Annotated in this window: 108 protein-coding genes, 1 pseudogene and 2 riboswitches (2 of these 111 cut by a window edge); of the genes and pseudogenes, 54 read left to right on the forward strand and 55 right to left on the reverse strand. The window is 64.8% G+C overall.

Annotated features, from left to right (window positions below):
- From J3S28_RS18865 to J3S28_RS18880, 4 genes are all read left to right on the forward strand, one after another.
- A protein-coding gene (locus J3S28_RS18865) for an NAD(P)/FAD-dependent oxidoreductase (protein ID WP_372436037.1) crosses the window boundary here: on the forward strand, positions 1-480 show its final stretch. The gene continues 573 nt to the left of window position 1, outside the view; the window shows 480 of its 1,053 coding nt (coding positions 574-1,053); its start codon lies beyond the left edge, outside the window; the stop codon is at positions 478-480.
- A gap of 1 nt (position 481) precedes the next feature.
- Positions 482-1,318 (forward strand): HpcH/HpaI aldolase family protein, encoded by an 837-nt coding sequence (locus J3S28_RS18870; RefSeq protein ID WP_207842275.1) that lies wholly within the window; start codon positions 482-484, stop codon positions 1,316-1,318.
- On the forward strand, positions 1,315-1,689 hold the full coding sequence (locus J3S28_RS18875) for a cupin domain-containing protein (protein ID WP_207842276.1): 375 nt from the start codon (positions 1,315-1,317) through the stop codon (positions 1,687-1,689). The genes J3S28_RS18870 and J3S28_RS18875 overlap by 4 nt, the downstream gene beginning before the upstream one ends.
- Positions 1,690-1,791: 102 nt before the next feature.
- Positions 1,792-2,958: an amidohydrolase family protein gene (locus J3S28_RS18880; RefSeq protein WP_207842277.1), complete on the forward strand. Its 1,167-nt coding sequence runs from the start codon at positions 1,792-1,794 to the stop codon at positions 2,956-2,958.
- A 93-nt stretch (positions 2,959-3,051) separates the two neighbouring features.
- On the opposite strand, the gene J3S28_RS18885 is transcribed toward J3S28_RS18880, so the two are convergent.
- From J3S28_RS18885 to J3S28_RS18895, 3 genes are read right to left on the reverse strand one after another with little or no spacing between them, the layout of a single operon-like run.
- Positions 3,052-3,798 carry an IclR family transcriptional regulator gene (locus tag J3S28_RS18885; protein ID WP_207842278.1) on the reverse strand — a complete coding sequence of 249 codons (747 nt, stop codon included), beginning with the start codon at positions 3,796-3,798 and terminating at the stop codon, positions 3,052-3,054.
- On the reverse strand, positions 3,799-5,100 hold the full coding sequence (locus tag J3S28_RS18890; RefSeq protein WP_207842279.1) for a zinc-binding metallopeptidase family protein: 1,302 nt from the start codon (positions 5,098-5,100) through the stop codon (positions 3,799-3,801).
- Positions 5,057-5,953, reverse strand: a complete 897-nt coding sequence (locus J3S28_RS18895; RefSeq protein WP_207842280.1) for a VOC family protein — start codon at positions 5,951-5,953, stop codon at positions 5,057-5,059. The genes J3S28_RS18890 and J3S28_RS18895 overlap by 44 nt, the downstream gene beginning before the upstream one ends.
- 247 nt (positions 5,954-6,200) lie before the next feature.
- Here J3S28_RS18895 and J3S28_RS18900 point away from each other — a divergent pair, with 247 nt between their 5' ends.
- On the forward strand, positions 6,201-7,289 hold the full coding sequence (locus tag J3S28_RS18900) for an acetamidase/formamidase family protein (protein WP_207842281.1): 1,089 nt from the start codon (positions 6,201-6,203) through the stop codon (positions 7,287-7,289).
- 68 nt (positions 7,290-7,357) lie between these two features.
- On the opposite strand, the gene J3S28_RS18905 is transcribed toward J3S28_RS18900, so the two are convergent.
- The 5 genes from J3S28_RS18905 to J3S28_RS18925 all read right to left on the reverse strand — a co-directional run bounded on the left by J3S28_RS18905 (position 7,358) and on the right by J3S28_RS18925 (position 13,896).
- A complete protein-coding gene (locus J3S28_RS18905; RefSeq protein WP_207842282.1) occupies positions 7,358-8,257 on the reverse strand; it encodes a ribokinase in 900 nt (299 codons plus the stop codon).
- Positions 8,232-8,753 carry an aromatic-ring-hydroxylating dioxygenase subunit beta gene (locus J3S28_RS18910; protein WP_207842283.1) on the reverse strand — a complete coding sequence of 174 codons (522 nt, stop codon included), beginning with the start codon at positions 8,751-8,753 and terminating at the stop codon, positions 8,232-8,234. The genes J3S28_RS18905 and J3S28_RS18910 overlap by 26 nt, the downstream gene beginning before the upstream one ends.
- Positions 8,750-10,093 (reverse strand): aromatic ring-hydroxylating oxygenase subunit alpha, encoded by a 1,344-nt coding sequence (locus J3S28_RS18915; RefSeq protein WP_207842284.1) that lies wholly within the window; start codon positions 10,091-10,093, stop codon positions 8,750-8,752. The genes J3S28_RS18910 and J3S28_RS18915 overlap by 4 nt, the downstream gene beginning before the upstream one ends.
- Before the next feature lie 91 nt (positions 10,094-10,184).
- On the reverse strand, positions 10,185-12,374 hold the full coding sequence (locus J3S28_RS18920) for a cytochrome P450/oxidoreductase (RefSeq protein ID WP_207842285.1): 2,190 nt from the start codon (positions 12,372-12,374) through the stop codon (positions 10,185-10,187).
- Between the two features lie 61 nt (positions 12,375-12,435).
- The gene (locus tag J3S28_RS18925; RefSeq protein ID WP_207842286.1) at positions 12,436-13,896 is read right to left on the reverse strand and encodes an aldehyde dehydrogenase family protein; all 1,461 of its coding nucleotides are present in this window, start codon (positions 13,894-13,896) and stop codon (positions 12,436-12,438) included.
- Positions 13,897-13,955: 59 nt separating this feature from the next.
- Between J3S28_RS18925 and J3S28_RS18930 the strand changes: the two genes are divergently transcribed.
- The 5 genes from J3S28_RS18930 (at position 13,956) to J3S28_RS18950 (ending at position 19,957) form a co-directional block, all read left to right on the forward strand.
- A complete protein-coding gene (locus J3S28_RS18930) occupies positions 13,956-15,059 on the forward strand; it encodes an NAD(P)-dependent alcohol dehydrogenase (protein ID WP_207842287.1) in 1,104 nt (367 codons plus the stop codon).
- Positions 15,060-15,196: 137 nt separating this feature from the next.
- Positions 15,197-16,276 (forward strand): BMP family lipoprotein, encoded by a 1,080-nt coding sequence (locus J3S28_RS18935; protein ID WP_207842288.1) that lies wholly within the window; start codon positions 15,197-15,199, stop codon positions 16,274-16,276.
- A complete protein-coding gene (locus J3S28_RS18940) occupies positions 16,273-17,865 on the forward strand; it encodes an ABC transporter ATP-binding protein (RefSeq protein ID WP_207842289.1) in 1,593 nt (530 codons plus the stop codon). Before J3S28_RS18935 ends, J3S28_RS18940 begins: the two co-directional genes overlap by 4 nt.
- Complete coding sequence (locus J3S28_RS18945; protein WP_207842290.1) at positions 17,862-19,052, forward strand: ABC transporter permease; 1,191 nt, start codon at positions 17,862-17,864, stop codon at positions 19,050-19,052. The genes J3S28_RS18940 and J3S28_RS18945 overlap by 4 nt, the downstream gene beginning before the upstream one ends.
- Positions 19,052-19,957: an ABC transporter permease gene (locus tag J3S28_RS18950; protein ID WP_207842291.1), complete on the forward strand. Its 906-nt coding sequence runs from the start codon at positions 19,052-19,054 to the stop codon at positions 19,955-19,957. Before J3S28_RS18945 ends, J3S28_RS18950 begins: the two co-directional genes overlap by 1 nt.
- 187 nt (positions 19,958-20,144) lie before the next feature.
- On the opposite strand, the gene J3S28_RS18955 is transcribed toward J3S28_RS18950, so the two are convergent.
- Positions 20,145-21,221 carry a TauD/TfdA family dioxygenase gene (locus J3S28_RS18955; protein WP_207842292.1) on the reverse strand — a complete coding sequence of 359 codons (1,077 nt, stop codon included), beginning with the start codon at positions 21,219-21,221 and terminating at the stop codon, positions 20,145-20,147.
- A gap of 234 nt (positions 21,222-21,455) precedes the next feature.
- Here J3S28_RS18955 and J3S28_RS18960 point away from each other — a divergent pair, with 234 nt between their 5' ends.
- Genes J3S28_RS18960 through J3S28_RS18970 form a run of 4 tightly spaced genes read left to right on the forward strand, consistent with a single transcriptional unit; the run spans position 21,456 to position 23,944 of the window.
- Positions 21,456-22,169: a YoaK family protein gene (locus J3S28_RS18960; RefSeq protein ID WP_207842293.1), complete on the forward strand. Its 714-nt coding sequence runs from the start codon at positions 21,456-21,458 to the stop codon at positions 22,167-22,169.
- A gap of 48 nt (positions 22,170-22,217) precedes the next feature.
- Positions 22,218-22,877 (forward strand): DsbA family oxidoreductase, encoded by a 660-nt coding sequence (locus J3S28_RS18965; protein WP_207842294.1) that lies wholly within the window; start codon positions 22,218-22,220, stop codon positions 22,875-22,877.
- Positions 22,870-22,998 carry a hypothetical protein gene (locus J3S28_RS28615; RefSeq protein ID WP_272874217.1) on the forward strand — a complete coding sequence of 43 codons (129 nt, stop codon included), beginning with the start codon at positions 22,870-22,872 and terminating at the stop codon, positions 22,996-22,998. The genes J3S28_RS18965 and J3S28_RS28615 overlap by 8 nt, the downstream gene beginning before the upstream one ends.
- 46 nt (positions 22,999-23,044) lie before the next feature.
- Positions 23,045-23,944, forward strand: coding sequence for an MSMEG_6728 family protein (locus tag J3S28_RS18970; protein ID WP_207842295.1), 900 nt, complete (start codon positions 23,045-23,047; stop codon positions 23,942-23,944).
- Between the two features lie 69 nt (positions 23,945-24,013).
- On the opposite strand, the gene J3S28_RS18975 is transcribed toward J3S28_RS18970, so the two are convergent.
- The 9 genes from J3S28_RS18975 to J3S28_RS19015 all read right to left on the reverse strand — a co-directional run bounded on the left by J3S28_RS18975 (position 24,014) and on the right by J3S28_RS19015 (position 33,658).
- Positions 24,014-24,547, reverse strand: coding sequence for a YbhB/YbcL family Raf kinase inhibitor-like protein (locus tag J3S28_RS18975; protein ID WP_207842296.1), 534 nt, complete (start codon positions 24,545-24,547; stop codon positions 24,014-24,016).
- 7 nt (positions 24,548-24,554) lie between these two features.
- Positions 24,555-26,204 (reverse strand): chaperonin GroEL, encoded by a 1,650-nt coding sequence (gene groL / locus J3S28_RS18980; protein ID WP_207842297.1) that lies wholly within the window; start codon positions 26,202-26,204, stop codon positions 24,555-24,557.
- A gap of 54 nt (positions 26,205-26,258) precedes the next feature.
- Positions 26,259-27,284 carry an NAD(P)-dependent alcohol dehydrogenase gene (locus tag J3S28_RS18985; protein ID WP_207842298.1) on the reverse strand — a complete coding sequence of 342 codons (1,026 nt, stop codon included), beginning with the start codon at positions 27,282-27,284 and terminating at the stop codon, positions 26,259-26,261.
- Between the two features lie 13 nt (positions 27,285-27,297).
- On the reverse strand, positions 27,298-28,101 hold the full coding sequence (locus J3S28_RS18990) for an iron-sulfur cluster assembly protein (protein ID WP_207842299.1): 804 nt from the start codon (positions 28,099-28,101) through the stop codon (positions 27,298-27,300).
- Positions 28,098-29,144 (reverse strand): amidohydrolase family protein, encoded by a 1,047-nt coding sequence (locus J3S28_RS18995; protein ID WP_207842300.1) that lies wholly within the window; start codon positions 29,142-29,144, stop codon positions 28,098-28,100. The genes J3S28_RS18990 and J3S28_RS18995 overlap by 4 nt, the downstream gene beginning before the upstream one ends.
- 120 nt (positions 29,145-29,264) lie before the next feature.
- A complete protein-coding gene (gene mimD / locus J3S28_RS19000; RefSeq protein ID WP_237341786.1) occupies positions 29,265-29,615 on the reverse strand; it encodes a propane 2-monooxygenase effector subunit MimD in 351 nt (116 codons plus the stop codon).
- On the reverse strand, positions 29,612-30,748 hold the full coding sequence (locus J3S28_RS19005) for an aromatic/alkene monooxygenase hydroxylase subunit beta (RefSeq protein ID WP_207842301.1): 1,137 nt from the start codon (positions 30,746-30,748) through the stop codon (positions 29,612-29,614). The genes mimD and J3S28_RS19005 overlap by 4 nt, the downstream gene beginning before the upstream one ends.
- Before the next feature lie 42 nt (positions 30,749-30,790).
- Positions 30,791-31,858 (reverse strand): 2Fe-2S iron-sulfur cluster-binding protein, encoded by a 1,068-nt coding sequence (locus tag J3S28_RS19010; protein WP_207842302.1) that lies wholly within the window; start codon positions 31,856-31,858, stop codon positions 30,791-30,793.
- 138 nt (positions 31,859-31,996) lie between these two features.
- Positions 31,997-33,658, reverse strand: a complete 1,662-nt coding sequence (locus J3S28_RS19015) for a ferritin family protein (RefSeq protein WP_084895196.1) — start codon at positions 33,656-33,658, stop codon at positions 31,997-31,999.
- 186 nt (positions 33,659-33,844) lie between these two features.
- On the opposite strand from J3S28_RS19015, the gene J3S28_RS19020 reads away from it, so the two are divergent.
- Positions 33,845-35,611, forward strand: a complete 1,767-nt coding sequence (locus tag J3S28_RS19020; RefSeq protein WP_207842303.1) for a sigma-54-dependent Fis family transcriptional regulator — start codon at positions 33,845-33,847, stop codon at positions 35,609-35,611.
- 44 nt (positions 35,612-35,655) lie between these two features.
- Here the strand turns inward: J3S28_RS19020 and J3S28_RS19025 are convergent, their stop codons facing one another.
- The 10 genes from J3S28_RS19025 to J3S28_RS19070 are packed head-to-tail and all read right to left on the reverse strand — an operon-like array spanning position 35,656 to position 47,474.
- On the reverse strand, positions 35,656-36,369 hold the full coding sequence (locus tag J3S28_RS19025) for a GNAT family N-acetyltransferase (RefSeq protein ID WP_207842304.1): 714 nt from the start codon (positions 36,367-36,369) through the stop codon (positions 35,656-35,658).
- The gene (locus J3S28_RS19030; protein ID WP_207842305.1) at positions 36,366-37,538 is read right to left on the reverse strand and encodes an LLM class flavin-dependent oxidoreductase; all 1,173 of its coding nucleotides are present in this window, start codon (positions 37,536-37,538) and stop codon (positions 36,366-36,368) included. Before J3S28_RS19030 ends, J3S28_RS19025 begins: the two co-directional genes overlap by 4 nt.
- Before the next feature lie 10 nt (positions 37,539-37,548).
- Positions 37,549-38,943, reverse strand: a complete 1,395-nt coding sequence (locus J3S28_RS19035; RefSeq protein ID WP_207842306.1) for an NtaA/DmoA family FMN-dependent monooxygenase — start codon at positions 38,941-38,943, stop codon at positions 37,549-37,551.
- The gene (locus J3S28_RS19040; RefSeq protein ID WP_207842307.1) at positions 38,940-40,145 is read right to left on the reverse strand and encodes an LLM class flavin-dependent oxidoreductase; all 1,206 of its coding nucleotides are present in this window, start codon (positions 40,143-40,145) and stop codon (positions 38,940-38,942) included. Before J3S28_RS19040 ends, J3S28_RS19035 begins: the two co-directional genes overlap by 4 nt.
- On the reverse strand, positions 40,142-41,032 hold the full coding sequence (locus J3S28_RS19045) for a glutathione S-transferase C-terminal domain-containing protein (RefSeq protein WP_207842308.1): 891 nt from the start codon (positions 41,030-41,032) through the stop codon (positions 40,142-40,144). The genes J3S28_RS19040 and J3S28_RS19045 overlap by 4 nt, the downstream gene beginning before the upstream one ends.
- A 2-nt stretch (positions 41,033-41,034) precedes the next feature.
- Entirely contained in the window at positions 41,035-42,165 is a 1,131-nt protein-coding gene (gene solA / locus J3S28_RS19050; RefSeq protein ID WP_207842309.1) for an N-methyl-L-tryptophan oxidase, read from the reverse strand.
- Entirely contained in the window at positions 42,162-43,847 is a 1,686-nt protein-coding gene (locus tag J3S28_RS19055) for a dipeptide ABC transporter ATP-binding protein (RefSeq protein ID WP_207842310.1), read from the reverse strand. Before J3S28_RS19055 ends, solA begins: the two co-directional genes overlap by 4 nt.
- The gene (locus J3S28_RS19060) at positions 43,847-44,803 is read right to left on the reverse strand and encodes an ABC transporter permease (RefSeq protein WP_207842311.1); all 957 of its coding nucleotides are present in this window, start codon (positions 44,801-44,803) and stop codon (positions 43,847-43,849) included. The genes J3S28_RS19055 and J3S28_RS19060 overlap by 1 nt, the downstream gene beginning before the upstream one ends.
- The gene (locus tag J3S28_RS19065; RefSeq protein WP_207842312.1) at positions 44,800-45,813 is read right to left on the reverse strand and encodes an ABC transporter permease; all 1,014 of its coding nucleotides are present in this window, start codon (positions 45,811-45,813) and stop codon (positions 44,800-44,802) included. The genes J3S28_RS19060 and J3S28_RS19065 overlap by 4 nt, the downstream gene beginning before the upstream one ends.
- Positions 45,810-47,474 (reverse strand): ABC transporter substrate-binding protein, encoded by a 1,665-nt coding sequence (locus J3S28_RS19070; RefSeq protein ID WP_207842313.1) that lies wholly within the window; start codon positions 47,472-47,474, stop codon positions 45,810-45,812. Before J3S28_RS19070 ends, J3S28_RS19065 begins: the two co-directional genes overlap by 4 nt.
- Positions 47,475-47,623: 149 nt before the next feature.
- Positions 47,624-47,742: riboswitch (SAM riboswitch) on the reverse strand.
- A 211-nt stretch (positions 47,743-47,953) separates the two neighbouring features.
- Positions 47,954-48,066, forward strand: a riboswitch (SAM riboswitch).
- Positions 48,067-48,149: 83 nt separating this feature from the next.
- On the opposite strand from J3S28_RS19070, the gene J3S28_RS19075 reads away from it, so the two are divergent.
- A complete protein-coding gene (locus J3S28_RS19075; RefSeq protein ID WP_372436038.1) occupies positions 48,150-49,355 on the forward strand; it encodes an aminotransferase class V-fold PLP-dependent enzyme in 1,206 nt (401 codons plus the stop codon).
- A gap of 52 nt (positions 49,356-49,407) precedes the next feature.
- Here J3S28_RS19075 and htpG read toward each other — a convergent pair whose 3' ends face one another.
- Positions 49,408-51,375, reverse strand: coding sequence for a molecular chaperone HtpG (htpG, locus tag J3S28_RS19080; RefSeq protein ID WP_207842314.1), 1,968 nt, complete (start codon positions 51,373-51,375; stop codon positions 49,408-49,410).
- A gap of 131 nt (positions 51,376-51,506) precedes the next feature.
- On the opposite strand from htpG, the gene J3S28_RS19085 reads away from it, so the two are divergent.
- A complete protein-coding gene (locus J3S28_RS19085; RefSeq protein WP_084892685.1) occupies positions 51,507-52,178 on the forward strand; it encodes a DUF4166 domain-containing protein in 672 nt (223 codons plus the stop codon).
- Positions 52,179-52,206: 28 nt separating this feature from the next.
- Here J3S28_RS19085 and J3S28_RS19090 read toward each other — a convergent pair whose 3' ends face one another.
- Positions 52,207-53,556 carry an NtaA/DmoA family FMN-dependent monooxygenase gene (locus J3S28_RS19090; protein ID WP_207842315.1) on the reverse strand — a complete coding sequence of 450 codons (1,350 nt, stop codon included), beginning with the start codon at positions 53,554-53,556 and terminating at the stop codon, positions 52,207-52,209.
- Positions 53,553-54,773: an LLM class flavin-dependent oxidoreductase gene (locus tag J3S28_RS19095; RefSeq protein WP_207842316.1), complete on the reverse strand. Its 1,221-nt coding sequence runs from the start codon at positions 54,771-54,773 to the stop codon at positions 53,553-53,555. Before J3S28_RS19095 ends, J3S28_RS19090 begins: the two co-directional genes overlap by 4 nt.
- 185 nt (positions 54,774-54,958) lie before the next feature.
- Between J3S28_RS19095 and J3S28_RS19100 the strand changes: the two genes are divergently transcribed.
- The 4 genes from J3S28_RS19100 to J3S28_RS19115 all read left to right on the forward strand — a co-directional run bounded on the left by J3S28_RS19100 (position 54,959) and on the right by J3S28_RS19115 (position 57,021).
- On the forward strand, positions 54,959-55,105 hold the full coding sequence (locus J3S28_RS19100) for a hypothetical protein (RefSeq protein ID WP_207842317.1): 147 nt from the start codon (positions 54,959-54,961) through the stop codon (positions 55,103-55,105).
- Positions 55,102-55,605 (forward strand): GNAT family N-acetyltransferase, encoded by a 504-nt coding sequence (locus tag J3S28_RS19105; protein ID WP_207842318.1) that lies wholly within the window; start codon positions 55,102-55,104, stop codon positions 55,603-55,605. The genes J3S28_RS19100 and J3S28_RS19105 overlap by 4 nt, the downstream gene beginning before the upstream one ends.
- Before the next feature lie 193 nt (positions 55,606-55,798).
- A complete protein-coding gene (locus J3S28_RS19110; protein WP_207842319.1) occupies positions 55,799-56,086 on the forward strand; it encodes a WhiB family transcriptional regulator in 288 nt (95 codons plus the stop codon).
- A gap of 53 nt (positions 56,087-56,139) precedes the next feature.
- A complete protein-coding gene (locus tag J3S28_RS19115; RefSeq protein ID WP_207842320.1) occupies positions 56,140-57,021 on the forward strand; it encodes an aldo/keto reductase in 882 nt (293 codons plus the stop codon).
- Positions 57,022-57,099: 78 nt separating this feature from the next.
- Here J3S28_RS19115 and J3S28_RS19120 read toward each other — a convergent pair whose 3' ends face one another.
- Entirely contained in the window at positions 57,100-57,441 is a 342-nt protein-coding gene (locus J3S28_RS19120) for a 4Fe-4S dicluster domain-containing protein (RefSeq protein ID WP_207842321.1), read from the reverse strand.
- Positions 57,438-59,033, reverse strand: coding sequence for an FAD-dependent oxidoreductase (locus tag J3S28_RS19125; protein WP_207842322.1), 1,596 nt, complete (start codon positions 59,031-59,033; stop codon positions 57,438-57,440). Before J3S28_RS19125 ends, J3S28_RS19120 begins: the two co-directional genes overlap by 4 nt.
- 194 nt (positions 59,034-59,227) lie before the next feature.
- Between J3S28_RS19125 and J3S28_RS19130 the strand changes: the two genes are divergently transcribed.
- Together J3S28_RS19130 and J3S28_RS19135 are read left to right on the forward strand one after the other, a co-directional pair.
- Positions 59,228-59,668, forward strand: a complete 441-nt coding sequence (locus J3S28_RS19130; RefSeq protein WP_207842323.1) for a PPOX class F420-dependent oxidoreductase — start codon at positions 59,228-59,230, stop codon at positions 59,666-59,668.
- Positions 59,669-59,897: 229 nt separating this feature from the next.
- Positions 59,898-60,119 carry a DUF3263 domain-containing protein gene (locus tag J3S28_RS19135; protein ID WP_207842324.1) on the forward strand — a complete coding sequence of 74 codons (222 nt, stop codon included), beginning with the start codon at positions 59,898-59,900 and terminating at the stop codon, positions 60,117-60,119.
- A 17-nt stretch (positions 60,120-60,136) separates the two neighbouring features.
- Here the strand turns inward: J3S28_RS19135 and J3S28_RS19140 are convergent, their stop codons facing one another.
- Positions 60,137-60,574 carry an SRPBCC family protein gene (locus tag J3S28_RS19140; protein ID WP_207842325.1) on the reverse strand — a complete coding sequence of 146 codons (438 nt, stop codon included), beginning with the start codon at positions 60,572-60,574 and terminating at the stop codon, positions 60,137-60,139.
- 345 nt (positions 60,575-60,919) lie between these two features.
- Here J3S28_RS19140 and J3S28_RS19145 point away from each other — a divergent pair, with 345 nt between their 5' ends.
- Positions 60,920-61,489: a DUF6764 family protein gene (locus J3S28_RS19145; protein ID WP_237341788.1), complete on the forward strand. Its 570-nt coding sequence runs from the start codon at positions 60,920-60,922 to the stop codon at positions 61,487-61,489.
- A gap of 94 nt (positions 61,490-61,583) precedes the next feature.
- On the opposite strand, the gene J3S28_RS19150 is transcribed toward J3S28_RS19145, so the two are convergent.
- The gene (locus tag J3S28_RS19150) at positions 61,584-62,105 is read right to left on the reverse strand and encodes a VOC family protein (RefSeq protein WP_207842326.1); all 522 of its coding nucleotides are present in this window, start codon (positions 62,103-62,105) and stop codon (positions 61,584-61,586) included.
- A 186-nt stretch (positions 62,106-62,291) separates the two neighbouring features.
- Here J3S28_RS19150 and ppk2 point away from each other — a divergent pair, with 186 nt between their 5' ends.
- From ppk2 to dinB, 3 genes are read left to right on the forward strand one after another with little or no spacing between them, the layout of a single operon-like run.
- Positions 62,292-63,260, forward strand: coding sequence for a polyphosphate kinase 2 (gene ppk2, locus J3S28_RS19155; protein ID WP_207842327.1), 969 nt, complete (start codon positions 62,292-62,294; stop codon positions 63,258-63,260).
- 43 nt (positions 63,261-63,303) lie between these two features.
- Positions 63,304-64,125: a hypothetical protein gene (locus J3S28_RS19160; RefSeq protein WP_207842328.1), complete on the forward strand. Its 822-nt coding sequence runs from the start codon at positions 63,304-63,306 to the stop codon at positions 64,123-64,125.
- Positions 64,126-64,167: 42 nt separating this feature from the next.
- Complete coding sequence (dinB, locus tag J3S28_RS19165; protein ID WP_307797262.1) at positions 64,168-65,391, forward strand: DNA polymerase IV; 1,224 nt, start codon at positions 64,168-64,170, stop codon at positions 65,389-65,391.
- A 10-nt stretch (positions 65,392-65,401) separates the two neighbouring features.
- On the opposite strand, the pseudogene J3S28_RS19170 reads toward dinB, so the two are convergent.
- Positions 65,402-66,144 (reverse strand): annotated as a pseudogene (locus J3S28_RS19170) (TSUP family transporter).
- A 124-nt stretch (positions 66,145-66,268) separates the two neighbouring features.
- Here J3S28_RS19170 and J3S28_RS19175 point away from each other — a divergent pair.
- Positions 66,269-67,783: a DUF2079 domain-containing protein gene (locus tag J3S28_RS19175; protein ID WP_207842329.1), complete on the forward strand. Its 1,515-nt coding sequence runs from the start codon at positions 66,269-66,271 to the stop codon at positions 67,781-67,783.
- A 21-nt stretch (positions 67,784-67,804) separates the two neighbouring features.
- Here the strand turns inward: J3S28_RS19175 and J3S28_RS19180 are convergent, their stop codons facing one another.
- The 4 genes from J3S28_RS19180 to J3S28_RS19190 are packed head-to-tail and all read right to left on the reverse strand — an operon-like array spanning position 67,805 to position 71,985.
- Complete coding sequence (locus tag J3S28_RS19180) at positions 67,805-69,838, reverse strand: prolyl oligopeptidase family serine peptidase (protein WP_207842330.1); 2,034 nt, start codon at positions 69,836-69,838, stop codon at positions 67,805-67,807.
- Between the two features lie 37 nt (positions 69,839-69,875).
- On the reverse strand, positions 69,876-70,808 hold the full coding sequence (locus J3S28_RS19185; RefSeq protein ID WP_207842331.1) for a M28 family metallopeptidase: 933 nt from the start codon (positions 70,806-70,808) through the stop codon (positions 69,876-69,878).
- On the reverse strand, positions 70,805-71,050 hold the full coding sequence (locus tag J3S28_RS28415) for a hypothetical protein (RefSeq protein WP_237341789.1): 246 nt from the start codon (positions 71,048-71,050) through the stop codon (positions 70,805-70,807). Before J3S28_RS28415 ends, J3S28_RS19185 begins: the two co-directional genes overlap by 4 nt.
- 5 nt (positions 71,051-71,055) lie before the next feature.
- Complete coding sequence (locus J3S28_RS19190) at positions 71,056-71,985, reverse strand: M43 family zinc metalloprotease (protein ID WP_237341790.1); 930 nt, start codon at positions 71,983-71,985, stop codon at positions 71,056-71,058.
- A 186-nt stretch (positions 71,986-72,171) separates the two neighbouring features.
- Here J3S28_RS19190 and J3S28_RS19195 point away from each other — a divergent pair, with 186 nt between their 5' ends.
- From J3S28_RS19195 to J3S28_RS19200, 3 genes are read left to right on the forward strand one after another with little or no spacing between them, the layout of a single operon-like run.
- Complete coding sequence (locus J3S28_RS19195) at positions 72,172-72,540, forward strand: YciI family protein (RefSeq protein ID WP_207842332.1); 369 nt, start codon at positions 72,172-72,174, stop codon at positions 72,538-72,540.
- A gap of 4 nt (positions 72,541-72,544) precedes the next feature.
- Entirely contained in the window at positions 72,545-72,736 is a 192-nt protein-coding gene (locus tag J3S28_RS28795; RefSeq protein WP_307797263.1) for a hypothetical protein, read from the forward strand.
- 2 nt (positions 72,737-72,738) lie between these two features.
- Entirely contained in the window at positions 72,739-73,767 is a 1,029-nt protein-coding gene (locus J3S28_RS19200; RefSeq protein WP_307797264.1) for an RNA polymerase sigma factor, read from the forward strand.
- On the opposite strand, the gene J3S28_RS19205 is transcribed toward J3S28_RS19200, so the two are convergent.
- Positions 73,764-74,984 carry an oxidoreductase gene (locus J3S28_RS19205; protein WP_207842333.1) on the reverse strand — a complete coding sequence of 407 codons (1,221 nt, stop codon included), beginning with the start codon at positions 74,982-74,984 and terminating at the stop codon, positions 73,764-73,766. The genes J3S28_RS19200 and J3S28_RS19205 overlap by 4 nt on opposite strands.
- Before the next feature lie 134 nt (positions 74,985-75,118).
- Between J3S28_RS19205 and J3S28_RS19210 the strand changes: the two genes are divergently transcribed.
- The 5 genes from J3S28_RS19210 (at position 75,119) to J3S28_RS19230 (ending at position 81,029) form a co-directional block, all read left to right on the forward strand.
- Positions 75,119-75,295 carry a hypothetical protein gene (locus J3S28_RS19210; RefSeq protein WP_207842334.1) on the forward strand — a complete coding sequence of 59 codons (177 nt, stop codon included), beginning with the start codon at positions 75,119-75,121 and terminating at the stop codon, positions 75,293-75,295.
- Positions 75,296-75,412: 117 nt separating this feature from the next.
- Positions 75,413-76,798: a dihydrolipoyl dehydrogenase gene (gene lpdA, locus J3S28_RS19215; protein WP_207842335.1), complete on the forward strand. Its 1,386-nt coding sequence runs from the start codon at positions 75,413-75,415 to the stop codon at positions 76,796-76,798.
- A 136-nt stretch (positions 76,799-76,934) separates the two neighbouring features.
- Positions 76,935-77,714: a DNA-3-methyladenine glycosylase family protein gene (locus tag J3S28_RS19220; protein WP_237341791.1), complete on the forward strand. Its 780-nt coding sequence runs from the start codon at positions 76,935-76,937 to the stop codon at positions 77,712-77,714.
- A gap of 154 nt (positions 77,715-77,868) precedes the next feature.
- Positions 77,869-78,885 (forward strand): PrsW family glutamic-type intramembrane protease, encoded by a 1,017-nt coding sequence (locus tag J3S28_RS28420; RefSeq protein WP_207842337.1) that lies wholly within the window; start codon positions 77,869-77,871, stop codon positions 78,883-78,885.
- Positions 78,886-78,932: 47 nt separating this feature from the next.
- Positions 78,933-81,029 carry a RecQ family ATP-dependent DNA helicase gene (locus tag J3S28_RS19230; protein ID WP_207842338.1) on the forward strand — a complete coding sequence of 699 codons (2,097 nt, stop codon included), beginning with the start codon at positions 78,933-78,935 and terminating at the stop codon, positions 81,027-81,029.
- A gap of 10 nt (positions 81,030-81,039) precedes the next feature.
- On the opposite strand, the gene J3S28_RS19235 is transcribed toward J3S28_RS19230, so the two are convergent.
- On the reverse strand, positions 81,040-82,473 hold the full coding sequence (locus J3S28_RS19235; RefSeq protein ID WP_207842339.1) for an amidase: 1,434 nt from the start codon (positions 82,471-82,473) through the stop codon (positions 81,040-81,042).
- 86 nt (positions 82,474-82,559) lie between these two features.
- On the opposite strand from J3S28_RS19235, the gene J3S28_RS19240 reads away from it, so the two are divergent.
- Positions 82,560-83,321: a FadR/GntR family transcriptional regulator gene (locus J3S28_RS19240; protein WP_207842340.1), complete on the forward strand. Its 762-nt coding sequence runs from the start codon at positions 82,560-82,562 to the stop codon at positions 83,319-83,321.
- Positions 83,311-84,009, forward strand: coding sequence for a sterol desaturase family protein (locus J3S28_RS19245; protein WP_207842341.1), 699 nt, complete (start codon positions 83,311-83,313; stop codon positions 84,007-84,009). The genes J3S28_RS19240 and J3S28_RS19245 overlap by 11 nt, the downstream gene beginning before the upstream one ends.
- 26 nt (positions 84,010-84,035) lie before the next feature.
- On the opposite strand, the gene J3S28_RS19250 is transcribed toward J3S28_RS19245, so the two are convergent.
- Together J3S28_RS19250 and J3S28_RS19255 are read right to left on the reverse strand one after the other, a co-directional pair.
- Entirely contained in the window at positions 84,036-84,782 is a 747-nt protein-coding gene (locus J3S28_RS19250) for a class I SAM-dependent methyltransferase (protein ID WP_207842342.1), read from the reverse strand.
- Complete coding sequence (locus tag J3S28_RS19255; RefSeq protein ID WP_207842343.1) at positions 84,779-85,309, reverse strand: carboxymuconolactone decarboxylase family protein; 531 nt, start codon at positions 85,307-85,309, stop codon at positions 84,779-84,781. The genes J3S28_RS19250 and J3S28_RS19255 overlap by 4 nt, the downstream gene beginning before the upstream one ends.
- 138 nt (positions 85,310-85,447) lie before the next feature.
- On the opposite strand from J3S28_RS19255, the gene J3S28_RS19260 reads away from it, so the two are divergent.
- On the forward strand, positions 85,448-86,896 hold the full coding sequence (locus tag J3S28_RS19260; RefSeq protein WP_207842470.1) for an ABC transporter permease subunit: 1,449 nt from the start codon (positions 85,448-85,450) through the stop codon (positions 86,894-86,896).
- Positions 86,893-87,696 (forward strand): amino acid ABC transporter ATP-binding protein, encoded by an 804-nt coding sequence (locus J3S28_RS19265; protein ID WP_272874218.1) that lies wholly within the window; start codon positions 86,893-86,895, stop codon positions 87,694-87,696. The genes J3S28_RS19260 and J3S28_RS19265 overlap by 4 nt, the downstream gene beginning before the upstream one ends.
- Before the next feature lie 79 nt (positions 87,697-87,775).
- Here J3S28_RS19265 and ramB read toward each other — a convergent pair whose 3' ends face one another.
- Positions 87,776-89,185 (reverse strand): acetate metabolism transcriptional regulator RamB, encoded by a 1,410-nt coding sequence (gene ramB / locus J3S28_RS19270; RefSeq protein ID WP_207842344.1) that lies wholly within the window; start codon positions 89,183-89,185, stop codon positions 87,776-87,778.
- Positions 89,186-89,227: 42 nt separating this feature from the next.
- On the opposite strand from ramB, the gene J3S28_RS19275 reads away from it, so the two are divergent.
- The 4 genes from J3S28_RS19275 (at position 89,228) to metE (ending at position 95,121) form a co-directional block, all read left to right on the forward strand.
- The gene (locus J3S28_RS19275) at positions 89,228-89,944 is read left to right on the forward strand and encodes a hypothetical protein (protein ID WP_207842345.1); all 717 of its coding nucleotides are present in this window, start codon (positions 89,228-89,230) and stop codon (positions 89,942-89,944) included.
- 433 nt (positions 89,945-90,377) lie between these two features.
- Positions 90,378-91,673, forward strand: a complete 1,296-nt coding sequence (aceA, locus tag J3S28_RS19280; RefSeq protein WP_207842346.1) for an isocitrate lyase — start codon at positions 90,378-90,380, stop codon at positions 91,671-91,673.
- Between the two features lie 237 nt (positions 91,674-91,910).
- Positions 91,911-92,804: a 3-hydroxybutyryl-CoA dehydrogenase gene (locus tag J3S28_RS19285; RefSeq protein ID WP_207842347.1), complete on the forward strand. Its 894-nt coding sequence runs from the start codon at positions 91,911-91,913 to the stop codon at positions 92,802-92,804.
- A gap of 13 nt (positions 92,805-92,817) precedes the next feature.
- Positions 92,818-95,121, forward strand: a complete 2,304-nt coding sequence (gene metE / locus J3S28_RS19290; protein WP_207842348.1) for a 5-methyltetrahydropteroyltriglutamate--homocysteine S-methyltransferase — start codon at positions 92,818-92,820, stop codon at positions 95,119-95,121.
- A 78-nt stretch (positions 95,122-95,199) separates the two neighbouring features.
- On the opposite strand, the gene J3S28_RS19295 is transcribed toward metE, so the two are convergent.
- The 4 genes from J3S28_RS19295 to J3S28_RS19310 form a co-directional block, all read right to left on the reverse strand.
- Positions 95,200-95,523, reverse strand: coding sequence for a putative quinol monooxygenase (locus tag J3S28_RS19295; protein WP_207842349.1), 324 nt, complete (start codon positions 95,521-95,523; stop codon positions 95,200-95,202).
- Positions 95,524-95,709: 186 nt separating this feature from the next.
- Positions 95,710-96,432 carry a hypothetical protein gene (locus tag J3S28_RS19300; protein WP_207842350.1) on the reverse strand — a complete coding sequence of 241 codons (723 nt, stop codon included), beginning with the start codon at positions 96,430-96,432 and terminating at the stop codon, positions 95,710-95,712.
- Between the two features lie 348 nt (positions 96,433-96,780).
- Entirely contained in the window at positions 96,781-97,620 is an 840-nt protein-coding gene (locus J3S28_RS19305; protein WP_207842351.1) for an SDR family NAD(P)-dependent oxidoreductase, read from the reverse strand.
- 73 nt (positions 97,621-97,693) lie between these two features.
- Entirely contained in the window at positions 97,694-98,491 is a 798-nt protein-coding gene (locus tag J3S28_RS19310; protein WP_207842352.1) for a TetR/AcrR family transcriptional regulator, read from the reverse strand.
- Positions 98,492-98,637: 146 nt separating this feature from the next.
- Between J3S28_RS19310 and J3S28_RS19315 the strand changes: the two genes are divergently transcribed.
- From J3S28_RS19315 to J3S28_RS19345, 7 genes are all read left to right on the forward strand, one after another.
- On the forward strand, positions 98,638-100,023 hold the full coding sequence (locus J3S28_RS19315) for a DUF445 domain-containing protein (RefSeq protein ID WP_207842353.1): 1,386 nt from the start codon (positions 98,638-98,640) through the stop codon (positions 100,021-100,023).
- A 106-nt stretch (positions 100,024-100,129) separates the two neighbouring features.
- The gene (locus J3S28_RS19320; protein WP_207842472.1) at positions 100,130-100,633 is read left to right on the forward strand and encodes a helix-turn-helix domain-containing protein; all 504 of its coding nucleotides are present in this window, start codon (positions 100,130-100,132) and stop codon (positions 100,631-100,633) included.
- On the forward strand, positions 100,620-101,369 hold the full coding sequence (locus tag J3S28_RS19325) for a heparin-binding hemagglutinin (RefSeq protein ID WP_207842354.1): 750 nt from the start codon (positions 100,620-100,622) through the stop codon (positions 101,367-101,369). The genes J3S28_RS19320 and J3S28_RS19325 overlap by 14 nt, the downstream gene beginning before the upstream one ends.
- An 85-nt stretch (positions 101,370-101,454) precedes the next feature.
- Positions 101,455-101,766 carry a DUF2516 family protein gene (locus J3S28_RS19330; RefSeq protein ID WP_207842355.1) on the forward strand — a complete coding sequence of 104 codons (312 nt, stop codon included), beginning with the start codon at positions 101,455-101,457 and terminating at the stop codon, positions 101,764-101,766.
- A 93-nt stretch (positions 101,767-101,859) separates the two neighbouring features.
- A complete protein-coding gene (locus J3S28_RS19335; RefSeq protein ID WP_207842356.1) occupies positions 101,860-102,624 on the forward strand; it encodes a MerR family transcriptional regulator in 765 nt (254 codons plus the stop codon).
- Positions 102,625-102,647: 23 nt separating this feature from the next.
- Positions 102,648-103,697, forward strand: coding sequence for an alpha/beta fold hydrolase (locus J3S28_RS19340; protein WP_207842357.1), 1,050 nt, complete (start codon positions 102,648-102,650; stop codon positions 103,695-103,697).
- Entirely contained in the window at positions 103,697-104,623 is a 927-nt protein-coding gene (locus J3S28_RS19345; protein WP_207842358.1) for an alpha/beta fold hydrolase, read from the forward strand. Before J3S28_RS19340 ends, J3S28_RS19345 begins: the two co-directional genes overlap by 1 nt.
- Positions 104,624-104,630: 7 nt before the next feature.
- On the opposite strand, the gene deoC is transcribed toward J3S28_RS19345, so the two are convergent.
- Positions 104,631-105,332, reverse strand: a complete 702-nt coding sequence (gene deoC, locus J3S28_RS19350; protein WP_207842359.1) for a deoxyribose-phosphate aldolase — start codon at positions 105,330-105,332, stop codon at positions 104,631-104,633.
- 27 nt (positions 105,333-105,359) lie between these two features.
- Between deoC and purU the strand changes: the two genes are divergently transcribed.
- On the forward strand, positions 105,360-106,247 hold the full coding sequence (gene purU / locus J3S28_RS19355) for a formyltetrahydrofolate deformylase (protein WP_207842360.1): 888 nt from the start codon (positions 105,360-105,362) through the stop codon (positions 106,245-106,247).
- Between the two features lie 110 nt (positions 106,248-106,357).
- Here the strand turns inward: purU and J3S28_RS19360 are convergent, their stop codons facing one another.
- From J3S28_RS19360 to J3S28_RS19380, 5 genes are read right to left on the reverse strand one after another with little or no spacing between them, the layout of a single operon-like run.
- Positions 106,358-107,542, reverse strand: coding sequence for an LmeA family phospholipid-binding protein (locus J3S28_RS19360; RefSeq protein ID WP_207842361.1), 1,185 nt, complete (start codon positions 107,540-107,542; stop codon positions 106,358-106,360).
- A 46-nt stretch (positions 107,543-107,588) separates the two neighbouring features.
- Positions 107,589-108,419 carry a carbon-nitrogen hydrolase family protein gene (locus J3S28_RS19365; RefSeq protein WP_207842362.1) on the reverse strand — a complete coding sequence of 277 codons (831 nt, stop codon included), beginning with the start codon at positions 108,417-108,419 and terminating at the stop codon, positions 107,589-107,591.
- Between the two features lie 51 nt (positions 108,420-108,470).
- Complete coding sequence (locus J3S28_RS19370; protein ID WP_207842473.1) at positions 108,471-109,223, reverse strand: class I SAM-dependent methyltransferase; 753 nt, start codon at positions 109,221-109,223, stop codon at positions 108,471-108,473.
- Positions 109,224-109,266: 43 nt separating this feature from the next.
- Entirely contained in the window at positions 109,267-109,776 is a 510-nt protein-coding gene (locus J3S28_RS19375) for a DUF2505 domain-containing protein (RefSeq protein WP_207842363.1), read from the reverse strand.
- 54 nt (positions 109,777-109,830) lie between these two features.
- The gene (locus J3S28_RS19380) at positions 109,831-110,331 is read right to left on the reverse strand and encodes a DUF2505 domain-containing protein (RefSeq protein ID WP_207842364.1); all 501 of its coding nucleotides are present in this window, start codon (positions 110,329-110,331) and stop codon (positions 109,831-109,833) included.
- Here J3S28_RS19380 and J3S28_RS19385 point away from each other — a divergent pair.
- Together J3S28_RS19385 and J3S28_RS19390 are read left to right on the forward strand one after the other, a co-directional pair.
- Positions 110,330-111,409 (forward strand): UDP-N-acetylmuramate dehydrogenase, encoded by a 1,080-nt coding sequence (locus tag J3S28_RS19385; RefSeq protein WP_207842365.1) that lies wholly within the window; start codon positions 110,330-110,332, stop codon positions 111,407-111,409. The two genes, J3S28_RS19380 and J3S28_RS19385, sit on opposite strands and share 2 nt — an antisense overlap.
- Positions 111,410-111,487: 78 nt before the next feature.
- Positions 111,488-112,664, forward strand: the 5' portion of a protein-coding gene (locus tag J3S28_RS19390) for a L,D-transpeptidase (RefSeq protein WP_237341792.1). 137 nt of this gene lie beyond the right edge of the window; the window shows 1,177 of its 1,314 coding nt (coding positions 1-1,177); its start codon is at positions 111,488-111,490; its stop codon lies off the right edge, out of view.

A 112,664-nucleotide genomic window follows, 5' to 3' on the forward strand; every position in this document is an offset into this window, starting at 1 on the left:
TCGCTCGAGGACATCGCGGCGTCGGTCACCCTCGTGCATCGCCGAGACCAGTTCCGGGCCCATGAGCAGAGCATCCTGGCCCTCCGCGGTTCCACCGTGAAGGTCCTGACTCCGTACGAGGTCGGCTCCGTCGGCGGCGACCACCACATCGGCTCGGTGACGGTGGTGAACACCATCGACGGGTCGGTGCACGAGCTCGCTGCGACCGAAGTGGTGGCCGCCCTGGGGTTCATCGCGGATCTGGGGCCATTGCAGAACTGGGGACTCGAGCTGCAGCAGCGCAGGATCATGGTCGACAGGTCCATGCGGACAAACGTGCAGCGCGTGTTCGCCGTCGGCGACATCGCGGACTTCGAAGGCAAGATCCGAATCATCGCAGTGGGATTCGCAGAGGCCGCCACTGCCATCAACCATATCGCCCCACTGGTGAACTCCACCTGGACCTTCTCCCCGGGCCACTCGTCCGACCTGGTCAAGTGACATGACGTCCGACGTGGCCGAGGTTCGGGCCCGCCTTCGTTCGCGGCTTGCCGGCGCGGATCCTGCACTCGGCACCATGGTCAAGATCGACGACTTCAGCGTGCTGGACATCGCCAGGAGCGCGGGTTTCGACTTCGTTGTGATCGACGGCGAGCACTCGCAGCTCGGTGGTAGCGGAGTCAGCAGATTGTTGAGATATGCTTTGGCGCTGCGACTTCCGGCGATGGTGCGGATGCCGGCCCTTGATCCGGGTGTCGTCAATCGCGCTCTGGAGGCAGGTGCGGCGGGCATTCAGCTCTCGAACGTCAACTCCCGCAAACAGGTCGACGACCTCATCGACGCGACGCGTTATGCCCCGGGCGGTACCAGGAGTATCAGTCTCGCCCATCCCGGAGCCGACCACGGGGGGACACCGATCGCGGACTACCTGGACGACGAGGCGAAGCAACCGCCGCTGCTGGTGGTCCAGATCGAATCGCCTCACCTCCTCGATCCCCTCGATGACATCATCGTCGACGTGGACGTCGCATTCCACGGGCCCACGGACATGTCGGTGGCGCTGGGGCTCGGCGGTGCCACCGACCACGAGGCGTATCTGCGCGAACGCCTGCGGCTCGGTGACGCGGCGCTGAAGGCGGCGGTACCAACCGGTTCCTGGATCTCCGACCCCGCTGCGCTCGGGGCGTGTATCGACCGCGGAGAACGGTACATCGCCATCGGGTCCGATCTACAGATACTCGGAAAAGGATTGCGTGCCTTGACCCGTAGCCGCACCATCGATCGACATCCGAGCTCGCCGATCCCCGAACTCGGCGAATCCAGCCAGGAAGTGACATGAACACACCCGAAGCACTCGCACTGTCCGTCAATTGGGACGACATCGATGAGGACGTCATCCGGCCGGGCGTCCGGCGCAAGATCTACTCGACCGCCGAGGTGATGCTGTGCTGGCATCACCTGTCGCGGGGCATGGATCTGCGGCCGCACTCGCACGACGACTTCGACCAACTGGCACTGGTCCTCGAAGGTGAGGCGGACTACTACGTCGGTGGGACCGCACACCGGATGCGCGCCGGATCGATGCTGTTGGTCCCGGCGAAGCAGCTACACCACATCGAACCGCTCTCGGAGTTCTGCATCAACCTCGATGTCTTCACACCTCCGCGAAAAGACTACGCAGGGATCGGTTTTCACTCGGGCGATCACTGATCCCCGGCACATGCACCTGCACGACGCGTCACATTGGGCACCACTGAACTATTGGAGGACATGATGTCGGGAGAGAACAAGCCCGAGAGGTTTGACATTCTCTTGACCGGGGGTCGAGTGTTCGACCCGCGGGCTGGGGAGTTCCGGACCGCGGACATCGCGACGATCGGTAGCAAGGTCGCCAAGATCTCGGAACGGATCAGCGGCGAAGCAGCCCAGGTCATCGACTGCAGCGGAAAGATCGTGACCCCGGGCCTGGTCGATATGCACACGCACGTCTACGACGGCGTCTTCGAGAAGGCGGTGCCCGCGGTGGAAGCACATCTGCGGCGCGGCGTGACCGCGGTCGTGGACGCAGGCAGTTTCGGGGTCAGCAACTTCGACGGTTTTCGTCGCTACATCGTCGAAGAATCACCGTGCCGGATCCTCGGGTTCATCAACATCTCCTCGGTCGGACTCTCCAACATGGAGGTCAGCGAATTCGCTTCGCCTGCAGCAGTGATGAAAGACAAGACCGTCACCACGGCACTGAAGCACCCGGACATCATCAAGGGTGTCAAGGTCAGGCTCTCGCGGAGTCAGGCCGGCGACAAACCACTCGAGTACCTCAAAGCGGCTCTCGAGGTGGGCGCGGCCATCGGCAAGCCGATCATGGTCCACTTCGGTGAGACCGCATGCCCGCTCGAGGCCGTCCTGTCCGAACTCCGACCCGGCGACATCCTCACCCATGCATTTCATGGGAAGTCGGAAGGTCTGTTGCAGGAGGGGGCCATTCATCCGGCTGCGCACGACGCGCGCAGCCGTGGGGTCCTGTTCGACGTGGGTCACGGCACTACGCAATTGGCCTACGCGGTGGCGCGAGCGGCCCTCGAATCAGGCTTCTACCCGGACACGGTCGGCTCGGATCTGAGCTTGCGCAACTGGCGCGAACCGGCGTACGACCTGCCGACCGTGATGTCGAAATTGCTCGCCCTGGGCATGCCGCTCCCGAAGGTACTCAGTGCCGCCACCAGTCGTCCGGCTGAGATCCTGGGTATCGATGTCGACGGCTTCGGACTGCTCGAAGAAGGCGGCCTCGCGTCGATCACCGTGTTCGACCAGCTGACCGACCCGGATATCCTGCCCGACGCCAGTGACGACCGCCTACCCGTCAAGAGGCTGGAGCCGGTGGTCACGATCAACTACGGCGAGGAGATCGAGACCACCCCATGGCGCGGTCTGAACGGGGCGTCGGTGGAGGCTTCAGGCGATCACGGGGCGTGTTGTTGAGCTGACGGCGGACCGGGTGCCTGTGCAACAGCTCGGCCCGGTTACCAGCGCAGATAATGCGTCGGTACCCGGGCCGAAGAGTTCTCCAAGAGCTCAGCCGTTGCCGAGTGTCGCCGACAGTCGCTCGGCTACTCGGCGCAGGGCATCGATGTGGACCTCCACCTGTTCCTCGGTGGCGTTCGATGTGGCGACGATCGCGAGTGCGGCGACCACCCGATCAGCCTGGAACACCGGTGCCGCCAGCGTCCGGAGGCCGTTGACGACCGGCGATTTGAGCGACACCCCGCACTCACGGATCCTGTCCAGTTCCTCGGCGAACTCGGGGTCGGACTGTATTTCGCGTCGCAGCATGGGCACCTCTTCTTCGGGCAGATAGGTGCAGAACACCCGGCCCTGCGCCGACGCGGTCGGCGACAGTCGTGCCCCGATCCGAACTGCAACGCGCGCAACATGGTTGGTGTTGTCGTTGGATGCGACAACAATCGGGCTCTCGCCGTCCCAGACGCTCAGCACGACCGTTTCCTGCACCTCACGCAGCAACTGCTCCATGAACGGTTCTGCGAGTTTGATGACCGGGAGTCCCGCTCGCGCGGCTGCGGCGAGCGTGAGTACCTGGGGCCCCAGCGAGTAGACGGTCTCACTGGGGTCGTAGCGCAACAGGTTGGCCGCGCGTAGCGCTTTCGTGTAACGATGCGCGGTGGCCTTGCTGGTACCGAGCGCGACCGTGATCTCGTTGAGCGACAACCTCGGCCGGGCCGGGGTGAACGCGGACATGATGATCGCAGCACGTTGGACGGCCTGAATTGCGGGCGCGCCCTGGTCCCCCGACGGTTCGACCATTTATATTCCCCTTTTCTTTCCTGCAGTCCAGCCGGCGCCGATCTCGGCGTAGATCCGAGCGAAGCGGAGCAACTCCGTGAGGCTCAGCGAATCCCATTCCGGCTCGTCGTTGACCGTCACATTAGCCGGACCTGTGCGGATTGTGTGGACGGCGGCAGCACGGAGCAGCGCGCCGTCGGTGGATCCGGTCCAGCCGGACAATTCGGGGGCCGGGCCGCCGTGATGGCGTTCCCAGACCTCCGTCGCCGATCGGACGAACGACGCCAGTGGCGAGGTGGTACCCGCGTCCTGTGATGTCGCGGCGTCGACGTCGACCGTGCACGCCGACAACGGTCCTCCCGCGAAGGCTGCTCGTAACTGGGCGCGCAGGTCGTCGGCGAAGTCGATGAGGCGCTCCCCGGGCAGTAGAACCAGGTACACGTACAGGTCGACGAACGCCGGGAGAAGATCGGGCTTGCGGGTCGACCCCGTTCGTATCGCTCCGATCCCCGCTTCCCGGCCGGCCTGCCCTCCCGCGCGGGGCGGAAGTGTTCTCAACCGGTCCCGCCAGGCTTCGATTCCCGCGCACATCGTCCCGACGTGCGCGGGAAGCCCGCCGGGTGGGTCAGCGACGTCACGCGCCAGTACCGCACCGCGTCGACCACTGACGCGGATCCTGAGGTATCCGGCACCCGGCTCGTCCCACAGCACTCCACGGGGTCCGGCCTTGGCGATCAGCGCGGCTGCCGGTAGCGGGTAGTGCTCCAGATGCGACTCGATTCCGCTGTAGAGAACGTCGACAGAATCGGATTCTCTGAGCGTGTTCTCGTGGGTCCCGCCGCCCGCCAACACCAGTCGCAATCGTGGCGACGTCGAAGGGCCTGAAGTCGTTGCGGCGTAGGCGAACCCGACGAGAGCGGCGGCGGCCGGCCCACGCGCCACCGCCAGCCCGGACGCAGAGATCGTGTCGTTTCGCAGGGTGTGCCCGATTCGGGTGTCCTGCGAACGGCCGGTGACCGATCGGTCGCGAACCCCCAGGCCGGTGAGCGAGGTGTCGAGGTGCGAGTAGAACAGCAGGTCATCGCCCGAGGGCTCTCCGGTGGAGCAGACGAGGTTGGCGCCCGCCGGGCCGATCTCGTCCACACCGAACTCCAGGGCGGGCCAGCGTTGACCCGCCCAGGATGCCAGAGCTTTCGCGGTGGCGCGTTCGCTTCCCCGCGGTGTCGGCTGTGCGGTCAGTATCGCGATCGCGCCGACGATGTCCTCGATCCCGGTGGAATCAGTGAGCCCAGGTACGGTCATCGGCTTCCGCGCGCCAGACATCGATGTTCCTGGGATCCCGCTTCAACCGACGGGCGCGATGTGTCTCGTGTTCTTCCTCGGTGAAGATCCGGTGGCCGTCACAGAGTTCGTAACGGGGACCGTGCTTTTCGTCATAGAGGTAGAAGGCGATGGAGGTCGACGCGGAGTGGTTCACCACATCGCCCAGGATTTTGACGTCCTTGTACTGTGCGCGGGCACGCCGGCGCATGACACCGTCGAGGTCGCCCATGATGAAGCAGAGATGCTCGAGCGAGAAACGGTCGCTGCGCCGGATGGCGATGCTGTGGTGGTAGCGATCCTCACACCTCAAGAACGCGGTGAAATCTTCGACATAGTCGGAGGCCTGGAATCCGAGTAGGTTGATGTAGAAGTCGAGGGATTCCTCGTAGTGATCCGTGATGATGAACGGATGGACCAGCCGTTCGGGACGCAGGTCCGGCCACGGTGCCTCGGCGTACTCGATGAACTCGGTGAACAGCTCCACCAGGGTCCCGTTGGGGTCGCGAACCGCGAAACCCGCCTGGCACAGGCTCTTGGTGCCGTCCGTCAGCGGCAGGATCTCGAGGCCGCCTTCCGATACGCGATCGCGCAGATCGGCAAGGTCGTCCGCAGTGGCGACATTGAACCCGACGCCGTCGTACCGGAACTGGGTGAGCGAGGGGTCGGAGATCAGTTCCACGCTGTGGTGCTCGATACCGACGCGAAGATACGCGTGCGAATCGTCGTGCCCTTCGAGCGCCATACCGACGTGGTACTCCAGGAATTCGATGGTGGCAGCCATGTCGGGCACTGCCAGACGTACGAACGCGACCCCTGCGGGACCGCGTCGGCGGTTGGTTTTCAGATCTGACACGGATCTTGCCTTTCGTGGTGTGGAGTTCGCGAACACCGCACGGTGTCCGGGCGTCGACGGTATGTCGAAAGCCTAGGAGCCGAGCCAGATACCGTCAAGCATTATGGGACATCATCACACAATGCGGCATGGATGCATGTATCGTGATGTCATCGGATCGACCGCTGACGTTCGCCGAATCGCACCACCCCATGCCGCGCCTGCGTGCGCTGAACTCTCTTCTTGCCCATCGCGAAAGGCCATCTTGATGCCCATCCTTCAACCGAACTCCGGAGAACGCCTCGGCGACCACTATGTGGCGGCGAGCGTGAAGTCGCTGACGTGGGGGAGGCTTCCGACCCCGGATCGCGACCCGATCCTGACCATCGCCTCGGGCGAGACCGTGACGGTGGACACGATCTCGCACGAGGGGCTGATGGAGGACCAGGGTCGGGATCCGTTGACGTACTTTGCATCTCACGGAGTGGCTGCGGGTGACGTACTCGAGGATCTGGTGGAACTCGCGGCATCCGACGTGGTGCACACGCGAGGGCCGGATGGGCCGCATGTGGTGACCGGTCCGATCAGGGTCGACGGCGCGAAACCCGGCGACATCCTCAAGATCGAGTACCTCGATCTCACGCCACGCGTGCCCTATGGTGTCGTGTCCAGCCGGCACGGTCTCGGGTGTCTCGCCGGCGAGCGTCCGGTGGACGACGTCACAGGCGAGGCGGTGCGCATCATCAGCCAGTTCTGCACGGCGGATGTCGACAAACACACCGCGACGATGGCGTGGGGAGAGAATCGTCGAATCACGTTCCCACTCAGCCCTTTCATGGGACTGAGTGGACTCACGGCGAACACCGACGTCGCACTGAACACGATTCCGCCGGGCGCTCACGGTGGAAACCTCGACGTCCGCGATCTCGGACAGGGGTCCACCATGTATCTGCCCGTCCAGGTCGAAGGGGCCGGCTACTACATGGGCGATCCGCACTTCGCGCAGGGCAACGGCGAGGTGTCGTTGACCGCACTCGAAGCGTCGCTGCGCACCACAGTTCGGTTGACCGTTCTCTCTGCAGCGCAATCGTTCCCCTCCACCGGCACGATCGAAGGCCCTTTCGGAGAGAGCGATACCCACTGGATCGCAATGGGCCTGGACCGAGATCTCAACGAGGCGATGAAATCTTGTGTCCGAGAGGCGATCAGGATTCTCAGTGAGGTGGCCTTCGTCCCCGAGTCCATCGCCTACCTCTACCTCAGCGCAGCAGGCGACTTCGTCGTCAGTCAGGTCGTCGATGACGTCAAGGGTGTGCACTGCCTGATCCGCAAGGCGGACTTCCCGGCCTGGGTCTAGGCCGGCAAGCACAACAAGGCGCGGCGGGTCACCTCCCGGAGGTGACCCGCCGCGCTCGTGTGTGCTGGTCAATCGGCGGTGCTCTCTGTCAGATACCCACGAGCACCGTCGAACAGCGTCGTCCTCGACGCGGCGGTCACGGCCCGTCGCACCGACTCTTCGATGTCGATACCGTCGACGAGATGGGCCGCCAGGGCTCCGACGAAGCAGTCGCCCGCACCGGTGGTGTCGACCGGTTCGACCCGGGGCGCAGGAACGGCCACCTCGGAATCGCCCTGGACGATCAATGCGCCGGCGGCACCGAGCGTGACCACCACGATCGGCGGGCCCGTGATGGCGCGTGCCTTCTCTGCCGTGGTTCCGCCGGAGACAAATGGCCGCGAGACCACATCCAGTTCGGTTTCGTTGACCACGAGCACGTCGACCGCCTCGAGTAGGGCGATGGGCAACTCGGCGGCTGGGGCTGCGTTCAGGATCGCGCGCCCGGTCGACGCCCGCGCGGCGGCGAGGACGGCGTTCATCGGGACCTCGAGCTGCAGGACGACGACGGCGGCTCCTGCCACGGCTCCAGCCCGTTCTTCGGTCATCAATGCGTTGGCTCCGGCTGCGACCACAATCGTGTTCTCCGCCTCGTGCAGATCGACCGTGATGAGCGCCATCCCGGTGGGCGCGCCCACGACGAGGACTCCGGTGTCGTCGACCCCCTGCTCACGCAGTGCCGCACGTGAACGCGCACCGTCGGTGTCGTCTCCGACGTTGCCTATCATGAAGGTCTCCGCGCCCGAAAAGGCCGCTGCACAGGCCTGATTGGCGCCTTTGCCACCGCTGTTGCGAAGTGTTCGCCTGGCGTGGACGGTCTCGCCCGGGGCCGGCAGGGCTTCGACGAACACCGACGTGTCTGCGTTGATCGATCCGAAGACCACCACCGCCCCGCTGCGCTGATCAGAGGATGAAGCTGAGTCTCGCACCGGGTTCCATCGCTTCGTTGGTGAGAATTGCACGCCGCAGGGTCAACTTCAGCCCGTCGTCGGTGACGAGCAGCTCGTGGGTGTAGCGACCGACGTAGTGGAACGAACCACCATCGCGGTAGCGATGGATGATGAAATTGGCGCCTGCACGGAGCACGTTGCCCTCACGCCCCAGGATCCGCACATTGCCGACGATACGGGTGGTGCGCGAATGCGGGTTCTCGGCGTGGGCCTTGCGACTCTTGAGGCGTTTGACGCGCGCCTTCAACAGATCCCAGTCGTCTGCGACGAAGTAGCCTGCAGACTCTGGTCCCAGTCCGCCGGCGTCGGTGGTGGGCACATTCATCGTGGCGCCAGGGACGAACAGCGTGAGCCACTGATCGAGATCCCAGTCGTCGAGCAGCGCAGCCTCGTCGTAGAAGAACTCCTCTACTTCCGAGCGTTCCACGGCTCGGTCGCTGCCGGTGGTGGTGTCCATCTGGATTGCAGTAGTCATTCTCCGACCTTTCCGTTCACGCCGGCGACCTCGCCGACGCGCTTGCTCCAGTGCCGCCAGAAACTGCGCATGGCACCTTCGTCCGTGGACCGTCCACGCGGTCCGGCGATGTCGTCGGCCATGCCGCGGGACATGTCGCTCCAGTCGAACTGTTCGGCATCGAAACCTGCGGTCGCGACGATACCGCGCTGGACCGCTTCATAGGCCTCGATGTCATCGGGAGTGGCCAGGCCGCCGGGGCCGACGAAGCTCGCCATCGTCTTGAGTCGTAGGGCCCGCACATCGTCCGGCTCCCCGTTCTCGACGAGCTGCCAGGCGCGTACATCGGTGACCCCGGGCTCGACGGGTTCGAGCTGCCGGATGGTCAGTGCTTCGAGGTCGAAGAGCAGAAGGTTCGGGAAGACGAAGAGGATCCGTGACGCGTCCGCAATCGTCGCCGCCCGGTCGGCGCCGAGTCGTTCGGTCATCTCGGCGCGCTTGACCTCGATGCGATCCTTCTCGCTCTCACCGAACCGAGGCTCCCACACCATGCCGATGCGGCCGTTGTGTCCGGTCAGGACCAACAGGCCATGGCCTTCCCCGAGGTCGTGGGCGTACTGATCGTGATCGGTGACGGCGAATCCGGTCTCGCGGAGATACCCGACAAAAGTGTTGTGGGTTGGCGCGAAATGGTAACCGTCCATGGCATTTTCGACCGCCAGCTTCCAGTTGCCGCGAACACTGTACTTCTGGATTCCCGGCAGCGTGGTCATCCCGTCCTTGCCGATGGACGCTGTCATCGAGATGTAGTCCGCTGCCTTGCCCAGGTGGTCGAGGAGTGGGGGCACTCCGTCGTGGAAGGCGATGAAGACGAAGCCTTCGTGGATGTCGAGACGGGCGACCTCACGGAGGGACACCGAATCGACGAAGGCGCTGTCGGTCGGATAGGCATCGCTGTCGGGTAGGGCCGCGAGTTCACCAGAGTTCCGGAAAGCCCATGCGTGATAGAAACATTGGAACGTTCTGGTGCGGCCCTCGGTCTCGCGGCAGAGGATGGTGCCGCGGTGCGGGCAGGCGTTGAGGTACGCGCGCACCTCTCCTTTGGAGTCGCGGACGAAGATCAGCGGGCGCCCACCGATGGTACGGGTCTTGAAGTCGCCGTTGACGGGGATCTCGGTCTCGTGTCCGAGGTAGAGCCACGTACGGCCCCAGATCTCGTTACGCTCGCGATTGAACACCGCGTTCTCGCGGTAGGCGCTGCGGTGGACCTTGAACGTCAGGTCGTCCCAGTCTTGGGCGATGAGCGAGTTGCCCACGGTGAGACGGTCGGTCTCGGCGTGGTTGGGAAGTGTTGTGGTCATGGTGTCACGCTCATTTCATTCCAGAAGTGCGGATGCGAGGTGTGAGCTCTCATCAGCTGTTTGATCGGGCCGGGCTGTGGCTGGTGATCTTTCACAGGTCGAGGACGAGTCCGGTGGGGGCGGCGCGACCGACGCACACCATCATCGCTGTGTTCGCTGCGCGTTCATCGGGGGTCAGGACGGTGTCGCGGTGGATCGGTTTGCCCGCGAGAACCCGGGTTTCGCAGGCACCGCAATAGCCCTCAGAGCAGTCGCTGGGAATTCCGGGCACCACCCCGGAGATCGCGTCGAACAGAGTTTGTCCAGGTGCGACATCGATGTCTGCTCCGGTGCGGGCCAGCCGAACCGTGAAGGCCGTGTCGTCGGGCTCGGCACCACGGCCTGATGCGGCGAATCGTTCGGTGTGCACCCGGGAAGCGAGGTCGGCGGCGTCGGCCGCAGCCGACAGGTCGTCGATGAGGCCGGCCGGACCGCAGCAATAGAGCAAACCGCCCGGAGGTAGGGCACGGACGAGTTCGGCGAGATCAGGTCGACCGCCGGTTGCGGTGTGCACCACGCTCAATCGGTCACCGAGCAGGTCGGCGAGTTCGTCGAGGTACGCCGCGCTGTCGGGTGCCCGCGTCAGGTACAGCATGCGGACTCGCGCGCCGCGGCGGAGCGCTTCGGTGACCATCGGGAGGATGGGCGTCACCCCGATACCGCCAGCGACGAACGTGTAGTCGTCTGCATCCTGGAGTGCGAAGTGGTTCCGGGGTGGTGCGGCATCCAAGGTGACCCCCGAATCGGCCGTCGCATGCATCTCGGTCGAGCCGCCGCGGCCCGCCGGTTCCAACAGCACGGCAATCCGGTAGCTGTCGGACGATGACACGCTGCCGCACAACGAGTATTGGCGGACCAGGCCGGACGGCAGGGTGACCGGTAGGTGAGCCCCCGGGGCCCATGTAGGCAGCGGGGAGCCGTCCTCGGAATGCAGGGTGATCTCGAGGATGCGGTCGGCGACTTTCCTGGTGGCCCCCACCTTGAGGCGAAGGGTGGTCCGCGGTGCAGTCGGTCGACGCCTATCCGCTGCGCGCGGACCCGGTGTGAACACCGCCGGAACCGAATCCCAGCCGGCCTGATTGCCAAGGGTCGGGTAGGGGACCAGGCCGGATTGCAGCACCTCGTACGCGGGTAGGCGGGTGAGCACAGCGGTGATCATCTCCGTGAACATCGCGCGCGCGAGATGGGCGCCCGCGCATCGGTGGCTGCCGATCCCGAACGAAAGGTGCCGCCGCGCATCGCGATCGAGGTCGACGATCTCGGGGTCGTCGAACACGTCGGGGTCATGATTGGCTGCGACCCAGGGGATCAGTACGCGCTGCCCACCGGAAACCGGGCACCCACCGACCACGGTATCGGTCTTCGCGGTGCGGGCCATGGACTGCGATGGGGCGAACACCCTCAGGAACTCTTCGGTGGCACCGGACAACAGGGCGGGCTCATCGATCAGTCGTTGCCGCTGCTGAGGGTTCTGTGCGAGCCAGACCAGCACCGAACCGGTCAGCGATGTGGTGGTGTCGACGCCACCGGCCACGAGAAGATAGGTGACGGAGACCAATTCGTCGTCGGTGAAGTGGCGGCCACTCGGATGCCAAGCATTGACGAGCTCGGAGAGTACATCGTCGCGGGGTTGCTGACGCCGGTCGACGAGCAGCTGCCGGACCCGTTGTTCGAGGTACCCGAGCCCGTCGACACCGCGCTGAGCCCGCTCGCTGCCGACCGGCGCCGCGAAGATGTCGTGCACGGGCCCCGCGAGCAGCGGTCCGTCCTCGTCCGGGAAGCCGAGCCAGCGCAGGGTGACGGCGGTCGGCAGGGGATTGGTCAGGTCGGCGACGAGGTCGCAGGAGCCCGACTCGATGAATTCGTCGATGATCGCGGTCGTGAGCTCGGCGATCATGGGCCGTAGCTTCTCCACGGCGTCCGCGGTCAGGAACGGGTTGATCAGTTCGCGGTACGCCACTGACGCCGGGGGATCCAGTTCGATCGGGTATTGCGGGAGACCCCCTCCGCGGGGGATCACGAACGACACCCCATCGTCAGGTCGCTGTCGTTCGGACGAGAACGCGTTGTCGTCGCGGGCAACGCGGACGACATCATCCCATCGGGTCGTGTACCAGAAGCCCTCGTGCGCGTCTGTCCACGCGACGGGACATGCCGACCGGTGTTGCGCGTAGTACGCGACAGGGTCTGCATTGCATTGCGGGGAGTGGTGATCGAAGAACGGGCTGGGCGAAGTTGTCATCACAGGACTTTCGAACGAACCGATCGCATGGTGTTATCCGGCCACGCGGCACCGGGGGTGTTCAGGGGTGGACGGTGGAACGCAGTTTGGCGGCCACTCCCTTCTCGTGACTGTACTCACGCATTGCGAGGTAGCCTCCGCCTCGGCTGAATCCGCTGTCCTTCTGCATGTTGAACGGGAAGCCGATGACGCCGGAGTCAGCGAACTGATTGATCGAGACCTGACCGGCACGAACGGACGCGGCCATGTGAAGAGCCCGCGATACATCGGAGGTCCAAATGCAGGCCAGCAGACCGAAGTCCGTGGAGTTGGCGATCTCGAGAGCCGCCGCGTCGGTCGAGAACGTCTGGATCGCGAGCACCGGTCCGAAGACCTCTTCTCGGATGATCCGCGATGAGGCGTCGACGTTGTCCACGACGGTGGGTTCGACGAAGAAACCGGCGTCACCCACCGATGTGGGCCGTCCCCCGCCGGTCAGGATCCGGCCGCCCTCACCGGCTGCGCCGTCCAGGAATCCTCTCACCTTGTCGTACTGGGCGCGGTTGACGAGTGGGCCCATGTCCGGGTTGGTGTCCCACGAGCCGATTTTCACCGCGCGCATCGACGCGACGACCCGCTCACGTACGGCATCGGCGATGGAGGATGCCACGATCAACCTGGAACCGGCGTAACAGTTCTGTCCGGCATTCTCGGTGATCGAGCGCACGATTTCGGGAATGGCCTCGTCGAGATCGGCATCGGCGAACACGATGTTGGGTGATTTGCCACCCAATTCGAGTTTCACGGGTACCAGGGTTTCGGCTGCTGCACGCATCACTGCGCGGCCCGTTGCGGTCGAACCGACGAACGAGATGTGATCGATCCCGGGGTGCGCCGTCAGCGCCGCACCCGTCTCGGCCAGTCCGGTCACCACGTTGAACACACCGTCCGGCAGGCCGGCCTCGGTGGCGAGGGCAGCAAGTGCCAGCACCACTCGTGGGGCCTCTTCCGATGGTTTGAGTACGACGGTGTTGCCCGCGGCAAGGGCAGGCGCGACGTTGGCTGCGGTGAGTACCGCGGGCACGTTCCACGGTGTGATGACCGCGCAGACGCCCAACGGTTCGAGCAGGGTGTAGCCGTGGAAATCGGGTGACCGGGTCGGCAGTGTGACACCGGTCAGTTTGTCGGCGGCGCCGGCGAAGTACTGGACGATCGACGTCGCGATCGCGATGTTCATCGATCCGCCCCACAGCGGCTTTCCGACGTCTCGGGCCTCCAAGGCGGCGAGGGCATCGGTGTTGTCCTCGATCAAGCGAGCCCAGCGACCGAGACTTTGCCCACGTTCAGAGGCCGACGTGGCCGCCCAACCTGCGGCCGCCTTGCGAGCCGCCCTCACAGCCGAGTCCACGTCCGCTGCCGAACCGCGCGCGACGGTGAAGAATGTGTTTTCGGTCGAAGGATCGGTGACGACGATGCCCTCGTCGCCGGTGGGGCACCAACGGCCGTCGACGAACTGCGAGCGCTCGGGCAAGTCAATGTGCATATTTGAATGTTCGAGGATTTCGTCGCGCAAGTCAAGACGACATATCTTATTGTAAGACGATGAAACGAGATGTTTACACCGTCACCGCAGCCGTGGTCCGCAGTCCCGGAGGGGCGTTTGACCTGGAAGAAGTCCAGATCGAAGGCCCGCGCCCAGGTGAGATCCTGGTTCGGATCATGAGTTCGGGCATCTGCGGCACGGACCTCGAGTTCGCGTCGATGATGAATCTGCCGGTCGTCCTCGGGCACGAGGGTGCCGGGATCGTGGAAGCCCTCGGCGACGGCGTCGACGACCTGGAGATCGGCGACAAAGTCGCCATGTCCTTTGCTCACTGTGGGCGGTGTCGGACCTGCGGGGGCTCCGCGCCTGCTTACTGTGAGCACTTCTGGGAGTACAACTTCATCGGGACGAGGCCAGACGGCAGCACCGCTCTCTCCCAGGGCGGTCGACCCGTGTATGGACACTTCCTCGGTCAGTCGTCGTTCGCGACCCATGCAGTCGTCCGGCGCAGCAGTGTCGTCCGGGTGCCCGACGACACCGACCTCCACCTGGTGGGTCCCTTCGGATGTGGATTTCAAACCGGCGCGGGGGCTGTACTGAACGTCCTGCGTCCGGAGCCCGGGTCGTCGATCGCGGTCTTCGGCGTCGGAGGGGTTGGAGCCGCCGCCGTCATGGCTGCGGCGAGCGTGGAGTGCGGCACCGTCATCGCCGTCGACATCATGGATGCTCGATTGGAACAGGCCCTGGGTTTCGGCGCCACACATACTGTGCGTAGTGACAGCGCGGACCTGCAGGACAAGATCCGCGAGATCGTGCCCGGGGGACTGGATTACAGCATCGACGCGACCGGGCGCACCGATGTGTTGCGAAACGCGGTCGACGCGCTCGCGCCGCTGGGCCGATGTGGTGTGGTCGGCGTGGGGCCGAGTCCGGAAATGATCCTCGAGTGGCGGTCGGTACTGGCCGGACGGACGATCACGGGCATCACGGCGGGCAACTCCGTTCCTGCGACGTTCTTGCCGCAATTGCTCGATCTTCATCGCGCAGGGCGCTTTCCGGTCGACACATTGTTGACCGAATTCCCCTTCAGCGAGATCAATGCGGCCGTAGATGCAGTCCGTGCGGGCGCGGTGGGCAAGGCCGTTCTCGTGATGGATTCGTGAAAAACCGTCCGCCCGCGTTTCAGCAATATTAATATCGCATTGTGAGACGCCATATGGCTTGACGAGATGCCGGGATGGATCTCTAATGGTCAGGACAGCGTCGCTCTGACACTCAACTCAGCTCTTGGAGGAACAAAATGCGCTCGAAGACTATCGGTGCTCTGGCGGCGCTGACCGCCGGTGTGCTTTTACTGCCCGCGTGTGGTTCACGCAACGATGACGGTGGGGGTACCGATACCGGGTCTGTCGCCGATGTAGCAGCCATTCAAGAGGCGATGCCGGATGTCAACGGTGATGGCAACGTCGTCATCGGCATCATGAGCCCCGGTGACACCGGCGACGGCGGGTACTACGAATCATTCGTCACCGAGGCGCGGGCGTTCGCCGACGAGAAGGGGTGGACGCTCAACATCGTCGACAAGATCAACACCTCCGACGCCGTCGCCCAGGCCCGAAACCTGTGCCGGCAGAACGTGGACATGATCGCCGTTGGTGCCAGTGAACTCAAAGATGCGCTGTCGGCCACCAGCGACGAATCTTGCGCCAACGTGGCTTTCTACATCTCTTCAGGCGACGGCGTCGACGAGAACCCACAGGTCGCGCAGAGTCAGGATCGCGCCAACGAGTCGATCATCGTGGCCGGGTACTCCGCTGGGCTGATCATGCAGCGCACCGGCGCGAAGACCGCCGGATTCATCGGCGGACCCGAAGTCGACTTCTCCACCCGCGCAGCGAATGCGTACGCAGCAGGTGTCAAACAGGTCGTCCCCGACGCGAATGTGCTCACCACATACACCGGTGACAGTGAGGACTCAGGCAAGGCGCGGGAGGCAGCGACCGCGCAGATGGCGCAAGGCGCAGCTGTGATCTACCCATACCTGGGTGGTGCCACCGACTCCGTCGCGTCTCTCGCGAACGAGCGGAACGTCGCCGTCCTCACCCCCGGAAGTGATCGGTGCGATTCGACCGCGCCCTCGTACGACGTCTCGGTCCTGTTCGCGCCGGGGCTGTACTTCGGAGAGACGCTGAACCAATTCAACGACGGCACATTGGAATTGGGCGCGATCAAGGTCTACCACCTCGGCGTCGACAAGTACCCGACGGTCAAGATCTGCGAGCCGGAGGGTACCGAAGAAGCTCAGCTCAACGAGTTCATCGCCGGAATCGGCGCAGGAGACATCAAGCCCGACGATCTCATCGCCGCGTCGGTGTCATGACAGGAGCGAGTTCCGCGCGTCGCGATCAGGTCGGCGTGGCAGTTCCTTCCGCTGTCGAGATACACGGCGCCACCAAGAAGTACGGATCGCTGTTCGCAGTCGATTCTGTGGACTTCTCCGTTCTCCGCGGTGAGATCCATGGTCTTCTCGGTCAGAACGGGGCCGGGAAGAGCACCCTGATGAAGATCCTGAGCGGGCTCGTGGTGCCCGACTCAGGTGAGGTGTTGGTCGATGGTCGCGAGGTCCGCATCACCGACCCTCACATCGCCGCGGAACTCGGTATATCGATGGTGCATCAGCACTTCAGTCTCGTCGGACCACTGACGGTGTGGGAGAACGTGATACTGGGTGATCGCGGTCGCGTGGACCGCGCCACCGCGCGGCAGCAGGTCCTCGACGTCGGGGCCAGATACGGCCTCGACGTCGACCCTGATGCCGTGGTCGACGACCTGTCAACCGGATTGCGACAACGGGTCGAGATCATCAAATGCCTTCGCAATCAACCATCGATCTTGGTGCTCGACGAGCCGACCTCGGTACTGACAGCGGCTGAATCGAAAGACCTGTTCAGCGTTCTGCGGTCCGTCGTCGATCGGGACGACACCGGGGTGATCTTGATCAGTCACAAACTCGACGAGATCAAGCACAGCTGCGACCGCGTCACGATCATGCGGAACGGTAAGGTCGTTGGACGCTACGTCACGGCCGAGACCGGTGTGGACAAACTGGCGACTGAGATGATCGGACGCCAGATCAGCGTGGAGGACCGGCAGGCCGTCACCGGCGTGCTGGACGGCGAGGACCTCGGCGGTGTCACCACGGCCCCCCGGGACCAGTCCGAGAAGCCTGTCCGTCTACGGATCATCGACGCCGTGGCGAACGATGTGGAGGGTCGCCCTCTGCTGCGCGGCATGTCCTTTCATGTCCGCGCCGGTGAAATACTCGGCGTTGCGGGCGTCGAGGGAAATGGGCAGTGGGCACTCGGGAATCTGTTCTCGAGCCTGCAGCCCCTGGTGTCCGGATCAGTGGAGGTCGACGGGTCGGTGGTCGCGTCCGACAAACCCGGCTCGATGGGCAGAGCGGGTGTCGGGGTCATTCCCGAGGACCGTCACGATTCCGGATGCGTCCTCGAACTGAGCGTCGCCGAGAACCTCATCATGACTGCGCCGCAGATTGTTGCGCGGCACGGGTTCATGGACCGCCGGGCCATGCGTAGGCACGCAGAGACGTTGATCGAGCAGTTCTCGATCTCGACACCTTCGCCTGACACCGCGATCGGACGTCTGTCCGGCGGCAACCAGCAGAAGGTGGTACTCGCTCGCGAACTGTCGAACGGCCCAGGTGTGCTGGTGGCCGCTCAGCCGACGCGCGGCCTCGATGTCGGTGCCGTCGAGTACATGAACGAACAGCTCCGCAAGGCGGCCGAACGTGGAATCGCTGTGCTGCTCATCGCAAACGAACTGCAAGAGATATTGACACTCGCCACCCGGATCATCGTGATCCACCGCGGCGTCGTGGTCGGTGAAATGGACAGAGAAAACGTCGACATCGACAAACTCGGTCTGATGATGGGAGGGCAGAAGGTATGAGTGCAGTGACTGATGCGACGCCGGAGCTCGAGCCTGTCGGACCCTCGGCGTCCAAGCCGGAGCCAGGTGCTCGTGCTGCGGCATCGGCCCAGGCTCTGCGCACCGTGGGCCTGTATGTAGCGGCCCTTGCGGTCGCACTTGGCTTGTCGGCGCTGATCGTGGGCGCGACGGGAGGGTCACCCTGGGAGACACTCAAAGCCCTGTACGAGGGCAGCCTCAGCAATGGAGCGGCTTGGGGTCAGAGTATCGACCAGGCGGTCCCCCTGTTGCTGGTTGCGCTCGGGACCGCGGTGGCCATCCGCGCCGGGTTGTTCAACATCGGGCAGGAAGGGCAGCTCGCGATCGGGGCGACCGTCGCAACAGCGATGTCGCTCTACGTCTTCGGGCCCGGTTGGCTGGTTCTGCTGCTCACTCTCGTGGGGGCCGTGGTAGGCGGCGCGCTGTGGGCCGGAATCGCGGCGCTGATGCACTTCACCCGTGGGGTGTCCGTGGTGATCAGCACCTTGCTGATGGTGTTCATCGCCCAGCAAGTGGTCGCGTACGCGGTGACTGATCCCGATCTCCTCGGCGAACGGGCCCGGCCGGGAGCTGCGGCGCTGGCCCAGTCTCCTCAGATCCCCGTCGACGCAAGGATTCCCAGGCTCGGCGAGTATCCCGGGTTCAACGTCACCAGCGCCGCGCTCGCCGCCGTCATCGTCGCAGCACTGCTGTACCTCGCTCTCAATCGCACGGTGTGGGGGTTCAAGCTGCGGATGCTTGGTCTGAACCCTCTTGCCGCCCGCCGGTCCGGAGTGCGCGCTGCCGTGGCCGGCTCTGTGGCACTGCTGATCTCGGGTGGGTTCGCCGGGCTCGCCGGAGGTGTTGCCCTCGCGAGTACGTCGTATCGGTTGCAGCCGGGGTTCTCCAACAACATCGGCTTCCAGGGGTTGCTGGTGGCGTTGGTGGCGCGAAACAACCCGATCGCTGCGATACCGGTTGCCTTCTTCTTCGGGGCGTTGCGCGCCGGCGGCGGGTTCCTCACCGCAACCGGTGTTCCGCGCTACCTCGTGGACGTGGTCACCGCGCTGCTGGTGCTGGCGTGTGTCTTTCCTCCTGCCTGGCAGGCATTTCGGTCAAGTCGCGTGGTCAACGAGAAGATCTTCCCGTTCCGGCTCCTCGACAAGTTCACTACCTCTAAGGCGTCGTGATGTCGGCATTTGAAATCATTCTTGCGGCAGCCATCCACCTGACCATCCCGCTCGCCTTTGCAGCTCTGGGTGAGTGCGTCGCCGAACGTGCAGGGACGCTGAACATCTCGCTCGAGGGGATGATGCTGTGCGGAGCGTTCGCGGCCGTAGCGATCGGTACCGCGACGGGCTCACCCACGATGGGGTTGATCCTCGGTTCGCTGGCCGGGGTGCTGGTCGCCGCGGTGCATGCCTTCTTCTCACACTTCCTCGCCGTCAATACGTTCGTGGTGGGTTTGACCCTCAATGTCGCGGTGCTCGGTCTGACGAGCATCCTGAGTGTGGCGATGGTGCTGTCGCCGGTGCAGATCAGCCAGTGGTCCATTCCCGGGCTCTCGTCCATTCCCGTCCTGGGTGACGCTGTCTTCACGCAGCGCTGGGCGGCGTTCCTGCTGCTGCCGCTGATCCCTGCGTGCTGGTGGCTGCTGTACCGGACGCGCTGGGGGCTGGAACTGCGCGCCTGTGGCGAGAATCCCCAATCTGCAGACGTCAGCGGCATTCACGTCAACCGCCGCCGCCGGCAGGCCCTGTTGTTCTGTGGCTTGATGGCGGGCCTGGGAGGCGCCTACCTGGCGGTGGGCGAGGTGGGGTCGTTCAACGACAACATGACGGCGGGGCGTGGTTTCGTGGTGCTCGCGGCCGTGATCTTCGGAGGCTGGCGACTGAAGATGACGCTGATCGGCTGTCTGTTGTTCGGTACGGCAGACGCACTACGTCTCGCGATGCCCGCGCTCGGGTATCAGATCAGCTCGCCGATCCTGATCGCTGCGCCCTATGTGTTGGCCATCGCCGCCATGCTGTTTCTCGCGAAGAAGCAGCGGGCCCCGAAGGCGCTGTCCAAGCCGTTCGAGCGAGGTCTCGTCTAGTCGGTCCTGCTGTGTCCCTTCGATACCGGATGCCCCGGCCTGATGGCCGGGGCATCCGGTGTTTCCGGGTGGGGCAGCGTTGTGTCCCGACGGGGTTCGGCTCACAGCTGGCCCGGTGGCCCGATAACCAGAAGGGCCCCACCCGACGAGGTCGGATGGGGCCCTTTCGACGGGGCGGGCGGTGCGGTCACACGCCCCAGTTGTCGTCCGGCACAACGGCACCGGAGATATGCTTGACGCGGTCGGCGACCGGAGCGCCACTGCGGTCCTCGTCGCGGCCCTGCACGACGTTTCTGCCGAATCCTTCGACCATGGGCCGGCCGACATCACGTTTGAGCCACAGGCGCAGCAGGTGTCGACGACGCTCGGGCTCCGGGTAGTCCACGAACGACGTACGTGAGTGCAGCGCAGCGTAGTTGAGAAGCCACTGCACATCACCCGGTTGGAAATCCATGTCGATCGCGAGGCCAGGCTCCTGGGTGATCTCGTCGTACAGGTCGAGCAGTTCGATCTGTGCCTCTGTCAGGCGGGGGACCTCGGGATAGTCCTGTGCGGACTTGATGACCGAGCTCCCGGCGTAGGTGGAGAAGATCCCGTCGACGTAGCTCACGATCGGGCTGGTGTAGGTGTTGGCCGGCGCATCGTGGTCCTGCTTGTACCAGTCGAAGTGCCACTCCTCGAAGAGCAGCGGTGCGAGATCCGGTCGGCGGCGCAGGATCTCGTTGTAGATGGTGGTACCGCTGGCCAGGCTGCTTGCGCCACCCGACTTGGACCCGCGCAGGCACATCAGTGCCACCACGTCGGAGCTGTCCGAGTGGAAGGGGAGTCGATCCCGGATCCGCGACGGCAATGCCGCAGGATCTTCCATCGTCTTGTTGGAGGTGGCGACCACATGGTCGATCAGGTCGCCGACTTCGTTCTGCTTCATGGGAACCCCGAGGTGCAGACCCATGATGAAGAAGATGGCGCCGGCGACCTCATCGCCGTACTCCTCGGTGCGGAGGCCGCGAACCAGCACGAATCCGCGACCGGTATCCATTGCCGCGCCGAACTCTTCGAGCGCACCGGCGCATGCCGGCAATGGGTATTGCTCGGCGGTGACCGTTCGCAGGTCTGGGTCGGCGGCCACGAACTTGCGGCCTGCGGCCTCGAGTTCGACTCTCTCGGCATCGGACAGGCGGTAGATCCAGTCGTCTGTCTTGACGAGTTCGTCACCGCGCCAAGCGGTGGGTCCGGCGATTGGTTCCAGGGTTCTGGTCTTCATCTTGGGTTCCTTTTGTGTGGTGTCGCGAAAGAAACAGCCGCCTCAAATGGCAATACGGCATCGCATACTATGAGATGGTCCCAAGATTCTCGGGACCTGTCAATCGCACGCGAGCAGATGTTCGGCTCGTTGCGGGAGTTCGTCACCAGGGCCGCAATCTGCGGCGAAGATGCAGCAGGAGGTTGTCGTGAACTTTGGCCCGGATGTGGTTGTTACCGGAAAGAAGGTGGCGTGATGCAGATCCGCACGGTCCCGTTCTGGGCGATGACGGCGGTCTCCTTCGGTACCGGAGCGCTCGACGCCGCAACGTTTTTGGGGATGGATGAGGTCTTCGGTGCCAACATGACCGGCAACGTGATCCTCATCGCCATGTCGATCGCGGGAGAGGGATCGCACTCCTACCTCGGGCCGCTGATGGCACTCGGCGGATTCGCGACCGGATCCTGGCTGCTCGGTCTGATCGCCCGGCGTCACGCGAAGACCTCTCCCGTCGACCCACTCGTGGCACCGGTCTTCGCTTTCTGCGCCGCCGGGATGATCGCGGTCATGGTCGCGCTCATGGTTTTCCCGCTCGAGGGGTTCACACTGCACGCCGCGACGTTCTCTATCGGTGTGCTGATGGGTTGCCAGGCCATCGCGGCGCGCAGGGTGGGGGTGCCGGACATGTCGACGGTGGTGATCACGTCCACGCTGTCACTGTTGTTCGCCGAGGCGGGGACCTTCCGCGGTGGTGCCTCCAATCTCGCCACGTCGAGGAGAGCGGCGGCAGTGCTCTCGATGTTCCTAGGAGCGGTGTGCGGCGCGTTGCTCCTGAAGATCGCCCTGGTGGCGGCGCTCGCGGTGCCCAGCCTCATCCTGACCGCGGTGGCGGCGGTCTACGTGGTTCGTGCCGTACGGAACAGGCGCGGGCCGGTAGTTCAACCGGAGGTGGAGCCCGCACTGCGCTGATCCGCCGTCGGCAGGAATGCGGGAAGCGACACGTCGGTTGTCTCATACATGAGTGCTCCCATCACCGTCGACATCTGGTCCGACATCGCCTGCCCGTGGTGCTACATCGGTAAGAGGAAGTTCGAGGCCGGTCTGGCCGAGTTCGAAGGTCGTGACGACGTCGAGGTGACGTATCACAGCTACGAACTGTCCCCGGATACACCGGTGGACTTCGCCGGGACCTCGGTCGACTTCCTCGTCAAGCACAAGGGGATGCCCGCCGCGCAGGTGGAGCAGATGCTCGGACAGGTCACCGGTATCGCCGCCGAGGTCGGTCTCGACTACGACTTCGGCTCCGTGCTGCAGACCAAGACGCTCAAAGCTCACCAGGTGCTGCACTACGCGAAGTCGCAGGGGCTGCAACTGGAGTACGTCGAGCGGCTCTTCAAGGCGTACTTCGAGCAGGGCAAGCACGTTGGCCGCGACGAAGAACTCGCCGATCTGGCAGCCGAAGTGGGTCTTGATCGTGATGCCGTCCTGGCGGTTCTCGCCTCGGGCGAGTTCGCTGACGCCGTCAACGCAGACATCGATCAGGCCCGCGCCTACGGCATCTCCGGCGTTCCGTTCTTCGTGATCAACGGCAAGTACGGCGTCTCCGGTGCGCAGGCTCCGGAAGCGTTCACGGGCGTACTGGAGAAAGTTCGCGCCGAGGAGTCGAGCAATGCCTGAGCCGCTGACGCCGTTCGAGATGGTCGGCGATGCGGACGTCGGTATCTGCGTCGACGGAGTGTGCGCGCTGCCCGGTGCGGAGGTCGCGATCGGGGAGTCGGACCCAGAGGAAGTCCGCTAGCACTGCAACGATGCTTTGATCTATATCGATCGGGTAACCGAACCGCATGCAGACGTTTCTGCCGTACGCCGATTTCGCTCGTTCTGCGGCCGTCCTCGACGTGCCGCGGCTCGGCAAACAGCGGGTCGAAACCCTCCAGATCCTCCGTGCACTGGAACTGTTCGACTACGGCTGGGGCACCCATCCCGCCGTCCAGATGTGGCGGGGACACACTCCAGCGCTGGTCTGCTACGGATTGACCTTCGTCGCAGAGTGGACCCGCGCCGATCGCGCTGACACCACTGCGGACCAGATTGCAGAATTCGCGCCGGAAGTGGCTGGTCGTTCACAGGACGAACTGGTCGCAGAGGGTCTCATGCCGCCGTGGTGGGGCGACGACCGTCTGCACGCCAGCCATAGGTCGGCGCTCGTCCGCAAAGATCCTGACTTCTATCGGCCGATCTTCGGCGACGCCGACGGCGACGTCCCGTACTTTTGGCCCGATCCGCCCAGCGCACCGAGCGTGCTCCGCACCGGGCACGGCGTGGTGTGGGTGCTCCGGGCGGCCTCGTCCGAGCAATTCGCCGAGTTTCGGCGCAGGGGTCATGTCGGTTTCGGCACCGAATCGGGAATCTCCGTCGATGCCTCCTCCGGCGGGGACCTGCGCGCACTGCTCAAGAAGGCCGGGTCCGGACGCCGGCCTGGCAAAGACCTGCGGGTACTGGCCTCGTTCGTGTCCGATCTCGGCGTGGGTGATCAGGTTGCCGTTCCGGTGCCCGGAGAGAACCATCTCGAACTCGCAACGCTCACAAGCGACTACGAATTCGCTCAGGGCGGAAACACCCTGACGCCACATCGTCGGCTGGTGCGGTGGGAAGGACGACTCGACCGGAGCGACGTCGAACCCCCTGCGCTGCTGCAGAATCCGCGATCGTTGTTCCCGGTCAACATCGCGACCCCCCGATGATGTGCCCTTATTGCGAACAAAGCCGCAGGTCGGCTCCGCCACAACGACACATCATCGGGGTGCGGGGGATCAGCGGGGCGGCGACCAGCCGTAGGCTGCGGTCAGTGTTGCGCTTCCGACCGCATGGCAGTCGAGCGCTGCAATGAGTTCAGCAGGGCCGGCATCTGCCGACAGGGGCAGCCGCCCGACATCCACCGCATGGACCGCGAAGATGAACCGGCCGGGCAACCCGAGGATCGCCGGAGCCGGACCCACATAACGCTCCCGGCCCAGATGGTTACGCAATTGTCGTGCCACACTGGGCAGTCGTTCGCCCAAACCGTTACCGGCGTCGACCACCAGCGACGTCACACCGCCGCTGATGTCGGCCACGGCCCAGTGACACCGGCCGTCGAAATCGGTCGCGGTGACCGCGTACGACAGCGTTCCGAGCGGTGCACCGGTCCATTCCAGCGACGGCGAGACATCCAGCCCGCCACCGCCGAGAATGCCGCTGCGCTGCGCCGTGCGGAGCCGGCCGCCGTCGACAACCTCGTTCGAACGCAGCCGAAGTCGTGGCTGCGTTCGAACGGAGGTCGCCGGAGGGAGGAAATCGGTGGTCATGGCCGTGTCAGTAGATGTTCGACGGACGGATCATACCCTCGGCGAGGTCACCGAATCCTGGCGCCATGATGGCTCCGGGATTGACGAGAACCTCTTCGACGACCAGGGTTTCGGTGGTCAGCAACAGCGCCGCGATGGACGCCGCGCTCTGCAGGGCAGACCGGGTCACCTTCAGCGGATCGATGATCCCGTCGGTGAACATGTCGCCGTAGGTGTCGGTCACGGCGTTGAACCCGTGACCCTCCGGCAGTGTCGACACCCGCCGGACCGCCTCGTCGCCGTCGTAACCGGCATTGATCGCGATCCACCGTAGCGGTTCTTCCACTGCGCGACGGACGATCTCGCGACCTTCCGCCGCATCTCCGGTGAGTTCCAACAGATCCAGCGTCGGCTGCGCCTGGATGAGTGCGGTACCGCCGCCGGCGACGATGCCCTCCTCCATGGCGGCCCGGGTCGCCGAGAGGGAGTCCTCGACGCGGTGCTGCTTCTCTTTGAGCTCGACGCCCGTTGCGGCACCGACGTGGATCATCGCGACCCGGCCCGACAGCCGCGCGATGCGCAACTGAAGATTGTCCTGATCGTGCTCGTTCTCGGTGCGGGCGTGTTCCTGTTCGAGCTGATGGATCCGCGCCTTCACTTCCTCCACGTTGCCGCCGCCGTCGACCATGGTGGTCGAGTTCTCGGTCACGGTGATCTTCTTGGCCGTGCCGAGGTGCTCGAGGCGGACATCGGCCAACGCCAGCCCTGAATCGGAACTGACCACGCGGCCACCGAGTATCGCTGCGAAATCCTCCAATTCAGCCACGCGGCGATGTCCGAAGCCCGGTGCCCGGACGACCACCGACCGGAACGTGTCGTGCATGTTGTTCGTCACGAGCATGCTCAACGCCGGACCGTCCATGTTCTCGCACAGGATCAGCAGCGGTCGCTTGCTGCGCTGCACCTGCTCCAGGACGGGCATCAGGGTCTGGACGGTCGTGATCTTCTGATTGGTGAGCAGGACGTAGGCGTCCTCGAGCTGCGACTCCATCCGGTCCTTGTCGGTGACGAAGTACGGCGAGATGTACCCGTGGTCGAACTCGACACCGTCGACGTACGACAGCCCCAGCCCGAATTGCGGCCACTCCTCGACACTGACGACGCCGGTCACGCCCACGTGGGTCATGGCGGCGGCGATGATGTCACCGATGTCGGTGTCGTTGTTGGCCGAGAGCATGGCCACGTGGCGCAGCTGCTCTTCACCCGTCACCTCACGCGAACGTTGTTGGAGCAACGCCACGACAGCGTCCACCGCCTTCTCGATGCCCCGCTTGAGCTGCATCGGATTCGCGCCGTTCTCGACGGCACGGAGGCCTTCGCGAACCATGGCCTGGGCCAATACCGTTGCGGTGGTCGTGCCGTCGCCGGCGACCCCGTTCGTCTTGGTCGCCACCTCCTTGACCAACTGCGCGCCCATGTTGGCGTACGGGTCGCGGAGCTGGATCTCCTTGGCGATGGTGACACCATCATTCGTGATGGTCGGTGCCCCTGTGAGTTTCTCGAGTACCGCATTACGTCCCTTGGGCCCGAGGGTCACTTTCACCGCATCGGCGAGAGCGTTGACCCCCTCTTCCAATCGAGCCCGGGCGTCAGAACCGAAGCGCAAATCCTTTGCCATTGTGCACGCACCTTCTTGTGTAGATGAATTGGTAGAGCCGGGATGAAACGGGTTCTACGGAACCAAGATCGCCCTTCCGCGGACATTGCCCGCATCGAGATCGCTCAGGGCCGTCGCGAAGTCGGCCAGCGGATAGGTACTGGTGTGCAGGGACACCTTCCCTTGGGCCGCGAGCACCATGAGCTCGACCAGGTCGTTGTAGGAACCGACCAGGTTGCCGATGAAGTTGATCTCGGTCGAGATCACGTCGATGGTCGGGATGGAGAGCGTGCCGCCGTAGCCGATCACGTAATAATTGCCTGCGCGGCGGAGCATCCCGACTCCGTCTTCGATGGCGCCACCTTCACCGACGAAGTCGATGACGGCCTCGGCGCCGTTTCCGTCGGTGAGGTCGAGGACCTGCTGTACCTGGGTGCCGTCGGCCACCACGGTGTGGTGAGCGCCCAACTCCGAGGCCAACTTGAGGGCCGGCTCGGATCGGTCGACGACGATCATCCGGGCCGCCGACAGAGCCGCGAGCACCTGGACGCCGATGTGACCGAGCCCGCCGGCACCGATGACCACCGCAGTGTCGCCGGGACGCAGGAATCGGGCCGCCTTGGCCACCGCGTGATAGGCGGTCAGGCCGGCGTCGGCCAGTGCCGCGACATCGGCAGGCTTGAGTGACGAGTCGAGCTTGACCACGGCACGGGCGTTGGTCTTCAGGTACTCGGCGTAACCACCGTTGCTGTCGATGCCAGGAAAAGCCGATGCAACACAATGCACATCGTCTCCGGCTCGGCAGTACCGGCACAGTCCGCAGGTGGCCAGGGGATGCAGGATCACCGGATCGCCGGGTTTGACGGACGTGACCGCACTCCCCACTTCCTCGACCCATCCCGCGTTCTCATGCCCGATCGTGTAGGGCAGGGTCACACCGGACTTCTGCTCCCACTGACCTTCGATGATGTGCAGATCGGTGCGGCAGACGCCCGCACCGCCGATCTTGACCACGACATCCAGCGCACCGTCGGCGTGGGGATCGGGGACCTCCACGAGTTCGGGCTTGGTGTCGTAGGCGGACAGTTGCACCGCTCTCATGACTCTCTCCCATTCATGACTTACTCGTCAGGGTCGGCATTCCCAGGTCGGCGGATTCGAGATCGCCGATACCACTCCGGGTTCCGGGTGTGCTCTCATCGCCGTACCGGGTCTCCAGCAGGCCGCGGCAGAAGATGCCGTTGCCTTCGATGCTGACCCGGACGGACTTGGCGAACCGCAATCTCTTCGGGAGCCTGTCGGCGCTCATACGTTCGCCATCGTGTTCCACCATGACCAGGCTCATCTCGGTTACCGGCAGCCCGACGTCGCGCCGCCGCCGCATCAACGAGTCGGTTTCCAGCCCGGCGGGCAGGTCGCCGATCCGAAGTGACGTGTAGGCGTCGAACTCCACACCGTCGGTGGCCAGGCGCTTCGTCATCCGGTCCAGTGAGGCCAGATAGGCCTTGCGCTGGAACGTCTGTCGCAATTCCTCCAGTTCACCGATTGCTTCGATGGGGAACGAGCCGACAAACCCGGCTCGCGCGGCGACACCGCTGTTGATCTCGTCGGAGGCGAAGTGATCGTCCAACCGCACCCAAGTTCGCGACACCTCGGGCAGCGCGGCCACCGCATCGTAGGCGTCGGCAACCATCAGGTAAGCGAAGTTGGGAGCACAGAAGTACGTCGGCAATCGCAGTCTGATCGACACCTCCGCCCCCCGTTCACCGCGGTCGATCTCGACCGTGGTGACGAACTTCAGATCCGTGATCGGCTCATCGAGTTCGGGATCCTGGACGGTTCCGAGTGCTTCCCAGACTTTTTCTGCGACAACGTGATCCCGCGCGACCACCTCGCCGGGCCAGGTCACTGCAGTCATACCGTGACCGCCTCCGGGCTGCTGCCGACCGGCTTCTCCGCGGGGGCTTCTTCGTCGGACTGGATCTGCGCCTCGGCTGGGACGTCGAAGTCGTACAGCTTGGCGGCGTTCAGGCCCAGGATCTTCTTCTTGATCTGGGTGTTGAGGGTGCCGTACTCGTCCTGCATGTCCGCGGGGATCTGGAAGTCGACGAACTTCTCGATGAGCCAGGCCGGCTTCCAGATGGCGTAGTCGCTGGCAAACGTCAGGCGATCCTCGCCGACCCAGTACAGCAGTTCGCCGATGATCTGGGCGAAATACTTCGGGCGGGTATGGATGAACGGCATCGCGACCGCCAAACCGCCGTACACGTTCGGCTCCTGGGTGGCGATCCAGCAGAAGTCCTCCAGGCGCGGCAGGCCGACGTGCTCGACGATGAAGTTGAGGTCCGGGAACGCCGTGGCGACATCATCGACATCGGCGACGTCGAATGCGTCCCGGTTGAGCGGGTAGATGGTCGGACCCTTATGGATGTGGATGTTCTTGATACCGAGTTCCTGGGTTTTCTCCAGGTAGCGGTACGACCAGTCGTCGGTGAGCTTGTACCCCTTCGAATCGCCCTTCCACTCCGCGGTATAGAGCTTGACGCCCTTCAAATTCCACCGTGACGCCAGCTTCTCGAGATCCTCGAGACCGGCCTCGCCGTTCCGCGGGTCCCACGCGCCGTTGGTGATCAGCTTGTCGGGGTGCTTCTCGGCGAGGGCGCCGTTGCGCTCCGTGGTGTTGAAGCCCTCGATGTAGAAGTCGTTCAGGTAGGTGGGCTGAAAGATGCCCTTGTCGACATAGCCGACCTCGAACAGGTCGTGCATCAGGTCTTCTTCGGTGTAGCTACCGAACTTCTCGAGTGTCCACTTCTCCGACTCGGGGGAGAGGTTGGCGTGGTAGTCGTAGAAACACCCCGTGAACCCCTTGCCGTAGCGGTTCTTCTGATTGCGCGAACCGCCGTTCCAGAAGTGGATATGGCTGTCGACGATGTAGTAGCTTTCGCCGTCCTTGTTGTACATCGATTACTCCAATACTGGTGGGGTGCCGGAACGAAGAATGGGTGCCGGCGAGGGGTTGAGGGGGAGGGGTGCACGCGAGCAGGCATGGGTTCTGGTGACCAGAACCCATGCCCGCTCGGATCATTCGACGACTTTGAGATCGAAATCGATGAATTCGGCCGCGTCTTCCGGATTGGCGAACAGCATGGTCCGGTCATCGAAGTGGACCATCCGCCCGTAATGGGTGGACATGATCTCTTCGAAGTCGGACTGGTCGAAGTCGGCGCCGAGGGCGTCGGTGATCTCGTCGAAGTCGAAGGTGAGGACGTTCTTTCCGTCCACCCGGATCATCGACGGGAACTCGGCGATCTCGACGCCTTCCTTCTTGCTCATGATCTCGGCGACCACGTAGCCGTTCTGGTTGTTCATCAGGGTGACACCGCACATGTTGGACGATCCGATGTCGGCGCCAAATGTCATCTCGCTGCTCATGCGTCCAGCTCCTTCGATACGGGGATTTTGAGATCTTCGAGGACGGTCCGAAGGCCGGCCTTGGCGGTGTTGAACGAATCCTGGAACGGCACATGTCGCTCCTGCGGCTGCGACCAGATCGGCTGCAGATCCCGGGCTGCGGCCAGGCTCAGTGGAATCCATTTGTCCGACCACTGGCCCAGCAGCTCGCGGTTGGCCTCGCCGTGCTCTTCATCGCTGACGAGTAGACGCAGCAGGGTCCGGGTGTAGCCGAGATCGCGGTTGTAGTCGTGCTCACCGGATCCGACCAGCGACGGGGTGACGTAGTCGCCGTTGCGAGCCGCGATCTGCATCACCAGCAGCGACCGGAAGAGCACACCGACGAGTTGCTCGAAGATGATGTTGGTGGCGAACACCGCCTCGGCCCAATCGCCCTCGGCGGTCAGCAGTTCGACGTTCTCGCGCACGCCCTGCCAGACCGGGTCGCTGTGCCAGACCTCGCGGTGCACGGCACCGTCGAACCCCTCGATTGTGTCGGTCAGGTCCAGGTTGTAGAGCGCGAGGTCCTGGGCGAACCGCATCTTGTGGGCGCTGTTGACACAGATCGCGTTGTTGAGCATGTTCGTCGGTGCTGACCGTTGTGCGGCGGTGAAGACGTGCAGGCCTAGACCGTTCTCGGCGTGCATCCAGGCACCGAGGTTGCGCTGGATGAACGTCGCCCAGCTCGGAGTCCAGGACGCGTAGGCGTCGGAGAGCTTGGCGTTGGCCAGGTTCTGCTGTACCTGCCGAACAACGTTGGCGTTGTTGCGATAGATTGTCTGTTCCCACTCCTCATTGGGATCGCGGAACTGGTGCCAGTCAGACGATTTGAGCGCTGTCCAGTCCTTGGGGTAGCCGCCCGGACCGTCGGCGAAGCCGTAGATCCAGCCCTGCGAGAGGTGGCGCTCCGGGTCCGGTTGGACGTCGAAGGTCACGTCTTCGTAAGTGGTCGCCCGCATCTTGGCCGGCTTGAAGTAGTTGTAACTCCGGCTCTTCGAGCTGGGGAAGTCGAGAGCTCCCGCCTCGGCGTCGGTGAATTTGGGCTTGGGAAAACTGCGTACCGGTTGCCCGGTCGATTCTCCGGTATCGGGCTTGGGGGCTGCTGGGGCGCTCATCGGTGAACTCACTTTCGGTAGCTGACGGTCGGCTCAAGGGTTCTAACTGTCTTGCGGAACTGTGGTGGTGAACTTGTCGAAGTGGACCTGGTCGATCGGGACGCCGGCGCCGTCGAGCAATGCCATGGCGGCATCGACCATCGGGGGAGGGCCGCACAGATAGAACTCGGCTGCCTCCATGTCGGCTTCCCGGCGTTCGACGACCTCGGTGACGAAGCCGAAATCCCCTGCCACGCCCATGCTCTCCCAGTCCGCCGAGGTCTCTTCCGACAGGCACGGGACGAAACTGAAGTCGGGCAGCTGATTGCCGATCTCCTTGATCTCGTGGAGGTAGAAGAGGTCCTTGGCGGTTCGCGCACCGTAGTAGAAGTGCACCGGCCTGACCTTGGCGTTGCCCCCTGCCTCGAGTTCGGACAGATGGCGCAGCAGCGACAGGATCGGGGACATCCCGGCGCCACCGCCGATGCAGATGATGGGTCGTTCTGACGACTCTTTGATCGTGAAAGAGCCGTAGGGGCCGTTGAGTTCGAGTTCATGCCCGACCTCAATGCTCGTCTCCAGCAGACCGGAGAAGTGCCCGCCCGGATACTTCTTGATGATGAACTCGAGCCGCCCGGCCATCGTCGGGGTGGTGGCCATGGAGAATGATCGGTGATCTTCGGTGCCCGGGATCATCAGGTCCGCGTACTGACCGGGCTTGAACATGAACGTCGCCGGCTCGAGCAACTCGAGTTTGACCGAGACGATGTCATGGGTCAGGTCGTCCATCGCCACGATCATGGCCCGAAGATGCTGAAGGGGAACAGCATTGCGGAGCTCGTCCTCGTCGAAGTTGATGAGTTCGATCTCGCAGTCGGAGTACGCGTGCGTCTTACAGAGCAGGACGTATCCCTCTTCGCTCTCGTAGTCGGCGAGCGCGAAGGTGGAGTACCGGTCCATCTGGACGTCGCCGTCGAGCAGGAACGACTTGCACGCCGAACACTGGCCTTCGCGACAGCCGTGCATCAGTGAGACACCCTGGCGGAATGCGGCATCGAGGATCGTTTCGTCCTCATCGACTTCGATCTCGAGATCGACGGGTTCGAACCGAACGTTGTGGGTATCACCCATGGGTGGGGTTCCTTGCGCTGGGATGGGTTGACATGCAGGGGTGGAGCCCCGGGGGCAGCGTGGCGCGTGCGACCACACTGCCCCCGAGTCCTGGGTAGGCGCCCGGCACCGGCAGGGGCAGACCCGCCGGCGAGGGGATCAGACGCCTACGGTCTGTTTCGCCGGACGGCCGCCGGGGCCACCCGCCTTGTACTCGGCGATGTGGGCTTCGCGCTCGGCGTCGGACATCTCGTTCAGCGCCACATTGGGGCTGCCGAACTGGATGCCGCGTACGTCGTCGAGGGTCCACAACTTCTTGGGATCGTCGAGGTGCAGATGCGGCTGCGGGATGAGGGTCTTCCCGTCGTCGCGGACGTAGCCGAGATCCTTGATGATGTCGGCGAGGTCGCGGCCGTGGTGGAGGGTTTCCCACTCGCGGTCACCGGTGAGCCGGCCCATGTTCGGGGTCGGACGACCCTCGTACTCGGGACGGAACGCCTTGATGTCGGTCCAGGCGCAGGTCTCCGAGCAGTAGGTCCGCCACTGTCCGTCGACCTTCTCGGTGACCATGTCCTCACGGATGAGGGCAGGCACCATGCAGGTCCAGCAACGATGCGGGTACTGGTAGTTGGCCTCGGACTCGAAGGCGATGGGCTTGTTCTTGCCCGGGTACGCCATCCGGTTGTAGTTCTCCCACCACTTGCCGTACTTGTCGTACCAGCCCGGGTACTTGTACTCGAACCATTCGAAGTCCTCGTCGGTCATGGCGTCGATGCGCCAGTAGTTGACCGGCCAGCCGGTGGCGAAGAACTGGGCGACCTCGTGCACGTAGCCCTTGTTGACGATCCGGTTCCAGGACTCCTCGACCAGATCGTGCGGGATCTTCAGGCCGTACTTCTCGAGGGGGATGAGGTAGGAGCGGTAGTAGTCGTCGTAGATCCACCGGCGCCACATCTCGGCGTAGGAGTCGCGGTCCTTGCGACGGTCCTTGGTGCCGTACTCGATGAAGGTGCCGATCGCGGCGTCGACCACACAGTGGTTGTTCCACCATGCGTACCGCAGGTCGCGCTCGAGCAGCACCCGGTTGTCCTCGTCGGCCAGGGCCATCAGCAGGATCGAGTAGCCGTTCGAGATGTGCCGCGACTCGTCGGACTGGACCGAGTGGAACACCGTCGGCAGCAGGTAGTCGCCGTTGGCGGCCGCCTCCGAGGGCATCGCGACGAACAGGGTGTTGGTGAATGCGGTCTCGGCGACCACGGTCAGGTAGATGTTGGCCGCGGTGATCGCGTCACCGGTGATGAAACCCTCGCCGAATTGGCGACCGATGGTGCCGGCGTAGTTGTTGGCGAAAGCCTTCTCACTCATGTCGAACCCGGCGGGGTCGATGTAGTGATTCATGTAGAGGCGCTTGAGGTTCATCTGGATCGTCGAGTGGCGGACCTCGTCGATCATCTGCACGGCCAGCCCGTTGTGGATCTCGGGGTTGGGCACTGCGTCGATGGCCATCGGCATCGCCCGCGCCGCGGAAATCTCCGGGAAGGGGATGATCGAGAGGAACAGCTTCTGCCATTCCATCCAGCGCTGCTCCACCTGGCGGAACATGTTGCCTCGAATGGCACCGTCCATCGCTCCGAAGACGCGGTTGTCCTTCTCCTCCTCCATCGGGAAGTAGGACCGCAGGATCTGCTTGAGCGGATCCTTCTTGGGGGCCTTGTCGAAGGTGTAGTCGGTGCCGAACCTGGTGGCCGGCGTCGCAAAAGTCGGCTCCCAGGACAGTTCAGTGATCTTCTTGTGTGCCTTGCTCAGACTCTGTCTGCTCAACGCGATCCTCCTCGTTCAAGCACGCGGGCTGTCGGTGGAGGGAGTTGTCAGCTCCCTGTGATCGATGACACACCGGCTAGGATGGCAAGGCCGTCTCATTGTGAGACTCGTCTCATTTAGAGACGCTTCTACTATCGGCAGTAGGCCGAATGGCGTGGTTCGGTCCCGGAGGTGAGCGTCGGAAACATGACTGATTTCTCGAAACGGCAACAGGCCCGTGAGAAGTTCCTGGCTGCGCCGGGAGCAGGCGAACTACCGGTACGGGCCGCGGTACTCGATTCGTGGCGTCGCTCGGAGGCCCTCCACATCCACGTAGACCGCGTGGAGTTGCCATTTGTCCGGGAACCGGACCTCGACACCCCGCTCATGAACGCCGCGCAACCCGTTCTGCGCTCCATCGCCGAAGACATGTCCACGCAACCGGTGAGCGTCATCCTCACCTCCGCGGAGGGCCTAATCCTCGACCGATTCTCCTCGGACGCCGGTATCAACCGCACCCTCGACGACGTCAAACTCGCCCGCGGCTACAGCTACGCCGAACAGTTCGTCGGGACCAACGGCATCGGAACCGCCATCGAGACGCGGCAGCCGACCTACATACTCGGCAGCGAGCACTATGTCGGCGAGTTGGGGACGCTCGCCTGCGCAGGTGTGCCCATCCGGCATCCCGGATCCGGCACGCTGCTCGGGGTCCTGGACATGACCTGTCGCGCCGAACACGCAAATCCGCTCCTGCTGTCGCTGGCGAAGTCGGCGAGCAGGCAGATCGAGAGCCAACTTCTCAGCCAGGCCAACGAGCGGGAGACCGCGCTGCTGACGACGTACCTCGCGACCGCGCGTCGTTACAGTCGCGGTGTGCTCGCCGTTGCCGGGGAGATGGTGTTGATGAACGCACACCTTCGGCGCAATCTCGATGCCCGCGATCAGACCGCGTTGCTCGAACACGCCCTGGACATGCAGTCGGTGTCGCACACGCGAACGCTGGTCGTGCAACTGCCGAGCGGCCGCAGTGCGCGGGTGAGTGTGGCCGATCGAAATGAAATCCGCTCGGGTGCAATCAATATCGTCTTTCACGTGTCCGTCGAAGATTTCCCGGATGCCGCCACGCTGCCGGCACCGGCGCGGGTCGAGAGTGAGGCCCTTCCTGTCGGGCTCGTAGGTAACAGCGCATCCTTGCGTCGCAGCTACAGTCAGGTCCGACGCTGTTATGCCGATCGGCACTGGGTGCTGGTGGAAGGCGAGTCGGGGACCGGTCGTGGTGCGCTCATCACGGCCGCCGCCCACAAGGCCGCTCCTGCAAACCATCTGCTCACACTCGGCATCCGTGATTTCGGCGACCACGAACGGTTTCTCGACCTCCTGTCACAGGAGTTGGAGTCGAGCGACGCGTTCAATGTACTGCTGACCGACATCGACAGGCTGCCGGCGCAACTGGTCGATCCGGTGGCATTGCTGCTGCAGTCGGTGGAAGGTACCGGCTGGGTCGCGGCCACCATGAACGGGAACACCGAGCGGCCCGAGATCGACGCGACCCTGCTGCCGTTCTTCTCGCACACGGTGACATTGCAGGCCCTGCGGCATCGCAGCGAGGACATCGGCGAATTGATCCCGTATCTGATCGACCAGATACATCCCGGGTCGACGGCGCGGCTGACCCCCGCGGCGGTTCGGGCTCTGAGCAAACACCCGTGGCCCGGCAATGTCGCTCAGTTGCGTCGAATCCTGACCGAGACGTTGACGCTCCGTCGCGGCGGTGTGATCGACGTCGACCACCTACCGGCGGAGTGCCGGACGACGATCCGCCGTACGTTGTCGCAGATCGAATCGCTCGAACGCGACGCGATCGTGCGCAGTCTCATCGACAACAATGGCAATAAAGCCGATGCCGCTGCGGCGCTGGGTTTGTCGCGTGCGACGATCTATCGCAAGATCAAGGAATTCGGGATCCACTGACCCGCGCCGCCGCCGGGCGTGTCAAAGCAACCACCGGTGGACGGTCAGTTCGGAACGGTCGACGGGGTCCGGACGACGGTGAACGTGATGCTGGACCGTAAGACGAAGCCGAGGTGTTTGTAGAGCTCGATGGCATTGGTGTTGGTCGCGGCGGCGTGGAGGAAGGGGGTCTCGCCGCGGGCGTAGATGCCATCGGCAACCGCGAGCACCAACCGTGTGGCAAGCCCTTGCCCGCGGAACTCGGCATCGGTGCACACCGCGCTGATCTCGGTCCAGCCGGGCGGGTGCAGCCGCTCGCCTGCCATCGCGATCAGCTTTCCCTCCCGTCGAACGCCGAGATAGGTTCCCAGTCGGTAGGTTTCGGGAAGAAAAGGACCGGGCTCGGTGCGGGCGATGAGGGCGAGCATGTCCTCTACGTCGTCGGCGCCGAGTCGGATCGCCTCATCGAAGGGCCTGGGCTTCACGGCGTCGGTGGCGATCATCTGCACACCGGGACCACTGACGACCACCAGCCATCCTTCGGGGAGGCTCGCGACGTCACGGGGGACTGCGACTTCCTGGCTCGGCCCTACGAGCTGGGCGAGTTCGGTCCAGGTGCGCGGATCGTCGATGTCGTTGATGCCGACGAACGGTGCGATCGTGGGGAGGTAGCGGCGTGCACGGTCGGTACCTTCGGTCAGGTGGGCGTGCGCCCCGGTCATGCTCGCCCAGATGGCGTTCTCGAGTACTGCGTTGTCGGGCAGTGCTTGTGCGGTCATCGGTCGGCCCACTCCTTGGCGATCAGTTCGTACGAGCGCACGCGTGCTTCGTGGTCGTGGGTGATGGTCGTGATCGAGATCTCGGACGCGCCGGTCGCATCGCGTAGCTGTTCGAGTTTGTCGGCAACCGTCTTCGGAGATCCGACGAATTGGGTGAGCACGCGGTCTCGGACCAGTTCGCGGTCTTCGTTGGTCCATTCCAGGGCCGCGGCCTCGGCGGGGGTCGGAAACGGGATGGCGCCCTCGCCGCGCCGGATGCTCCGCACCCAGGGTGCGTAACCGCTGGCGAGTTCCGTTGCCTCCTCGTCGGTTTCGGCGATGACCGCGTCGACCGACACCGCGACATACGGTTCGGGCACGTCCGTCGAGGGCTTGAAGGCGGCGCGGTACGCGTCGACGGCGTCGATGACGGTGCTGGGACTGTGGTGATAGCTGGCCACGAACCGCAGACCCTTCGTGCCTGCCACGGTGGCGCTGGATCCGCCGGAAGCGCCGAGGATCCACACCTGGACGTCCGCCCCTTCGCCGGGCGCCGCGTGGGCGGGCAGTCCTTCAGGGCTCACATAGCTCCCGTCGAGCAGAGCGAGGACAGTGGAGATCTGGTCGTCGTAGCTCGGCGCGTATGCACCGGGTTGCTGCAGGAGATTCAGCAGATGTGCGACGGCGTCACTGGAGAACGCGGAAGAGATGTCGAACTGCTTGGGCAGCAGCAGACCATTCGGGGTGTAGCTGTCCTCGTCATGGGCCGAGCCGCCGCGAGAGGCGAGATAGCCCTTTCTGGCGCCCTCGGTCACGGACTCCTCGCCGGAATCGACCTTCGGCTCCGGCCGCGAGATCGACCGCCCGATACCGAGATCGAGGCGCCCGGGGTAGAGCGAATTGATGAGTCCGAACTCCTCGACCGTCGCCAGCGGGGAACGGTGACCGAATTGCACGCCGGCCGAACCCAATCGGATGGACGATGTCGACCCGGCGACCAGGGCGATCTCCACCGCGGGCGACGAACCGATGACGCCGGGGTTCAGATGATGTTCGGCGAACCAGTAGCGGGCGTACCCAAAACGCTCGGCCTGTTGCGCGAGGTCGATGGTGTTCCGCAAGGCGGTGGCGTTGTCGGAGCCGCTCGAGCGCGGCAGTAGATCGAGGACGGACAGCGGAATGGGTCCCATGGGGAGTCTCCTAGGTGGTGGTCGACGCGTGGGCCGGCAGGTTGTCGTGTGGCCATGGCCGAGCTTGGGCGGTCGGCAGTCCGAGGTTCTCGCGCAGCGTCGCGCCGGTGTATTCCGTACGGAAGACTCCGCGCTCCTGCAATTCTGGCACGACCTTGGCCGCGAACTCGTCGAGTCCGGACGGGGTGAGGTGGGGCGCGAGGATGAAACCGTCGGCGGCGTCGGTCTGGACCCGGTGGTTGATCTGCTCGGCGACCTCGGCCGGTGTCCCGATGAACGACTGCTTGGCACTGACCTCGACGACCAGCTCGCGGATCGACAGGTTCTTGGTCTCGGCCCGGTGTCGCCATTCCTCGATCACGGCGGTCGGATCCTTGATGATCCTGCTCTTGCCCTGGACGATCGCCGGTGCCTCGAGTTCGGGCCCGATGTCTGGTAAGGGGCCGTCGGGATCGTATGAGCTCAGGTCGCGATTCCAGATCTCCTCGATGAACCCGATCGCGGTCGCGCCGCTGACCTGCTGGCTCCGGATCGCTGCGGCGTTCTCCTGTGCCTCGTCGGTGGTGTCGCCGAGGGCGAACGTGGCGGCCGGAAGAATCAGCAGATCGTCATGGGTGCCGCCGATCGCGACCTTGCGGGCCTTGAGTTCGCGGTAGTACCTGCGGGATTCGTCGATGTCGCGCACCAGGGTGAAGATCCCGTCGGCGTATGCGCCGCCGAAATCTCGACCGGCCTCGGAGTCGCCCGCCTGCAGGATCACCGGATAGCGCTGCGGGCTGGCAGGGACAGAGAACTGCCCCTGGACATCGAAGTGCTCGCCGTGGTGGCTGAAGGCGCCGGTGTCCGGGTCGTTCCAGAACCTGCCCTGCTCGCCGTCGGCGATCACCGCGTCGGTGGGCCATGAATCCCACAAGGTCCGAGCGACATCGAGCAGTTCGGCGGCCCGTGTGTAGCGGTCCTCGTAGGCCAGGTAGCCGCCGCGCCGGAAGTTCTCGCCCGTGAACGCATCCGACGACGTGACGAGGTTCCATCCCGCACGTCCACCCGAGAGGTGATCGAGACTCGCGAATTGCCGGGCCACTTCATAGGGCTCGTTGAAGGTTGCGTTGATGGTGCCGATCAGGCCGATGTCGGTCGTCACGGCGGCCAGCGCGGCGAGCACCGGCAGAGTGTCGGGACGGCCGACGACGTCGAGGTCGTGGATCAGGCCCTTCTTCTCGCGGAGGCGCAGTCCCTCCGCGAGGAAGAAGAAGTCGAACTTCGCGGCTTCGGCGGTCTTCGCGAGATGCACGAAACTGCTGAATTCGATCTGGCTGCCAGCCCGCGGGTCACTCCACACCGTGGTGTTGTTGACCCCGGGAAACGCGGCCCCCAGACGCACCTGCTTGAGCGGCCTGCCTGTCATGACACCTCTGATGATGTTGCGTACCGCGAGCGGGGTCGCTCCAAGCCGAGATGGCCCCTCAGTGTGGTGGCCGAGTAGCCATGTGGACGTAGGCCGCGGTGTTGCAGCTCCGGGACCAACGCGTCGCTGATCAGCGGCAGATCGATCGCGTTGCTTGCCGGCCGCAGGCGGATGCCGTCGAGGCCTGCCGTCGTCCACGCCTCGATCAGATCTGTCAGCTCCGACGGCGTGCCGGTGAAGATGTCCGCGTCCGAGGCCAGCGGTTCACCGGACAGTTCGTCGAGGCGATGCAACCGGTCGACCGCGCGTTCCCGGTCGGGATCCAGCACCACGACGAGATCGCCGAACACCTGTGCAGGCGGTGTGTTTCGTCCCGAGGCTGCGGCGAGGTCAACGATCTCGGCACTCACTGAACGGACGTCCGCATTGCTGCGCGGCGTGAACCAGATCAGATCTGCGACGGACACACCGAGCCGATAGACGTCCGTCGAGTGCGCCAGGACGCCGACGATCGGTTGTCCTTGCGGCGGACGAGGAACCGTCAACGGACCCTTCACCGAGAAGTGTTCACCCTGGAAGTCGATGTAGTGCAACTTGCTCCGGTCGATGAACCGTCCGGTGGACTGGTCGCGGATCTCGGCGTCGTCCTCCCAGCTGTCCCAGAGCCTGTGCAGGACTTCGCCGTAGTCGATTGCCTCGTCGAAGGCCTTGGTGATGAACGAGGTGTCCGAGGCGGCTTTCAATTCGGAGAGCGTCAGTTCAGGAATGTCGCGGCGGCCGAACAGTCTCGCCTCTGTGCCCGTCACGCCGACCTTGAGTCGCACGCCTGACCGGCCGGAGCTGACGAAGTCGAGAGTCGCGATCGCTTTCGCCAGGTGAAATGGTTCGGTGTGCGTGACCACTGCGGTGGGTATCAGGCCGATGTGTTTGGTACGGGGTGCAATACGCGATGCTATGAGTACCGAGTCCAGCCTCCCACGAACCCGGTCGGTGCGCGGGACCGGTGGACCGTAGGTCTCCGATTGCAGGGCCAGGGTGTCGTCGATGGTGACGAAATCGATCAGCCCACGCTCCGCGGTCTGTGCGAGCTCGACCCAGTATCCGGGATCGGTCAGGCGCTTGGCATTCTCGGTGTCCTCCCGCCAGGCCGCCGGATGCCAGCCGACACCGTCGAGGGCGACGCCGAGGTGTAGCTGTGTCATCGGGCGACGCCCACTGGGCTCTGCCAGTCTGCGACCACCGAGTCGCCGCCGAATGAACTGAAATCGGTGGTCTTGGTGAACGCCTCGATGGCGTAGAGGTCGCGGGCGTAGCGCCAGAGTTCGCCGAACTCGGACAGTCGGGGCGAGCCAGTTCGGGCGGCCGCGGCGTCGTAACGCACCAGCGTCACGAACAGCCGGACATCGGCCAGGGTCACGTCGTCACCGAGGAGAAACCGGCTGCCCTGCAAACGATTGTCGAGTTGTGTGAAGGCTTTCTGGAGAGTCTCCGCAGCCTCTGCTGCCGCCGGACTGTCACTCGTCGCCACATGGGCAGTGCTGTTGACGTCGGCCCGCAGCCAGGTCTCCAGCTCGTCGATCTGCGAACGCAACGCGGTCGGGTACAGCTCGACCCCACCGTTCGCGGCAACGTCGTACTGCGACGACAGGTCGGCGTCGAGGGTGGCGAAGTCGTTGCTGACGACCTTCCCGGTCTCCCGATCCCAGAGCGTCGGGACCGAGACATGACCATCGAAGTCGGGCTCGGTGAGGTTGTAGGCCTCGCGTAGCAAGGTGAAGCCGTTGACGGGGTCGGGGCCGTAGGTCTCCCGGAATGCCCACCCACGCGCATCACGCTTCCCGTCGACATAGCTGACACTGACGATGTCGGAGAGTCCGGCCAGTTCGATGACCAGCGTGACTCGTTGTGCCCACGGGCAAAACCAGCCCGAGTAGACGTGGTAGCGATCGGCGACGGCCGGATAGGGCGTGGAGCCGTCGTTGCTGATCCGTCCGGTGAAACGGTAGAGCGGGCGGGTGTCTTCAGGAGTTTGCTTGATCGTGTACTCGCCGTGGGTCGCGGTATCGGCGGGGCTGGCGTAATTCGGCATGGTCAGAGCACCTTTTCTGCAGAATGGCTACGGAATGAGAACAGCGCGGGGGCGTCTTTGTCGATGGTGAGGTCGGCCAGCAGTCTGCCGATGGCGGGAACGAACTTGAAGCCGTGGCCGGAGAAGCCGGCGGCGACGGCGACCGGGCCGACTCGGTCGATCACGAAGTTGGAGTCGGGCGTGGTGGCGTAGGTGCAACTGATCGGTGTCATCGCGTCGGCGTCGACACCGGGAACCCATTCTCGGACGTACTCCTGGAGTGCGGCGAGCTGGCGTGGTTCGGCGGTGAAGTCGCGGTGATCGGGATCGACGACGGGGCCGACTCCATGGAATCCGACCTTGACTCCTTCGAGTCCGGACGAGAGCCCGTAGACTCCACCGAACTCGGGGGCATCGGGCGCTTCGGGGTCGTGCAGGATTCCGAAGCTGGGCCAGTCGGCGGCGGGGTCGCGTGGTGCGAAATGGGCAGGTTGTTCCTGGGTGACGCGGATCGGGGGTAGCGGTGCGATGTCCCGGAGGAGCTTGTCGGCCCATGCCCCGACCGCAACCACCACCCGCCGCGCGATGTACTCATGGTCGGCGGTGCGCACGGTGACGGAATCGTCGTCTGTGACCTCGATCGATATCACCTGCGATTCGTGTCTGACTTCGGCACCACGGTTGGCCGAGGCCTGTTGCAGCGCCGCCACCGCATGGTCGGCGTGCAGTCGCCCACTGTTCGGGTAGTACAACGAGCGACCGGAAAATGTGATTCCCGGCCACCGTTCGGCCGCTTCGTCGGGGCTCAGCCACTGGTGGTCTACACCCAGGTCAGCGAGGGTGTCGGCAATTTGAATCAGGTAGGGCGTAAATCCCTGGTCGACGCCACCGGTGACCGTGAGGAGCGGCGACCCCGACTCGCTTTCGAGTTCCGCCCACTGTTGCTCGGCTTCGCGCGCCAACTCGACATAGGTGCGGTCGGCGTAGGACGTCCGGAAGATGCGGGAGCTGCCGTGGGAGGCGCCGTTGGTGTGGCCGGGGGTGAAGCGTTCGAGCAGCACGGTGTCGACGCCGCGGCGGGCGAGGTGCCAGGCCGCGGCTGACCCCATGGCGCCACCTCCGACGACGACGGTGTCCACGCGGGTGGCGCTCATATGCCCGTTCCCACTTTCTCGGTGGCGCGTTGTTTTTCGAGGGTGGGTATGGCTGCGAGGAGCGCGCGGGTGTAGTCGTCGGTGGGGTTGTTGAAGATCTGTTCGACGGTGCCGGTTTCGATGGCTCGGCCGTCTTTCATGACCAGGACGCGGTCGGCGACGTGGTAGATGACGCCGAGGTGGTGGGAGATGAAGACGTAGGCGATGCCGAGTTCGGCTTGTAGGTCGGCGAGGAGGTCGAGGATTTGGGCTTGGATGGAGACGTCGAGGGCGGAGACGGGTTCGTCGCAGATGATGATGTCGGGTCGGGTGGCCAGGGCGCGGGCGATGGCGACGCGTTGGCGTTGTCCGCCGGAGAGTTGGCGGGGACGGCGGCCGAGGTGGTCTTTGCTGAGGCCGACGAGTTCGAGTTGTTCGAGGACCCGGGTGCGGCGGTCGGCGCGGTTGATGCCACCGGCGGCCAGGAGGGGTTGCTCGATGATGCGGGCGACGGTGTGTCGGGGGTCGAAGGAGCTGAGGGGATCTTGGTAGATCACCTGAATGTTCTGGCGGGTCGCGCGCACTTCTTTGTCGGACAACGATGTCCAGTCGTTGCCGCCGACGTGAACGCTGCCGTCGTCGGGTGTCTCGAGGTGCAGGAGTAGGCGGGCGATGGTGGATTTGCCGGATCCGGATTCGCCGACGATGCCGAGGGTTTCTCCGCCGTGGACGGTGAGGCTGACGTTGTCGACGGCGCGCAGTCGGCGGTTGCCGGACAACGCGAAGTGTTTGGTGAGGTTGTCGGCCTGCAGGACGACGTCTTTCGAGATCGGTGCGCGGGTCAGCTTCTGAACGCCGCCCGTGGAGGACAGGCGGGTGCCGCGGGCGTGGGCGACGGGGACGGCGTCGAGGAGCTGGCGGGTGTAGGCGTGGTGGGGGTTGTTCAGGACGTCGCGGGTGGGTCCGTGTTCGACGAAGACACCGTCTTTCATGACGTAGAGGTAGTCCGAGACGCGGGAGACGACGGCGAGGTCGTGGGAGATGAGTAGCAGCGCGGTGCCGTCGCTGCGGCGTTGTTCGAGGAGTTCGAGGATTTGGGCTTGGACGGTGACGTCGAGGGCGGTGGTGGGCTCATCGGCGATGAGCAGGTCGGGGTCGGCGGCGATCGCGGAGGCGATGAGGGCGCGCTGGCGCAGTCCGCCGGAGAGTTGGTGGGGGTATTGGCCGGCGCGCAACTCAGGTTCGGGGATACCGACTTTGGTCAGTAGTTCGATGACCCGGGCGTCGACGTCGCTGCGTCCGACAACCCGGTGAGTGCCCAGTACCTCGCCGATCTCGGCGCCGATGGTGCGTAGCGGGTCGAGGGAGACGAGGGCGTCTTGTAGGACGAACCCGACCTGTTTGCCGCGTAGGGCGCGCCAGTGCCGCTCGGAGTATTTTCGGGTGTCGGATCCGCCGACCTGCAGGCGGTCGGCCCGGACGTGGGCGTTACCGCCGATCAGTCCGACGAGGCTGCGGGCGGTGACGCTTTTGCCCGAGCCGGATTCGCCGACGATCGCGACGGACTGTCCGCGGTCGATGGTGAAGGAGATGCCGTCGACGGCGGCGATGGTGCGGGCGCCGGAGGGGAAGCCGACGCGCAGGTCCTCCACCTCGACCAGTGGGCCGGCGGTCGGGGAGGTCTTTGTGGTGAGGGTGGTCATCACGAGGTCCGTCCGTCGGTGCGTCGTTGCAGGTATTGGCCGACCACGGTCACCGACAGCACTGTCAGGGTGATGGCGAGGCCGGGGAAGATGGCGGGCCACCAGGCGACGGAGAAGTAGGTGCGGCTGGCCGAGAGCATGCTGCCCCATTCGGCGGTGGGTGGTTGGGGACCCAGGCCCAAAAAGCTGAGGGAGGAACCGATTCCGATGGCCGAGCCGATGCCGATGGTCGCCAGGACCAGGACGGGTCCGAGGGCGTTGGGGATGATGTGGCGGCCGATGATGTTGGCCTGGGTCCAGCCAAGGGCTCTGGCTGCTTCGACGAACACGGCTCCGCGTAGGCGGATCACTTCGCCGCGGACGAGTCGGGCGTAGCTGGGCAGCGTCACGACAGCGACGCCGATGATGGTGGTGAGGGTGCCGGGTCCGCGGGCGGCGACGATCAGGAAAACCAGTAGCAGGCCGGGGATGGCCAGGAAGACGTCGAGCAGACGGGACACCACCCAGTCGCCGGTGCGGCCGCCGCGGGCGGCGAACACCCCGATCGCGGTGCCGGCGATGAGTGCGAACACTGTTGCGCTGACGCCGATCAGCAGTGAGGGCCAGGCGCCGTAGATGATGCGGGCGTAGATGTCGCGGCCGTTCTGATCGGTCCCGAACAGGTGTTCAGCGCTGGGTGCGAGGAGCATGTCCAGTGGTTCCCCGGCGTTGGGGTCTCGACCGGTGAACAGCGCCGGGAAAAATGCGGCCACGGTGATGGCGGCGATGAAGATGCCACTGAGGATGACCGAGATCCGCAGACGCCTGATCCGCTGCACCACAGTCTGGCTGGCAGCAAATCGTACGGCCGGTGCGGGGTCGAGCTCCGCTTCGCTTCGTCTCCGCGGTACGGGGTCGAGCTTCGCTTCGCTTCGTCTCCGCGGTGCGGGGTCGGGCAAGATGTCAGGCGTGGTCATCCGGTCACCTTCCCTTCAGTGGTTGCGGACGAGCTCTGGGTGCGTAAGCGGGGGTCGAGCCAGCCGTACGCTGCGTCGATCAGGGTGTTGACGATGGTGTAGAACGTGGCGGCGATGATGACCACGCCGAGTACAAGTGGCAGGTCCTTTCCGGTGACCGCAGCAATGGTCAAGCGGCCCAGTCCTTCTCGGGAGAAGACCTGTTCGACCACGACGGCGCCGCTGATCAGCGCTCCGATGATCCAGCCCCACAACGTGATCACCGGCATTGCCGCGTGCCGGAGCACATGGCGCAGCAGCACGACGGTCTCGTCGACCCCGCGGGAGCGGGCGGTGACCACGAACGGTTCATCCAGGGTTTTCTCGACGCCGTGGCGCAGCACTTGCGAGAGCAGGGCGGCCGGCGCTGCCGCCAGCGCGATGGCGGGCAGCACCAGCGAGGACATGCCGTCGGAGCCGACGGAGGGAAACCAACCCAGCTCGAACGAGAAGATCGTCAGCAGCAGGATGCCCAGCCAGAACGTGGGTACAGCCACGGTCAGCACTTCCAGGGAGGTGATCGGGCCGCGGATCCAGCCGGGGCGGTTGGCTGTCGCCAAGCCGACCACCAGAGCGGTCACCAGCGAAAGGAATGCGGCAACGATCACCAATTGCAGTGTGGGCCAGATCTGCCCGCCGATGGCCTCGGTGACCGGCATCCGCAGTGCGTAGGACTGGCCGAGGTCGCCGTGCAGCAGACGCCACAGGTAGTTCCCGTACTGGGTCAGGATCGGATCGTCGAGCTTGTAGTCGCTGATGATCTGGGCTCGGACCTCGGGGGAGACCTGGGCGGTCCCGATGATCGAGTTGATCGCCGAACCCTTGCCGGAGTGGATCACGATGAAGGTGGCAGTGATCGCGCCCCACAACACCAACAGCGAGACGGCCAACCGGCGGGCGACCGCCCGGCCGAGAGTCCGAGTGCGCGGAATCTCGGTCGGGACAGCCGCCGTTTCGATCACCACAGTCATTGCGTGACCCAGGCGTCATAGAACGTCGGGAACGCCTGCGGCTCGAACTTCACACCCTGCACGTTGTTGCTGCGGCCGAGTGCGTAGTTGAAGACGTACACCGGGAAGACTGCAGCGTCGTCAGCGATCTGCTGCTGGGCGCGGCCGTAGATCGCCGACTGCTTGGCCAGGTCGGTCTCGGCCAGTGCTGCCTTGAGGTCGGCGTCGACGGTCGGGTTCGAGTATCGCGCAAGATTGGTACCGAAAGAGTCTCTCGGGATGTTGCTCGAGTCCGACAGCGTGCGGAGCGCATCAGGTGAGGCGCGTTGCCAACTGATGTCCAGTACGTCGTATCCGTTGGTGTACAGCGCCGTGTAGAAGTCATCGACGGTGATGTTCTTGATCTGGTAATCGGCGCCGAGTTTCTTGGCCGACGATTGCACCTGCTCGAGCAGGGTGTCGCGCTGTTCACGGGCGTACTCCTTGAGGAAAGGGTGTACGACGGTGAGACGCTTGCCGTTCTTGGTGCGGTATCCCTCGCTGTCACGTCCGGTCCAGCCGGCTTCGTCGAGGAGCTGGTTGGCCTTGTCCTCGTCGTAGGTGTAGGCGGACTCGCTGTCCTTGTTGTAGCCGACGGTGGCCGGGCTCAGAGTGTTCTTCGCGGGCTGGAAGACACCGAAGTACAGCTTGTCGACGATGGTGTCCCAGTCGATGCCGGCGCGGAAGGCCTCGCGGACCTTGACGTCGGCGAAGACACCGGCCTCGGTGTTGGGATAGTAGTTGTAGTTGCCGCCGGGTGCCTGGGCGGTGTCGACGGTGAACCCGGGGGTGTCCTTCAGCTGGGAGACGTTGACCGGCGGCACGCTGGCGATCGCGTCGACCTGGTTGCTGGTCAGTGCGCCGTAGCGGGACGAGTCCTCGGGGATCTCCTGGATGCTGATCCCCGCCAGGTGCGCCTTTCCGGTGTGGTCGGCGTTGCCCGGACCCCAGTTGTAATCCTCGTTACGGGTGTACTCGATGCCCTTGTTCGGGGTGTAACCGTTCTCGCTCACGAACGGTCCGGATCCGATGATCCTGCTGCACAGCGCATCCGGACTCTGGGTGAGGGTCGACGGCGCCTCGATGCCGAGATACGCCGTGGCCAGCGAGGGGAGGAACGCCGAGTTCGGTTCGGAGAAGCTGACCTCGACGTGGGTGGGGTCGATGACGTTGGTTCCGGTATACGTGGCAATGGTGTTGGCGGCCAGTTGCGACTTGGTGGCCGGATTGACGATGTGGTCGAGGTTCGCCTTGACCGCGTTGCCGTCGAACTTCTCTCCGTTGGAGAACGTCACGTCATCACGCAGCGTGAACGAATAGGTGAGCTGATCGGGCGAAACGCTCCATTCGGTCGCCAGCCACGGATCGAGCGTGCCGTCCTCGTTGAGCGCGACCAGCGAATCGAGGATCGGCCGGGTGTAGAAGCCGGCGATATCGGCTGGACTCTGATGCGGATCGATGCAACCGCCCGGACCCGACGCACTGGCGAACCGCAATGTCCCGCCGTCGACGGGATCGCCCGTGGCGGTTGCCGACTCGCTGCTGTTCCCCGAGCTACAGGCGCTGGCGATGAGTCCGATCGAGACGGCAGCGAGGACGGCGGCCTGCGATCGGTGTCTGAAGCGACCGGGTGGTCGGGACATGGGTGCTCTCCTGAGGTGATGGGTGGACACTGATGCAACTGAGACCGCGCACAGGCAGGCGTGAGCGGTACGGGGTGAGGCGAACCGACTTCATCGGCCGGGTATGGCTGAACATCGAACTCCCGAAATCTCTCGGGTTCGCATGTGTGAACCCGCGCTTGCTCCATGCCCGTTGCGGACTGGAGCCGTGTCTTTTATCCAGGGCACCCCGCCGCGGTGGAGGGTTGCCGACCAGCCAGCTGGAACTTGGCACTGGTACTCGTTGACACATGGCAGTCGAAGTCCACCAAAGGGTTTGGAGTCGACCGCCTGAACAGAAGGGTACGCAGAGTCGCCGCAGAATCAATAATTCGTAGGCACTTCGAATCTCGAAGAACTTAATCTGGCGCCCGTTTGTCATCAGAGGCTATGGCGCCCCGGGAAAGGTGCCGACGGGCGGGCACTGGCGTCTACGGAGCCTGTTTGTTAGCATTCGTCTCGGTCACGAGTATCAGCGCACAGCCCCGGCTTGCTGATCGGCAACCCTCCACCGCGGCGGGGTGCTCCGGGTGATGACCTGGCCGTCTCGAACCTGAGCCGGCAAGCGCGGACCCCCCACGTCCGGTAATCGCAGTTCCGTTCTGCGACCCCTGTGCGTGGTGGTGTCCAACGAGACACCGGAGGAAGACATTGAGTATCGCGACAGAACTCGCTCGTGCGGCGAAAGCCATTGCAGAGGTAGAAGGTTCGGACCTGCAAGCACCATTGGCCGATGGTTCGACCACTCGCTACGTCAACTTCGACTACGCGGCCAGCGCGCCGGCACTCCGAAGCGCCGTCACGCGGATCCACGAGTTGTTGCCGACCTATTCGAGCGTCCATCGGGGCGCCGGGTACGCCTCGCAGGTCACCACACAGGCGTATGAGGACGCCCGGGCAGTCGTGACGGAGTTCGTCGGAGCCGCCGGAGACCAGTGCCTGGTCTTCACCCGCAACACCACCGACTCCTTGAATCTGTTGGCCGGCTGCGTGCCCGGCCCGGTGGTGGTCCTGGACATCGAACATCATTCGAACCTGTTGCCGTGGAAACAGTCCCACGTTGTCCAGGCCGGCGACAGCATCGGCGAAACGATCGCGCGGGTGGACATCGAGCTACAGCGTACGGGCGCAGCCCTGTTGGCGGTAACGGGTGCATCCAACGTCACCGGGGAGATCCTGCCGATCCGCCGGCTCGCCGATCTGGCACATTCGAGGGGCGCGCGAATCGTGGTCGACGGTGCTCAGCTCGTTCCTCATAGGAGGGTGTCCCTGGCCGCCGACGGCATCGACTACCTGGCCTTCTCCGGCCACAAGGTGTACGCGCCGTTCGGCGCAGGTGTGCTGGTCGGCCGGCGGGATTGGCTCGATGCCGCGGCGGCTTACTTGGCCGGAGGGGGTGCGGTCCGCAACGTCACGGTCGATCGAACGGAGTGGGCTCCTGCGCCTGCCCGCCACGAAGGTGGATCGCCCAACGTCCTCGGCGCGGCCGCGTTGGCGGCGGCGTGCCAGGAGATCAATTCTCTCGGAGATGCGGCGGCGCAGCATGAATCGGCGCTCACCGACCATTTGCGCTGGGGTCTCGCCGACATCCCAGGCGTTGAGGTGCTGAAGATTTTTCACGACGTCGTGGACTCGGTCGGTGTCGTCAGCTTTGTTGTCGAAGGTCATCGGGCGGTAGATGTGGCGCGGTATCTGTCCACAGAACACGGCATCGGGGTGCGGGACGGCCGGTTCTGCGCTCATCCGCTGCTGGGCCGACTAGGCCACGGCGACGGAGCAGTTCGGGCCAGCCTTGGCCTGGGCTCGAGTTCCGCCGACGTCGAGGTGCTGCTGTCCGCGCTCGCGCGGTACGCCGCCCGGTGACCGACCGCCGAGCGTGCCAGGACGGCACGCTCGGCGCACTGGCCGGGTGTGTTCAGTCCCCGGTCACAGTCCTTGTCAGCAGGTTGGCGAGGGTCTTGCTGAACGCGGCCGGCTGTGTCGGGCTACCGCCTTCGGCCAGCAGTGCAGCACCGTAGAGCAACTCTGCAGTCTCCCGGAGGGCAGCGTCGTCGCCGCGGTCGGCGAACGCCTTCTGCAATCCCGACGTCAGGGCGTGGTCGGGGTTGAGTTCGAGGATGCGCTTGCTCTCGGGCATGGGGATCCCGGAGTCGCGATACATCTTCTCGAGCGCCGGTGAAAGGCTCTGTGCCTCACCAACGATGCACGCCGCCGAGTCGGTCAACCGCGACGACAGGCGCACCTGGCTGACATCGTCGACGAGCACGCCGGTCAGCCACGTCAGCAGCTCGGCGAACTGCTCGTTGTCCTTCTTGTCGTCGTCTTCCTTGTCGGTCTCGTCACTCAGATCGACCTCGCCCTTGGCGACCGACTGCAACGGCTTGCCCTCGAAGTCGGGAATCGACTGGATCCACATCTCGTCGATGGGATCGGTCAGCAGCAGCACCTCGAGGCCCTTGGCCTTGAACGCCTCGAGATGTGGGGAGCGCTCGATCTGCTCCCGCGACTCGCCGGTGGCGTAGAAGATCTGACTCTGGGTGTCCTTCATCCGCTCGACGTACTCGGCCAGCGATGTCGCCGTGTCGACCGAGTGGGTGGAGCTCAGCGAGGTGATGGCCAGCAGGGCATCGCGATTGTCGACGTCCTGCAACAGACCTTCTTTGAGGACGCGGCCGTACTGCGACCACAGGGTGTCGTACTTCTCGCGATCGTTCGCGCGGAGGTCCTTGATGACCGACAAGACCTTTTTGGTGAGCCGTCGTCGGATCGCCTTGATCTGACGGTCCTGCTGCAGGATCTCGCGGGAGACGTTGAGCGACAGATCCTGCGCGTCCACCAAACCCTTGACGAAGCGCAGGTATTCGGGCATCAGCTCTTCGCAGTCGTCCATGATGAACACCCGCTTGACGTACAACTGCACGCCCGCCTTGTGTTCGCGCATGAACAGATCGAACGGCGCGGTCGACGGGATGAACAGCAGGGCCTGGTACTCGAACGTGCCCTCGGCCTTCATCGGGATGATCTCGAGCGGGTCGTCCCATGCGTGGCTGACGTGGCGGTAGAACTCTGCGTACTCCTCGTCGGTGACCTCGGACCGAGGCCGGGTCCACAGCGCCTTCTGCGAGTTCAGTGTCTCGGTGACGTGAGTAGGTGCCGGCTCGGTGTCCTCCGTAGTCTCGGCGTCGGCGTCCTCATCAGTCTCCGGCGCCGGGGGAGCAGGTGGCGCGGGCACGTCCATGCGGATCGGCCACGATATGAAGTCGGAGTACTTCTTCACCAACTGGCGGATCTGCGACACCGACGCGTAGTCGTGGAGGTCGTCTTCGGCATCCTCGGGCTTGAGATACAACGTGACCGTGGTGCCCTGTGGGGCATCCGTCACGTCTTCGATCGTGTATGTGCCCTCGCCCGCCGACTCCCAGCGCGTGGCCTGCTCCTCGCCGGCCTTGCGGGTCAGCAGGGTGACCTTGTCTGCGACCATGAACGTCGAGTAGAAGCCGATGCCGAACTGGCCGATCAGCTCCTCTGATGCCGCGGAGTCCTTCGCCTCTTTCAGCTTTTTTCGGACTTCCGCGGTGCCCGACTTCGCGAGCGTGCCGATGAGGTCGACGACCTCGGAGCGGGACATGCCGATGCCGTTGTCGGAGAGGGTGAAGGTCCGGGCCTCGGGATCCAGTGTGATCTGGATGTGCAGATCGGAGGTATCCGCCGCGAGGTCCTTGTTGCGGTAGGTCTCCATGCGCAGCTTGTCGAGGGCGTCCGATGAGTTGGACACCAGCTCACGCAGGAAAGAATCCTTGTTCGAGTAGACCGAATGGATCATGAGGTCGAGCAATTGCCGCGTCTCCGCGGCAAACTCCATCTCTTCGACCTGAGCGCTCACGTTGAAGCTCCTTGGGGTGTTGTGCTTGTAGTTGGTGCGTGGAGTTGTTGCGTGCTCCGACCGATCATTTTATGCAGGCGGGTCGTAGTACATTCAGACCTCATGTCTGGTACCCCCATCCGGCGGCAGCCGTGAGCCCGGTCATCCAGAACGTGCTCGGTCGGGAATTCGAGAATCTGCATCCCAATCTGCAATGGCGATATGGGATCGATTCCACCTCTCAACTCTCCCAGGCCTCGCACGGGATCATGGAGTCGGTGTACAGCTCGCCCGTCGTAGCCACCGGTCTGCGTCATTTCGGAAAGCGCAACGCGATGCCGATCAGGACGAGCCGACTCGTTCCTTTCACGATGCACAACTACTGCTATCGGGACGAACTCGGTCGCGAATCCCTGGCGGTGATGCGGTCGCTGAACTACACCAGCGGCGCGCATGGACTCAATTCGCTGCTCGTGGACGGCAAGGAAGGCCTGGTGGACTATTTCGGCGACGGGCCGGAACTGCTGTGGCCCATCGAGGCGTCGGTCGACCGGCACGGGTCGCTGGTGTTCGAGAGCGGACCGATGCGTCTGCTGGCGGGTCCGAAGATCGGGATGCGCGGTTTCATGGCCGCCCGCATGCAGTACATCGAGGGATGGGACGACGCGCACAATCGCTTTCGCGTCGACGCGACCGTCCGCAACCCGGTTCTCGGGGAGCTCATCCACTACCGGGGCTGGTTCACGACCCACGACGAGCCGTGCTCCTTGCGGGAGATCCCCGACGAGGCCTGGCCGGTCCGCCTGGAGGCGCGCGAGCGTTGAACTCGCCTCGCGCGCCTCGGTCGGCGCGTCAGACTCCCGCGACCGCAGACCGGGTCAGCCCGAGGTGATCGCGCAGGGTCTCGCCCTCGTACTCGGTGCGGTAGACGCCCTTTTCCTGCAGGAGGGGGACGACCGTGTCCGCGAACTCGTCGAGCCCACCCGGGGTGATGTGCGGGACGAGGATGAACCCGTCGCTGGCGTCGGCCTGGACGAAGTCGTTGATCGTGTCGGCCACGGTCTGTGGCGAACCGATGAACGACTGCCGGCCGGTGACCTCGATGATCAGTTCCCTGGTCGTCAGGTTCTCGGCTTCGGCCCGCGCCCGCCATTCGGCCGCGACATCGCGCGGATCGCGGTGGATCCGGACACTGGCCCGGCCCTTCGCGACGGTGTTCTCACCGGGCAGCGGATCGATGGTCGGTAGCGGACCATCGGGGTCGTGGTCGGAGAGATCGCGGTTCCACAATTGCTCGAGGAACTTGATCGCCGTCTGACCACTGACCTGCTGGAGCCGGATCTCGTGCGCGCGCTCGGCAGCGTCGGCATCGGTGTCGCCGAGGACGAACGTCGCGGCGGGCAAGATCAGCAGATCGCCGTGGCTGCGGCCGTACGTCGCGAGCCTGCCCTTGACGTCCTTGTAGAACGCCTGGCCGTCGTCGAGAGTCGAGTGCCGGGAGAAGATGGCGTCGGCCCGCGCGGCAGCGAACTCGCGGCCGTCCTCTGAATCGCCTGCCTGAAAGATGACCGGGCGTCCCTGGGGACTGCGCGGGACATTGAACTGACCGGCGATGTCGAACTGATCGTCGGAGTGGGCGAACGATCCGACGTCGGGACGGCGCAGAAAAGTTCCTGACTCCTTGTCGGCGACGATGTCGTCGGCCTGCCAGGAGTCCCAGAGTTCAATCGCGACCTCCAGGAATTTCCTGGCCCTGCCGTAGCGCTCGTCCTTGGGCAGATAGCCGCCGCGACGGAAGTTCTCGCCGGTGAACTCGTCCCATGAGGTGACGACGTTCCACGCCGCCCGGCCGTCTGTGAGGTGGTCGAGGCTGGCGAACTGGCGGGCCACCTCGTAGGGCTCGTTGAAGGTGGAATTGATGGTGCCCGTCAGGCCGAGCTTGTCGGTGACGGCCGCCAGTGCCGCGAGGATGGTGAAGGTGTCCGGGCGCCCCACGACGTCGAGGTCATAGATCACGCCGTTCTGTTCGCGCAGACGCAGACCCTCTGCCAAGAACAGGAAGTCGAACTTGGCGCGTTCGGCGGTCTTGGCGAAATGGGTGAACGAGTCGAACTCGATGTGACTGCCCGCGGCCGGGTCGCTCCAGACCGTGGTGTTGTTGACTCCGGGGAAATGTGCAGCCAGGTGAACTTGCTTGGTCATCGGTTGATCAGCTCCTGTGCTCCTGCGTAACGGTTGGCCGGCCGGGTGAGGCCGAGGTTCTCTCGCAAGGTCGTCCCGGCGTATTCGGTGCGGAAGATGCCGCGGCGCTGCAACTCCGGGACCAGCGACGACGTGATGGCCCGGACATCATCCGGAATCGCTCCGGGTCGCAATCGGATGCCGGTGACACCCGCGGCTTTGAGTTCTTCGATCCGGTCGGCGAGACCGGCTGCGGTGCCCACGAAGATCTGGGCGTCACTGCTGTACTCGGCCCCGGCACGCTCGTCGAGCCGCGACTTGCGGCTCGCTGCGTCGGAATCGGACTCGGCGAGGAACACGACGAGATCGGCGAAGACGTGGACGGTGTCGTCCCCGCGACCTGACCGCTGCTGCGCGTCGCGGATCTTGCCGATGATGGTCGTCGCGTCGCTCGGGTCGGTGGGGGTGATGAACCCGACGTCGGTGGACGCGCCGATCAGCTCGAACGGGATCTGCTGATGACCCAGCGCGGCGATGATCGGCTGGCCCTGGGGTGGGCGTGGGGTGATCGATGGTCCGCGCACGCCGAAGAAACGGCCTTCGAAATCGATGTAGTGCAGTTTGTCGCGGTCGACGAATCGCCCGCTGGCCTTGTCGCGGATCTCGGCGTCGTCTTCCCAGCTGTCCCAGAGGCGGCGTAGCACCTCGGCGTAATCGCCGGCTTCCTCGAAGAGATCGGCGATGAGCGCCTGTGCGGTCGGACCTGCCAGGTCGGCTCTGTCGAGCTGAGGGAGCTCGCGGCGTCCGAGCAGTGCCGCCTCGTGCGGCTGGACCGAGACCTGTAGCCGGACCCCGGCCCGGCCTGTGCTGACGTAGTCGAGGGTCGCGATCGCCTTCGACAGGTGGAACGGCTCGGTGTGCGTGACCACCGCTGTCGGGATGATGCCGATGTGCGTGCTCTGTGGTGCCACCCGCGCCGCGATGAGCACCGAATCGAGACGCCCGCTGACGAGGTCGGTCCGCGGTTGCAAGCCCTCTAGGACGGCAGCCCGTAGCCCGAAGGAATCCTCGATCGTCACGAAATCGGCAACACCGCGTTCGGCATCGGCGATCAGTTCGGCCCAGTAGCGCGGCGAGAGCAGACGGTGCGGTTCGGCGTTCGGTTCGCGCCACGCGGCGGGATGCCACCCCGCTCCGTCCAGCGCGATCGCCAGATGGACCTGGTCAGATGTCGGCATCATTCATCTCCTGTGCAGTCGTACCCGGGCCGGCGAGAAGTCGAACTCCCACCCTCAGGCTCACAACGTCCCGCGCGCAGGTGAAGATTCCGTCTCGGCGGGGCTCGGATCAGCGTGAATCTAACTCTCGCCGGGGCGCCGATTCGGGTGCTCAATGGAACGACCACTCAACCGGGAGCTGCCGCATGTCACTTTTCACCAAGCTGATGTCGGTCGACCATCTGATGATGGCCGCCGCCGCCGTGCACCCCGAGGCGCCACCGGCCCTTCCGATGATCGAGCGTTGCGGGTACCCGCGGTTGGCCACGCAGGACAGCGAAGGTGTGCGATGACACCCGCCGACTCCCTCCTGCTCGTGCGGGTACGTCCGAGTGACGTCCTGGCCAGGACAATGCTCTCCGAGCTCGCCATCGAATGCAGCCACCGCTACGGCGGTACGTCGTGCAACTGGTTCTCGAAGCTGACCAAACAGTCCGCCGGCAAAGACGGAGCTTTTCTGGTGGTGGTCTCCGGCGGTGTCGCGGTCGCGGGCGGCGCCTACCGCCCGGTCGATGACCAGACCGTCGAACTGAATCGGATCTGGACTGCGGCGAAGTTTCGTCGGCAGGGACTCGCGCGACGGGTGCTCGCGGACCTGGAAGCCGACATCGCCGACCACGGCTACCGACGGGTCGTGCTGACCACCGGTCCGCAGCAACCCGAGGCGCGCAGCCTGTATCTCGGTGCGGGTTACCGACCGTTGTACGACACGGGCCGCGAGGCCGACGAGATCGGCCTCCACCGATTCGAGAAAGATGTCGTCGCCGACTCATCGCTGGCGGCCTCCGCCTGACGTCGCGGCACCAGGAAGTTCAAATCCCCTGTAGCCCTGAGCTATTCCAGATAGGTTCAGATCAGGTGTGTGGGATGGGCTTCTTGTGCTTGTCAAGCATTCGGTTCTGTCCGACACCAAAGGTACGACCGGGTGCTGCGATGAGGGAAGCTCTGGTGGCAGAGATGGTCGACAACTGGAGTGGGTGATTGCGATGGCGGGGTTTGGTCCGGAAACCGGTGCGGTGGGCTGGGATTGGCGAGTGCACGGTACCTGTCGCGATGACGACATCGACTGGGATGTGTTCTTCACCCCGTCCGGACGCGAGTCCGCGACCGCACGTCGGCGCCGCGAAGCTGAGGCAAAATCGTTGTGCGCAACGTGCCCGGTCATCAGGCAATGTCGAGAACACGCGGAGACCTTCGGCGAGAAGCACGGGATATGGGGAGGTTTGACGGTCGACGAACTCGCCGCCCTGAGCTCGCGGATTCGCTCGGCCTGAGCTGTTCGAGCAACTCGCCCGACACCGTGCGTCGCGGCCCGTACGCTGGAGTCATGACCACAGACGTACCTGCAGTCGAACTGAACTCTGGCACCTCCATTCCGCAACTGGGACTCGGGGTTTGGCAAGCCACCAACGACGAGACCGAACGCGCGGTGCTCTCGGCGATCGACGACGCCGGCTACCGACACATCGACACCGCGGCGGCATACGGCAACGAGGAGGGTGTCGGACGAGCTCTCGCTGCCACCTCGGTCGCCAGGGAGGACCTCTACGTCACCACCAAGCTCTGGAACGCCGACCAGGGATTCGAGCCTGCACAGGCGGCGTTCGACAAGAGTCTGTCGCTCCTCGGCCTCGACTACGTCGACCTGTACCTGATCCATTGGCCGCTGCAGAACGACGAACGACTGCTCCGGACGTGGGACGCCCTGGAGACGATCGCCGAGTCGGGCCGGGCCAAGGCCATCGGTGTCTGCAATTTCGAGCCTCACCACCTGCAGCTCCTGGTCGACCGCGGTGGCACACTGCCCGCCGTCGACCAGGTAGAGCTACATCCGCACCTGACCCAACACGCAATACGGGACGTCGCGGGAAAGCATGGCATCGCGGTGGAATCGTGGAGTCCACTGGGCGGCACCAGCAACTCGGGATGGGGCAAAGCGTCCAAACCGAATACGCTGTTGTCAGATCCTGTGATCGCCGGCATCGCGGAGCGACACGGTAAGTCGCCCGCCCAGGTGCTCATCCGCTGGCACCTCTCGAACGGGCTGATCGTCATCCCGAAGTCGGTGAACCCGGAGCGGATCGCGCAGAACATCGACGTCTTCGGATTCGACCTGACCGACGCCGACCTGCAGGAGATCGCGACGCTGGACGACGGGGTCCGCGTCGGTATACATCCCGACGAGATGAACATGGGCGCACCGGAGTAATCCCGGTGAGCCGTTGACACCCACTCCTCCACCCGTTTTCGCGCCACCCACCCGAAAATTCGGGTGGGTGGCGCGAATTCAGGTGGGTGGAAGTCGTGGGGGCTGGCCGTCGTGCGGGATCGGAGGCCCGACGGCAAGGAGACTGCCCACGGTACGGCCCTTACCCCAGCCGAGCTTTTCTCGGTAAGAGCCCACCGGGGCGTCGTCGAGTACGGAGCGATCACGTAGTGGCGCGGATTCCGGTGACACGTAGAGCGCATCGGTGGGGCAGTAGGCCTCGCACATGAAGCATGTCTGGCAGTCGGCCTGCCGAGCGATCACCGGTATTCCGTCCGTACCGCGATCGAATACGTCCGTGGGGCAGGCCTCGATGCACTTGTCGCATCCGATGCATGCCTGTGCCAATACCACTTCGATCATGAGGCGTGTGCCAGCAGGACTGTCTCGGCGGGGCTGGTGGCCGTCCAGACCCGGTCGAGGCCGCCGGTGAGGATGTGGTGATGCTGGCGCGGATCCAGATCGGGATGATCGTCGCGTTTGCTCATACCGCGGGATTCTGTGCGGGACAGTGCCGATCGGTACATCCAGCGGCCGACGGCGGTCATGGCGGCAGCCTGGCGGGAACGGATCCGCTCGATACCGCCGATGGGTGCCAGCCCGGCGGACAGGTCGATCCACAGGTGGTCGAGTTCGTCGGCCGCCGCGATCAACCGGTCTCCACTGCGAAGGTAGTTCTTCTCGAAGGGGAGTAGTTGGGCCTGGGCGGCCGCGACCACGTCCTGGGCGCCCAGGGCCTGCCTGCCCTCGGGTCGTAGACCGGCGCGGCCGGCCCCGATGACATCGATCGCCGTCACCTTCTTCGTGTGCCGGGCATGACGGGCCGCACCGGCACCGGCCCAGGTGCCCGACGACATCGCCCATGCCGAATTGTGACTGCCCCCACCGGTGAATCCACCGCAGATGCGCTCCCGGGTGGCGGCGTCGCCGGCCGCGAACAGGCCGGGCACCGTGGTCGCGCAGGTGTCGTCGACGATGTTGATGCCGCCGGTCCCGCGGACGGTGCCCTCGGCCAGCAGGTCGACCTCGAACCTGTCGGTGAACGGATTGATACCACGACGGTCGAACTGGAGGAAGAAGTTGGGCTGTCCCATCCGCATCTGCCGCTGGACGTCCGGGGTCGCCCGGTCGAGCTGGGCAAAGACTTTCTCCTGCAACAGGGTCCGGGCGATCACCGAGCGACCCTTGGTGGAGCCGGCACCTTCGACGACCCGGCCGTCACCGTGGAAGAACGTGGCGTAGCCGTAGTAGGCGGTCTTGGTCACGGTGGATCCGGCCGGAACGATGCCGTAGGCGTTGGAGAACTCCATCCCGGAGAACTCCGCACCGACTTCGGCTGCCATCAGTGCACCGTCACCGGTGTTCACATTGGTGCCGAGCGCCCGGGACAGGAATGCGCACCCGCCACTGGCCAGCACCACCGCGCCGGCGAGAATGGTGTAGTCACGGTTCTCGTGTCGCTGGTATCCGGCTGCACCACGAACCGACCCATCGGTTTCGACGAGCAGTTCGAGGGCGGGCGAATGATCGAGGATTCGGACGCCGGCCCGCTGGATCCACGCCCGCATCCGGCGCATGTACTCGGGACCCTGCACGCCGGTACGGTCCTGTGCGCCGGTGGTCGGGTCGACCGGGAACGGGTAGCGGCCCTCGGTACCGAGGCGTTCCATGTTCGTGAACGTCTGCGCCAGAACTCGATCCATCCATTGGTGGTCGGCGAGATGACCACCGAGGGTTTCCCTGCTCGCCTTGGCGGCGCTTCGCTTCTCGGGATCGGGTGCGACGTACCAGACCCCGGTGCCCGATGGCGCCGTCGCGCCGCTGGTCCCGCAGTAGCCTTTGTCGACTAGGACCACGTCCGCGCCACTCTCGCGGGCATGCAGGGCCGCCCAGGTGGCGGCGGGCCCACCGCCGATCACGAGTACATCGGTGGACAACTCCAAAGGTGCGGACACGGGTGAACTCCTGACGAGGTGGCGGTCCACCGTTCGGCGGCCGAGACGCAGCGGAGCTGGACCGGTCCGGTGGGACATCTGCCGGTCAGAGTAGGACGGGCGTACCGGGTCCGAGAATGGTTGCGGTCAGGTTGATTCTGGCCCCGGGGTCGTTCTGACTTGCCAGGATGTGCCGGCACCGCGATAGTCGGGTCATGTCCTCCGAAGATGCTGCTCTCATCGAGTTCGTCACCGAACACACCCGCGGCACCCTGGCCACCATCCGGCGCAGCGGGGTGCCGCAGCTGTCGACGATCAGTTATGCCTTCGACCCACGGACGCGGCTGTTCCGGATCTCGGTCACCGCGAGCCGTGCGAAGGTGACGAACCTCCGTCGCGACCCCCGGGCCAGCATTCACGTCAGTAGTGCCGACGGCTGGTCGTACGTCGTCGCCGAGGGTCGAGTGGAGCTCAGCCCGGTCGCAGAGCAGACGCAGGACGACGACACGGTGTCGGAGCTGATCGATGTCTACCGCGACATCCTCGGCGAGCACCCGGACTGGGACGAGTACGCCCGGGCCCTGGTCTCCGACCAGCGCCTCGTGATCCGGCTGCACGCCGACCACGTCTACGGGCAGGTGTCGGACCGGATCTGATCGCGGCACAGAAACACACGCTTCAGTTATATGCACACGTCGCAACGTGTGCATATGACCGGAACGTGTGCTTCTGTGAACCGCCCAACTGGCGCAACGACACTCATGACAGGCGTCCAAATTCCGCTGTCCGGTTCCGCCCTAGAATTGCCCTGATTTCTAGTGGCGGTAACCATGCCCCGCCGCGCTACCCTTGGTGACATCAGTCACTTGCCCGAAGGGGGTTGCCATGTCACCGGAAGCTCAAGAATTACTGGACTTCGAGGTCCGTTGGTACCCGCTCGGCGGTGGCCCCTCGCAGCAGATCCACGAGCGCTTCGGGATGTCCGACCGCGACTACTTCATCAAGATCAACGATCTCCTCGAGACCGAACCGCCCGAGACGCTGTCACCCGTCGCAGTGGACGAGATGCGCGGCGTCGTCCGGCGGCGGCTCTGGATGGCGAAGTAGGACGGATCAGCTCCTGCTCAGGCGAGCCGGCGCTTGGCTTCTTCCTTCAGCCCCTTCTGGGCGGTGTTCAACGCGGTTTTCTGAGCCTGCTTGACGATCAGGCCGGGCAATTTGATCTTCAGGTCGACCTCGAGTTCGAAGGCGACATGTGATCCCTCGCCTTTCGGGGTGACGGTGTACTGCCCGTGCTGGTGCGAGAGCTGATCCGCCTCGATCAGGTCCCAGGTGCAGGTGTTCTCGGTCCAGGTGTAGCTGAGCAGCTGGTGGTCGGTCATACCGACCGCCTGGAGTTCGAGCTTCACGGTCTTGGGTGAACCATCGTCGTGCTCGTCGACGATCTCGGCCTTCTTGTGGGGGCCGGACCAGTCGGGGAGTGCTTCGACATCCATGAGGATTTCCATGATGACCGCAGGCGGTGCATCGATATCGAACTCGGTCTTCGCGTTGACAGGCATGGAACAAAAAGTACACCGACGGGGAACGATTCTGAGGCTGGTTCCGAAGAGGTGGACACCGGTGTCGAAGACAGCGGGAAATCGGACGTCGCGGTCAGAGGTTGACGGGATCGCAATTGAGCCCCGTGGCAACAACATTGACCGGTGAGGACAGAGCGCTCGGTCGGGGCCGATTTCGTGACCGGACCGATGCAATCGAACGGCGGCACGGAGGCCGTGCGCGGGAGTACGCTCAGCCCTGAGCGGCGCCCGGGACCAACCCGGGCCTCGCGGGTGCTCGAGGAAGTCGCGGCCGGATCCGGTCCGTTTCGACGAGCGCGGGGGACATTGCACATTTCTATCTCGATGGGACCAAGGTTGTTCATTCGCAAGGTGTTTCGTAGGCGTCAGCGGACCGCGGTCCGGGTCGCGGTGGTGGGTCTCGTCGGAACGGGAGCGCTTGCGCTGGCCGGTCTCGCCGGCAGTGGCGCGGCATCGGCGGATCCGCTGACCTGCACAGCAGCCAACGGACACAACGTAATCCGGACAGACGGCCACGGCGGGTGCGGGGCCAAGGCCGGACCGGGTAGTACCGCGCGCGCCGAAGACCACAGTCGCAAGGGCACCGCAGTCGCGTCGTCGGACACCGGCGGCAACGCCACGGCCATCAACCTGCAACCGGGTACGGCGGCGTTGTCGGGGGCGGTGTCCGGCGGTACGGGATACTCGGTGACGACCGGCCCCGGCGGCCTCGCGATCACGCAGGCCCGGCAGGGCGGCACCTCGCTGGCGGTTGCCGGGTGGGGCGGCACGGCCTACTCCGGCGAGTACGGAGCCCAGTGCACCGGTAGCTTCGCCGCCGCGATCGATACCAACACCGGCCAGGCCTGCATCGGCTCCGGTGGCATCTGGCTCTCGACACCGAGACCTCAGTAGACCCAGGGCGGGGGCGCACACGAAAACCCCCGCACTTCCAACGAAGGGCGGCGCCGCTGACGGTGTCGCCCTTCGTGCTGGATTCATGCCGGTCTCAGGCAGGAGCGATCGGTGCGCTCGAGAAGCCCACCGACCGCCCGGTCATCTCCCTGTCGAACGTCTGCTGGGCCACCCGCATCGACTCGGCGTACTCGGGGAGCGCGAGCCGGCGCCAAATCTCCTCGTCGGGGACCTCCTCTACTCGCGACACCACCCACCAGATATTGCCGAACGGGTCGCGGATCCGGCCCCCGCGGTCGCCCCACGCACTGTCCGACAACGGGGTGACGACTGTGGCGCCTGCATCGACTGCGGTGGCGAACGCGGCCTCGGCGTCGGGAACGAACACCCGGAGCAGTGACGGCATCGTCGGCCAGTCAGGCCTACGGTCGAACGCCAGCAGAATGGTGTCGCCTACGCGAATCTCAGCATGGCCGATGGTGCCGTCGGCGGTGGCCACACGCGCGAGCTCGACGCCGCCGAATGCGGTGCTGACGAAATCGAGCAGGGCGCCGGTATCGTCGGTGACGATCCAGGGTGCAACCGTGGTGTAGCCGGCAGGAACTGAATCACTCATCTGGTGGACCCCTTTGTGTTGTCGGTCTCTCCGGCGGTTCCGGAGCGGATGTGCTGTCGGCTAGAAGGTATGACTGATCGAGGTCAGGTTCGGTCCGCAATCGCGAGACGCGGGTTACGGTGCGCGTTTGTCCCGCGTTCATCGGCTCGCCATGTCTCGGTGGTCGCGACGGATTAGATTTGATCGGTGAACGAGATCCTGCGTCTTTCAGATTTTGGTCCTGACCATCCCGATATCGGTCCGGACTTCAGCGTTGTCGCCGGGCGCGAGGCCCTGCAGCACATCGTCGACCTCGCCGATACGACCCAATTCCTCGTCGACGATCGCGACGACGACGACCCGCGACTGCTGACCCTCCCCGGTCGCAACGTCATAGACACCTGGCGGGAGGACTACCCGTACGACGAACGGCTCAGCCGTGACGAGTACGAACTCGACAAGCGGTTGCTGCAGATCGAACTGCTGAAACTGCAGCAGTGGATCAAGGCCACGAACCGGCGGCACATCATGGTGTTCGAAGGCCGTGACGCCGCAGGCAAGGGTGGCACGATCAAGCGCTTCATGGAGCACCTCAATCCTCGTGGTGCGCGCGTGGTGGCCCTCGAGAAGCCCAGCGAACGGGAGTCCACCGAGTGGTACTTTCAGCGCTACGTCCAGCACTTTCCGGCTGCCGGCGAGATCGTCATGTTCGACCGGTCCTGGTACAACCGCACCGGCGTCGAGCGAGTCATGGGATTCGCCACCGAGGAGCAGCACGCGACATTCGTCCGTCAGGCCCCACTGTTCGAGCAGATGCTGGTCGACGACGGCATCAGCCTGACCAAGTTCTGGTTCTCGGTCAGCCCGCTGGAACAGCGCACCCGGTTCGCGATCCGGCAGGTCGATCCGGTCCGGCAATGGAAACTCTCGCCGATGGACCTCGCTTCGCTGGACAAATGGGACCGCTATACGGCAGCCAAGGAAGAGATGTTCACCTTCACCGACACCGACCACGCGCCCTGGACCGTGGTGAAGAGCAATGACAAGAAGCGCGCTCGGCTCAACGCGATGCGTCATGTCCTGAACCTCTTCGACTACGACAACAAGGACGAGAGCGTTGTCGGTGAGCCTGATCCGCTCATCGTCGGACGGGCGCGTGACCTCGCCGGTGAATAGGCACCTGCGCGATCTGCGGCGTGCGGATCGGTAGCCTGGGCCGGTGCGTTCATTCCTGACTGCTCTGTTGTGCCTCGTCGCCATCGTCGGGGCTGCCATCGCCGTGCCCGCGTTCTGGGTGAATGAGCACGTGGTCGACCGCGATGGGTTCTCAGAAACCGTTGCGCCCCTCGCAGACAACGCGAAGGTGCAGCAACTGATCGCGGATGAGATCACCACGCAGGTCGGGGTGGCCGCACCGCTGGTGCCATCGGCGCTGGTGCAGCCGCTGGCCGACGCCTACACCCGGGGCAGCGAGTTCCCGAAGGACTTCGCTGAGGTGATGAACCAGCAGCACGACTGGTTGTTCTCTGAAGCCACTCCCGAGGACGAGGGGCGGGTGATGTCCCTCGACCTGACCCCGATGGTGAACCGGGTGCTCTCCGAGCAGGGGCTCGGTGCGATCCAGGTCGAAGGGCCCATCGAGGTGCCACTGAGCGACTCGGCGCAGGCCGGGCTCGAGGCGGGCCGCTATCACCAGCTCGGTGAGCAGATCGGGTACATCGCTTTCGGCGTGGCAATAGCGGCGATCGTCGCGACCCTCGGCGCGCTGATCTTCGCCCGCCGTCGTGGCCTGGTGCTGCTGGCAGTCGGTTTCGGCGTCGTCATCGGCGGGATCCTGACCTGGTTGCTCGGCGAATGGGCCCGTCGCCGGGCGCAGGACGAAGTCGGCGGCGCCGAGGGATCGGCGCGTGAGGTCGCAGATCTGATGGTCGACAAGGTCGTCGACAACATGCAGAACGTCGGACTGATCGCCGTTGGCGCCGGCGTTGCGTTGGCCGCGATAGGCCTGCTGATCTCAGCGCTGCTCGAGCGCCGCAGGTAGCGGCGAGTAGCCACTGTCGGACGCCCATGCGAACATGTGTTCGTGTCGGATGAACCGGGAGCGCACGCGCGGGTGCCGAGAGAGCAGGCGAGCATTCTGCACGCCGATCTTGACTCCTTCTATGCCTCGGTCGAGCAACGCGACCACCCGGAGTTGCGTGGACGGCCCGTGATCGTGGGCGGTGGGGTGGTCCTCGCCGCGAGTTATGAGGCCAAAGCCTGCGGTGTCCGGACTCCCATGAACGGTCGCGACGCCCGCAAGCTGTGCCCCGAGGCGGTGGTCATGCCGCCTCGATTCGATGCGTACACCGAGGCGAGCCGCGCGGTCTTCGAGATCTTCCACGACACCACGCCGTTGGTCGAGGGCATCTCGATCGACGAGGCGTTCCTCGACGTCGGCGGTCTGTACCGGGTCAGCGGCACCCCGAGGGAGATCGGCGCGAGGCTGCGTGAGCAGGTCCGGGTGGACGTCGGTCTGCCGATCACCGTGGGCATCGCGCGGACGAAGTTTCTCGCCAAGGTGGCCAGCGCGGTGGGCAAACCGGATGGGTTGCTCGAGGTACCACCCGGCGAGGAACTGTCCTTTCTGCATCCGCTGCCCGTGGAGCGGTTGTGGGGCGTCGGAGTGGTCACGGCGCGCAAGTTGCGGGATGCCGGGCTGAACACCGTCGGTGACCTGGCCGCAGTCGGCGAGGCGCCGCTGGGTTCGCTGCTGGGTCGCGGGGCCGGACGCCACCTCTACGCGTTGGCCCTGGCGCGTGATCCGCGCCCGGTCGAGGGAGGAAAGCGGAGAAGATCGATCGGGTCGCAGCGTGCGCTTGGTCGCAAGCCCAAGTCCCAGGAAGATCTGGAGGCGACGATGGTGGCGATCGTCGACCGGCTCGGGAAACGTCTACGGAAAGCCGAGAGAGTCTGCCGCACGGTGATATTGAGGCTCCGATTCGACGACTTCACCAGGGCCACCCGTTCGCGGACCCTGTACGAACCGACCGACGGCACCCAGGTACTCATGACCGCCGCGCGAGCCCTCCTCGACGACGCGATGCCGATCATCCGCAGCAAGGGCTGCACGCTGATCGGTCTATCGTTGACCAACCTCGACAGCAACGGGTCCATCCAGATGGCCTTGCCGTTTGACGAGCATCACCAAGAGAAACTCGACATCACCATCGACGGTTTACGCGACCGATTCGGCGCCGGTTCGGTCACCCGCGCGGTGCTCCTCGGCCGCGATGCGGGAATGTCGGCGCCGATGCTGCCCGACTGAGACTCCTGGGTCAGGCGGGGGTCGTCGCCAGAGCGTCTCGCTCGTTACGCTCGGCGACCTCCCGGATGGCCTCCGCGGACTCCGCGGCGGAATCGCGTCGGTACTGGATGAACGAGTACGCGAACGCGCCTACCCAGATCGCGATGATGATCGAGTAGATGACCCAGCGTGCGCCGGTGTCCAGTGCGAAGCCGTCTTTTCCGATGATCGTGCGGGTGTTGGTCAGGATGATCAGACCGCCGACGCCGGCACCGAGCAGCCGGGGCGGGATGTGCCGGACGAGGAACGCCGCGATGGGTGCCGCGATCACACCACCGGCCAGGATGGCCGTCGCGTAACCGAAGTTGATGCCTTCGCCGCTGAAGTTGGTGAGAAATCCGATGGACGCGGCCACAGCGATGATTAACTCGCTGGTGTCGATCGTGCCGATCACCTTGCGCGGCTCCATCCGGCCGGAGGCGAGGAGTGCGGGCGTACCGACCGGTCCCCAACCACCGCCGCCGGTGGCGTCTATGAACCCACCGAAGACACGACGACCTTCCAGTCGACGTTGCCGAACCGCCAGTGCGAGAACCCGGACACCAGGGACGTGCCGATCTCGGCGAGGTGCACCGTCGCGCTCACGGCTGCCGGTGACAGCGTGGTCGAGGCGAGTAGCAATGTGGTCGCGGTGACGCCGAACGCCATGCCGAGGCTGCCGTCTACGAGTTGACCGAACAGTCCTACGAAGGCGACGACAAGCAGGGTAGGCATGAAACCTCCGGAGTGGCGTGGTGATGACAACGCGGGGCGGGCATGGTCAGGGAAGTGAGCCGCCCGCACGGCTGTTCGAAAACTGCTGGTAGAGGGGTCGCGCACTCTTCGCTACGGTGTCTAGATGGCTTCACCCACCGTGTCGGACTCGGACGACCTGACCCCGGACGTCGTCGACGACGAGGCGTCGGCGCCTGTTGACGCCGGCTCCGGTGAGAATCTCCGTCGGAGTCGACGAGCTGCGGCGCGCCTGCCACTGCCGTCGTGGCAGGTGCCCTGGGTGGTGGCGCTCGCGACCTTCGCGATCACCGCGACCCTCTACATCGTCTACGCCGTGAGGCGGTATGAACGGCTCGGGTTCACCGGCTGGGACCTCGGGATCTTCACGCAGGCGGTCAAGGCGTACAGCCGCTTCGAGGCGCCGATGGTCCCTTTGGAGGGCACCGACATCAATCTGATGGGCGACCACTTCCAACCCTGGATCGCGCTCATCGGTCCGCTGTATCGACTGTGCCCGTCTCCGATCACGTTGCTGATCGTCCAGGCGCTTCTGTTCGCTGTCGCCGCGATCCCGATTGTCCGGCTCGCCACCAAACAACTGGGCGTCGTGATCGGGGTGCTGATCGCGATCGCCTACGGCCTGGCCTGGGGTGTGGCGCACGCGTTGGCATTCGACTTCCACGAGATCGCACTCGCGGTGCCGCTGATGGCCTTCTCGCTCGTGGCGTTGGTGGAGGAGCGTTGGCGGGCGGCTTTGCTCTACGCGCTGCCGTTGGTGTTCTGCAAAGAAGACCTCGGACTGACGGTTGCCGTGGTTGCGGCTGTCGTCGCAGTGCGCTGCGGATCGCGGACGTACCGGTGGGCGGCAGCGACCGCGGTTTGGGGTCTGGCCTGGACCGTGCTTGCGGCGAAGGTGATCGTGCCGGCCTTCAGCAGTGCCGACTACTCGTACGGATCGAAGTTCGCGGAGTCGCCCGCCGACGGGGTTCGCGAGTTGGTGCTCGGGTTCGCCGCCGGAGATGCCAGGGCTTCCACCGCGTTCATGCTCCTCGTCATCACGGTGTTCCTCGCGGTTCGCTCACCGATCGCACTTGTCGCGATCCCGACCATCGCGTGGCGCTTCTGGAGCACCAATCACCTCTACTGGTCCGACGATTACCACTACGACGCCATCCTGATGCCGGTTATGTTCGTCGCGATGATCGATGCGCTGATGACCTTGCGCAGGCGTGGCAGCTCGCGCCGGGTGCTGACCGGGTTCGCCGCGGGCGCCGCGGTGATCGCAGTGGTGCTGACTGCGGGTGGCCCGCTGCACCGGCTGGCCGAACGCGATTTCTACACGCCGGCCACCGCGGCACAGGCAGTTGCGGCGCTCGAAAAGCAGATACCGGCAGGAGAGTCGGTGGCCGCCACCAACAACATCGCACCGCAGTTGGTGGCCGATCACGAGGTGACACTCTTCCCGCGGCTCGACCGGGATCGGTCCATTCCGCAGTGGATCTTGGTGGACACCAACACCTATGGCATGTTCCCGACCAGTCCGGAGGGTGTTCGAGACGCCCTCGCGAAGGTCGAGAACGGTGGCGGGTACCGCGAGGTCGGCGAGCGGGACGGGGTTGTGTTGCTCGAGCGACGTTGATCATCAACGCCTTTCACGGCCTCAGCGGCTCAACTTCTCCCATAGGAACTCGTAGACCAGAGCAGACTTGAACGCCGCCTGTTTGTTGTCGGCCGCACCGCCGTGCCCGCCCTCGATGTTCTCGTAGTAGCTCACCGTGTGGCCGTACTCCTCGAGGCGGGCGACGAACTTACGTGCGTGTCCCGGGTGGACCCGGTCGTCGCGCGTGGAGGTGGTCATCAGGAGTTCGGGGTAGGTCGCGTCTTCACGGAGAAGTTGATAGGGAGAATATTTCGAGATGAACTCCCACTGCTCCGGGTCGTCCGGATCTCCGTATTCCGCCACCCATGAGGCCCCGGCGAGCAACAGGTGATAGCGCTTCATGTCCAGCAATGGGACCTGGCACACGAGCGCGCCGAAGAGCTCGGGGTAACTCGTGAGCATCACTCCCATGAGCAGCCCGCCATTCGATCCACCCTGGGCCGCGAGCTGCTCGGGAGTGGTCAGTCCGCGCTCGACGAGGTTCTTTGCGACACTGGAGAAATCCTCGTAGACGAGATGTCTGCCGGCGAGCTGCGCCTGGGTGTGCCAGGTCGGTCCGTACTCTCCGCCGCCCCGGATGTTCGCGATCACGTAGATCCCGCCCCGCTCGATCCAGCTGCGTCCCGAGATCGCGCCGTAGGCGGGTGTCATCGAGTTCTCGAAACCGCCGTAGCCGTAGAGCAGGGTTGGCCCGGCGTCGACGTCGTCCCGCTTGACGACGAAATACGGCACCTGGGTGCCGTCATCGGACGTCGCGAAATACTGTGACGCAGTCACATTCGCGGTGTCGAAGAGTGCAGGCGACTGTTTGATGGGTGCGACACCGTCCGTGCTCGACCCATGCAGCAGGCTAGGAGGCGTGGTGAAGCTGCTCGCCGACAAGAACAGCTCGTCACTGTGATCGGGATCGGTGTCGAGGACACCGATGGTCGCCAATCCCGGTAGACCGGCGAGCTCGGAAACACTCCAGTCGTCGACGCTCAGCAACCGGAGTTCGGTCTGCACGTCTCGCAAGGTCACCAATACCAGATGCGCGGACGTGAACGAGAAGTTCTGCAGGCTCGTGTGTGCATCGGGCGAGAACAGCAGTGTCGCATCGCGACTGCCGTTCTTGTAGCCGTCGTAGTCGAAGACCAGCAGGGTGCCGGTCGGGTAGGTGGTCTGTTCGTCGAGCCGCCACGGTGACCGGGTGAAGACCAGGAGCCAGTTCCGATGGACGCTCGTATGCGCGTCGCTGGGGACATCGATCAGAGTGATCGCGTCGCCGTCGAGTTCGTAGAATTCCTGGTTGAAGAAGTCTGTCGACCGGATGAGGAAGTGACGCTCGAATCCGATCGTGTCGTCGTACATCGCCTGCACTGCCACGTCTTCGACGGCGCCGGTGTACACCACCGCGGCCTGCTCCAAGGGAGTACCGCGGGTCCAGCGCTTGACCACGCGCGGGTAGCCGGAGTTGGTCAGTGCGGATCCGCCATCGGGTTGGTCACCGAAGTCGGTACCGACGTAAACGGTGTCCTCGTCGATCCAACCGATGTCGGACTTGTTCTCGGGCAACGTGAATCCGCCATCGTCGGCGGAGACCCACGTCCGTGCGACCATGTCGAACTCGCGGACGATCGATGCATCGGCACCTCCCCGCGACAGCAGGATGAGCGCGCGGCGGTGATCGGGGCGCAGCACCAGTGCGCCTTTCCACACCCAGTTCTCGTCCTCGTCGGCGGCGACGGTGTCGAGGTTGATCAGCACGTCCCATTCCGGGGCGTCGGTGCGGTACTGCTCCAAGGTGGTGCGACGCCACAGGCCGCGCGGGTTGGCGGCGTCGCGCCAGTAGTTGTACAGGTACTCGCCACGGCGGCGGACATACGCGATGCGGTCGTCGGTGTCGAGGACCTCCAAAGCGCCGGATTGCAGGTCGGAAAACCTCGTCGATGTGGTCAACGTGTCGATGGTCGGCTGATTGTGCTCGCGGACCCAGGCCAGGGCCTTGTCGCCGGTCACATCTTCGAGCCAGAGGTAGGGATCGGAATCACTCACGCCGACCAGTCTGCCGCAACGGCTCACCTCCGGGCAGTCAGGGAGTCGGGGGACGGCCCTCGAGATGCCTGGCCAGGACGGCCAGGTTCATCGTGAGTATCTCGAGTGCGACAGACGGATCGACGGTGTCGAGGACGTCGCCGGCGGTGTGTACATCGGTATTCGCGCGGTCATCGGCCTCGATGGTGAGAACCGCCGGGAGTCCGGCATCGATGAACGGGACGTGATCGCTCGCGAACGGGTTCAGCGACGTGGTCACCTGCAGTGCGGTCCAGGTGCCGGCAGCGGCGACGAGTTCGGACATCAAAGCCTTCGATGCAGTACCACCTTCGATCATGACTCCGGGCTGCGTGGTGTTCTTCCGACCGATCATGTCCATGTTGATGATCGCGCTCAAGCGAGCTCGGGTCTCGGTGTCGAGCCCGCCGACATGGTCGATGCTCCCGAGTAATCCCTGTTCCTCGCCGCCGAACAGGATCAGCACGACATCGTTCGACCAGGTCCTGCCGGCGAGGACACGGCCGAGCTCGAGGACGCCCGCCGATCCACTGGCATTGTCGTCGGCACCTGGTGCGGGAAGTGAGCGGCCTTCCTGGTTCACCGAGTCGAGATGCGCGGTGACCGCGACGAGCCCCCGGGGAGCTGCGCCGGTTCCGGTGCGGTGGGCGAGCAGGTTCTCACTCCGGCCGGCTCCGACGGCGATGGGACGGCGGATCACGGAATAGCCCAAACGGTCTAGCTCGGTTGCGGCGAACGTCATCACCGCGGCGAACTCCGGGCTCAGCGAGTGTCGGGTGGTCGGGGCGGCGATCGTCGTCAGATACCGCTCGTAGTGTGCGGGGGACAACGTTGCGACGAGGGTGGCCAGCTCCGGATCCCGGGCGCCCTCCACCCTTGGTGGTTGCCCGAGCAGCGACGGGTCGATCCGCGCGGCACCCGATCGGCGACAGGTTGTCTCATGCTCGCTCACAGTCGTCGTATCTCGAGTCGGTCATCGGCCTGACGGACGACCTCCACGGTTGTGCTGGCCCCGGGCGCCGCGCGGCTCGGGGTGTCGTCGCGACCCAGTCCGAGCTCGACGACGGTGCCGTCGGGATCGAGCTCGAGTCCGCGACGCCCCCGGGCCGGTGGAAAGCCGAAGCCGTCGGGTCGGTAGACCGCGACGTCGTCGTGGTCTTCCTCGAAGGAGTGCCACCAGGTCTGGGCGGGCATGTCAGCTACCTCGATGCGGTCGGCGTGGGCGCCCGCAGTGAAGACCGGGCAGTCTCGAGGCAGGTGCGCATCCGGCTGACCTGCCCAGCAGTGAACATGACCATCGTGTCGTCGTCGACATAGTCCATATAGTCCATGAACAGATCGCCCGAGGGACCGTTGTCGCAGCTGACCTTCGGAAAGGTTGGCTTGCCGGTGTTCTCCGAACCCTGATTGGGGGTGTCGGACACCTCGTCGGTGCCGCCGCAGCCGCTGCCGTCGTCGCCCCAGATGTGGAACAAGTTGAGGTAGTGCCCGACCTCGTGGGTGGCGGTGCGACCGAGGTTGAACGGATCCGTTGCCGTTCCGGTGGTCCCGAATGCGGTGTGGGTGATCACCACGCCGTCGGTGTCCTTCGGGCCGCCGGGGAACTGCGCGTAGCCCAGGAGCCCGCCGCGGAGCTGGCCCACCCACATGTTCAGGTAGCGGTCGGCGGGCCAGGCGTCGGTACCGCCGCTGTCGCTGTATTTGATCGCGTTGTCGGTGCCGAAGGAACTCTGGGACGTCGAGGTGCGGGTGATCCCCGACGTCGGCTCGCCGTCTGGGTCGACGCTCGCCAAGACGAACTCGATCCTGGCGTCGCCGACGAGTTCGGAGAACACCTCGGGCACGGTCGCCAGGTCTGCGTTGGTCGCCCGGTAGTCGTGGTTGAGAACCTCGATCTGGCTGACCACCTGGTCATCAGAGATGTTCTCGGCGGCGGTCCTTGCCACGACGTGCACGACCACCGGGATCTGGACGATCTCGTCGGTGGACCGTTCCAATCGCTGAAAATCGATGGTGGTGTTCTCCAGCGCGGCCCTGGTGCGGCGGTAATCGGCTGATTCGGTCAGCAACCGGCGATGTTCTGCCATCGCCCCGCAGGTGCGACGGGTCGGGGGCTCGATGTTCGTCATGTGCGTCAGACGCACCGGAAGCGATCTCGGTTCCCCACCACCCCGATCTTGGTGGGTTCTGGCGGACCCGACCTGGGGCTTTGGTCACCACCACCCACCAATTCGGGAACGGTGTCGATTCGATAGAACGTCGATCGTCATCACTGTGCAAGCGACAATGAACACAGAAACTCGAAGGAGCACATCATGCGCTACTCACTACTGCTGAACAACGTCGAACCGGCCGAGGGCGAGATTCCAGCGGAGGCGATCGAAGAGATGCAGGAGGCCTTCGGTGTCTACGGCAGGGCGCTCGAGTCGGCGGGCGTCCTCGTCGCCGGCGAGATCCTGCAACCGGTGGCCGCGAGCACCACGGTCACCTTGCGGAACGGAAGCGTGCAGGTGCAGGACGGACCGTTCGCCGACACCAAGGAAGCGTTGGCCGGGGTCTTCGTGATCGATGTCCCCGACCTCGACGCGGCGCTGGCGTGGGCCGAGAAGTGCCCGGGCGCGCAGTACGGCGTGATCGAGGTACGTCCGGTCGCCATCTCGCTGATCGACGGCGCCTGGCGTTGAGCCGATGACCGATACCGATGCGACGGTGTGGGCCGCGCAGGCTGCCCGCACCTCGTACGGGCGGTTGCTGGCGTTGCTCGCGGCGGCCGACGGTGACGTGCCCGCCGCGGAGGACGCGCTCTCGGATGCGTTCGAGCGGGCGCTCACGCGGTGGCCGGTTGACGGGATACCGGACAATCCGACGGCTGGATCCTGACCGTGGCCCGGAACCGGCAGCGGGATCGTTGGAAGTCGGCGTCGCATCGGACGTCGGTGGAGATCGATCCCGGCCGCGACTGCGGCGCACACCTCGATGCCATCGACCCCGACGCGATACCGGACCGGCGCCTCGCTTTGATGCTCGTGTGCGCGCATCCCGCGATCAACCCGGCAGTGCATACCCCGCTGATGCTGAACACCGTGCTCGGTTTCACCGCCGAACAGATCGGACGTGCATTCGCGATTCCGTCGAAAACTCTTGCCGCCCGTCTGGTCCGGGCAAAACGCCGGATCAAGGATGCTCGGATCCCGTTCCGGATACCCGACCGTGACGTCCTGCCCGGCCGGATGCCCGCCGTCCTCGAAGCCGTCTACGGAGCCCATGCCATCGACTGGCACAGCAGTGGCGCCGAGGTCCGCGAGTCGCTGACGACCGAGTCTTCTTACTTGGCCCAGACGCTGGTGGACGTGGCTCCGGGTGACGCCGAGGCGCTCGGACTCGCCGCGCTGATCTGTTTGTCGAACGCGCGTCTGCCCGCCAGGTTCGACACCGTGGGCAATCTCGTTCCGCTGCCGGAGCAGGATGTCGCGCTGTGGGACGGTGCCTTGATCGACCGCGGTATCGAGCTCCTGCGGGCCGCCCATCCGCTGGGTGATCTCGGTCGATTCCAGCTCGAGGCCGCCATGCAGGCCGTGCACATCGCACGCCGGGACACGGGGGCCACCGACTGGCCGACGCTGCGGGAGCTGCACCAGACGCTCGACGCGGTGGCGCCGAGCCTGGGTGGGACCGTCGCGTCGGCCGTGGTGACCGCGGAGATCGACGGGCCGGCGGCAGGGCTTGCACTACTCGACGCCATCAGCGACGAGACGACGCACTTCCAGCCGGCATGGAGTGCCCGGGCACACTTGCTGGACCGGCTCGGCAGACGCGAGGACGCGATCGCGGCGTTCGACAAAGCGATCTCCCTGACCACCGACCCCGCCGAACGCCGGCATCTGGCCAGGCGGCGGGAGGGTTCGACCTAGGCCACCACCTCGCCGGTCCTGACCGGACAACGGGTGTGCGTGTAGATCGTGGGCATACAGAGGTTGCAGTGCGTGCACTTCGACACTGTCGTCGGATCGGCCTCGATTCGCAGCGGCAGGTCTGGTTCGCGGAGCAGGGCCCGGCCCATCGCCATGAAATCGAAGCCCTCGGCCAGCGCGAGGTCCATCGAAGCCCGATCGGTGACGCCGCCGAGCAGTATCAATGGCATCGACACGGCGGCCCGCAGTTGCCGGGACAGGGGCAGCAGGTAGGCGGGGTGGTAGTCGTACTCCTTGAGGAAGAAGGGCGCGACGGCCTTCAGTCCCCATTTCATGGCACCACGGAACGCGTCGGCGAACTCCTTGCGGGGAGCGTCGCCGTGGAACAGGTACATCGGGTTCAGCAATGAACTGCCCGCGGTCGGCTCGATGGCGTCGAGATAGCCGTCGGACTCGAAGAGCCTCCCGACCTCGCAGGCCTCGTCGACACCGAAGCTCCCCGGGAATCCGTCGTACATGCTCAGTTTTGCCCAGACAGCGATGTCGGGGCCGACCTCGTCGCGGACGGCCTGGGTGATCTCGCGGCAGAAGCGTGCGCGATTGATCAGCGAACCGCCGTACGCGTCGTGGCGGCGATTGAGCAGTGGGCTCAAGAAGCAGCTCGCGAGATAGTTGTGGCCGAAATGGATCTCGAGCCCGTCGAACCCGCTGTCCACGGCGATCCGGGCGGCCCGCCGGAACTTTGCGAGGATCACCGCGATGTCGTCGGTGTCGACCTTCTTGCACAGCGCCATACCCATCGGGGCGGGGATACGCGACGGGGCGAGCGCCCTGGCCTGATTGGAGATCGAGTTGGCGACCGGCCCGGCGTGGCCGAGCTGTGCCGCCGCCAGGGCGCCTTCGGAGTGGATGGCGTCGGTGAGTTCGATCAGACCGGGTATCGCCTCGGGTCGCATCCAGATCTGATGGCGGTCGGTGCGTCCTTCCGGGGAGATCGCGCAGTAGGCGACGGTGCACATCGCGACCCCACCGGCGGCGACCTCCCGGTGGAACTCGATGAGTTGCGGGGTGACCAGCGCGTCGGGTGTGGCCCCTTCGAAGGTCGCGCACTTGATGAGCCGATTGCGTAGACGCAACGGACCGAGGTCGGCTGGAGCAAAGGGTGTGGGCTGCACCTTCGCGACGGTATCGCTGATCGGCACGCCAAACAAGAACATGTTCTAGTTCGGCACCGTAAGGGTTCAATCCGGACGCGGTTGGGTACCGAATACCAGAGGAGTGCACATCCAGACACGAATGTGTGCTCCGAAGACACGGAGCGGTCGGGGACTGCGACGTTAGGGGCGTTCACATGAATGCACGGATACATCCGAGTCCTCGCCATCTGGGGCTGTGCGAACCCGAGAACAGCCCGGCCTTCGACGGACTCCCTGCCGACCCCGACGCCGCCGAATACCGGGACAGCGGATCGAACAGCGCGGTGTCGATGGCGCGGCCCGACCGATGGCTGTGGATTCCTGCGGGCTGAAGTAGACGTCGCCGGGGGTGACCGTCTTTCGGTCCGCGTGTTCGCCTGCAGCGATCTGAGCCCCGACAAGGGGGTATCCGTCAGCGCACCGAACTGCTGCGACGTAGGGTGGACGTCGTGGCTGAACACTTTGACACAGTTGTCCTTGGCGGAGGTCCGGGAGGTTACGTCGCCGCGATCCGGTCGGCGCAACTCGGAGCTAAAACCGCAGTAATCGAAGAGAAGTACTGGGGTGGTGTATGCCTGAACGTGGGCTGCATCCCGTCCAAGGCGTTGTTGCGCAACGCCGAACTCGCGCACATCTTCAATCATCAGGCGAAGACCTTCGGCATCTCGGGGGACGTGAGCTTTGATTTCGGCGCGGCGTTCGACCGCAGCCGAAAGGTCTCGGACCAGATCGTCAAAGGTGTGCACTTCCTGATGCGCAAGAACAAGATCACCGAGATCGATGGCTACGGCGTGTTCAAGGACGCCAAGACCATCGAGGTCGGCGACCGGGAGATCACGTTCGACAACGTCATCATCGACACCGGATCCACGGTGAAGTCGCTGCCCGGCGTCAAGCTGTCGGAGAACGTCGTCGACTACGAAACGCAGATCCTCACCCGTGAACTCCCCGGTTCGATCGTCATCGTCGGTGCCGGCGCCATCGGCATGGAGTTCGGCTACGTGCTCGCCAACTACGGCGTCGACGTCACGATCGTCGAGTTCCTGGACCGCGTGCTGCCCAACGAGGACAAGGATTCCTCGAAGGAGCTGGCCAAGCAGTACAAGAAGCTCGGCATCAAGTTGCTCACCTCCACCAAGGTCCAGTCGGTCGACGACCAGGGCTCGCAGGTCGTCGTCAAGTACAAAGACGCCAAGGACCAAGAGGGTGAGCTCACCGTCGACAAGGTGCTCATGTCGGTCGGATTCGCACCCCGGGTCGAGGGCTTCGGTCTGGACAAGACCGGCGTCGAACTCACCGATCGCGGCGCCATCGCCATCGACGAGTTCATGCGCACCAACGTCGAGGGCATCTACGCGATCGGCGATGTGACCGCGAAGCTGCAGCTCGCTCACGTGGCCGAGGCGCAGGGTGTCGTGGCGGCAGAGACGATCGCCGGCGTCGAGACCATGCCGCTCGGCGACTACCGGATGATGCCGCGCGCCACGTTCTGTCAGCCGCAGGTCGCTTCGTTCGGACTCACCGAGGATCAGGCCAAGGACGAGGGCTACGACGTGAAGGTCACCACCTTCCCGTTCACCGCCAACGGCAAGGCCCAGGGTCTCGGCGAGCCCGCCGGCTTCGTCAAGCTCATCACCGACAAGAAGCACGATGAACTGATCGGCGGACATCTGGTGGGCGACAACGTCTCCGAGATGCTTCCCGAGCTGACACTGGCCCAGAAGTGGGACCTCACGGCCAACGAACTGGCCCGCAATGTCCACACCCATCCGACCCTGTCCGAGGCGATGCAGGAGACCTTCCACGGCGCCATCGGGCACATGATCAATCTCTAGAGTTTCAGTGACAGGCGTGGGGCCCGGCGATACTTCGCCGGGCCCCGCGCCCGTCTCCAGGTTGTGGACTCCGCCCTGGCCCTTGGACATTCGGGCGACGATAGGCCTGCACCGCCGCGGCAGCGGCGACCCCGCGATGAAATACGCGCCGAACGGCTCGATCTGGCGGGCGATCCATACCCCGGACGGCCCGGGGACGTTGGCGGTGTCGCGGTCGGGGGAAGCAGTACTCGGACGCGCGTGGGGTCCGGGCAGACAGTGGCTGCTCGATCAGCTGCCGCTGATGCTGGGCAGTGAAGACAATCCAGACGACTTCGTCGCTCATGACGAGGTCGTCGGCAAACTCGCGCATCTGGGACAGGGTTTGCGGATCGGCCGTACCGATCGGGTGTGGGAGGCGTTGGTTGCGGCCGTGCTGGAACAGAAGGTCACCGGCCGGGAGGCCTGGCGGGCCTGGCGGTATATCGTCAACAAGTACGGCGAACCCGCGCCGGGGTCGCCGAGTATGAAAGTCCCTCCGCCCCGGGAGGTCTGGCGCGAGATACCCCAGTGGGAATGGCATGCCAGCGGTGCTGAGCCGCCACGGCGTCGCACCATCGTCCATGCTGCGGGTTACGACGTCGAACGCAAGGTGGACCGCCTGGAGTTGTTGCGGGGGATCGGACCGTGGACGGCCGCGGAAGTTCGCTGTCGCGCGGTGGGCGACGCGGACGCCGTCCCGGTGGGGGACTTCCACGTCCCGTCCATGGTCGGGCGGGCGCTCATCGGTCAGCGCATCGACGATGACCGGATGCTCGAATTGCTCGAACCTTATGCCGGACATCGCTTTCGAGTCATTCGATTGATCATGCTGTACATGAAGATGCCCGCCCGCCGGGCCCCACGCATGCCCACCCGGGACTACCGCAACATCTGACCCGAGATGCCGCCCACCGTGCCAAAAATGCCGCCCAAGATGGTCGGATTGGCACGGTCGGCGGATAGCATGCCGCTTCTATTGAATCCCGGACCTGCTCGCCGAGTGTTCATTTCGGCAGGAAATGACTGTGACGATCACATACGATTCAGCGGTGACGACTGAGGTGACAGAGACCAGGTACCGCACCGGCAAGCCGGGGTACGTCCGGGAGTGGGACGGACACGCGTGGATCGGTGAGCCGATCCCCGATCGATGCGTCGCGCGCCTGCCCAAACGTGGTGTCAGGAACTGGCACACGCACAGCTGGATGCTCTTCGTACTCATTGGTTGGGTCATAGGCGTCGTCCTTGCGCTCCTCGCATTCACCGGCGATGAACCTCTCACCTGGCTGCTCGCGATTGCCGGGTTCTTCGCCGCGGGTGGGACGCTCGTGGCGGCGGCACGTATCGCGTGGGCCCGCCTCGACCTTGCGGACGTGGTGAATCTGCGTCGAATCCTGCCGCTCGGGCTGCTTTCCGGTGCCGTGGCCCTCGGCCTGGCGTTCGGCATCGAAAAACTGCAGATGCAGATTCCCGGCCCGGTCGGCAGCCATGTCGGTTCGCTCTTCGGCGCAGGACCGATCGAGGAGACTGCCAAACTGCTGGTGCCGGTTCTGCTGTTCTTCTTCCTGGGCGGGGACGTGCGGGATCCACGGACCGGATTCGCGCTGGTGTTCATCTCAGGTCTGGTGTTCGGCATCGTGGAGGGTGCCGAGTACGTCGCCGGTGCAACCCATCTGGCTCACGATCATCAGATGCACCAGCATCTGAGCGCCGAGGACACCGAACGTTACGGCGCTCTTGCGATGGTGTTCGTCCGGTCGTTCATCGAACTGATGCATCCGTTCACCGTGGCGGCCGTGGCCGCGGTCGCGTGGCTCTCGGCGTGGCGTGGCAAGGAGTTCTTCAGCCGCCCAGCCATCGTCACATTCATCCTCGCGATCGTCTATCACAGCTTCAATGACGGGGTCCTCGGTGGCATCGTCACCGAGCATCAGCAACTGTTGGGCGCGGCGCTGTCCTTCCCGTTGTTGTGGCTGTGGTTCTACTTCATGTACCTGCCGCGGGCGCGCCAACTCGCGCCGCCGGCCGTGGTCACCGGCAACCCGAGGCGCTGGCGTCCGGAGTAGCACCCGCGGATTCGAGACCTGTCGGCGGTACAGGGCACCATGGGGTCATGACGACCACCGCAACCCGTGAACAGGCGCAAGAGATCCTCGAGCAGCTGGCGGGGCCCGAGGCCGAGCTGCGCGATGACCAGTGGACCGCGATCGAGGCGCTGGTGGTGCAGCGTCGCAGGGCGTTGGTCGTACAGCGCACGGGCTGGGGAAAATCGGCGGTGTATTTCATCGCGGCCAAACTGTTGCGGGCCGAGGGTCGCGGCGCGACGGTCATCGTGTCGCCGCTCCTCGCGCTGATGCGCAACCAGGTGGCGTCGGCGGAGCGGGCGGGGGTCAAGGCCGCGACGATCAACTCCGGAAACGTCACCGAGTGGGACGACATCCACCGGCGCGTCGCCGAGGGCGATCTCGACGTGTTGCTGGTCAGCCCCGAGCGCCTCAACAACCCCGATTTTCGCGACAACGTCCTGCCGGCGCTGGCGGCGGACGCCGGCCTGGTCGTGGTCGACGAAGCCCACTGTGTCTCGGACTGGGGCCATGACTTCCGTCCTGACTACCGGCGGATCCGCACCTTGGTTGCAGAACTGGGTACCGATGTACCGGTTCTCGCGACCACCGCCACCGCGAACGACCGGGTGGTCGACGATGTCGCGGCCCAGCTCGGAGTGGGTGGCGGCGACACACTGGTGCTGCGCGGCGGACTCGACCGAGAGTCGCTGCATCTGTCGGTGGTGAAGGTGCCCACCTCGGCCGAACGGGTGGCATGGCTTGCTGCACATATTGACTCGATCGAGGGCTCGGGAATCATCTACACCCTCACCGTGGCTGCGGCCCGCGACGTCGCCACGCTGCTCACCGACCTGGGCCATAAAGTGGCCGCTTACACCGGTGCGACCGATTCCGCGGAGCGCGAGCAGCTCGAATCCGACCTACTCGCCAACGACGTCAAGGCACTGGTCGCGACATCGGCTCTGGGCATGGGATTCGACAAGCCCGACCTCGGGTTCGTCATACACCTCGGTGCCCCGTCGTCGCCGATCGCCTACTACCAGCAGGTCGGCCGCGCCGGCCGCTCCACCGCGAGTGCCGAGGTGATCCTCCTGCCGGGCAGCGAGGATCAGGAGATCTGGCGGTACTTCGCGTCGGTGGCTTTCCCTTCGGAGACATTGGTGCGCAGGGTGATCGACGTTCTCGACACCGAACGTCCGCAATCCACCCCGGCTCTCGAGCCGCTCGTCGATCTGGGTCGCTCGCGTCTGGAGATGGTGCTCAAGGTCCTCGATGTCGACGGCGCGGTCCGACGCGTCAAGGGCGGTTGGTTGGGTACCGGTCAGCCATGGGAGTACGACGAGGCGCGCTACGAGAAACTTGAGCAGGCCCGCCGCCGCGAGCAGCAGGCCATGCTCGACTACCAATCGACCACCGACTGCCGCATGTCGTTCCTGCGGGCCCAGCTCGACGACCCCGACTTGGAGCCGAACAGCAAGTGCGGTCGCTGCGACAACTGTGCGGGCCAACGCTATTCGGCCGACGTCGACGGCCGCTCACTTGATGCCGCGCGTGATCAGCTGCAGCGACCCGGTGTCGAACTGGCACCGCGCAAGCAATGGCCGACCGGCATGAAGAAGCTCGGTGTGGAGCTGACCGGAAAGATCGGCGATGGCCCCTCGATGGGCCGCGTGATCGGACGACTCAGTGATCTGGGCTGGGGCACCCGCCTACGACGGCTGCTCGACGAACCCGATGCCCCGGCGTCCGATGAGGTGATCAAAGCGGCCGTCGCGGTCCTGGCGGCCTGGCCCTGGCAGACGCGACCCACGGCGATCATGGGCCTGGACTCCGACACGCACCCGCTTCTGATCGGATCCGTGGTCGACAAGCTGTCGCAGCTCGGGCGCCTGACGAATCTGGGAATCCTGGGCTACGCGCCCGATCGCCGGCCGGTGACCGCTGCCAACTCGGCCTATCGGGTCGCCGCGCTGGAGGGTTCGTGGGTCGATCCGGATCCGTCGATCATCGCAGACCTCGCCGGCCCGATCCTGCTGATCGACGATCTTTCCGACACCGGCTGGACCCTGACGATGGCGGCGCGGCACCTGCGTCGCGCCGGTGTCGACGAGGTGCTCCCGTTCGCGCTCGCGAGCACCAACTAGCCGCCTTTGTTCAAGCGGGCCCGGTCGCGTGCTGATCCTGGATCCGCGCGAAGGGTTGCGCCGCTTCGAGTTCGAACGCCAGTTCCAGCAGGGTGCGCTCATCACCGTGGGCGGCGGAGAAGTGGACGCCGATCGGAAGCCCGTTGGTGGCGCGCCCCAGCGGTAGGGAGATCGCCGGTCCGCCGGCGGCGTTGTTCAGTGGGGTGAAGCTGACGTAGTTGACGAGGCGGGGGAACATCACGTCGAAGCCGGCTGCCGGAGAAAGGAATCCGAGCTCTGGGGTGGTGTGACCCAACACGGGGGACAATACGACGTCGAGGTTCTCGAACGCTTCGCGGTACCGGGTCTCGCTGCGTTTGAGCCCGCGGATGGACACGGGCGTGAGCCAGGGCTTCCGGATGAAGTTGCGGGCCAATCCTTTCGTCAGGGCATCGGTCTTGGATCGGTCGAACCGATCCCCAGTGACCACCTTCCCGAAATATTGGGTGGAGAACGCCATCAGCGCCCAGTAGTGGACGAAGTCGCGGACGAAGGTGTGGTCGGTCGGGACTGCGAACTCGACGACGTCGTGGCCCAGCGACGTCAGCAGTTCGGCAGTGTGTAAGACAGCGGCGGCGGTGTCGGCGTCCGTGGGATCGCCGGCGATCGAGTCGGTGATCAACCCGATCTTCAGGCGCCGGGTCGATGGGCCGGCGACGTCTCCGATCGGCTTCAGCTTTCTGGCCGGACGGAATTTCTCAAGTGCGGCGACGAACGCCGCGGTGTCCCGAACAGTCCGGGTCACCGCGCCGTTGGACACGATGTCGACGGGCATCTGCTTGCCCTGCAGTGATTGGACCTCGCGCCCTCGCGTCAGTTTCAGCCCGACCAGGCCACATGCGGCGGCAGGGATGCGGATCGAGCCGCCGCCGTCGTTGGCATGGGCGATGGGTACGACGCCTGCCGCCACTAGAGCCGCGGAACCGCCTGACGACGCACCGCTCGAGTAACCGGTGTGCCACGGGTTTCGCGTCGGGGGCAGGGATTGGTATTCAGTCGTCGCGTTGAAGCCGAACTCGGGCAACGTCGTCTTGCCGAGCATCGTCATCCCGGTGGACAGGTATTGCTCGGCGAATGGCTCCGTCTTACTTTTCGCCTTGGGCTGCACTGCCTGTGATCCGTGGCCGGTCGGGAGGCCGTCGAGATCGGTGTTGTCCTTGATGAATGTCGGTACGCCGGAAAAGACGCCTTTCGCCGGCGAGTTCGCGGCCTGGAGCGCCCGATCGAAGTCCCGCAGTGCGAGCGCGTTGAGCGCGGGATTGACCAGTTCGGCGCGGGCGATCGCGGCCTCTGCCGCCTCCCTGGCACCGATCTCGCCAGACGCGATCGCGGCGGCGACGCCGGTGGCGTCGAGGTCTCCCAGTGCATCGTCGCCAAAGGCGTGAACATGTGTGCGCTCAGTCATGGCTGACACGGTAACGCAGACCTCGATTTCACTGACAAGTGGTAAGACCACTTGACCTATGACCACCCTGCTTCTACCGTGGCAGCATGGCTTTCCAACCGATCGAGCACCGCAGCGTTCCCGAGGATGTCTTCGAGCAGATCGTCGAAGGAGTGCTGAGCGGCGAGCTTCCTGCAGGTCAGAACCTCCCCAGCGAGCGCGAGCTCGCCCGGGTACTGGGTGTTTCGCGTCCGGCGGTGCGCGAGGCGATGAAGCGGGTGGCCGCGGCCGGACTGGTCACCATCCGGCAGGGCGGTGGCACGACAGTTCGAGACGTCCGCCGCTTCGGCGGCCTCGACCTACTCCCGAAGTTGCTCATCCGCGGCGGTGAACTCGACGTCGCTGTCGCACGGTCGGTGGTCGAGGCTCGGGCCCATATCGGTCCCAAAGTCGCAGAACTTGCGGCGCTGCGCGCCGGTGAGGACCAGATTGTCGTCGCTCGGGCGGCGGCAGCACAACTGGTCGAACTCACCGACCCCATCGCGCAGCAGCGGGCTGCGCTCGACTTCTGGGACGCCATCGTCGACGGCGCCGACTCGATCGCCTTCCGCCTGATGTACAACACGATGCGTTCCGCGTACGAGCCCGCGTTGCCCGCCCTGGCGGCCGCGTTGTCCGGTGAGGTCGGCAATGCCGAGGGTTATCGGCGGATCGTCGACGCGATCGCAGGTCGCAACCCGGGTGCAGCCGCGCACGCGGCGGCAATCTTGCTCGAGCCCGGGACCACGGCGTTGCTGTCTGCCTTCGGAGAGATGGAAAAGCTTCTGCAGGAAGCACTGGCGGAGACGGAGGAAGACAATGACGACTGATCGAGATGCTCGCGCGCACCTTCGAGCCGATGAGCGCACGCTGCGCAAGCAGCGGCGGACGGTGACACTCGGTTCCGCCTTTCGGGAGTTCGTGCGGCACCCCACGCCGTGGATGATCGTGACATTTCTTGCCGCGTCGGCGGCCGCCAGGGTGACTGTCGGAGACTGGGTGTGGACCGACATCCTCGTTCCGGTAGCGATGATCCTGTCATTCCCTGTGGCGGAGTGGCTGATCCACGTGTTCATCCTGCACTGGCGTCCGAGGGTTCTCGGCCGGATCACCGTTGATTCGTTGCTCTCGCGCAAGCATCGCGAACACCACTCCGACCCCCGCAACATTCCGCTGATCTTCATCCCATGGCAGGTGCTCTGCGGTGTCCTACCCCTCGCTCTGGTCCTGGGACTGTTCGCTTTCGGCCGGGTGGGTCTCGGGCTGACCTTCATGGTGACGCTCGGTGTGCTGGGCATGATCTACGAGTGGACCCACTATCTGATCCACACCGACTACAAGCCGAAAAGCAAGCTGTACAAGGCGACCTGGCGCCACCACAGGTTCCACCACTACAAGAACGAGCACTACTGGTTCACGGTCACGACCTCGGGTACCGCGGACCGTGTGCTGCGGACGAACCCCGACCCCGAGAGTGTCGAGAAATCGCCGACCGCGAAGAACTTGCACGCCCTCTGACCCGCATCGTCTTGGTGCGGGTGAGATCAGGGCTTGCGAGCCGTCACGTACTGCGCCTGCCCGGTGATGGTCTGTTCCACGTCGACGAGGCCGGCCGCGCGAAGCCGGTCTGTCACCTCATCTCGCCCGAACAGCCGATAGCCGCTGCGGGCGGCGACCCTGTTCACCGCACGTGCGGACGTCAGCCGGGTTCGAAGGGACGTGAAGATGGCGACCTCGCCGCCTGGCGCGACCACCCGCGCGAGTTCATCGATGACCTCCTGCGGATCGGAGATGAGATACAGCGCCGCCAGGCAGCAGACGGTGTCGATCGAACCATCCGGAAACGGCAGCCGGTGGGCGTCGCCCCGCACATAGGCCACCCTCTCGCCGCTGTTGTCGGCGACCGCCCTGGTGACCATCGGTACCGAGAAGTCGAGGCCGATGCAAACACCGTTTCCGGTCAGTCGCTCGGACAGACGCCGGGTGTAATTGCCCGGGCCGCATGCCACATCGAGGATCGTACGATCTCCGGGCCGGCCGAGGTGGGTGACCAACCTGCGGTCGAACTTCGCAGCCGAGGTGCCGCCCAGGCTGTACAGACGGGTGAAGATCGGCCGCCAGGCGCGTTCGTAGACCGCGGCGAACAGTGGGTTCTGCATGACCCACAACGTGCTGCTCGGTGCCGTCTCCGGTGGTCCGAGCAGGTCGAGATAACCCCGGCTCTCATCGACGGGGCCACTGAGCCGGCCGGGGTCGAGCAACTCGCGAGCGCGCTCCAGTGCGTTACTCAAAAGTCCCGTTCGATCCGCAGGGTCCCGATGGTGGTTGCCAGCGAATCATATTGTCCGACAAGCAGAACAAACTCGATCAACTCGCGTTCGTCGAGGTGCTCGGCCAGCTCTTTCCACGCCAGGTCGCTGAGATCCTTGGTACCGACCAACTCGTCGACGCCGCGCAGCAGAACCTCGTCGAGCCCGGTCCACCCTGCCTCGGGGCCCTGCAGGATCCTCGAGAACTCCGCCTCGTCGATACCTGCACGCCGGCCCAGTCGCTTGTGGTGGTCGAGCTCGTACTCGCACGCGCGGAGATGGGCGGTCCGAATGATGATCAACTCGGTCGAGTGCCGAGACAGCTTGCCGAAAGGCATCATTCGGCTCGAGTAGTGCAACCAGCCGTGAAACAGACCCTTCGCCCGACCGAGGGTGGAAAAGATGTGCGCGTCGGACACCCCGATCACACGCGCCGCCCCCTTGCTGAACACCCAGTTGAAGGGCCCTAGTTGGCGGAACGTACCCGGCGCAATTCGTGGTGAACTCACGTCTGCCAACCTAGCGGACACGGCGCCCCGCGACGACTGATCGCAAACCTTTTGCCCGCACTGTCGCGGTGTTAGTGTTCGGCCAGCCAGAACGACCCACTGATCCCTGGACTGGAGTAGCCCGTGCGGCGAATACTGATGGTGTTGGTGGCCGGGCTTTTTGCCCTGCTGAGCCTGGCCGCCTGCGGCGGTGGCGACGATGCCACCGGATACGAGAAGGTGGAGAAGTCAGGTGTCCTGAGGGTCGGCACCGAGGGCACCTACGCTCCGTTCAGCTACCACGACTCGGCAACAAACGAATTGGTCGGATACGACATCGACGTGGCCAAGGCGGTCGCCGACGAGCTCAACCTCGAGGTCGAGTTCGTCGAGACCCCCTTCGACTCCATCTTCGCCGCGCTCGAGGCCGACCGCTTCGACATCGTCGCCAATCAGGTCACGATCACCGACGAGCGTAAGGCGAAATACGACCTGTCACAGCCGTACGCCATCGGCGAAGGCGTCATCGTCACCAGGGCCGACGACAACTCGATCACCTCGCTGGCGGACCTCAAAGGCAAGACGACCGCCCAGTCGTCGACCAGCAACTGGGCTCAAGTCGCCGCGGATGCCGGTGCCAACGTGGAGGCGGTCGAGGGGTTCACCCAGGCGATCAAGCTGCTCAACCAGGGCCGGGTCCAGGCCACCGTCAACGACAGCCTGTCCGTGTTGGCCTATCAGGCCACCACCGGCGATACGAGCATCAAGATCGCCGCGAACATCGGTGAACGAAGCGAGCAGGCGTTCGCGGCGCGCAAGGACAGCGGCCTGATGGACAAGATCAACGGCGCGCTGGACGTCCTGAAAGCGGATGGAACGCTGGAGAGGATTTCGCAGCAGTACCTGAATGCGAACGCGGCCGGTACGTCGGAGCCCAGGACGGCACCGAGCACGTGGGACCTCATCCTGGACAACCTCTGGCCGATGCTCAAGGCGACGTTGACGGTCACGCTCCCGTTGACAGCGATCAGCTTCTTCTTCGGCCTGATCATCGCCCTGGGCGTGGCGCTGGCGCGGATGTCGAGAAATCGGGCTTTGTCCGCGGTGGCACGGTTCTACATCTCTGTCATCCGTGGCACCCCGCTTCTGGTGCAGTTGTTCATCATCTTCTACGCGTTGCCCGAGTTGAACATTCTGATCAATCCGTTCCCGGCCGCGGCAATAGCTTTCAGCCTGAACGTCGGTGGCTATGCCGCCGAGATCATCAGGTCGGCGATCAGCAGTGTCCCCAAGGGGCAGTGGGAGGCGGCCGAGACGATCGGGATGAACTACGCGACCGCGCTGCGCCGGATCATCTTGCCGCAAGCCCTGCGCACCGCGGTGCCGCCACTGTCCAACACCTTGATCTCGCTGGTGAAGGACACTTCGTTGGCATCGACGATTCTGGTCACCGAACTGCTGCGCACCGCACAGATAGCAGCGGCACCGACGTTCGAATTCTTCGCGCTCTACGGCACCGCCGCGGTGTACTACTGGATTGTGTGCCTGATTCTGTCCTCGTTCCAGGGCCGTCTCGAAGTCCGACTGGATAGGTTTGTTGCGAAATGACCGATATCCCCGCATCCCTGAGCAAATCCGCGCCCGCCCCGGCGGCCCCTGATCTGGTCACGGTCGCAGGCCTGCAGAAGTCGTTCGGCGCCAACCACGTGCTGCGCGGCATCGATTTCACCGTGCCGTCCGGTTCGGTCACCACCATCATCGGTCCGTCCGGTTCGGGTAAGACGACGATCCTGCGATCGCTGAACGCGCTCGACGTTCCGGACGATGGCGAGATCACGATCGGCGACGTCACCGTCGACTTCTCCCAGCGCCCGGTCCCGCGGCCCCTCCTCAAGCGATATCAGGCGCAGAGCGGCATGGTCTTCCAGGGGCACAACCTGTTCCCACACAAGACGGTGATCGAGAACGTGCTCGAAGGCCCGCTCATCGTACAGAAACGCAACCGCGACGAACTTGTCGCCGAAGCCGAGGTGCTGCTCCGTCAGGTGGGCCTGGAGGAGAAACGGGATCAGTATCCACACCAACTGTCCGGTGGGCAGCAGCAGCGCGTGGGTATCGCACGGGCACTCGCGCTCAAGCCGCTACTGATGCTGTTCGACGAACCGACATCTGCCCTCGACCCCGAACTGGTCGGCGAGGTGCTCGAGGTCATGAAAGACCTTGCCACGCAGGGCTGGACGATGGTCGTGGTGACCCACGAGATCCGCTTCGCGCAGAAGGTGGCCGATCAGGTGCTGTTCGCCGACGGTGGCGTCGTCCTGGAGAGGGGCACACCGGCCGAGGTCATCGGTGACCCGAAACATGCTCGGACCAAGCAGTTCCTGCGGCGGATCCTCGATCCGGTCTAGTCAGCCCCACAAGTGCGAGGACGCACCACCTGTACCCGGTGTGTCTGTGCGGAGGCGGCGCGTTTGCGAGGTCGACGCGTCACTGCACCAGGTAGGGCGACACCGTGCTCCGGTGTTCGTCGATGTCGAGTTTGGCGCCCAGGGCCGGGAACGCGCGCTGGGGACAGTTGACCCGTTCGCAGACCCGGCAACCGGCACCGATCAGGGTGACGTTTGCCTGCGGACCGATCTCGAGTCCGTCGGAGTAGACCAGTCGCGCGGCGTGGCGTTGTTCGCAACCCAGCCCGATCGCGAAGGTCTTGCCGGGCTGGCCATACCGCGCGGCGCGGCGCTCGACGGTCCTCGCCACCCACAGGTAGTTCCGTCCGTCGGGCATCTGCGCGATCTGGGTCTGGATCTTGCCCGGAGACCCGAAGGTCTCGTACACATTCCAGAGCGGGCAGGTGCCGCCGCTGTTGGAAAAGTGGAAACCGGTGGCGGACTGACGCTTCGACATGTTTCCCGCCCGGTCGACCCGGACGAAGGTGAACGGAACGCCGCGCAGATTGGGGCGCTGGAGCGTCGACAACCGGTGGCACACCGTCTCATACGAGACCGCGTAGAAAGCGGACAGACGTTCGATGTCGTAGCGGTAATCCTCTGCAGCGCCGTGGAATTGGGCATAGGGGAGGACAGCGGCGGCAGCGTAGTAGTTGGCCATACCGAGCAATGCCAGTGCCCGCGCCTCGTCGGTGGTGAAATTGCCTTCGTCGGCCATCTGCTTCATCAGGTCGCCGCATTCGAGGTAGCCCAATTCGGCGGCGAGTTTGAACACCCGCTGTCCTTGGGAGAGGTGACCGGAGATCTCCAGGCGCCGGGTCTCCGGGTCGAAGCGGTGCAGCACCGTGTCGCCGAGGTCGACCCGTCGCACGATCTGGACGCCGTGCACGGTCTGGAGCCGGTCGGCGATCTCGCTGCGGACGTCACCGGAGTGCATACGCATCCGCGTGGTGAGCTCCTCGGCTGCGGTATCGAGTTCGTGCAGGTAGTTGTGGCGCTGGTAGAAGTAGTCGCGCACCTCCTCGTGGGGGGCCGAGATCGATCCGCGCATGCTGCCGTCGCCGCGCTCGTCGGTCGCGGCCGCCAGTTGATCGGTGGCGATCCGATATCGGCGGTGCAGGTTGACCATCGCCTTGGCGAGTTCGGGATGACTGGCGACGAGATCGCTGATCTCTTGCGCGTCAGCGGTGGCATCGACGTCCTCGTCCATGACCACCTCACGCATCTCGGCGATCAGGCGTGCGTTGTCCTGGGAATCGAAGAACGTGGTGTCCACACCGAACACCTCGCTGATCTTGAGCAGAACCGGCGCGGACAGCGGGCGGGCGTCGTGCTCGATCTGGTTCAGATACGACGGCGAGATCTCCAGGGACTGGGCCAGCGCCACCTGCGACATACCGCGCTCTGAGCGCAGCTGGCGAAGGCGCCCGCCGACGTAGGTCTTGGACATTCCTCCAGGGTAGGCGGATTGGGCGGTGTCTACGCTGTGGGGATGCTGCGCGAGCGGGTGGGTGTCCCGGTGATCATCTTGGCGACCTGTGGCCTGCTGACCAGCGCGTGTGGGGGCGACGCCGATCCGGCGCCGCCGTCGTCGTCGCAGTCGGGAGAGTTCACACCCGCGAGTGCCCTGTTGCCTGCCCGCGAGTTTCCTGCCGGTTATCAGCGAGCAGAACTCGGTGTCGTCGACCTGCGAGACCAGAATGCGGCTGCCCTGGCGGCGGCGTCCACCGCGCAGTTCGATCCGCCCCAGTGCCGCCCGACCGCGGACTCGACGCTGAACGAGCAGCTCGATCCCTCGAACGCCGCGGTGACGGCATGGCAGTCGTCGACGGGCAACAGCATCATCGAGCTGGTCACGACCGTACCGCGAGACATCGACGCCGATATCCGAGCCAATACGGGTGAGTGCGCCCGGGTGACGATCACGGTCACGACCGGCAGCACAGCCGGCGCCCGCGTGGTCACCGACAACCAGCGCCTCACCCCGCCGCCGCTGCCGACGTCCCTGTCATTGCTGGTCAAGTCGGTTGCCACGACCACCTACCCCGGCGGCAAGACCGCGGTGGCCCAGACGCTGGCCGGCTATGCGGTGGTCGACGGGGTCACCGTCCAGCTGGTGGCGGTCTCGACCCGAGATGGCATGACGGACGCGAAGTTCGCAGAGTTGTTCACTCGCGCAGTGACGCAGGTTGCCGGGGCGGTCGGTTAGCGACGCCGCCGTCCGTTCGGATGGCTCGAGGGCCACCCGCCGGATCTAGCGGATGTGATCGTGGCCACACGAAACGTCGGATCCGCCGAACTCGTCCGCTGATGGTGGCCCCGCAAGAAGCCAGAACAGCCCCTGTGGGCCGGTCGACAAACATGCAGTACGCGCGTACTTTTTGCGTACTCGTCGGTAAGAAGTTCGGGGCCGTTTTACAGGCCAATCTTTGCAAACTTCGCAACAGGACTATCAAAACTGGCCCGAATTCACACCCGCGACGTGTGGACCTGCGGGTTTGTGTGTGGCACTCTCGGTACAGGCACCGCCTAGCCGGAGTGAAGAAATTGCTAATTCGCACCGAAATGGCTCGGCCCCGCTTCAGAACCTCGGAAGCAGGGCGGCCACACAGCACAGGCTCAACGAATATGGAGCGCTATATATGAGCACCGTCGGAAAACCACGTACCGCAGCCGAGATCCAGCAGGATTGGGACACCAACCCCCGCTGGAAGGGCATCACCCGCGACTACAGCGCAGAGTCGGTCGCCAACCTGCAGGGCAGCGTTGTCGAGGAGCAGACCCTCGCCCGCCGCGGCGCAGAAATCCTCTGGGAGGGCGTCACCGCAGGAGACGGCAGCTACATCAACGCACTCGGCGCCCTCACCGGTAACCAGGCCGTGCAGCAGGTCCGCGCCGGACTGAAGGCCGTGTACCTCTCCGGCTGGCAGGTCGCCGGCGACGCGAACCTCTCGGGTCACACCTACCCGGACCAGTCGCTGTACCCCGCGAACTCGGTTCCGTCGGTGGTCCGTCGCATCAACAACGCGCTCCTGCGCGCCGACGAGATCGCCCGCGTCGAGGGTGACGACACCGTCGACAACTGGGTTGTGCCGATCGTGGCCGACGGCGAAGCCGGCTTCGGTGGCGCCCTGAACGTCTACGAACTGCAGAAGGCGATGATCGCAGCCGGTGCCGCAGGCACCCACTGGGAAGATCAGCTCGCCTCGGAGAAGAAGTGCGGCCACCTCGGTGGCAAGGTGCTCATCCCCACCCAGCAGCACATCCGCACCCTGAGCTCGGCTCGCCTGGCTGCCGACGTCGCAAATGTGCCGACCGTCGTCATCGCCCGTACCGACGCCGAGGCCGCCACCCTGATCACCTCCGACGTCGACGACCGTGACAAGAAGTTCGTCACCGGTGAGCGCACCGCAGAGGGCTACTACCACGTCAAGAACGGCATCGAGCCGTGCATCGAGCGCGCCAAGTCCTACGCGCCGTACGCCGACATGATCTGGATGGAGACCGGTACCCCCGACCTCGAGCTCGCCCGCAAGTTCGCCGAGTCCGTCAAGAGCGAGTTCCCGGACCAGCTGCTGTCGTACAACTGCAGCCCGTCGTTCAACTGGAGCAAGCACCTCGACGACTCCACCATCGCGAAGTTCCAGAACGAGCTCGGCGCAATGGGATTCACCTTCCAGTTCATCACCCTGGCCGGATTCCACTCGCTCAACTACGGCATGTTCGACCTCGCCTACGGCTACGCCCGCGAGCAGATGACGGCATTCGTCGACCTGCAGAACCGCGAGTTCAAGGCAGCCGACGAGCGTGGCTTCACCGCCGTCAAGCACCAGCGTGAGGTCGGCGCAGGTTACTTCGACAACATCGCCACCACGGTCGACCCGACCAGCAGCACGACTGCACTGGCCGGCAGCACCGAAGAGGGCCAATTCCACTGAGCCGCCACCCCGGGACTCTAACGAACTAGTCAGGCGGCTCGCGACTACCGTTGCGGGCTAACCCGCCACTCCGGGACTTAAGCGAACCAGTCAGGCGGTCCGCAGCCACCGCTGCGGGCCGTCTGCTGGTTTTTCGGTGAGCTTTGGGCGTACCCCACAAGGGTTACCCTCTTCTCACCCTTGGTGCTGGTTCCTCTTTGTTCAAAGATGTTGTGCTCGTTGTTTTAGGAGCTTGTTGTGAGCGAGAAGATTTCACGGGTCGGCATAATCGGTGCCGGTCAGATGGGCGCAGGCATCGCCGAAGTCTGTGCCCGGGCGCACGCCGACGTGTTGGTGTACGAGACGACCCGTGAGTTGGCAGCCGCTGGACGGTCCCGCATCCTGCGCTCCCTCGATCGCGGTGTGAGTAGCGGAAAACTCACCGAACGTGAGCGGGAACAGGCATCGTGGCGGCTGCGCTTCACCTCCGATCTGGGCGATTTCGCTGACCGGCAGATGGTGTGTGAGGCGGTGGTCGAAGACGAGGCCGTCAAGACCGAGATCTTCAAAGAACTCGACAAGGTGGTCACGGACCCCAATGCCGTGCTCGCTTCCAACACGTCTTCGATCCCGATCATGAAGCTGGGCATGGCAACTGCCAATGCTCATCGGGTGGTCGGGATGCACTTCTTCAACCCGGTGCCGGTGTTGCCCCTCGTCGAACTGGTCACCACGCTGATGACCTCGGACGACGTCACCACGCGCGCCGAGGCCTTCGCCCGCGACATTCTCGGCAAGCAGGTCGTCCGATCCTCTGATCGCTCCGGATTTGTGGTCAACGCCTTGTTGGTGCCGTACCTGCTCTCGGCGATCCGCATGGTGGAGAGCGGTTTTGCCACGGTCGAAGACATCGACAAGGCGATGGTGCTCGGTTGCGCGCACCCCATGGGCCCGCTCAAGCTCAGCGACCTCGTCGGTCTCGACACAGTGAAGGCGATCGCCGACAAGATGTACGAAGAGTTCAAGGAACCGCTCTACTCTCCTCCGCCGATACTGCTGCGCATGGTCGAGGCAGGTCGGCTGGGCAAGAAGGCCGGACACGGTTTTTACGTGTACGCGGACAGCCCGGCGAAGACCGGCGCGGGTAGATAACCCGGGCGAGACCATGACCGGCCCGCAGGAGAAGATCGAATACGGGTCCTCGATCCTGGGGTATCCGCGCATAGGCGCTCGGCGCGAACTCAAACGCGCGCTCGAAAAGTACTGGCATCTCGGTGGTTCGGTCGAAGAGCTGATCACCGTCGGGCGGCACCTGCAGGACGACATGTGGCAGGAACTCGCCGCGACCGGACTCGAACAGGTGCCGGGCAACACCTTCTCGTTCTACGATCACGTGCTCGACAACGCGCTGCTGTTCGGTGCTGTACCGAGGCGATATGCGGCGCTCGAGGCCGAACTCCACCCGTTGGACTTCTACTTCACGTTGGCTCGCGGCAAACCCGATTTTCCGCCCCTGGAGTTGGTGAAGTTCTTCGGCACCAACTATCACTACCGGCAGCCCGAGATCGACCCGGACACCACCTTCTCACTGCACGCCGAATCATTGCTGGCCGAGCACGCCAGGGCCAAGCATCAGGGCATCGAGTTGCGGCCGGTGGTCCTCGGCCCGATCTCACTGCTGCTGCTGTCAGCGCCGGCACCTGATGCGCCCGAAGGTTTCTCGCCGATCGACAAGATCCACGAGCTGATCGCCGCCTATCTGCAACTGTTCAAGGAACTCGCTGCCCAGGGTGCCACATGCGTCCAACTCGACGAACCGGCCTTCACCAGCGACCGGACCGACGAGGAACTGGCGCTGCTCGGGACCGTCTATGACTCGCTGGCCGCCGTCAGTCAGCGACCGCGTCTACTCGTCACCGGCCAGTACGGTGATCTCGGTGCGGCGCTTCCGATTCTGGCCGCAACGAGAATCGAAGCGATCGGTCTTGACCTGGTGTCCGAGCCGATCAGCGCGGTGGGTCTGGCGAAAATTCCTGGACTCGATCGCAAGCGTCTGTACGCGGGTGTCATCAACGGACGCAACGTGTGGAAGGCCGACAAGGCGCGCACGCTCGACTACCTGCTCGCCATCAAGGCCGTCATCCCCGATGTGGTGGTGTCGACGTCCTGCAGCCTGCTCCACGTACCGGTGGACCTGCTGGTCGAATACGATATCCCCGGCGACGTCGCCGACAGGCTCGCATTCGCCAAGCAAAAGGTCGGCGAGGTCGTGGCCCTTGCAAAAGCCGTCACCCATGGGGCTCCCGAACGGTGGTCGGATCGTCCGAAGTCGGTGCACTTCACGTTGAAGCATGATGTGCGTCAACGTGTTTCCGCGATCCGACCGGATCAGCGTGAGCGGCCACCGTACGAGGTCAGGCGCAAGGCGCAGCGGCAGGCTTTGAGACTTCCGCCGGTCCCGACCTGCACCCTGGGGTCATTCCCGCAGACCGCGGAGATCCGCCAGGCCCGGTACGAGTACGGTCAAGGCCGGTTGACCTGGGACGAGTACCGGCAACTGCTGCTCGACGAGATCAAGCGGGTGATCGACCTACAGAACGACATCGGACTCGACGTCCTGGTGCACGGTGAGATCGAGCGCAATGACATGATCGAGTACTTCGCCGAGCTGATGGAAGGGTACGTCACAACGCATTTCGGCTGGGTCCAGGTGTACGGATCGCGGTGCGTGCGGCCCCCGATCCTGTACGGCGACGTCAAGCGCACAGGTCCGATGACCGTCGAGTGGATCACTTACGCGCAGTCGTTGACCGACAAACCGGTGAAGGGCATCCTGACCGGCCCGGTGACCATGTTGGCGAGATCCTTCGTCCGACAGGATCAGCCGCTGCATGAGACAGCCGAACAATTGGCATTGGCGGTGCGCGATGAGGTCGCCGATCTGGAGAAGGCAGGCATCAGGATCATCCAGGTCGATGAGCCGGCCATCCGGGAACTGCTGCCATTGCGCGAACGGGGCCGGGTCGGGTACCTCGACTGGGCGGTCAACGCATTCAAGCTCGCCGTCGGAGGGGCCAAGGCCCAGACGCAGATTCATACCCACATCGGGTACTCGAGCATCGCGTCGGTGGTCGCGGCGTTCGACGCCCTCGATGCCGACGTGACGTCGGTCGTGGCGACCCGCTCCATCGGCTGGGTCCTCGATCAGATCGCGAGTTCGGGAACAGCGATCAGGCGTGACGTCGGGCCGGGGGCATATGAGAGTCGTAGTGCGGCGATTCCTGACATCGACGAGATCGATGCGCGCATCCAGCGTGCCGCCGCCGCGATCGATTCGGATCGGCTGTGGGTCAACCCAGATGGCGGCCTCAAGACCAGGCACTATTGGCAGCTCGAACCGTCGCTACGCAACATGGTCGCCGCCGCGCGGCGGCAGCGGCGTCGTCTCGATACCCACCCGCTCAGCTGAATCGCGCCACCTGCGTGCGTACGCGACAGGTGCAACAGGCGCGTATGCATCTAGGTGGCGCGTATTCGGGATCACCCGTCAGTCGATGGTGATCTCACCCATCGCCGACCAGTCGTCGGCGTCGATGGTGTGACTGATGATGCGCGGCGTCGACACCAGCGCCTGTGGCATTTCTTCCTGCGTCGCCTTCTTGAAGTGGTCGCTGTTGACGTGCGGGCCTGCCGCATCGTCTTCGAAGGCCTCGACCAGGACGAACTCGTTGGGGTCGTCGACACTGCGTGACCAGTCGAACCACTTGTTGCCCGGTTCGGCGCGTGTCGCCTGCGTGAAGGGATCGACGAGATCCAACCATCGATCGGCCCACTCGGGCTTCACCTGGAACTTGACCACGATGAAAATCACTTCGCTTCTCCATTCTTGTCGTCGCCACTGCACGCTCACCTGAAATCGTAGTTGCGTGGGCGAACGAGCCTCCGGGCATTGAGGCCAAGAGGGGACTGCCGTCGCAAGATGAGACGGCCGGAGCAGTACAGACGAATGCCCCCACCGTGTTCGGCAGGGGCATCCGGTGGACAGGTCCGACCAGCGTCAGCTGGGCAGTCCCGGGATCAGATTGGCGAGACCGAAGCCACCCAGTGACCCAAAGGCGCCACCGTCGTCTTCGGCGGCACCGACGGCCTTGAAGTTCGTGGTGCAGCCGTTGAACTGCACATTGTCGATGTTGGCCTTGGTGCCCTCGGGCCCTTCGACCGAGATGCCGTAGTGGTTGACCTGAGTGTCTGCGCCCGCCGCCTCAGCCAAATCGTCGAGGGTGCCCTTCTCCCCTCGGTCGTATCCTTCGAGATTGCGGGTTGCCCACCATTGATCGGAGGTAGAGGCGTCTTGGGTGCCGTCACCTGACCACACGAAGGTGGCGAAACCATCCGCGCTCGCGTTCGCGCCGATGGTGTTAGCGCCGGTGACGCGAACCTGCCAGTTGGCTGGACCGTTGCTTTGGAACTTCAGCGGTCCCGCGACCTCAGAGAGCTTCAGGTCACTGACTTCGTGGTAGGAAGCTGCGCGGTTTCTGGGTGCGACGGTGGTGAGTTCGAGCGAACCGTCGCCGTCGACGACCTGAGTCGCAACGTGCTTGCCGGCCTGATCCGCCTCGTCGCTGAAGGGGTTGCCCCAGCCGTTGGGCTGGTTCAGCGTAGAGATCTGCGCGCAATCCTCCGCCGACAAGGGCGCAGCGGACGCGACCGCGGGGAAGAACAGAGCTGCTGCGCTGACTGCGGCTACGGCGGTGGTGGTACGGAGAATGGTGCGGTTCATGCGAAGATCGACCTCCAGTAATAGACCTGCTGTTGGTGCTGAAGACGTCAACGTAACAAACGTCAGTCGCCTGAATGCAAATCCTCGGCAATATCAGGGAAATATGCATCTGAACGATTTACCTAGAACGTAACTCAACTTTTATTGCATTCGTTAATTAATTGCGAGTTCACTTTCTGTCATTGAACTCTGACAACGTTTGCATGAACTCAACGAAACGAAAATGGCTGCATTGCAAGGTTTACCCCGCCAGAATCTGCTCCAGTTCCAGTAATCCGCTCCGGTTCGGAGTGCGTTGGAACCGGAGCGGATTACTGAAAGTGGAGCAGATTCCGGATCGAGTCTCTTTCAGGACGGCGGGAACAGGGGTCCGCCCCCGAAGGGCTCGCGATGGGATTTCGGTAGTCCGCCGTCATTGTTGGTCAGTCCGTAGGAAGCGCCGAGTTCGGCGGTGACGAGACTGTGTCCGTTGTTCTCCAACAGCGACGGATCGCGCCACAGGCGATCGATGACGCGGCCGACGAATTGTGGGTGCTCGGCCTCGTCGAGCCGGAATCCGGCGAACTCCTCGATACCGAGCGAGAGCAGCAGCTCTGTCTGAATGAGCCCGAGCCACAATGAGATCGCGGCGACTCCGGTGCCTTCGAGTTCGTGCGCCATGTCGAATGCCATCTTGTCGAGTGCAGCCTTGCTCATGCCGTACAGCACCGAGTGCAGGTGTCCGCGGGTTCCGAACGACGAGATGTTGACCATCAAACCGGAACCCTGGGGCACCATGATCTTGGCGGCTTCGACGCATGCGACGTAGTGCGCGCGGACGCCGACCGTGATGAGGGTGTCCCAGTCGGATACGGGTCGCTCCCAGAATTTGTCGCTGAACCCGCCGAAGCCCTTGGGGGCGGCCCAAACGTTGTTGACCAGTAGGTCGAGGCGACCCTGCTCGGCGTGGATCTGCCTGAACAGCCCGGCGACGGCGCCGTCGTCGGCGTGATCGAGACTCACCCCGACCGCGGACCCGCCGGCGTCCTCGATCTCCGAGATGGTCTGCCCCAGTGGGTCATCGGGGCCGATGCCGCCGCGTGCGGTGACGTACACCGTCCAGCCTGTCGCGCCCAGAGCGGTGGCCACACCTTTGCCGACACCGCGGCTCGCCCCGGTGACCAGTGCCACTGGCCCTGTTTCGCTCACTTGTGTCCGCAACTATTACCCATGGCGCCAATCTATCGGCTGGATATCCGGGCGTGATGCGGATTCGGGCGTCTCAGTCGGTCCGTCGTGTCGACTCGGGTGTTTGCGGCATCGGATGATCTTGCGCGTTGAAGTACTCCGCGGACCCGCCGGCGGCCGCGATGCCCGAGATCGACGACCAGACCATCATCGTCAGGTAGTCGATCAGTTCGTCCTTACCCAGGCGCTGTTCGACCATCCACCAGTGCACCGCGAGCTGGATTGCACCGACGAGGCTGTACGCCCAGGTCTCGACCCCGGCCGTCTGTGAACCCTGCTCGACCATCCGGTTGATCATCACGAACGTGAGCATCTGAGCGACGAGCTTCTGGGAATCCGCGAGCACCTGGGTGCCCGATCCGCCGGCCATGACAAACGAATAGATGTGGGGTTCGTCGGCCACGGTCTGGACGTAGACGGAGATCACCATGCGTGTCAGTTCGAACTCGCCGACGTCTTCGTTGATCGCGCTTCCCAGTCGCGGCACGAGCACCGTCTCGAGGAAGCGCATCATCGCGGCGGTGGTCAGGTCGCTCTTGTCGCTGAAATAGCGGTAGAGGACGGTTTTGGACACGCCGATCTCCGACGCGATCTCGTCCATGCCCGCGTCGGCGCCGAGGGCCCGCACGGCCGCGAGGGTGCCGTCGACGAGTTCGGTACGCCGGGCCTCCTTGTGGCCTTCCCAGCGCCGCTTACGTCCGTCGGTCTTGACGTCGTCGGCGCCGACCTGGTTACGGATGGCCTGCGGGAGTGACACCCCCTTGCTCGCGGCGGTGGCGGCGGCGGCCACCGCGGCGCGGGCGGCGGCGGCCGGGTTGGGGCGTGGGGACATCGTGGGGGAGTCATTTCTGGTCGTAGCGCCGGTCATGGTCGAACTTGGTTCCACCTTATGTTCCCTCGCACTCGGGTAGGGCATCGAGAGGCGGGTCACCACCGGGCTCGCGGTTTCCGCGCCCCGCTTTGGGTAACACTGGATGGATGCAACCGACACAAGCTCCGCGGCCGACGGCCGGTCCGGACGCGGACCGATCGCCGAGGGAGCTACCCGCCGGTCGGCATGCCGCGAAGGAAACGAACCCCGCCCCGAAGCGGAACATCGCCGGGCTCAGCGACGCAGACAGTGAACGCAAGGCCGCCCTGCGGCGGATGAAGCTTGTCGCGACCGGGCTCCTGATGCTCGCGGCGGTCATCTATCTGTGCTGCCGCTGGCTCGAGGATCGCGACGGCGAGAACGTCGCCGCCTGGGTCGGGTACGTGCGCGCCGCGTCGGAGGCGGGCATGGTCGGTGCGCTTGCCGACTGGTTTGCCGTCACTGCGCTGTTCAAGCACCCGATGGGCATTCCGATCCCGCACACCGCGCTGATCCGAAAGAAGAAGGACCAGATCGGCGATCAGCTGGGTGGCTTCATCGAAGAGAACTTCATGACGCCGGACGTCATCGAGGAGAAGGTCGCGCAACTGGCGTTGCCGACCCGGGTCTCCAGTTGGTTGGCCGACCCCAAGAACGCGCCCCGCGTGGGGGCAGAGGCTGCCCGCGGTATCGCGTTCGCGGCGGAGATGCTCGACGACGAGGACATCGAGAAGCTGATCACCGCGGCCATGCGCTGGGCAGCCGAACCCGAGTGGGGGCCGCCGGCGGGCCGGGTGCTCGAACAACTGATCTCGGAGAACCGGCTGGAGCCCGTCATCCAGCTGCTGTGCGACAGGGCCCACGACTTCGCTCTGGGCAGCCAAGATCTGATCGACCGCGTGATCGACAAGGACGGTCCTGCGTGGGCTCCGAAGTTCGTGAACAGCCTCGTCGGAGATCGGCTCTATCGCGAGATCGTCGAATTCTCGTTCAAGGTCAAGACCGATCCGAACCATCAGGTCCGCCAGGCGATGACCGGGGTGATGGTGCAACTGGCCCACGACCTGCAAAACGACCCGGATACGATCGCGCGCCTCGAGGCGATCAAATCCGAGCTGCTCGAACGTGACGAGGTCACCGGGGCCGCGTCGACCGCGTGGAATGCGGGCAAGGCGTTGATCGAGCAGCTCTTGGCCGACCCGAACGGGACGCTCCGCGCGACGCTGACGGACTCGATCATCCAGATCGCCGAGCGTATTCGCGACGACGAGGTGCTCAAGAACAAGATGAACATCTGGATGGTCCGGGTGGCCAGGCACATCTCGGAGAATTATTCGCAGGAGATCATCTCGGTGATCACCGAGACCGTGCGCGGGTGGGACGCCGAGGACACGAGCAACAAGATCGAACTGCAGGTCGGGCGCGATCTGCAATTCATCCGCATCAACGGCACGGTGGTCGGTTCGCTGGCCGGTTTGGCGATCTACACCGTCTCTGTACTGCTCTTTCACTAAAGGACACCGTGATGTTTGTGGCCTTCATCACGAATTAGCTCAAGTGCTTGCAATTGCTAGCACGGGTCGGCACTATGGCATTCGAGGCTTGAAGGAGTTGCCCGAGATGGTTCCAACGCCAGCTGATCCCGATGACGAGCCGGTGACGGCTGTAGTCGCGAACGCGGCACAGGACATCGCCCAGGACATCAGTGCCAACGTCGCCACTGCTGCCCAGGACATAGGTAGCTTCATCAGATCGCAGCGGATGGGCGCCGAGGTGTCGCTACGCCAGCTTGCTGAGCGTGCGGGCGTCAGTAATCCGTACCTCAGCCAAATTGAACGAGGGTTGCGCAAGCCTTCAGCCGATGTGTTGGCCCAGATCGCCAAGGGTCTGCGTGTGTCGGCCGAGGTGCTGTACGTACGGGCCGGGATTCTCGAAGAGAGGCCCGCGAGTCCGGTGCGCGACGCGCTGACGGCAGACACCGTCATCAGCGAACGCCAGAAACAAGTGTTGCTCGAGATCTACGAGTCCTTTTGTAAAGAGAACCGGGCTGTGGTCGAAAGCCACACGGACACAACACAATCGAACCCACGTGAATACCTGGAGGAAACCAATGACCAAGTCTGATCGCAATCTCGCCAACCCCATCTACGCCGCCGTCGGCGCCGGCGACCTCGCTTTCAAGCAGGTCAACGAAGTGATTGCTCAGCTGCGTGAGCGCACCGAGACCGCCACCGAGCAGGCCCAGGCCCGCTTCGAAGAGACCCGCACCACCGCGCAGACCCGGATCGAAGAGACTCGCGAGCGCATTTCTGCTCTGCCCGAAGAGGTTCCGTCGAACATCGACGAGCTGCGCGCGAAGTTCACCTCCGAGGAGCTGCGCAAGGTCGCCGAGGCCTACATCGAGGTCGCGACCAACATCTACAACTCGCTCGCAGAGCGTGGCGAAGAGACCGTCGAACGGCTGCGCACCACTCCGGCCGTGGGCGAACAGCTCAGCCGTGCAGAGAAGGCCTACAACGACGCTGTCGATCTGACCGAGGACACCCTCGGCACCATCTCGTCGCAGACCCGGGCGGTCGGCCAGCGCGCTGCCAAGCTCGCGGGCATCGCCCAGGACAAGATCGAGGACGCGACCGACGAGGCCACCGACGCGATCAACGGAACCGCGGGCAAGGTCGAGAGCAAGGCGCGCTCGTCGAAGGATTCGCCTGCCAAGAAGATCGCCCAGGCCACAGCGCCGGCCAAGAAGGCACCGGCGAAGGCCACCCCGGCGACGCCGGCTGCGAAGGCTCCGGCTGCCAAGGCTCCGGCCAAGAAGGCTCCCGCGAAGAAGGCCCCGGCCAAGAAGGCCACCAGCTAGTCGCCCAACTCCAGCCACCGGCTCCGCCGCTGCGAACCCGTCACTCGCCTGTCGCCACACGCGAACCGGACAGTAGGCTGCACCCGTGAATGTTCTCTCATTCTTGGGGTACGCCCAAAGTCTTGTTCTGCTGCTGCTGACAGTTGTCGCCGGGATCGCGGCGGCGGTGTCGTTGGTGCACGCCGCCCTGCAGCGTCCGGACGCCTTCCCGGCGGTCGACCGCCAGACGAAGGTGATCTGGGTGTCCATCCTCACGGCCGCGACCCTGTTCATCTGGTTGTTCGGGGCCATCGGCATCCTGGGCATCGTCGGCGTGGTCGCCACGATCGTCTACATCGTGGACGTGCGGCCACGGGTCGACTCGATCCAGAACAAGACCTGGTTTCGCAAGCACTGACGACCGCCGTCGCTGGCGGTGAATAGTGCGTTTACGCAGCGTTGCCACCCTTCCGTCGATCAAACGCTCGGCGAGCAGACCTAGAATGAGCGCATGGCTGAATACCGGATCAACGAACTCGCGGATGTTTCCGGCGTCAGCGTCCGCAACATCAGGGTCTACCAGGACCGCGGTCTGCTTCCGCCACCCAAGATCAAGGGCCGTACCGGCTGGTACTCCGCGGAACACCTGAGCCGGCTCAAGATGATCTCGCAGATGCTCGAGCGGGGCTACACCTTCGCGACGATCAGTGAATTGCTGATGGCAGCGCGATACGGCCTCAAGGTCGAGCACGTGCTGGAGGCCGAGCCGAAACGCGGCAGCCGATGGAAAAACCTCAGGCGGATGGCGACCATCACCATCACAGAGCTGCGCAAGGGGCTCGGTGCCACGGACAACAACATCGCCCTCGGGCAACGGCTGGGACTGCTGGTGAAGGAGGGCGCGGGTTACGCCGTTACCAACCCGGAGGTACTCGCCGGCGCCGAGGTCCTGGTGAAGGCCGGTATCGACCTCGACGTCCTGCTCAATCGTTGGGAACGGGTCCAGGACGACCTTCAAGACATCGCGGCCAGCTTCGTCTCGATCGTCACCGACAAGTATCTCGTCGAGGGCGCGCCGTTCGAGATGGAGGAGAGCGAGGTGATCCGCCTCGCGGAACTGGTGCAGACCGTACGGCCGATGGCTCACGACATCGTCGAGGTCGCTTTCAGCAAGGCGATGGACACCGAGATCTCGCGCGCCCTTGATCGCGGAGCGGAGTTGATGATGGCTGCTGAAGACGAAAAATCGAGCAAGACAACGGGTTCCGGCCCGTAAAATCAGGTGGGGAAGTGTAATCGATGAACAAGAAGAGGGTCGCGGTCGGTGGGGCCGCTGTAGGTGCAGGCGTGGTCGCCGCGGGTGCGGCGATCACCGGGACGTTCTTGGGGTCGATCCTGCGGGCAGCTCTGCTGGCCCCGGATCCTGTTGCAGATCAGCCTGATCCGCTGCTCGAGACGCCCTTACAGACGCCGGAACATCTCGACGTCCGTGCTGCAGACGGCACCGCACTCAACGTGGTGGCCTATGGTCCGCCGGACGGCGAACTGATGGTACTGGTGCACGGGTGGACCTGCAGCACGCATTACTGGTATCCGCAGATCAACGCGTTCGGAGACCGGTACCGCGTCATCGCGTATGACCAGCGCGGTCACGGCGATTCCCCGCGCGGCAAGACCAAGTTGAGTGTCGAACTCCTCGGTCAAGATCTTCAATCGGTGTTGACCTCGGTGGTACCGAAGGGTCGTCGAGCACTGGTTGCCGGGCACAGCATGGGTGGGATGACGATCTTGTCCTGGGCCAAGCAGTTCCCGGAGGCGGTGCCCGAGGTCGCCCGTGCTGTGGTGCTGACGTCCACCTGCTCCGATCACCTCCTGCCGAACCTCGGTCTCATCCCACTCGACCTACCCACGGTGCTCTCTCCGATGGAGTACTTCACCGGGCGGCTCGTCGCCGGGGCGACGGTGCATCTGCCACGAACCAAGATGTCGCGCAAGGTGACCCAGTACATTGCCCTCAACACCACCTCGCGACGCTCGCACGTCGACTTCGTCGACGAGATGGTGGCTGCGTGTCCGGGACGCTCCCGTGGCAAGTGGGGTAATGCGATGGTCGATCTCGACGTCACCGAGGGTCTCGACGCACTGGTCGTCCCGACCGTGGTGGTCGTCGGCGCCGACGACAAGCTCACCCCGAAGGTCCATGCCGAGGCGATGGCGGCGGTACTTCGCGGACGCGGGCACCTCGAGGATCTCGTGGTGTGGCCCGGTATCGGCCATATGAGCAGCATCGAGAACGCGGAGGGCTACAACACTCTCCTCACAGACCTGCTGGACCGAACCGCCGGCTGATGACAGGCGGTCAGGCGCTGCTGCGGGCCCCGGATGCACCTGTTGATCGCCTGTTCGTGGACCGGTCCGACGGTGCATCCATCGCGGTCAGCAGCTATGGACCTGTCGACGCCGACGTGGTGGTTCTCGTCCACGGCTTCGCCGTCAACGCCAAGTACTGGTACCCGCAGATCAACGGCCTGGCCGACAACCATCGCGTCATCGTCTACGACCAGCGGGGACACGGGCGCTCCACCCTGGGCGCTGGCCTGACGACGAACGACCATCTGGGGCAGGACCTCGAAGCGGTCCTCGCCGCCACCCTCGCTGATGGCGAGAAGGCCGTGATCGTCGGCCACAGCATGGGCGGCATGACAGTGATGAGCTGGGCCACCCAGTTTCCGGACAGCGCCGAGCGGTACGCCACCGCGATCATGCTGGCCGGCACTGCGGCCACCGCGCCGGTGTCGAAGGCCCCGATCCGGCTGGCCCACCCCGCGACGATACTGCGCCGGGTCGAATACGAGACGGCCTGGCTGGGCTTCAACGCCATTCACCGACCCGGTGGCGACCTCATGATGCGGACCGGTCTGTCGTTGGCACGCACCCTCTTTCCGGGGATCAGCCGTCAACAGTTGAAGCTGCTCGATTCGATCCTGCGGGAAACCAGTTGGCGGACAAGAGAAAAGCTCGGCCGAGCTCTCGAGGACCTGGACGTGAGCGCGGGTCTGCAGAACATGCCGGTCCCCGTTGCGGTCGTGGTGGGGAGCCGCGACCGACTCACCCCGCCGCGGCTCGCCGAACCCGTCGCCCTCGGACTGCGTGCTGCAGGATCACTCGAACGTCACGAAATCTGGCGAGGCGCAACTCATCTGCTCAATTGGGAGCAGCCGCATCGTTTCAACAACATCGTCAGGTCGTTGCGGTCTGCGCACCTGCCTCGTTGACCGGTGTTCAGGCCTGCGGGAAACCCTCCAGCACAGCGCGCGATCCGGAAAGTCCGAGTCGCGTCGCGCCTGCTGCGATCAACTCCGCTGCGAACTCGGCGGTACGAATTCCGCCGCTGGCCTTGACCCCGACCGTCGTGGGCACCGCTGCGGCCATCAGGGTCACGGCCTCGACGCTGGCACCACCAGCGGGATGAAAGCCGGTGGAGGTCTTGACAAACGAGGCGCCTGCTCTGACCGCGACCTTGCAGACGTCGGTGACGGTCTGCGGCCCGGCCAGGGCCAGCAGGGCCGCCGACTCGATGATGACCTTGAGCGTGACGTCGTTCCCGATCGCCTGGCGAACGGTGAGAACGTCGGCGAACACCTCGTCGAACTTTCCGTCCACCGCGGCGCCGACATCGATGACCATGTCGATCTCCTGTGCTCCGGAATCGACCGCGAGTTTGGCTTCCGACGCCTTGATCAACGAATGGTGCTTTCCGGACGGGAAGCCGGCCACCACACAGCTGAGCTGAGCGCCGGTGTCGATCGGCAGCATCGACGGCGACAGGCAGACCGCGAGTACTCCGAGCTCGGCAGCCTCTGCGGCGGTGGCCTCGGCGTCGGCGCGGGTCGCCTCGGGTTTGAGCAGGGTGTGATCGACCAGGGCGGCGACCACTGAACGGGTCAGGTGCAGGCCGCTGTGGCCGGGCGCGGTGTCGGACATGATCCGAGCTTGGCACACTGTTTGGTTGTGACCACACTCTCGCCGGCAAATGGCGCCGACCACCGGTACGTGCTGACCCTCGGATGCCCCGACACGACCGGCATTGTCGCAAAGATCTCGAGTTTCCTCGCAGACATCGGGGGCTGGATCGTGGAAGCCGCCTACCACTCGGATCCTGACACCGGTTGGTTCTTCACGCGCCAGGCCGTGCGTGCGGATTCGGTGTCCGTCACCGTCGACCAACTGCGCGAGCGCTTCGCCGCCGAGGTGGTGGCCGGACTGGGGTCGGAAACCGAGTGGCGAGTGAGTGATTCGGCGGTTCCGAAGAAAACCGTCCTGCTGGTGAGCAAGGAGGGGCACTGCCTCGGGGATCTTTTGGGCCGCTCGTACCGGGGAGAGCTACCAGCGGAAATCAACGCCGTCATCGGCAATCACCGCGATCTCGAGGACTTCAGCACTCGGATGGGCGTCCCGTTCCACCACATTCCGTTCGGCACCGACAAGGCCGGAGCATTCGAGGAACTGCGCGAACTGGTGGACTCTCACAACCCGGACGCGGTGGTGCTGGCGCGGTTCATGCAAATCGTTCCCGAGGACCTGTGTGAGCACTGGGCGGGTAAAGCCATCAACATCCATCACAGCTTCCTGCCGTCATTCATCGGAGCGCGGCCCTATCACCAGGCGTTCAAGCGGGGCGTGAAGCTCATCGGCGCCACCTGCCACTACGTCACCGGTGAGCTCGACGCCGGGCCGATCATCGAGCAGGACGTCATCCGCGTCGACCACTCGGACACGGTTGCCGACATGGTGCGGCAAGGACGAGACATCGAGAAGCTCGTCCTGGCCCGGGGCTTGCGCTGGCACCTGGAAGACCGGGTGTTGGTGCACGGTCGCAAGACCGTCGTCTTCAGCTGAGCCGGCTACAGCCGCGCGGGGGTGCTCCAGCGAATCGCCCACCCACCCGAATTCGCACCGCCCACTCGCAATAACGGGTGGGCGGCGCAAAAACGGGTGGAGCAGTGCGGTCAGACGACGCTGCAGGTTTCGGCGTTCGAGTCCGAGGCGCCGACATTTTCTTGGGTCAACGCGATGTCGTTGCCGGAGAACGCGAACTCGACACCCTTGTCTGAGACGCTCAGCTTGTCGAAGTTGACGTCGTCGAACAACGGCGGGAACATTCCGGCGCTGACCTGGTCGACCAGGGTCTGGGCCCACGAGTTGGGGATCCCGAGGGTCAGCGCACTGGCTTTGACCACCTCGAACGTCAGCTTGCCGTTCTGCGTGACCGGCTTGAGTTCGGTCTCGGCCGGGATCGGGATGCCGAGCAATGAGAAGCTGGCCTTGAGGGTGACCGTGCCCGCGGCGGCGTTGCCGGTGACCGACTCGACGGTCATCCCGCCACCCATCGAACCGAGGAGCCCGCTGAGTCCGCCACCCTGATCCGGAGTGGGTGTGGTCGGCTGCGCGGTGGTGTCCTGCTGGCTCAGTTCCATGATCCGGCCGAACGGGACGTATCCCTCGCCCTGGAGCCCACCGATGGTCGTGGTGTTGTCACCGGTGGTGATGTCGTCGCCCCTGGCGTGCAGCTTCATGTCGGAGTCACCCTCGTCGCTGGTGTCGACCTGCACGTAGGGGATCTTGCCGGACACCCACTGGAACAGCATGGGCTGTTTGCTGAGCGACACCGAGGTCGATGCGCCGGTGAGCTCACCGAACGACTGCTCCATGCAGTCCTTCGCCTTGCTCCGCAGATACAGCTCGCTGCCGACGCCGGAGATCACCAGCAACAGCACGATGCTGAGGGCGACCACTCCCGCGATCAAACCCTTCCGCCGTTTCGGGCGTTGCGGCGAGACCCCGCCACCGTCAGGGCCGGGACCGTTCGGCGGTGGCCCGTCAGATGGGGGACCTGAGTAGGGCGCAAAGCCATCTCGGTGCAGCTCTTCTGAGGGCACGTCGAGTTGCGCCGTGTCGTGGCGCTCCTGCGTGTAGGCCTGCGGCACCGAGCCGGGTGGGACCGGTGCGAACTGGTCCGTGGATGGACTGGGGTCACCCGCCTGATTCTCGGGCATCCCGGGAACCGGCGCATCCGGAGGGGGTGGGTCGGCAGGGGCCGCCGGCCTGGTCAGATCGGTGCCCTCGGCGGGACCGGTAGTTGATTCAGGCGGCCCCCCGGCCGGGTTGGATTCGGCATCTTCGCGGTTGTTCATCACCGTCGATGATGCCCGGTAGGACGTCGCAGATGGTAAGAGTTGGCTAAGTATCGGAGTCGGCGCAGGTCATCGCCGCGGAATTCACGTCCCGCCGGTTGGACAACACCGCAATTGACGCCCGGGCCCGCTCGACCTCACCGAAGTCCAGGTCGAGAATCGCTAGCTCCGGTTGGTCCCCCAACTCGGTGTGCACCGCGCCGAAAGGTCCGGCCAGGATGGAATGTCCGATACCGGTGGGGGCGGACGATCCGGCCACCTCGGGGTCGCTCGGGACGGCCTGCCCGACCGCTGCGACGTAACACCCGCTGTCGAGGGCTCGTGCGGCGGCGAGCGTCCGCCATTGCTCGAGTTTGCCCGGACCCGACCCCCACGACGTCGGGACGACGATGAGGGTGGCGCCGCCGTCGGCGAGCGCAGTGAACAGCGTCGGAAACCGGATGTCGTAACAGGTGGCGGTGCCGACCGTGACGTCGCCGACCCGAAACGAGTGCGCCCGATCGCCCGCCTGCACCGTGCGAGACTCCTCGAACCCGAACGCGTCGTAGAGATGGATCTTGTCGTAACCGGAGACCGCGCCGTCGGGGCCGGCGATCACGAGAGTGTTCCGCACCCGTCCACCGTCGCCGGGGGTGAACATCCCGGCGACCACCGACACCGCATTGTCGGCGGCGATCTGCGAGACCGCCTGCGCCCACGGTCCATCGAGCGGCTGCGCGATCGGCCCGAGCTTCACCCCGAACCGGCACATGGTCGCCTCGGGGAAGATCACCAGGTCGGTACCTGCGGCGGCCGCAGCCGACGTCTGCTCGGAGACCAGGGCGAGGTTCTCGTCCGGATCGGTGCCGCTGCTGATCTGGGCCAAGGCGATACGCATACGACCACCCTACGACCGCTCGACGTCGGCAAGGGCACGGCCGGCGGGGGATCAGGAGGTCGGGGCGACCTGTTCCCACGGGACGGTCAGGACGTTGTCGCGGTGTCGGCGTCTGTCGGGTAGTGGACGGATGCCATTGTCAGGCAGCAACTCCAGTGTCCGAAGCCACCGCTGGCGCGGACCGAACGGCGCCAACGGGGCCGCGATGTCCCAGCAGCGATCCAGGGTGCGGAGCAAGTGATGTACGGGTTCGCCGGGGACGTTGCGGTGGATCAGCGCCTTCGGCAGGCGCTCGGCCAGGTCCGACGGCCGCCGACTGTGCAGCGGGTCCCAGGCGAGCGTGAACGTCAGCGGCCGGTGTTCGTCCAGCAGGATCCAGCAGCAGCGACGGCCGAGTTCGTCGCAGGTGCCCTCGACGATGAACCCACCGGGTGCCAGCTGTCGTTGCATCCGCGACCATGCGGCCGGCACCTGGGATTCGTCGTATTGACGCAAGACGTTGAACGCACGGACGAGGTGAGGTCGCAGACCCGCCAGCTCGAAGCCACCCACCGCGAAGCGGACTCCCGCTTGCGGAGGCACCACGCGGGCGGGGTCGATCTCGAGGCCGACCAACCGGACGGCAGGCACCGTGGCCCGCAGGCGGGCCGCCAATTCGATGGCGGTGTCGGGACGGGCGCCGTATCCGAGGTCGACTGCCAGCGGCGTCGCGGCGTCGGACAGCACTGCCACGATCTCGCTGTGGTGGGTGATCCAGCGGTCTACTCGCCGAAGTCGGTTGATACCGGTGGTGCCCCGCGTGATCGCTCCGTCGGGACGGCCAGCGCTGCCGGCGCGGACAGGCCCGTCAGAGGTTGGCGTCGATCCACCCTGAGGTGAATTCCGCCTCACCGCGGAACAGGTCGACCAGGTTCACCAGCATCATCTGTTCGAGTTTCCCGTTGATGAACGGGATGAAGACCTTGACCTCGGTGGTGCGGCGGATGGTGCAGCCGGTGTCGGTCGGGAAGAGTTCCTGCGTCCCGGTCAGACTGCCGGGGCCCGCGGGGATCGACGCGGTGTACGTGCCCTTCGTGTTCTCCGGATCGAACGGCCCGAGAGCCTCGTTGCGGGTGATGACCATGTCCTTCGACATCACCGTCTGAGCGATCGCCGGGAGCTCGGTGCGTGGTAGCACCTGCTTGAGGACGACGTCGATACCGTTGGCGTCCACCGTGTAGGTCTCGATCTCCGACTGCGGCGTCAGCTTCCGGAACTCTTCCATCTGCGCGTCCCAGAACTCTCGCATCGACAGCGCTTGATAGACCTTCTCGGCGGGATGGTGGTAACGGGCTGAGTAGGACAGACGGCGTGCCATGGGGCAAAGCCTAACGTGCCAGGACCGCTCGCCCCGGAGGCACCTGGTGTCTGTTCACTGCTGTCCGATCCAGGTGAGCGTGTAGTCGCGCTCGGCGTCGATGAGCGCCTGCACTTCTTTCGCGATCTGCTTCTCGATCTTTCCGCCGATGAAAGGAATCGACACCTCCACCGAACCGTCGAAGATCACCTGCGCCCCGGTAGCGGTGGAAACGAGGGTCTGCGTGCCGTTGACCTTCGCGGGGGCGCCGGTGACGACCGCGGAAAAAGTGCCGTCGCTGACCTCGCCTCCGCTCACCGACCACACCACCGTGCGGGCGATCTCGAGGTCACCTTTGCGGATCTTGGTGACCACCGACGGCAGATTCTTCTCGGGGATGCGCTGCTGCAGGACGACCCGGATCTCGTCGTCGGTCGCGGTGAACGACTCGAGTTCGGAGACGTCGGCCGCGACATTCGCGACCAGATCGTGCCAATACTGCTCTGAGGTCACCGCCGCGGTGAACTGAGCCGGGGGACAGGAAAAGTCGAGGGAATGCCGAAGCTTGGTCGCCATGGATGCAGGCTACCGTTGCCGGGTGGTCACATATGACAACTCCCTGCCGCTGTCGCAGATCACCACCTTGCGGGTGGGTGGTCCCGCCAAGAACTTCGTCCGCTGCACCGACGCCGAGTCGCTGATCCAGACCGTCGGTGACCTGGATGCGGCCGGGACGCCGGTGCTGCTGGTCGGGGGCGGATCGAACCTCGTGATCAGCGACGACGGGTTTGACGGCACGGTGGTGCAGATCGCGAACACCGAGACCGATTGGCGATCGGACCACGTCACCGCCGGGGCCGGGGTGAACTGGGACGACTTGGTCGCGGAGAGTATCGAGCGGGGGTTCGGTGGACTCGAGTGCCTGTCCGGCATCCCCGGCGCGGCGGGCGCGACCCCGGTGCAGAATGTGGGGGCGTACGGCGTCGAGGTCGGATCGTTGTTGCGGTCCGTGCAGATCTTCGATCGCCGTTCCGGTGGCCTGAACTGGGTGGACGTCGGCGATCTGGAACTCGGTTACCGCACGAGCCGGCTCAAGCGGCGCAACGACGAACTGGTGGTCCAGGTGTCGTTCCGGCTGCACGAGGACGGTCTGAGCGAGCCGATCACGTACCGGGAGCTTGCCGGGGCGCTGAACGTGGCCGAGGGGAAGCGGGCACCGGCCGCGGAGGTGCGGGCGGCGGTGCTGGGGCTGCGTTCGGGCAAGGGAATGGTGCTCGACCCCGATGACCACGACACATGGAGCGTCGGCTCCTTCTTCACCAATCCGATTGTGCCTCAGGAACATCTTCCGACGGTGTTGACCAGGATCGTCGAGGAGCTCGGAGCCGAGGCGACGGTTCCCCAGTTCCCGGCCGATCTGGGCGTCAAGTTGTCGGCCGGCTGGTTGATCGAGCGCGCTGGTTTTGCCAGGGGATTTCCCGATTCTGGTGCACCGGCGCGCCTGTCGACGAAGCATTCTCTGGCGATCACCAACAGGGGTGAGGCTCGTGCGGAGGACATCGTCGAGCTCGCGAAGCGGGTTCGTGACGGAGTTCACGAACGTTTCGGGCTGTGGTTGGAACCCGAACCTGTGCTGGTGGGATGCACCCTCTGACGCTGCTGCGCTGGTGGCGGGCCCCGCGGCAGGCTTCGTGGGGGATTAGGAATCAGAGCTACAGGTAATGTTTCGTGCATGAGTGAATACCGTGACGGCCTCATGCTGTCCAGGCGATCGGCCCTCACGGCTCTCGCCGTCGGTGCGGCCGGAGTGACCGCAGCAGCCTGCAGCAGTGACAACAAGTCCGGTGACGCGGCCCAGGAGAGCAAGGCACCCTCGGACCCCGATGCCACCGTGACCTACAGCCCGCCGCTCGACACGACCGACGCCTCACCGATCGCCGAGGTGTCGGTCAAGGTCACCGACGGCGTGCTGAACCCAGATGTGAAGTTGACCAACGCCAACGGTCGTGTCGTGACCGGTGCGATGTCGGAGGACCGTAAGACGTTCACCGTCACCGAGCCGCTCGGCTACGGCGGCCAGTACACATGGTCGGGCTCTGCGACGGGCAACGATCGTCGTGCGGTCCCGCTTGCAGGCACCTTCGCCACCGTGACCCCGGAGAACCAGATCGGACTCGTGGTCAACCTCGCCGACGGCCAAGAAGTCGGTGTCGCGACCCCGCTCATCCTGACCTTCGACGAGGTCGTCAGCGACAAGAAGGCCGTCGAGCAGGCCCTGAAGGTCACCACGACGCCCGAGACCGAGGGCAGCTGGGCATGGCTCGGGGAAGACGGCGGATCGCGCGTCCACTGGCGGACCAAGGAGTACTACCAGCCCGGCACCAAGGTCTCGATGGTCGCGAAACTCTACGGACTCGACCACGGCGACGGTTACTACGGAGAGGCCGACGTCACCAGCGACTTCGTCATCGGCCGCAACCAGGTCGTGCTCGCGGACGCCGACTCCCACCAGATCGTGGTGCAGAACGACGGCAACACCCTGATGACCCTGCCGTGCAGTTACGGCGAGGGCGACCTCGACCGCAACGTCACACGGTCGGGCATCCACGTCGTCAGCGAGAAGCACGAAGACTTCTACATGAGCAATCCCGCGGCCGGGTACTTCAACGTCCGCGAGCGCTACGCCGTGCGCATCTCCAACAACGGCGAGTTCATCCACGCGAACCCGGATACCGTTGGCGTTCAGGGCTCGTCGAACGTCACCAACGGCTGCATCAACCTCTCGCTCGAGAACGCGTCGCAGTATTTCGCCACCGCGATGTACGGAGATCCGGTGGAGGTCACCAACACTCGCATCCCGCTGTCGGAGGCCGACGGCGACATCTATGACTGGATCTACGACTGGGAGA

This window comes from Williamsia soli (genome assembly GCF_017377795.1).
Lineage (GTDB): Bacteria > Actinomycetota > Actinomycetes > Mycobacteriales > Mycobacteriaceae > Williamsia > Williamsia soli.

What these genes read in the sequence shown, in the direction of transcription:
- J3S28_RS18925 (WP_207842286.1), bottom strand. Translation starts at nt 13,896, where the DNA reads ATGCACATTGACTTGCCCGAGCGCTCGCAGTTCGTCGACGGCCGTTGG.
- J3S28_RS19175 (WP_207842329.1), top strand. Translation starts at nt 66,269, where the DNA reads ATGGCTTCACCCACCGTGTCGGACTCGGACGACCTGACCCCGGACGTC.
- J3S28_RS19205 (WP_207842333.1), bottom strand. Translation starts at nt 74,984, where the DNA reads ATGTTCTTGTTTGGCGTGCCGATCAGCGATACCGTCGCGAAGGTGCAG.
- J3S28_RS19090 (WP_207842315.1), bottom strand. Translation starts at nt 53,556, where the DNA reads ATGACCAAGCAAGTTCACCTGGCTGCACATTTCCCCGGAGTCAACAAC.
- J3S28_RS19300 (WP_207842350.1), bottom strand. Translation starts at nt 96,432, where the DNA reads ATGAACCGCACCATTCTCCGTACCACCACCGCCGTAGCCGCAGTCAGC.
- J3S28_RS19110 (WP_207842319.1), top strand. Translation starts at nt 55,799, where the DNA reads ATGGCGGGGTTTGGTCCGGAAACCGGTGCGGTGGGCTGGGATTGGCGA.
- metE (WP_207842348.1), top strand. Translation starts at nt 92,818, where the DNA reads ATGACCGGCCCGCAGGAGAAGATCGAATACGGGTCCTCGATCCTGGGG.
- J3S28_RS19380 (WP_207842364.1), bottom strand. Translation starts at nt 110,331, where the DNA reads ATGGCGACCAAGCTTCGGCATTCCCTCGACTTTTCCTGTCCCCCGGCT.
- J3S28_RS18990 (WP_207842299.1), bottom strand. Translation starts at nt 28,101, where the DNA reads ATGACTGCAGTGACCTGGCCCGGCGAGGTGGTCGCGCGGGATCACGTT.
- J3S28_RS18960 (WP_207842293.1), top strand. Translation starts at nt 21,456, where the DNA reads ATGCAGATCCGCACGGTCCCGTTCTGGGCGATGACGGCGGTCTCCTTC.
- J3S28_RS18930 (WP_207842287.1), top strand. Translation starts at nt 13,956, where the DNA reads ATGAAACGAGATGTTTACACCGTCACCGCAGCCGTGGTCCGCAGTCCC.
- deoC (WP_207842359.1), bottom strand. Translation starts at nt 105,332, where the DNA reads ATGTCCGACACCGCGCCCGGCCACAGCGGCCTGCACCTGACCCGTTCA.
- J3S28_RS18875 (WP_207842276.1), top strand. Translation starts at nt 1,315, where the DNA reads ATGAACACACCCGAAGCACTCGCACTGTCCGTCAATTGGGACGACATC.
- J3S28_RS18915 (WP_207842284.1), bottom strand. Translation starts at nt 10,093, where the DNA reads ATGACCACAACACTTCCCAACCACGCCGAGACCGACCGTCTCACCGTG.
- J3S28_RS19260 (WP_207842470.1), top strand. Translation starts at nt 85,448, where the DNA reads ATGGTGTTGGTGGCCGGGCTTTTTGCCCTGCTGAGCCTGGCCGCCTGC.
- J3S28_RS19040 (WP_207842307.1), bottom strand. Translation starts at nt 40,145, where the DNA reads ATGACACAGCTACACCTCGGCGTCGCCCTCGACGGTGTCGGCTGGCAT.
- J3S28_RS19240 (WP_207842340.1), top strand. Translation starts at nt 82,560, where the DNA reads ATGGCTTTCCAACCGATCGAGCACCGCAGCGTTCCCGAGGATGTCTTC.
- J3S28_RS19120 (WP_207842321.1), bottom strand. Translation starts at nt 57,441, where the DNA reads ATGATCGAAGTGGTATTGGCACAGGCATGCATCGGATGCGACAAGTGC.
- J3S28_RS19045 (WP_207842308.1), bottom strand. Translation starts at nt 41,032, where the DNA reads ATGCCGAATTACGCCAGCCCCGCCGATACCGCGACCCACGGCGAGTAC.
- J3S28_RS19320 (WP_207842472.1), top strand. Translation starts at nt 100,130, where the DNA reads ATGGTTCCAACGCCAGCTGATCCCGATGACGAGCCGGTGACGGCTGTA.
- J3S28_RS19235 (WP_207842339.1), bottom strand. Translation starts at nt 82,473, where the DNA reads ATGACTGAGCGCACACATGTTCACGCCTTTGGCGACGATGCACTGGGA.
- J3S28_RS18950 (WP_207842291.1), top strand. Translation starts at nt 19,052, where the DNA reads ATGTCGGCATTTGAAATCATTCTTGCGGCAGCCATCCACCTGACCATC.
- J3S28_RS28795 (WP_307797263.1), top strand. Translation starts at nt 72,545, where the DNA reads ATGACCGATACCGATGCGACGGTGTGGGCCGCGCAGGCTGCCCGCACC.
- J3S28_RS19230 (WP_207842338.1), top strand. Translation starts at nt 78,933, where the DNA reads ATGACGACCACCGCAACCCGTGAACAGGCGCAAGAGATCCTCGAGCAG.
- solA (WP_207842309.1), bottom strand. Translation starts at nt 42,165, where the DNA reads ATGAGCGCCACCCGCGTGGACACCGTCGTCGTCGGAGGTGGCGCCATG.
- J3S28_RS19060 (WP_207842311.1), bottom strand. Translation starts at nt 44,803, where the DNA reads ATGACCACGCCTGACATCTTGCCCGACCCCGCACCGCGGAGACGAAGC.
- J3S28_RS19195 (WP_207842332.1), top strand. Translation starts at nt 72,172, where the DNA reads ATGCGCTACTCACTACTGCTGAACAACGTCGAACCGGCCGAGGGCGAG.
- J3S28_RS19315 (WP_207842353.1), top strand. Translation starts at nt 98,638, where the DNA reads ATGCAACCGACACAAGCTCCGCGGCCGACGGCCGGTCCGGACGCGGAC.
- J3S28_RS18965 (WP_207842294.1), top strand. Translation starts at nt 22,218, where the DNA reads ATGAGTGCTCCCATCACCGTCGACATCTGGTCCGACATCGCCTGCCCG.
- J3S28_RS18920 (WP_207842285.1), bottom strand. Translation starts at nt 12,374, where the DNA reads ATGACAACTTCGCCCAGCCCGTTCTTCGATCACCACTCCCCGCAATGC.
- J3S28_RS19190 (WP_237341790.1), bottom strand. Translation starts at nt 71,985, where the DNA reads ATGACGAACATCGAGCCCCCGACCCGTCGCACCTGCGGGGCGATGGCA.
- J3S28_RS19020 (WP_207842303.1), top strand. Translation starts at nt 33,845, where the DNA reads ATGACTGATTTCTCGAAACGGCAACAGGCCCGTGAGAAGTTCCTGGCT.
- J3S28_RS19365 (WP_207842362.1), bottom strand. Translation starts at nt 108,419, where the DNA reads ATGCGTATCGCCTTGGCCCAGATCAGCAGCGGCACCGATCCGGACGAG.
- mimD (WP_237341786.1), bottom strand. Translation starts at nt 29,615, where the DNA reads ATGAGCAGCGAGATGACATTTGGCGCCGACATCGGATCGTCCAACATG.
- J3S28_RS19340 (WP_207842357.1), top strand. Translation starts at nt 102,648, where the DNA reads ATGAACAAGAAGAGGGTCGCGGTCGGTGGGGCCGCTGTAGGTGCAGGC.
- J3S28_RS19055 (WP_207842310.1), bottom strand. Translation starts at nt 43,847, where the DNA reads ATGACCACCCTCACCACAAAGACCTCCCCGACCGCCGGCCCACTGGTC.
- J3S28_RS19375 (WP_207842363.1), bottom strand. Translation starts at nt 109,776, where the DNA reads ATGGCACGCCGTCTGTCCTACTCAGCCCGTTACCACCATCCCGCCGAG.
- J3S28_RS19010 (WP_207842302.1), bottom strand. Translation starts at nt 31,858, where the DNA reads ATGGGTGATACCCACAACGTTCGGTTCGAACCCGTCGATCTCGAGATC.
- J3S28_RS19140 (WP_207842325.1), bottom strand. Translation starts at nt 60,574, where the DNA reads ATGCCTGTCAACGCGAAGACCGAGTTCGATATCGATGCACCGCCTGCG.
- J3S28_RS18995 (WP_207842300.1), bottom strand. Translation starts at nt 29,144, where the DNA reads ATGTACAACAAGGACGGCGAAAGCTACTACATCGTCGACAGCCATATC.
- J3S28_RS19095 (WP_207842316.1), bottom strand. Translation starts at nt 54,773, where the DNA reads ATGCCGACATCTGACCAGGTCCATCTGGCGATCGCGCTGGACGGAGCG.
- J3S28_RS18970 (WP_207842295.1), top strand. Translation starts at nt 23,045, where the DNA reads ATGCAGACGTTTCTGCCGTACGCCGATTTCGCTCGTTCTGCGGCCGTC.
- J3S28_RS18910 (WP_207842283.1), bottom strand. Translation starts at nt 8,753, where the DNA reads ATGACTACTGCAATCCAGATGGACACCACCACCGGCAGCGACCGAGCC.
- J3S28_RS19210 (WP_207842334.1), top strand. Translation starts at nt 75,119, where the DNA reads ATGAATGCACGGATACATCCGAGTCCTCGCCATCTGGGGCTGTGCGAA.
- J3S28_RS18900 (WP_207842281.1), top strand. Translation starts at nt 6,201, where the DNA reads ATGCCCATCCTTCAACCGAACTCCGGAGAACGCCTCGGCGACCACTAT.
- J3S28_RS18955 (WP_207842292.1), bottom strand. Translation starts at nt 21,221, where the DNA reads ATGAAGACCAGAACCCTGGAACCAATCGCCGGACCCACCGCTTGGCGC.
- J3S28_RS18890 (WP_207842279.1), bottom strand. Translation starts at nt 5,100, where the DNA reads ATGTCTGGCGCGCGGAAGCCGATGACCGTACCTGGGCTCACTGATTCC.
- J3S28_RS19310 (WP_207842352.1), bottom strand. Translation starts at nt 98,491, where the DNA reads ATGTCCCCACGCCCCAACCCGGCCGCCGCCGCCCGCGCCGCGGTGGCC.
- J3S28_RS19005 (WP_207842301.1), bottom strand. Translation starts at nt 30,748, where the DNA reads ATGAGCGCCCCAGCAGCCCCCAAGCCCGATACCGGAGAATCGACCGGG.
- J3S28_RS18935 (WP_207842288.1), top strand. Translation starts at nt 15,197, where the DNA reads ATGCGCTCGAAGACTATCGGTGCTCTGGCGGCGCTGACCGCCGGTGTG.
- J3S28_RS19065 (WP_207842312.1), bottom strand. Translation starts at nt 45,813, where the DNA reads ATGACTGTGGTGATCGAAACGGCGGCTGTCCCGACCGAGATTCCGCGC.
- J3S28_RS19265 (WP_272874218.1), top strand. Translation starts at nt 86,893, where the DNA reads ATGACCGATATCCCCGCATCCCTGAGCAAATCCGCGCCCGCCCCGGCG.
- J3S28_RS19335 (WP_207842356.1), top strand. Translation starts at nt 101,860, where the DNA reads ATGGCTGAATACCGGATCAACGAACTCGCGGATGTTTCCGGCGTCAGC.
- J3S28_RS19325 (WP_207842354.1), top strand. Translation starts at nt 100,620, where the DNA reads ATGACCAAGTCTGATCGCAATCTCGCCAACCCCATCTACGCCGCCGTC.
- J3S28_RS28415 (WP_237341789.1), bottom strand. Translation starts at nt 71,050, where the DNA reads ATGCCCGCCCAGACCTGGTGGCACTCCTTCGAGGAAGACCACGACGAC.
- J3S28_RS19150 (WP_207842326.1), bottom strand. Translation starts at nt 62,105, where the DNA reads ATGAGTGATTCAGTTCCTGCCGGCTACACCACGGTTGCACCCTGGATC.
- aceA (WP_207842346.1), top strand. Translation starts at nt 90,378, where the DNA reads ATGAGCACCGTCGGAAAACCACGTACCGCAGCCGAGATCCAGCAGGAT.
- J3S28_RS19025 (WP_207842304.1), bottom strand. Translation starts at nt 36,369, where the DNA reads ATGACCGCACAAGCACTGCCCGACAACGCAGTACTCGAGAACGCCATC.
- J3S28_RS18885 (WP_207842278.1), bottom strand. Translation starts at nt 3,798, where the DNA reads ATGGTCGAACCGTCGGGGGACCAGGGCGCGCCCGCAATTCAGGCCGTC.
- J3S28_RS18945 (WP_207842290.1), top strand. Translation starts at nt 17,862, where the DNA reads ATGAGTGCAGTGACTGATGCGACGCCGGAGCTCGAGCCTGTCGGACCC.
- ramB (WP_207842344.1), bottom strand. Translation starts at nt 89,185, where the DNA reads ATGTCCAAGACCTACGTCGGCGGGCGCCTTCGCCAGCTGCGCTCAGAG.
- J3S28_RS19145 (WP_237341788.1), top strand. Translation starts at nt 60,920, where the DNA reads ATGGGACCAAGGTTGTTCATTCGCAAGGTGTTTCGTAGGCGTCAGCGG.
- groL (WP_207842297.1), bottom strand. Translation starts at nt 26,204, where the DNA reads ATGGCAAAGGATTTGCGCTTCGGTTCTGACGCCCGGGCTCGATTGGAA.
- J3S28_RS19130 (WP_207842323.1), top strand. Translation starts at nt 59,228, where the DNA reads ATGTCCTCCGAAGATGCTGCTCTCATCGAGTTCGTCACCGAACACACC.
- J3S28_RS19360 (WP_207842361.1), bottom strand. Translation starts at nt 107,542, where the DNA reads ATGAACAACCGCGAAGATGCCGAATCCAACCCGGCCGGGGGGCCGCCT.
- J3S28_RS19135 (WP_207842324.1), top strand. Translation starts at nt 59,898, where the DNA reads ATGTCACCGGAAGCTCAAGAATTACTGGACTTCGAGGTCCGTTGGTAC.
- J3S28_RS19030 (WP_207842305.1), bottom strand. Translation starts at nt 37,538, where the DNA reads ATGGGACCCATTCCGCTGTCCGTCCTCGATCTACTGCCGCGCTCGAGC.
- J3S28_RS19385 (WP_207842365.1), top strand. Translation starts at nt 110,330, where the DNA reads ATGGATGCAGGCTACCGTTGCCGGGTGGTCACATATGACAACTCCCTG.
- J3S28_RS18870 (WP_207842275.1), top strand. Translation starts at nt 482, where the DNA reads ATGACGTCCGACGTGGCCGAGGTTCGGGCCCGCCTTCGTTCGCGGCTT.
- J3S28_RS19100 (WP_207842317.1), top strand. Translation starts at nt 54,959, where the DNA reads ATGTCACTTTTCACCAAGCTGATGTCGGTCGACCATCTGATGATGGCC.
- J3S28_RS19035 (WP_207842306.1), bottom strand. Translation starts at nt 38,943, where the DNA reads ATGACAGGCAGGCCGCTCAAGCAGGTGCGTCTGGGGGCCGCGTTTCCC.
- J3S28_RS19220 (WP_237341791.1), top strand. Translation starts at nt 76,935, where the DNA reads ATGAAATACGCGCCGAACGGCTCGATCTGGCGGGCGATCCATACCCCG.
- J3S28_RS18975 (WP_207842296.1), bottom strand. Translation starts at nt 24,547, where the DNA reads ATGACCACCGATTTCCTCCCTCCGGCGACCTCCGTTCGAACGCAGCCA.
- J3S28_RS19070 (WP_207842313.1), bottom strand. Translation starts at nt 47,474, where the DNA reads ATGTCCCGACCACCCGGTCGCTTCAGACACCGATCGCAGGCCGCCGTC.
- J3S28_RS19115 (WP_207842320.1), top strand. Translation starts at nt 56,140, where the DNA reads ATGACCACAGACGTACCTGCAGTCGAACTGAACTCTGGCACCTCCATT.
- J3S28_RS19275 (WP_207842345.1), top strand. Translation starts at nt 89,228, where the DNA reads ATGCTGCGCGAGCGGGTGGGTGTCCCGGTGATCATCTTGGCGACCTGT.
- J3S28_RS19345 (WP_207842358.1), top strand. Translation starts at nt 103,697, where the DNA reads ATGACAGGCGGTCAGGCGCTGCTGCGGGCCCCGGATGCACCTGTTGAT.
- J3S28_RS18985 (WP_207842298.1), bottom strand. Translation starts at nt 27,284, where the DNA reads ATGAGAGCGGTGCAACTGTCCGCCTACGACACCAAGCCCGAACTCGTG.
- J3S28_RS19245 (WP_207842341.1), top strand. Translation starts at nt 83,311, where the DNA reads ATGACGACTGATCGAGATGCTCGCGCGCACCTTCGAGCCGATGAGCGC.
- J3S28_RS18940 (WP_207842289.1), top strand. Translation starts at nt 16,273, where the DNA reads ATGACAGGAGCGAGTTCCGCGCGTCGCGATCAGGTCGGCGTGGCAGTT.
- J3S28_RS19105 (WP_207842318.1), top strand. Translation starts at nt 55,102, where the DNA reads ATGACACCCGCCGACTCCCTCCTGCTCGTGCGGGTACGTCCGAGTGAC.
- J3S28_RS28615 (WP_272874217.1), top strand. Translation starts at nt 22,870, where the DNA reads ATGCCTGAGCCGCTGACGCCGTTCGAGATGGTCGGCGATGCGGACGTC.